Origin of the sequence: Mesorhizobium sp. L48C026A00 (assembly GCF_000502375.1) — a bacterium.
GTDB classification, from domain to species: domain Bacteria; phylum Pseudomonadota; class Alphaproteobacteria; order Rhizobiales; family Rhizobiaceae; genus Mesorhizobium; species Mesorhizobium muleiense.
Genome location: NZ_AYWU01000019.1, coordinates 56,042 through 170,714 on the forward strand (window position 1 = coordinate 56,042; position 114,673 = coordinate 170,714).

109 protein-coding genes, 1 tRNA gene and 1 pseudogene (2 of these 111 cut by a window edge) are annotated in these 114,673 nt (G+C 63.7%); 72 read left to right on the top strand and 39 right to left on the bottom strand.

What is annotated here, in order from left to right; genetic code table 11:
* The 4 genes in view from X738_RS68290 to X738_RS68305 are tightly spaced (at most 25 nt apart) and all read left to right on the top strand, a layout consistent with a single transcriptional unit that may run on beyond the window.
* Positions 1-737 carry the 3' portion of an ABC transporter permease gene (locus tag X738_RS68290; protein WP_023801447.1) on the top strand. Its footprint begins 49 nt before the window's first position, so only the last 737 of its 786 coding nucleotides appear in the window; the start codon falls outside the window, past its left edge; its stop codon occupies positions 735-737.
* A gap of 1 nt (position 738) precedes the next feature.
* Positions 739-1,848: an ABC transporter ATP-binding protein gene (locus X738_RS68295; RefSeq protein ID WP_023801448.1), complete on the top strand. Its 1,110-nt coding sequence runs from the start codon at positions 739-741 to the stop codon at positions 1,846-1,848.
* 24 nt (positions 1,849-1,872) lie between these two features.
* Positions 1,873-3,258: an NAD(P)/FAD-dependent oxidoreductase gene (locus tag X738_RS68300; protein ID WP_023801449.1), complete on the top strand. Its 1,386-nt coding sequence runs from the start codon at positions 1,873-1,875 to the stop codon at positions 3,256-3,258.
* Positions 3,259-3,283: 25 nt separating this feature from the next.
* Positions 3,284-3,637: a cupin domain-containing protein gene (locus X738_RS68305; protein ID WP_023801450.1), complete on the top strand. Its 354-nt coding sequence runs from the start codon at positions 3,284-3,286 to the stop codon at positions 3,635-3,637.
* Between the two features lie 48 nt (positions 3,638-3,685).
* On the opposite strand, the gene X738_RS68310 is transcribed toward X738_RS68305, so the two are convergent.
* From X738_RS68310 to dnaK, 6 genes are all read right to left on the bottom strand, one after another.
* Positions 3,686-3,973, bottom strand: coding sequence for a DUF1330 domain-containing protein (locus tag X738_RS68310; RefSeq protein ID WP_023801451.1), 288 nt, complete (start codon positions 3,971-3,973; stop codon positions 3,686-3,688).
* A gap of 17 nt (positions 3,974-3,990) precedes the next feature.
* Positions 3,991-4,674, bottom strand: coding sequence for an orotidine-5'-phosphate decarboxylase (gene pyrF, locus X738_RS68315; protein ID WP_031255770.1), 684 nt, complete (start codon positions 4,672-4,674; stop codon positions 3,991-3,993).
* A gap of 20 nt (positions 4,675-4,694) precedes the next feature.
* Positions 4,695-5,291, bottom strand: coding sequence for an NADPH-dependent FMN reductase (locus X738_RS68320; RefSeq protein ID WP_023801453.1), 597 nt, complete (start codon positions 5,289-5,291; stop codon positions 4,695-4,697).
* Between the two features lie 236 nt (positions 5,292-5,527).
* A complete protein-coding gene (gene pmtA / locus X738_RS68325) occupies positions 5,528-6,133 on the bottom strand; it encodes a phospholipid N-methyltransferase PmtA (protein WP_023801454.1) in 606 nt (201 codons plus the stop codon).
* Between the two features lie 142 nt (positions 6,134-6,275).
* Positions 6,276-7,406 (bottom strand): molecular chaperone DnaJ, encoded by a 1,131-nt coding sequence (dnaJ, locus tag X738_RS68330; RefSeq protein ID WP_023801455.1) that lies wholly within the window; start codon positions 7,404-7,406, stop codon positions 6,276-6,278.
* 311 nt (positions 7,407-7,717) lie between these two features.
* Complete coding sequence (gene dnaK, locus X738_RS68335) at positions 7,718-9,634, bottom strand: molecular chaperone DnaK (protein WP_023801456.1); 1,917 nt, start codon at positions 9,632-9,634, stop codon at positions 7,718-7,720.
* Between the two features lie 559 nt (positions 9,635-10,193).
* On the opposite strand from dnaK, the gene X738_RS87355 reads away from it, so the two are divergent.
* The 4 genes from X738_RS87355 (at position 10,194) to X738_RS68350 (ending at position 18,366) form a co-directional block, all read left to right on the top strand.
* Complete coding sequence (locus tag X738_RS87355) at positions 10,194-13,844, top strand: hypothetical protein (RefSeq protein ID WP_245277752.1); 3,651 nt, start codon at positions 10,194-10,196, stop codon at positions 13,842-13,844.
* Positions 13,845-13,991: 147 nt separating this feature from the next.
* Positions 13,992-15,950 carry an EB domain-containing protein gene (locus X738_RS68340; protein WP_023801458.1) on the top strand — a complete coding sequence of 653 codons (1,959 nt, stop codon included), beginning with the start codon at positions 13,992-13,994 and terminating at the stop codon, positions 15,948-15,950.
* A gap of 132 nt (positions 15,951-16,082) precedes the next feature.
* On the top strand, positions 16,083-16,760 hold the full coding sequence (gene rpe / locus X738_RS68345; RefSeq protein ID WP_023801459.1) for a ribulose-phosphate 3-epimerase: 678 nt from the start codon (positions 16,083-16,085) through the stop codon (positions 16,758-16,760).
* A 226-nt stretch (positions 16,761-16,986) separates the two neighbouring features.
* A complete protein-coding gene (locus tag X738_RS68350) occupies positions 16,987-18,366 on the top strand; it encodes a malonyl-CoA decarboxylase (protein ID WP_023801460.1) in 1,380 nt (459 codons plus the stop codon).
* A 41-nt stretch (positions 18,367-18,407) separates the two neighbouring features.
* Here X738_RS68350 and nagA read toward each other — a convergent pair whose 3' ends face one another.
* Genes nagA through X738_RS68370 form a run of 4 tightly spaced genes read right to left on the bottom strand, consistent with a single transcriptional unit; the run spans position 18,408 to position 22,271 of the window.
* Complete coding sequence (gene nagA / locus X738_RS68355) at positions 18,408-19,586, bottom strand: N-acetylglucosamine-6-phosphate deacetylase (RefSeq protein WP_023801461.1); 1,179 nt, start codon at positions 19,584-19,586, stop codon at positions 18,408-18,410.
* A complete protein-coding gene (locus tag X738_RS68360; RefSeq protein WP_023801462.1) occupies positions 19,583-20,614 on the bottom strand; it encodes an SIS domain-containing protein in 1,032 nt (343 codons plus the stop codon). Before X738_RS68360 ends, nagA begins: the two co-directional genes overlap by 4 nt.
* Positions 20,611-21,393, bottom strand: a complete 783-nt coding sequence (locus X738_RS68365) for a GntR family transcriptional regulator (RefSeq protein WP_023801463.1) — start codon at positions 21,391-21,393, stop codon at positions 20,611-20,613. The genes X738_RS68360 and X738_RS68365 overlap by 4 nt, the downstream gene beginning before the upstream one ends.
* Positions 21,390-22,271: an N-acetylglucosamine kinase gene (locus X738_RS68370; RefSeq protein WP_023801464.1), complete on the bottom strand. Its 882-nt coding sequence runs from the start codon at positions 22,269-22,271 to the stop codon at positions 21,390-21,392. Before X738_RS68370 ends, X738_RS68365 begins: the two co-directional genes overlap by 4 nt.
* Positions 22,272-22,469: 198 nt before the next feature.
* On the opposite strand from X738_RS68370, the gene X738_RS68375 reads away from it, so the two are divergent.
* The 6 genes from X738_RS68375 to X738_RS68400 all read left to right on the top strand — a co-directional run bounded on the left by X738_RS68375 (position 22,470) and on the right by X738_RS68400 (position 28,814).
* Positions 22,470-23,426, top strand: coding sequence for an N-acetylmuramic acid 6-phosphate etherase (locus X738_RS68375; RefSeq protein ID WP_023801465.1), 957 nt, complete (start codon positions 22,470-22,472; stop codon positions 23,424-23,426).
* Between the two features lie 2 nt (positions 23,427-23,428).
* Positions 23,429-24,688 (top strand): ABC transporter substrate-binding protein, encoded by a 1,260-nt coding sequence (locus tag X738_RS68380; RefSeq protein WP_023801466.1) that lies wholly within the window; start codon positions 23,429-23,431, stop codon positions 24,686-24,688.
* A gap of 233 nt (positions 24,689-24,921) precedes the next feature.
* On the top strand, positions 24,922-25,845 hold the full coding sequence (locus X738_RS68385) for a carbohydrate ABC transporter permease (RefSeq protein WP_023801467.1): 924 nt from the start codon (positions 24,922-24,924) through the stop codon (positions 25,843-25,845).
* 8 nt (positions 25,846-25,853) lie between these two features.
* Positions 25,854-26,693 carry a carbohydrate ABC transporter permease gene (locus tag X738_RS68390; protein ID WP_023801468.1) on the top strand — a complete coding sequence of 280 codons (840 nt, stop codon included), beginning with the start codon at positions 25,854-25,856 and terminating at the stop codon, positions 26,691-26,693.
* Positions 26,690-27,751, top strand: coding sequence for a Gfo/Idh/MocA family protein (locus X738_RS68395; protein ID WP_023801469.1), 1,062 nt, complete (start codon positions 26,690-26,692; stop codon positions 27,749-27,751). The genes X738_RS68390 and X738_RS68395 overlap by 4 nt, the downstream gene beginning before the upstream one ends.
* Before the next feature lie 64 nt (positions 27,752-27,815).
* Complete coding sequence (locus X738_RS68400) at positions 27,816-28,814, top strand: ABC transporter ATP-binding protein (protein WP_023801470.1); 999 nt, start codon at positions 27,816-27,818, stop codon at positions 28,812-28,814.
* Between the two features lie 198 nt (positions 28,815-29,012).
* Here X738_RS68400 and X738_RS68405 read toward each other — a convergent pair whose 3' ends face one another.
* The 5 genes from X738_RS68405 to X738_RS68430 all read right to left on the bottom strand — a co-directional run bounded on the left by X738_RS68405 (position 29,013) and on the right by X738_RS68430 (position 35,817).
* Complete coding sequence (locus X738_RS68405) at positions 29,013-29,858, bottom strand: fumarylacetoacetate hydrolase family protein (protein ID WP_023801471.1); 846 nt, start codon at positions 29,856-29,858, stop codon at positions 29,013-29,015.
* A 31-nt stretch (positions 29,859-29,889) separates the two neighbouring features.
* The gene (locus tag X738_RS68410) at positions 29,890-30,621 is read right to left on the bottom strand and encodes an SDR family oxidoreductase (RefSeq protein ID WP_023801472.1); all 732 of its coding nucleotides are present in this window, start codon (positions 30,619-30,621) and stop codon (positions 29,890-29,892) included.
* Between the two features lie 506 nt (positions 30,622-31,127).
* Complete coding sequence (locus X738_RS68420; protein ID WP_023801475.1) at positions 31,128-33,500, bottom strand: aldehyde dehydrogenase family protein; 2,373 nt, start codon at positions 33,498-33,500, stop codon at positions 31,128-31,130.
* Between the two features lie 16 nt (positions 33,501-33,516).
* Positions 33,517-34,566, bottom strand: a complete 1,050-nt coding sequence (gene deoC, locus X738_RS68425; protein WP_023801476.1) for a deoxyribose-phosphate aldolase — start codon at positions 34,564-34,566, stop codon at positions 33,517-33,519.
* A 423-nt stretch (positions 34,567-34,989) separates the two neighbouring features.
* Positions 34,990-35,817 (bottom strand): ferredoxin--NADP reductase, encoded by an 828-nt coding sequence (locus tag X738_RS68430; protein ID WP_023801477.1) that lies wholly within the window; start codon positions 35,815-35,817, stop codon positions 34,990-34,992.
* A gap of 221 nt (positions 35,818-36,038) precedes the next feature.
* Here X738_RS68430 and X738_RS68435 point away from each other — a divergent pair, with 221 nt between their 5' ends.
* The 11 genes and pseudogenes from X738_RS68435 to X738_RS68480 all read left to right on the top strand — a co-directional run bounded on the left by X738_RS68435 (position 36,039) and on the right by X738_RS68480 (position 49,966).
* The gene (locus tag X738_RS68435; protein ID WP_023801478.1) at positions 36,039-38,132 is read left to right on the top strand and encodes a hydantoinase/oxoprolinase family protein; all 2,094 of its coding nucleotides are present in this window, start codon (positions 36,039-36,041) and stop codon (positions 38,130-38,132) included.
* A gap of 1 nt (position 38,133) precedes the next feature.
* On the top strand, positions 38,134-39,879 hold the full coding sequence (locus tag X738_RS68440; RefSeq protein ID WP_023801479.1) for a hydantoinase B/oxoprolinase family protein: 1,746 nt from the start codon (positions 38,134-38,136) through the stop codon (positions 39,877-39,879).
* Between the two features lie 116 nt (positions 39,880-39,995).
* Complete coding sequence (locus tag X738_RS68445) at positions 39,996-40,772, top strand: ABC transporter substrate-binding protein (protein WP_023801480.1); 777 nt, start codon at positions 39,996-39,998, stop codon at positions 40,770-40,772.
* Between the two features lie 576 nt (positions 40,773-41,348).
* Positions 41,349-41,537: pseudogene (locus X738_RS83100) on the top strand (glycine cleavage T C-terminal barrel domain-containing protein); the annotation flags it as partial.
* A 302-nt stretch (positions 41,538-41,839) separates the two neighbouring features.
* Entirely contained in the window at positions 41,840-42,967 is a 1,128-nt protein-coding gene (locus tag X738_RS68450) for a transporter substrate-binding protein (RefSeq protein ID WP_023801482.1), read from the top strand.
* Complete coding sequence (locus tag X738_RS68455) at positions 42,964-43,563, top strand: ANTAR domain-containing response regulator (protein WP_023801483.1); 600 nt, start codon at positions 42,964-42,966, stop codon at positions 43,561-43,563. The genes X738_RS68450 and X738_RS68455 overlap by 4 nt, the downstream gene beginning before the upstream one ends.
* Positions 43,541-44,449 (top strand): ABC transporter permease, encoded by a 909-nt coding sequence (locus tag X738_RS68460; protein WP_023801484.1) that lies wholly within the window; start codon positions 43,541-43,543, stop codon positions 44,447-44,449. Before X738_RS68455 ends, X738_RS68460 begins: the two co-directional genes overlap by 23 nt.
* Positions 44,446-45,366, top strand: coding sequence for an ABC transporter permease (locus tag X738_RS68465; RefSeq protein ID WP_023801485.1), 921 nt, complete (start codon positions 44,446-44,448; stop codon positions 45,364-45,366). The genes X738_RS68460 and X738_RS68465 overlap by 4 nt, the downstream gene beginning before the upstream one ends.
* A 92-nt stretch (positions 45,367-45,458) precedes the next feature.
* The gene (locus tag X738_RS68470) at positions 45,459-47,054 is read left to right on the top strand and encodes an ABC transporter substrate-binding protein (RefSeq protein WP_245277757.1); all 1,596 of its coding nucleotides are present in this window, start codon (positions 45,459-45,461) and stop codon (positions 47,052-47,054) included.
* Positions 47,044-47,988, top strand: coding sequence for an acetamidase/formamidase family protein (locus X738_RS68475; protein ID WP_023801487.1), 945 nt, complete (start codon positions 47,044-47,046; stop codon positions 47,986-47,988). Before X738_RS68470 ends, X738_RS68475 begins: the two co-directional genes overlap by 11 nt.
* A 208-nt stretch (positions 47,989-48,196) precedes the next feature.
* A complete protein-coding gene (locus tag X738_RS68480) occupies positions 48,197-49,966 on the top strand; it encodes an ABC transporter ATP-binding protein (protein WP_023801488.1) in 1,770 nt (589 codons plus the stop codon).
* Positions 49,967-49,996: 30 nt separating this feature from the next.
* On the opposite strand, the gene X738_RS68485 is transcribed toward X738_RS68480, so the two are convergent.
* On the bottom strand, positions 49,997-50,485 hold the full coding sequence (locus X738_RS68485; protein WP_084833817.1) for a methyltransferase family protein: 489 nt from the start codon (positions 50,483-50,485) through the stop codon (positions 49,997-49,999).
* Positions 50,486-50,615: 130 nt separating this feature from the next.
* Here X738_RS68485 and X738_RS68490 point away from each other — a divergent pair, with 130 nt between their 5' ends.
* Positions 50,616-51,119 (top strand): MarR family winged helix-turn-helix transcriptional regulator, encoded by a 504-nt coding sequence (locus X738_RS68490; protein ID WP_051407885.1) that lies wholly within the window; start codon positions 50,616-50,618, stop codon positions 51,117-51,119.
* A 181-nt stretch (positions 51,120-51,300) separates the two neighbouring features.
* On the top strand, positions 51,301-51,621 hold the full coding sequence (locus tag X738_RS68495; protein ID WP_023801491.1) for a hypothetical protein: 321 nt from the start codon (positions 51,301-51,303) through the stop codon (positions 51,619-51,621).
* A gap of 83 nt (positions 51,622-51,704) precedes the next feature.
* On the opposite strand, the gene X738_RS68500 is transcribed toward X738_RS68495, so the two are convergent.
* Entirely contained in the window at positions 51,705-51,938 is a 234-nt protein-coding gene (locus X738_RS68500; RefSeq protein WP_023801492.1) for a hypothetical protein, read from the bottom strand.
* A 422-nt stretch (positions 51,939-52,360) separates the two neighbouring features.
* Here X738_RS68500 and X738_RS68505 point away from each other — a divergent pair, with 422 nt between their 5' ends.
* The 6 genes from X738_RS68505 (at position 52,361) to X738_RS68520 (ending at position 58,659) form a co-directional block, all read left to right on the top strand.
* Positions 52,361-53,113: a cysteine desulfurase family protein gene (locus X738_RS68505; protein ID WP_051407886.1), complete on the top strand. Its 753-nt coding sequence runs from the start codon at positions 52,361-52,363 to the stop codon at positions 53,111-53,113.
* Complete coding sequence (locus X738_RS89150; RefSeq protein WP_373420449.1) at positions 53,113-53,574, top strand: aminotransferase class V-fold PLP-dependent enzyme; 462 nt, start codon at positions 53,113-53,115, stop codon at positions 53,572-53,574. The genes X738_RS68505 and X738_RS89150 overlap by 1 nt, the downstream gene beginning before the upstream one ends.
* The gene (locus X738_RS68510) at positions 53,555-53,812 is read left to right on the top strand and encodes a hypothetical protein (protein ID WP_051407887.1); all 258 of its coding nucleotides are present in this window, start codon (positions 53,555-53,557) and stop codon (positions 53,810-53,812) included. The genes X738_RS89150 and X738_RS68510 overlap by 20 nt, the downstream gene beginning before the upstream one ends.
* The gene (locus X738_RS68515) at positions 53,809-54,276 is read left to right on the top strand and encodes a hypothetical protein (protein ID WP_156942631.1); all 468 of its coding nucleotides are present in this window, start codon (positions 53,809-53,811) and stop codon (positions 54,274-54,276) included. The genes X738_RS68510 and X738_RS68515 overlap by 4 nt, the downstream gene beginning before the upstream one ends.
* Positions 54,276-56,438 carry a DEAD/DEAH box helicase family protein gene (locus X738_RS0142700; RefSeq protein WP_023801495.1) on the top strand — a complete coding sequence of 721 codons (2,163 nt, stop codon included), beginning with the start codon at positions 54,276-54,278 and terminating at the stop codon, positions 56,436-56,438. Before X738_RS68515 ends, X738_RS0142700 begins: the two co-directional genes overlap by 1 nt.
* A gap of 481 nt (positions 56,439-56,919) precedes the next feature.
* Positions 56,920-58,659, top strand: coding sequence for a hypothetical protein (locus tag X738_RS68520; protein WP_023801496.1), 1,740 nt, complete (start codon positions 56,920-56,922; stop codon positions 58,657-58,659).
* Between the two features lie 208 nt (positions 58,660-58,867).
* Here the strand turns inward: X738_RS68520 and X738_RS68525 are convergent.
* Both X738_RS68525 and X738_RS68530 read right to left on the bottom strand, forming a co-directional pair.
* Positions 58,868-58,944, bottom strand: a tRNA-Arg gene (locus X738_RS68525).
* A gap of 222 nt (positions 58,945-59,166) precedes the next feature.
* Complete coding sequence (locus X738_RS68530; RefSeq protein WP_023801497.1) at positions 59,167-60,054, bottom strand: D-alanyl-D-alanine carboxypeptidase family protein; 888 nt, start codon at positions 60,052-60,054, stop codon at positions 59,167-59,169.
* A 420-nt stretch (positions 60,055-60,474) separates the two neighbouring features.
* Between X738_RS68530 and X738_RS68535 the strand changes: the two genes are divergently transcribed.
* Positions 60,475-61,569 (top strand): hypothetical protein, encoded by a 1,095-nt coding sequence (locus tag X738_RS68535; protein ID WP_023801498.1) that lies wholly within the window; start codon positions 60,475-60,477, stop codon positions 61,567-61,569.
* 381 nt (positions 61,570-61,950) lie between these two features.
* A complete protein-coding gene (locus X738_RS68540) occupies positions 61,951-62,571 on the top strand; it encodes a nucleoside triphosphate hydrolase (protein WP_023801499.1) in 621 nt (206 codons plus the stop codon).
* 50 nt (positions 62,572-62,621) lie between these two features.
* On the opposite strand, the gene X738_RS87360 is transcribed toward X738_RS68540, so the two are convergent.
* Positions 62,622-62,948 carry a hypothetical protein gene (locus X738_RS87360; protein ID WP_245277753.1) on the bottom strand — a complete coding sequence of 109 codons (327 nt, stop codon included), beginning with the start codon at positions 62,946-62,948 and terminating at the stop codon, positions 62,622-62,624.
* On the opposite strand from X738_RS87360, the gene X738_RS88455 reads away from it, so the two are divergent.
* A complete protein-coding gene (locus X738_RS88455) occupies positions 62,935-63,063 on the top strand; it encodes a hypothetical protein (protein ID WP_280810605.1) in 129 nt (42 codons plus the stop codon). The two genes, X738_RS87360 and X738_RS88455, sit on opposite strands and share 14 nt — an antisense overlap.
* Positions 63,064-63,090: 27 nt before the next feature.
* On the opposite strand, the gene X738_RS68550 is transcribed toward X738_RS88455, so the two are convergent.
* The 3 genes from X738_RS68550 to X738_RS68560 form a co-directional block, all read right to left on the bottom strand.
* Positions 63,091-63,795, bottom strand: coding sequence for a glutathione S-transferase family protein (locus tag X738_RS68550; protein WP_023801501.1), 705 nt, complete (start codon positions 63,793-63,795; stop codon positions 63,091-63,093).
* 88 nt (positions 63,796-63,883) lie between these two features.
* On the bottom strand, positions 63,884-65,092 hold the full coding sequence (locus X738_RS68555; RefSeq protein ID WP_023801502.1) for a beta-ketoacyl-[acyl-carrier-protein] synthase family protein: 1,209 nt from the start codon (positions 65,090-65,092) through the stop codon (positions 63,884-63,886).
* Complete coding sequence (locus X738_RS68560; protein WP_023801503.1) at positions 65,093-65,350, bottom strand: acyl carrier protein; 258 nt, start codon at positions 65,348-65,350, stop codon at positions 65,093-65,095.
* 204 nt (positions 65,351-65,554) lie between these two features.
* Between X738_RS68560 and X738_RS68565 the strand changes: the two genes are divergently transcribed.
* The 4 genes from X738_RS68565 to X738_RS68580 all read left to right on the top strand — a co-directional run bounded on the left by X738_RS68565 (position 65,555) and on the right by X738_RS68580 (position 67,460).
* Positions 65,555-66,397 carry an urease accessory protein UreD gene (locus tag X738_RS68565; RefSeq protein WP_023801504.1) on the top strand — a complete coding sequence of 281 codons (843 nt, stop codon included), beginning with the start codon at positions 65,555-65,557 and terminating at the stop codon, positions 66,395-66,397.
* Between the two features lie 42 nt (positions 66,398-66,439).
* Entirely contained in the window at positions 66,440-66,742 is a 303-nt protein-coding gene (locus X738_RS68570) for an urease subunit gamma (protein WP_023801505.1), read from the top strand.
* A 40-nt stretch (positions 66,743-66,782) separates the two neighbouring features.
* On the top strand, positions 66,783-67,040 hold the full coding sequence (locus X738_RS68575) for a DUF1272 domain-containing protein (RefSeq protein ID WP_023801506.1): 258 nt from the start codon (positions 66,783-66,785) through the stop codon (positions 67,038-67,040).
* 114 nt (positions 67,041-67,154) lie between these two features.
* Positions 67,155-67,460: an urease subunit beta gene (locus X738_RS68580; protein ID WP_023801507.1), complete on the top strand. Its 306-nt coding sequence runs from the start codon at positions 67,155-67,157 to the stop codon at positions 67,458-67,460.
* A 47-nt stretch (positions 67,461-67,507) separates the two neighbouring features.
* Here X738_RS68580 and X738_RS68585 read toward each other — a convergent pair whose 3' ends face one another.
* Both X738_RS68585 and X738_RS68590 read right to left on the bottom strand, forming a co-directional pair.
* Positions 67,508-68,002, bottom strand: coding sequence for a hypothetical protein (locus X738_RS68585; RefSeq protein ID WP_023801508.1), 495 nt, complete (start codon positions 68,000-68,002; stop codon positions 67,508-67,510).
* 126 nt (positions 68,003-68,128) lie between these two features.
* Positions 68,129-68,512: a hypothetical protein gene (locus X738_RS68590; RefSeq protein WP_023801509.1), complete on the bottom strand. Its 384-nt coding sequence runs from the start codon at positions 68,510-68,512 to the stop codon at positions 68,129-68,131.
* 190 nt (positions 68,513-68,702) lie between these two features.
* On the opposite strand from X738_RS68590, the gene ureC reads away from it, so the two are divergent.
* The 7 genes from ureC (at position 68,703) to X738_RS68625 (ending at position 74,326) form a co-directional block, all read left to right on the top strand.
* Positions 68,703-70,415, top strand: a complete 1,713-nt coding sequence (ureC, locus tag X738_RS68595) for an urease subunit alpha (RefSeq protein ID WP_031255783.1) — start codon at positions 68,703-68,705, stop codon at positions 70,413-70,415.
* Between the two features lie 104 nt (positions 70,416-70,519).
* Positions 70,520-71,008, top strand: a complete 489-nt coding sequence (locus X738_RS68600) for a DUF29 domain-containing protein (protein WP_023801511.1) — start codon at positions 70,520-70,522, stop codon at positions 71,006-71,008.
* A gap of 156 nt (positions 71,009-71,164) precedes the next feature.
* Positions 71,165-71,734, top strand: a complete 570-nt coding sequence (gene ureE / locus X738_RS68605) for an urease accessory protein UreE (RefSeq protein ID WP_023801512.1) — start codon at positions 71,165-71,167, stop codon at positions 71,732-71,734.
* Positions 71,727-72,398 carry an urease accessory protein UreF gene (locus X738_RS68610; RefSeq protein ID WP_023801513.1) on the top strand — a complete coding sequence of 224 codons (672 nt, stop codon included), beginning with the start codon at positions 71,727-71,729 and terminating at the stop codon, positions 72,396-72,398. The genes ureE and X738_RS68610 overlap by 8 nt, the downstream gene beginning before the upstream one ends.
* Positions 72,395-72,835: a DUF3995 domain-containing protein gene (locus X738_RS68615; protein ID WP_023801514.1), complete on the top strand. Its 441-nt coding sequence runs from the start codon at positions 72,395-72,397 to the stop codon at positions 72,833-72,835. The genes X738_RS68610 and X738_RS68615 overlap by 4 nt, the downstream gene beginning before the upstream one ends.
* A complete protein-coding gene (ureG, locus tag X738_RS68620) occupies positions 72,832-73,473 on the top strand; it encodes an urease accessory protein UreG (protein WP_023801515.1) in 642 nt (213 codons plus the stop codon). Before X738_RS68615 ends, ureG begins: the two co-directional genes overlap by 4 nt.
* An 85-nt stretch (positions 73,474-73,558) precedes the next feature.
* Positions 73,559-74,326, top strand: coding sequence for a class II aldolase and adducin N-terminal domain-containing protein (locus X738_RS68625; protein WP_023801516.1), 768 nt, complete (start codon positions 73,559-73,561; stop codon positions 74,324-74,326).
* Between the two features lie 61 nt (positions 74,327-74,387).
* Here the strand turns inward: X738_RS68625 and X738_RS89155 are convergent, their stop codons facing one another.
* Positions 74,388-74,735, bottom strand: coding sequence for an HAD-IA family hydrolase (locus X738_RS89155; protein WP_373420444.1), 348 nt, complete (start codon positions 74,733-74,735; stop codon positions 74,388-74,390).
* Positions 74,633-74,938 carry an HAD family hydrolase gene (locus X738_RS89160; protein WP_373420445.1) on the bottom strand — a complete coding sequence of 102 codons (306 nt, stop codon included), beginning with the start codon at positions 74,936-74,938 and terminating at the stop codon, positions 74,633-74,635. Before X738_RS89160 ends, X738_RS89155 begins: the two co-directional genes overlap by 103 nt.
* A 236-nt stretch (positions 74,939-75,174) precedes the next feature.
* On the opposite strand from X738_RS89160, the gene X738_RS68635 reads away from it, so the two are divergent.
* The 10 genes from X738_RS68635 (at position 75,175) to X738_RS68685 (ending at position 86,482) form a co-directional block, all read left to right on the top strand.
* Positions 75,175-76,131: a sugar-binding transcriptional regulator gene (locus X738_RS68635; protein ID WP_023801517.1), complete on the top strand. Its 957-nt coding sequence runs from the start codon at positions 75,175-75,177 to the stop codon at positions 76,129-76,131.
* A 316-nt stretch (positions 76,132-76,447) separates the two neighbouring features.
* Entirely contained in the window at positions 76,448-77,356 is a 909-nt protein-coding gene (gene gcvA, locus X738_RS68645; RefSeq protein WP_023801518.1) for a transcriptional regulator GcvA, read from the top strand.
* A gap of 192 nt (positions 77,357-77,548) precedes the next feature.
* Entirely contained in the window at positions 77,549-78,859 is a 1,311-nt protein-coding gene (locus tag X738_RS68650) for an ABC transporter substrate-binding protein (protein ID WP_023801519.1), read from the top strand.
* Positions 78,860-78,980: 121 nt separating this feature from the next.
* A complete protein-coding gene (locus X738_RS68655; protein WP_023801520.1) occupies positions 78,981-79,853 on the top strand; it encodes a carbohydrate ABC transporter permease in 873 nt (290 codons plus the stop codon).
* 11 nt (positions 79,854-79,864) lie between these two features.
* A complete protein-coding gene (locus tag X738_RS68660; protein ID WP_023801521.1) occupies positions 79,865-80,689 on the top strand; it encodes a carbohydrate ABC transporter permease in 825 nt (274 codons plus the stop codon).
* 50 nt (positions 80,690-80,739) lie between these two features.
* Positions 80,740-81,744: an ABC transporter ATP-binding protein gene (locus X738_RS68665; RefSeq protein ID WP_023801522.1), complete on the top strand. Its 1,005-nt coding sequence runs from the start codon at positions 80,740-80,742 to the stop codon at positions 81,742-81,744.
* Complete coding sequence (locus X738_RS68670; RefSeq protein WP_023801523.1) at positions 81,741-82,511, top strand: L-iditol 2-dehydrogenase; 771 nt, start codon at positions 81,741-81,743, stop codon at positions 82,509-82,511. Before X738_RS68665 ends, X738_RS68670 begins: the two co-directional genes overlap by 4 nt.
* A gap of 181 nt (positions 82,512-82,692) precedes the next feature.
* Positions 82,693-84,171, top strand: a complete 1,479-nt coding sequence (locus X738_RS68675) for a mannitol dehydrogenase family protein (RefSeq protein WP_023801524.1) — start codon at positions 82,693-82,695, stop codon at positions 84,169-84,171.
* A gap of 44 nt (positions 84,172-84,215) precedes the next feature.
* Complete coding sequence (locus tag X738_RS68680; protein ID WP_023801525.1) at positions 84,216-84,899, top strand: HAD family hydrolase; 684 nt, start codon at positions 84,216-84,218, stop codon at positions 84,897-84,899.
* Entirely contained in the window at positions 84,896-86,482 is a 1,587-nt protein-coding gene (locus X738_RS68685) for an FGGY-family carbohydrate kinase (RefSeq protein WP_023801526.1), read from the top strand. Before X738_RS68680 ends, X738_RS68685 begins: the two co-directional genes overlap by 4 nt.
* Positions 86,483-86,513: 31 nt before the next feature.
* Here the strand turns inward: X738_RS68685 and X738_RS68690 are convergent, their stop codons facing one another.
* From X738_RS68690 to X738_RS89170, 3 genes are all read right to left on the bottom strand, one after another.
* Positions 86,514-87,092, bottom strand: a complete 579-nt coding sequence (locus X738_RS68690) for a histidine phosphatase family protein (protein WP_031255789.1) — start codon at positions 87,090-87,092, stop codon at positions 86,514-86,516.
* Positions 87,093-87,316: 224 nt separating this feature from the next.
* Positions 87,317-87,559, bottom strand: coding sequence for a DUF1194 domain-containing protein (locus X738_RS89165; protein WP_373420446.1), 243 nt, complete (start codon positions 87,557-87,559; stop codon positions 87,317-87,319).
* Positions 87,556-87,927, bottom strand: a complete 372-nt coding sequence (locus X738_RS89170; RefSeq protein WP_373420447.1) for a DUF1194 domain-containing protein — start codon at positions 87,925-87,927, stop codon at positions 87,556-87,558. The genes X738_RS89165 and X738_RS89170 overlap by 4 nt, the downstream gene beginning before the upstream one ends.
* Before the next feature lie 557 nt (positions 87,928-88,484).
* On the opposite strand from X738_RS89170, the gene X738_RS68700 reads away from it, so the two are divergent.
* Positions 88,485-89,888 carry an MATE family efflux transporter gene (locus X738_RS68700; protein WP_023801528.1) on the top strand — a complete coding sequence of 468 codons (1,404 nt, stop codon included), beginning with the start codon at positions 88,485-88,487 and terminating at the stop codon, positions 89,886-89,888.
* A 42-nt stretch (positions 89,889-89,930) separates the two neighbouring features.
* Here X738_RS68700 and X738_RS68705 read toward each other — a convergent pair whose 3' ends face one another.
* From X738_RS68705 to speB, 5 genes are all read right to left on the bottom strand, one after another.
* Entirely contained in the window at positions 89,931-90,296 is a 366-nt protein-coding gene (locus tag X738_RS68705) for a hypothetical protein (RefSeq protein WP_023801529.1), read from the bottom strand.
* A gap of 111 nt (positions 90,297-90,407) precedes the next feature.
* Positions 90,408-91,055 (bottom strand): amino acid ABC transporter permease, encoded by a 648-nt coding sequence (locus X738_RS68710; protein ID WP_023801530.1) that lies wholly within the window; start codon positions 91,053-91,055, stop codon positions 90,408-90,410.
* Positions 91,052-91,720 (bottom strand): amino acid ABC transporter permease, encoded by a 669-nt coding sequence (locus X738_RS68715; protein ID WP_023801531.1) that lies wholly within the window; start codon positions 91,718-91,720, stop codon positions 91,052-91,054. Before X738_RS68715 ends, X738_RS68710 begins: the two co-directional genes overlap by 4 nt.
* Positions 91,721-91,741: 21 nt before the next feature.
* On the bottom strand, positions 91,742-92,539 hold the full coding sequence (locus tag X738_RS68720) for a transporter substrate-binding domain-containing protein (RefSeq protein WP_023801532.1): 798 nt from the start codon (positions 92,537-92,539) through the stop codon (positions 91,742-91,744).
* A gap of 87 nt (positions 92,540-92,626) precedes the next feature.
* A complete protein-coding gene (speB, locus tag X738_RS68725) occupies positions 92,627-93,688 on the bottom strand; it encodes an agmatinase (RefSeq protein WP_023801533.1) in 1,062 nt (353 codons plus the stop codon).
* Between the two features lie 228 nt (positions 93,689-93,916).
* Between speB and gcvA (X738_RS68730) the strand changes: the two genes are divergently transcribed.
* The 8 genes from gcvA (X738_RS68730) (at position 93,917) to X738_RS68765 (ending at position 102,808) form a co-directional block, all read left to right on the top strand.
* Positions 93,917-94,891, top strand: a complete 975-nt coding sequence (gcvA, locus tag X738_RS68730) for a transcriptional regulator GcvA (RefSeq protein ID WP_023801534.1) — start codon at positions 93,917-93,919, stop codon at positions 94,889-94,891.
* Between the two features lie 191 nt (positions 94,892-95,082).
* Positions 95,083-96,387, top strand: a complete 1,305-nt coding sequence (gene pncB / locus X738_RS68735) for a nicotinate phosphoribosyltransferase (RefSeq protein ID WP_023801535.1) — start codon at positions 95,083-95,085, stop codon at positions 96,385-96,387.
* Positions 96,388-96,558: 171 nt separating this feature from the next.
* On the top strand, positions 96,559-98,031 hold the full coding sequence (locus X738_RS68740; RefSeq protein WP_023801536.1) for a hypothetical protein: 1,473 nt from the start codon (positions 96,559-96,561) through the stop codon (positions 98,029-98,031).
* A 167-nt stretch (positions 98,032-98,198) separates the two neighbouring features.
* Positions 98,199-99,503 (top strand): ABC transporter substrate-binding protein, encoded by a 1,305-nt coding sequence (locus X738_RS68745; protein WP_023801537.1) that lies wholly within the window; start codon positions 98,199-98,201, stop codon positions 99,501-99,503.
* Between the two features lie 26 nt (positions 99,504-99,529).
* Complete coding sequence (locus X738_RS68750) at positions 99,530-100,411, top strand: branched-chain amino acid ABC transporter permease (protein WP_023801538.1); 882 nt, start codon at positions 99,530-99,532, stop codon at positions 100,409-100,411.
* A complete protein-coding gene (locus X738_RS68755; RefSeq protein ID WP_023801539.1) occupies positions 100,408-101,370 on the top strand; it encodes a branched-chain amino acid ABC transporter permease in 963 nt (320 codons plus the stop codon). Before X738_RS68750 ends, X738_RS68755 begins: the two co-directional genes overlap by 4 nt.
* The gene (locus X738_RS68760; protein ID WP_023801540.1) at positions 101,367-102,092 is read left to right on the top strand and encodes an ABC transporter ATP-binding protein; all 726 of its coding nucleotides are present in this window, start codon (positions 101,367-101,369) and stop codon (positions 102,090-102,092) included. Before X738_RS68755 ends, X738_RS68760 begins: the two co-directional genes overlap by 4 nt.
* Complete coding sequence (locus X738_RS68765) at positions 102,089-102,808, top strand: ABC transporter ATP-binding protein (RefSeq protein WP_023801541.1); 720 nt, start codon at positions 102,089-102,091, stop codon at positions 102,806-102,808. The genes X738_RS68760 and X738_RS68765 overlap by 4 nt, the downstream gene beginning before the upstream one ends.
* On the opposite strand, the gene X738_RS68770 is transcribed toward X738_RS68765, so the two are convergent.
* Together X738_RS68770 and pncA are read right to left on the bottom strand one after the other, a co-directional pair.
* Positions 102,809-104,239 (bottom strand): sodium:proton antiporter, encoded by a 1,431-nt coding sequence (locus X738_RS68770; RefSeq protein WP_023801542.1) that lies wholly within the window; start codon positions 104,237-104,239, stop codon positions 102,809-102,811.
* Positions 104,240-104,280: 41 nt separating this feature from the next.
* The gene (gene pncA, locus X738_RS68775) at positions 104,281-104,880 is read right to left on the bottom strand and encodes a bifunctional nicotinamidase/pyrazinamidase (RefSeq protein WP_023801543.1); all 600 of its coding nucleotides are present in this window, start codon (positions 104,878-104,880) and stop codon (positions 104,281-104,283) included.
* 336 nt (positions 104,881-105,216) lie between these two features.
* On the opposite strand from pncA, the gene X738_RS68780 reads away from it, so the two are divergent.
* The 6 genes from X738_RS68780 to X738_RS68805 all read left to right on the top strand — a co-directional run bounded on the left by X738_RS68780 (position 105,217) and on the right by X738_RS68805 (position 112,503).
* Positions 105,217-106,080, top strand: coding sequence for an FAD binding domain-containing protein (locus X738_RS68780; protein ID WP_023801544.1), 864 nt, complete (start codon positions 105,217-105,219; stop codon positions 106,078-106,080).
* A 77-nt stretch (positions 106,081-106,157) separates the two neighbouring features.
* Positions 106,158-109,046, top strand: a complete 2,889-nt coding sequence (locus X738_RS68785) for a molybdopterin-dependent oxidoreductase (protein WP_031255790.1) — start codon at positions 106,158-106,160, stop codon at positions 109,044-109,046.
* A complete protein-coding gene (locus tag X738_RS68790; RefSeq protein ID WP_023801546.1) occupies positions 109,043-110,584 on the top strand; it encodes a hypothetical protein in 1,542 nt (513 codons plus the stop codon). The genes X738_RS68785 and X738_RS68790 overlap by 4 nt, the downstream gene beginning before the upstream one ends.
* A gap of 2 nt (positions 110,585-110,586) precedes the next feature.
* Positions 110,587-111,468 carry a UPF0280 family protein gene (locus X738_RS68795; protein ID WP_023801547.1) on the top strand — a complete coding sequence of 294 codons (882 nt, stop codon included), beginning with the start codon at positions 110,587-110,589 and terminating at the stop codon, positions 111,466-111,468.
* On the top strand, positions 111,461-112,045 hold the full coding sequence (locus X738_RS68800; protein ID WP_023801548.1) for an amino acid synthesis family protein: 585 nt from the start codon (positions 111,461-111,463) through the stop codon (positions 112,043-112,045). Before X738_RS68795 ends, X738_RS68800 begins: the two co-directional genes overlap by 8 nt.
* Positions 112,042-112,503: a MarR family winged helix-turn-helix transcriptional regulator gene (locus tag X738_RS68805; protein ID WP_023801549.1), complete on the top strand. Its 462-nt coding sequence runs from the start codon at positions 112,042-112,044 to the stop codon at positions 112,501-112,503. Before X738_RS68800 ends, X738_RS68805 begins: the two co-directional genes overlap by 4 nt.
* Before the next feature lie 92 nt (positions 112,504-112,595).
* On the opposite strand, the gene X738_RS68810 is transcribed toward X738_RS68805, so the two are convergent.
* On the bottom strand, positions 112,596-113,564 hold the full coding sequence (locus X738_RS68810) for a substrate-binding domain-containing protein (protein ID WP_023801550.1): 969 nt from the start codon (positions 113,562-113,564) through the stop codon (positions 112,596-112,598).
* Positions 113,561-114,673, bottom strand: the 3' portion of a protein-coding gene (locus tag X738_RS68815) for an ABC transporter permease (protein ID WP_023801551.1). Its footprint extends 204 nt past the window's final position; 1,113 of the gene's 1,317 nt are visible here — the last part of the coding sequence; its start codon lies beyond the right edge, outside the window; it ends in the stop codon at positions 113,561-113,563. The genes X738_RS68810 and X738_RS68815 overlap by 4 nt, the downstream gene beginning before the upstream one ends.

Below are 114,673 nucleotides of genomic sequence, written 5' to 3' on the forward strand. Positions count from 1 at the left end.
CGGTCTGGCTGGTCGCACCGACAATCGTGGTCGTGCCGATGTCGTTCAACGACAAGAAGTCGCTGGCCTTTCCGCCATCCGGCTTTTCCTGGCAGTGGTACCAGAACTTTTTCACCAACCCCGAATGGTCGGCGAGCCTGGTCGGCTCCCTCAAGGTTGCCGTCGTCACGGCGCTGTTCGCCACCGTCATCGGCACGCTGGCGGCATTCGGCCTCGATCGCATGAAAAGTCGCGTCAGCGGCGTGCTGCGCGCGCTGCTGATCACGCCAATGGTCGTGCCGGGGGTGGTGCTCGCCGTCGGAATCTACGCGGTCTATCTCGATACGCGGTTGGTCGGCACCATGACCGGCTTCGTGCTGGCCCACACGATGCTCGCCGTTCCTTTCGTCATCATCGCCGTCTCCGCCAGCCTGGAAGTCTTCGACAAACGGCTGGAGACTGCTGCTGCCAGCCTCGGCGCGACCCGGCTGACGGCGTTCAGGACGGTGACCTTGCCGCTGATCGCGCCGGGCATCCTGTCGGGACTGCTGTTTGCGTTCGTGACCTCATTCGACGAGATCATCGTCGCGCTGTTCATCACCAGCCCGTATCTGAAGACACTGCCGGTCCAGATATTCTCGAGCTTCACCCGGGACGCCGACCCCACCGTTGCGGCAGTGGGCACGCTGCTCTTCATCGTGACGTCGCTAGTGATCGGGGCGGGGCTGCTGATCGGTTCGAGACAGGGAAAACGTTGACATGGCCTCACCAACGACCCGCGGCGCAGCCATAGATCTCAAATCCGTCAGCAAACACTATGGCAGCTTCATCGCCCTCGACAAGGTCTCGCTACGCATCGAGCCGGGGGAGTTCATGACGCTGCTCGGACCCAGCGGTTCGGGCAAGACGACCACACTCAACGTCATCGCCGGCTTCACCGAAGTCAGCTCGGGTTCACTTGATGTCGGCGACAAAAGCGTCATCGGCGTACCGGCGCACAAACGCAATATCGGCGTCGTCTTCCAGCACTACGCGCTGTTCCCGCATATGACGGTGAGCAGGAACGTCGCATATCCGCTGACCCTGCGCGGCATCGCCAATCCCGATCGCGCGGCCCGGGTGCGCAAGGCGCTGGACATGGTGAGGATGGCCGATTTCGGCCACCGCTTCCCCAGCGAGCTCTCCGGCGGACAGCAGCAGCGCGTCGCGCTGGCGCGTGCCATCGTATTCGACCCGCCGCTGCTCTTGATGGACGAGCCGCTCGGCGCACTCGACAAGAAGCTGCGTGAATGGCTGCAGCTCGAGATCAAACGGATCCACCGCGAACTGGGCACCACCTTCGTCTACGTCACGCACGATCAGGAGGAGGCCCTGGTCCTCTCGGACCGCATCGCCGTGTTCAACCAGGGACGCATCGAGCAGATCGGCACCGGTCGCCAACTCTACGACGAGCCCGAGACGTTGTTCGTCGGAAAGTTCGTCGGCGACTCGACGATACTGCGTGGTGCAGCCTCCACCTCCGGCAACGAGACCGCCATCGACGTAGCCGGACGGAAAGTGGCCGCCGCCAAACGCCTTGCCGACGGCGCCAAGCCGGTGATGCTGCTGCGGCCGGAGAAGCTGAGCCTCGCCAGGCGGGGAAAGGGCGGACAAGATCGAAACACCCTGCCCGGGCGCATCGGCGAGGCCATCTATCTCGGATCTGGCTCCAAATACGAGGTCGTGCTGGCCGACACCTCGAAGGCGATCGTGCGCTCGACGCTGGAGGCCGAGACCTTCGCCATCGGCGACGAGGTCGACCTCGTATTCGCGGGCAGCGACGTGAAGCTGCTGGCCGACGACGAAAACGCCGATTTCACGCTGACCTAAAATCCTGTCTGGGAAATCGCGACAATGGACGTGAAGAAGAACGGCGACGTTTCATTCTGGTATGCCGACATCGGCGGGGTGCCCGGCTATCGGCCGCCGCTGCAGGGCGATATCGTGGCCGACGTCTGTATCGTCGGGGCCGGCTACACCGGCCTTTGGACCGCCTATTATCTGAAGCAGGCAGCCCCGCATCTCAATATTGTCGTCATCGAGAAGGAGTTCGCCGGCTTCGGTGCTTCGGGGCGCAATGGCGGCTGGCTGTCCGGCGGCTTCTCTTGGTCGCGCGAAAAATATGAGGAGGCAACCTCGCGCGCTGGAGTCATCGCCATGCAGGCGGCAATGACGGGCACAGTGAACGAGGTCATATCGGTTGCGGAAGCTGAAGGCATCGACGCCGACATTCGTCGCACCGACGAACTGCTGGTCGCAATCAACGAGGCGCAGGAGCAGCGCGCCAAGGCGATGTATGCCCATGCCAGATCCTGGGCGCTGACCGACGAGCGCGTCGGGTATATCGATGCAGCCGAGATGCGTCGGCGCATAGCGGTACACAACGCCCGCGGCGCCTTCGTCATCAAGAAGGTTGCGCGGATTCAGCCCGCAAAGCTGGTGCAGGGGCTCGCCAGGGCAGTGGAGCGGCTCGGCATCCCGATCTACGAACAGACGACCGTGCTGTCGATCGAGAGCGGCAAGGTCGCAACCAACCGGGGCGTGGTGCGGGCCGAAAAGATCGTGCGGGCGACCGAGGGTTTTACCGCGGGAATCGCCGGCCACGAAAGACTGTGGTTGGCGCTCAACAGCGCCATCGTGGTCACCGAGCCGCTTTCCGACAAGCTGTGGAGCGAAATCGGCTGGGATGGCTACGAGGTGCTCGGCGACGCCGCGCACACTTACTGCTACGCCCAGCGCACCCGGGAAGGACGCATTGCCATGGGCGGGCGCGGGGTGCCCTATCGGTTCGGCTCGAAGACCGACGTTCGAGGCGTCACCCAGCAGGCGACGATCGACAAGCTGCATAAAATCCTGACGACGCTTCTGCCGCAGACCAAGGGGCTCAAGCTCGACCATGCGTGGTGTGGAACGCTGGGCGGGCCGCGCGACTGGTGCACGACGGTGGGCTTTGACAGGCAGACCGGAATAGGCTGGGCCGGCGGTTATGTCGGCCTCGGCGTTTCCACCTCGAACCTCTCGGGGCGCACTCTGCGCGATCTGCTGCTGGGCAACGACACCGAGTTGACGCGGCTTCCCTGGGTCAATCGAACCGTGCGCAAGTGGGAGCCAGAGCCGCTGCGCTGGCTTGGCGTCCATTCGATGTATCAGCTCTATCGAATTGCCGACGAGCGGGAAGCAAAGGGGCTGCCGCGCACGTCGCGGCTGGCCGCCCTGGCCGATCGCATCACCGGGCACTGAACCGCATCACTTCAGGAATTTAGCAATGATCGACTTCAAGACCTTCGCCCACCTGGCGCATATCGACCTCGGTGAGCCCCAGCCGAAGCCCACCTCGCTGGAAGGCGATCAGATGGAAGCAGCCAACACGCTTTGGACTTCCGAGGATGGCAAGATCGAAGTCGGTGTCTGGGAATGTTCGCAAGGCCGGTTCACCGCGCGCCGTGACACGAATTCCGAGATTTGCCACATCGTGTCCGGCCGCGTGACGCTGCACGGTCCTGGTGGCGCAGCCAAAGATGTCGGACCCGGCGAATTGCTCGTCCTGCCGCTTGGCTGGGAGGGCGAATGGACCATCCATGAGAAAACGCGCAAGCTTTACATCCTGCATTCGATCTGAACGCCGCGGGCACGTTCGCGACGGTACGGCAGTGGCCGCTGAACTAAACTAGACCCCTTCGACCAGCACGATCTCGCCGTCGGCCACCTTCTGCCGGATCGCGACGGCGCGCTGGTATTCGGGCGAGCGATAGCAATCGTGCGCCGCAGCCAATGACGGAAACTCGATGATCACGTTGCGGTCGCGGCCCGGCCCTTCTGCTTTTTCATGCGCACCGCCTCGTGCCAGGAAAACCGCGCCGAAACGATCGAAAGCCGGTTTGGCGGCAGTGACATAGTCCTTGTAGCCTTCCGCATCGCGCACATCGACGCGGGCGATCCAGTATCCCTTCGGCATGCTTGTTCTCCGAATTGTTAGGCCGAGCGCATTTCGTCAAGAATTGCTTCCGCGACCGCTCGCCTGTCGGCGGCGCTGACGATCGGCCGGCCGACGACGAGATGGCTGGAGCCGTTGCGGATCGCCTGCGCCGGCGTGACGACGCGTTTCTGGTCGCCATGGTCGCTGCCCTTGGGCCGTATCCCCGGCGTGACGACGGCCATGTTGGGGCCGACGATCCGGCGCACCGCCTCCGCTTCCTCGGCCGAGCAGACGATGCCGCCCATGCCGGCATGCAGCGCCTGCTCGGAGCGCCTCAGCACCAGCGTATGCGGGTCATGCTCATAACCGGCGTCGATCACGTCCCGCTCGTCCATCGAGGTCAGCACGGTGACGCCAAGCAGGCGGAGATCGCTGCCCCTGGCGGCCGCGACCGCTGCCTTCATCGTCTTCGGATAGGCGTGCAGCGTCAGCATGGTCATGCCCATCCTGGCAATGGCCTCGACGCCCTTGGCTACCGTGTTGTCGATGTCGAGCAGCTTCATGTCGAGGAAGATCCTGGTGCCGCCGCTGGCGAGCTCGCGGGCGAAGTCGAGACCGCCGGCGAAGGCGAGCTGATAGCCGATCTTGTAGAAGGAGACGACCCCGTCGAGCTCGCGCACCACCGTCTCGGCGTCCTTCAGCGTCGGCACGTCGAGGCCGACGATCAGCCTGTCTTGCATGGTGCTGGCGCGCTCCTGGATCACGCCTCGATCCGCGTCGACAGCAGGCGCGAGGTTTCGATCAGCGTGCGGCATAGGTGCTCCATCGATCTGTGCAGTCGCTCGTCCCTGAAATTCCCGTCCTCATCGAAGGCGTTGCCGCCATCCGGGACAGAGCACTCCGGCGTCACCACCTCCATCTGGCAGCGCACCAGCACGGCGCGCAGATGGTTGATGCAGCGTACCCCGGCGAAATGTCCTTTGGAAGACGAACAAAGGCCGGCGGGCTTGCCGGTGAACGGCCTGAACGACCGCCCGTCATCTGTGCGCACCCGGCTCACCCAATCGATTGTATTCTTGAGCAGCGGCGGGATCGAGCCGTTATATTCGGGCGTCGCGATCAGCAGCCCGTCATGGGCCGCGATTTGCCGGGCAAGCTTGATGGCGTTCTCGGGAATGCCTTTCTCCTTTTCCAGGTCCTCGTCGAGGATCGGCAGCGGATAGTCGGCAAGCGAGATGCGGGTCACCTCGGCGCCCTGCAGGGCGAGTTCCTTCTGCGCCACATCGGCGGTCCTGCCGCTGTAGGCGCCAGAGCGAATCGAACCGGCGAAGACGAGAATTTTCGCGATCACTGCTATCGGCCCCTTGTTCCCGGACAGGTACAGCCAGGGATCTGTCAAATCAACGCACCGGCGCAAAAATCGAAAAGGGATCTTGGGGGCACATGAGTGAAGGGTGTGTTGAGATTCAGGTCAGGCCGAGCCGAAAATGGTTGGTTCCGAGAACCGGAGCGGAGCGTACTTGAAGTACGTGAGCACCGGAAGCGCAGGAAGCTGCCATTTGCAGGCCGGTCTCACCTGAATATCGGCACACCCTAATGCGCCCCGCGCCGGTAGATCCAAAGCTGCGTAGGTGGGATGTTGCGGATGACGAAATGGAAATGCTCGACCGTGTAGTCGCCGCGGCCGGGCGGGATCGGCGACAGCGGGCCGTAGGTCAGCTGCACGACCGGGCGGCCTGTCGGGATGCGGTCGAGAAGGCTTTCGACGTAGGCGACGCGCTGTTCGACCGGGAAATTGAGCAATGGCACGCCGGAGATGACCGAATCGAAGGTCAGGCCGCTCTTGTCGCCGAGCGTCGCATTGAGATTGAAGGCATCGCCCTCGATGACGTTGACGCCGGGATAGAGCTGGCGCAGATGGCGCACGAAATCGGGGGAGTATTCGACTGCGTAGAGATTTTCAGGCTTTACGCCGTGGGCGAGGATGGCTCGGGTGATGACACCGGTGCCGGGCCCGACTTCGAGCACCGGCAGGCCCGACATCGGGTTGACGACGGAGGCCATCTTGCGGGCCGTGATGGAACTGGTCGGCACGATCGAACCGACCGCCTTCGGCTTGTCAATCCAGCCCTTGAAGAACTTCAGTTCGTCGTCGAACTTCTCTGCCAGCGTCTTTCGCAGTCCGGGACCATGTGCCATGCAAGTTCTCCTGAACGGTCCCCCGAGTGGCTACTTAGCAGCTACGGGCTTCAAGGCAAGGCGGACGCCGGTATAAGGTGTTGATGACGCTAGGGGAGCTTCCGCTCGGTTGTATTCTACATCCGATTGGCGAGAGTCGCCATCAGCGCTCGCTGAAGGTCTCGAAAAAGTCCTTCATGCGGGCGAAAAAGCCGCTCGACTGCGGCGAATTATCCTTCGAGGAAAGCTGCTCGAACTCCTCCAGCAGCTCGCGCTGGCGGCGGGATAGGTTCTGCGGCGTCTCGACCGCGGTCTGGATGTAGAGATCGCCGACATTGTGCTGGCGCAGCACCGGCATGCCCTTGCCCTTGAGGCGGAACTGGCGGCCGTTCTGGGTGCCTTCCGGCACCTTGACCTTCGTCTGGGTGCCGTCCAGCGTCGTCACCTCGAAGGAACCGCCAAGGGCAGCCGTCGTCATTGAGATCGGCACCTTGCAGTAGAGATCGGCGCCGTCGCGCTGGAAGAATTCGTGCGGCTTGACCGCCAGGAAAATATAAAGATCGCCCGACGGGCCGCCGCGCAGGCCGGCCTCGCCCTCATTGGCAAGGCGGATGCGGGTGCCGTCCTCAATGCCGGCCGGGATGTTGACCGACAGCGAGCGCTCCTCGGTGACGCGGCCCTGGCCGGCGCATTTCGCGCACGGCTCCTTGATGGTCTGGCCACGTCCCTGGCATTGCGGGCAGGTGCGCTCGATCGAGAAGAAGCCTTGCGTGGCGCGCACCTTGCCGTGGCCGTTGCACATCGAGCAGGTGACGGGCTGGGTGCCGGGCTTGGCGCCGCTGCCGGAGCATTCCATGCAGGAGATCGAGGCCGGTACGTGGATCTGCGCCGTCTTGCCGGCAAACGCCTCCTCCAGCGTGATTTCCATATTGTAGCGCAGGTCTGCACCGCGCTCGCGTCCGCCTGACGAGCGGCGCTGGCGCCCGCCCATCATGTCGCCGAAAATATCCTCGAAGATGTCGGCGAAACCGCCGGCGCCGAAGCCGTGTGCGCCGCCGTTCATGCCGCCCTGTTCGAAGGCGGCGTGGCCGAAACGGTCGTAGGCCGCCCGCTTCTGCGGATCCTTCAACGTCTCGTAGGCTTCGTTGATTTCCTTGAACTTGTGCTCGCAGGCATGATCGCCGGGATTGCGATCGGGGTGGAACTGCATGGCCAGCTTGCGGAAAGCGCTCTTGAGCTCCTTCTCGTCGGCCCCCTTTTGCACGCCCAGCGTTTCGTAGAAATCAGCTTTCATCTTTTCCCGCAGTCCGGATATTCAACGTCTTGAAGCACTTTGCGTCGTTCGCCGGCACGCTGTTCCGATTTAGGTGCGATGGAGCCGGGATGCCAGTGTTGACACGGGCTTGCCCGCACTTTTTCGATCAGGCACGCACTTTTTCGGCCAGAGTGGCAAAAAAGCCCGGCTTTACGCCGGGCTTTACTACAGCGCCGCGCGTCCTGTTGGACACGCAAAGGACGCTATAGCACTTTGATTTTTGCGCATGATCCTTTCCGGAAATCGATTCCGATTTCGGGGTCATGCGCCTAAACCTGCCGGCAGGCCGCTTAGGCCGACTTCTTCGTGTCGTCGTCCTCGTTGATTTCCTCGAAGTCGGCATCGACCACGTCGCTGTCCTTGGCCGCGTCCGCCTTGGCGTCAGCTTCCGCGGCTTCCTTCTGCGAAGCCTCGTACATGGCCTGGCCGAGCTTCATCGAGGTTTCGGCGAGCGCCTGCGTCTTGGCTTCGATCTCGGCCGCGTCGTCGCCTTCGGCAGCGGTCTTCAGCGCCGCGATCGCATCGGCGATCGCCGTGCGGTCGGCCTCGGAAACCTTCTCGCCATATTCCTTCAGCGACTTCTCCGAGGAATGCACCAGCGCCTCGGCCTGGTTGCGAGCCTCGACCAACGCGCGCCGCTTCTTGTCGGCCTCGGCATTGGCTTCGGCGTCCTTCACCATCTTCTCGATGTCGGCGTCCGAAAGGCCGCCAGACGCCTGAATGCGGATCTGGTGCTCCTTGCCGGTGCCCTTGTCCTTGGCCGAGACGTTGACGATACCGTTGGCGTCGATGTCGAAAGTGACCTCGATCTGCGGCACGCCACGCGGCGCCGGCGGAATGCCGACCAGGTCGAACTGGCCGAGCGCCTTGTTGTCGGCGGCCATTTCACGCTCGCCCTGGAAGACGCGGATGGTCACGGCCGATTGTGAATCCTCGGCAGTCGAGAACACCTGGCTCTTCTTGGTCGGGATCGTCGTGTTGCGCTCGATCAGCCGCGTGAACACACCACCCAGCGTCTCGATGCCGAGCGACAGCGGCGTCACGTCAAGCAACAGCACGTCCTTGACGTCGCCCTGCAGCACGCCGGCCTGGATGGCGGCGCCCAATGCGACGACCTCATCCGGATTGACGCCCTTGTGCGGCTCCTTGCCGAAGAACTGCTTCACGATCTCCTGGATCTTGGGCATGCGGGTCATGCCGCCGACCAGGACGACCTCGTCGATTTCGCCGGCCTTCAGGCCGGCATCCTTGAGCGCCGCCTTGCAGGGTTCGATCGTGCGCTGGACGAGATCCTCGACCAGGCTCTCGAACTTCGCCCGCGTCAGCTTCAGCGTCAGGTGCTTGGGGCCGGTGGCATCGGCGGTGATGAAGGGCAGGTTGATCTCGGTCTGCGTCGTCGACGACAGCTCGATCTTGGCCTTTTCGGCCGCTTCCTTGAGGCGCTGAAGCGCGAGCTTGTCGCTGCGCAGGTCGATGCCCTGTTCCTTCTTGAACTCGGCCGCCAGATATTCGACCAGACGCATGTCGAAATCCTCGCCGCCGAGGAAGGTGTCGCCATTGGTCGACTTCACCTCGAACACGCCGTCGCCGATTTCGAGCACCGAAATGTCGAACGTGCCGCCGCCAAGGTCATAGACGGCAATGGTCTTGCCTTCCTTCTTGTCGAGGCCGTAGGCAAGTGCGGCCGCGGTCGGCTCGTTGATGATGCGCAGCACTTCCAGGCCGGCGATCTTGCCGGCATCCTTGGTTGCCTGGCGCTGGGCGTCGTTGAAATAGGCCGGAACGGTGATGACCGCCTTCTCGACCTTCTCGCCGAGATAGGCTTCCGCCGTTTCCTTCATCTTCTGCAGGATCATTGCCGAGATCTGGCTGGGCGACTGCTTCTTGCCGCCGGCCTCGACCCAGGCGTCGCCATTGTCGCCCTTGACGATCTGGTAGGGGACAAGCTTCTTGTCCTTTTCCGTAACCGGATCGTCATAGCGGCGGCCGATCAGGCGCTTGACCGCGAAGATGGTGTTTTCAGGGTTGGTGACCGCCTGGCGCTTGGCCGGCTGGCCGACGAGGCGCTCGCCGTCGCTGTTGATGGCGACGATGGAAGGGGTCGTGCGCGCGCCTTCCGCATTCTCGATGACCTTCGATTCCTTGCCGTCCATGATGGCGACGCAGGAGTTGGTGGTCCCCAGATCGATACCGATTACTTTTGCCATTTTTCTAATCTCTCCGCTAAGCAGGCTCTCAGGACCCGTACAGGCGTTCCGACGAAAGCCCCTGTTCACAAGAAATTCCGCTTCGGCAACCGGCATTCCGGCGCCGAACGGCTTGGCGCGTATATAAGAACAGGCTGCGCGGCGCGCAAGCATTCTGCGCAAGGCATCCAACACATCCTTTTCTCGGCCCGGCCAGTGTTCTCCGGCCCATGAACCTTTCAGCGTCGGTTCGCGACTGACACCCAGATGCGCTGCGTGGTGCGGCCCTGGAAAGGAAAGGCCATGACTGGAAATCCAGTCTCAGCGCGACCACCGCTTTCGGGGTGGGGTCGCTATGCCAGGCGTCCCGCTGGTTCCGTTGACCATGCTTAAGAGCGGGCATATCGTGATCACGAGGAAAGCAGACAAATTCGATCAGGGAAAACGTGCCGGAACGTCGCGCCTTGCCCTGGTTTGCGCGGAAACACCGGATGTTTCTCCCGTCGCCCGCGGGGGGAATTCCATGTCTTGCGACCACGGCGCGTTCGTACGCTCTCGTGCTGGCCGTTTGCGCCGTGCGATGCAAACAGCCAGCGGCTTTCCGGCGTTGGCGCTCGCCACCATCCTGTGGCTTGGCGGTGCCGTGCAGGCGCAGGAAACGCAGATCATCTATCCAGGCTCGATGGCGGTGACCGGATTTTCCGGTACCGTCATTCGTGATCCTGAGGAGGGCCTGCCGCCCAGCGTCGACCCGGTCGACGAGACCTTTATCGACACGACGCGCGCAACCTTGCGCGTCTTTGACGTTTCAAGGCTGGGCGGGCGGGCCTCCGGCCAACTCGTCTTCACGCCGCCGCCCTTCGAAGTGACGGCCGGGCAGACCGGCCAGGTGTTCGGCATCACCTATGACGACGGCGTACGCGACGGTTCTCCCTCGGGCATTGCGAACCTCTATGCCGGCGCCACCTCGCTGCATGGCGTCAGCATCGTCACGTCGGACGAAGATGCGGACGGTCGTCCCGAGCGGCAGCGTCGCGGTGCTGCCGGCGCCACCTTCATGGACGGCCAGTTCGGCACCGAGAACGGTGGCGGACCGGGCACGATCTGGAAGATCGACGGCATCACCGGCCAGGTCAGCAAATTCGCCGACCTCGACACCAACAGCGGCCCTGGCATCGGCGACGTCACCTTCGACACTATCCGCCGCCAGTTCTTCGCCAGCGACCTCGACACCGGTCTCATCCACCGCATCGACGCCAACGGCGTACTGCTCGACAGGTTCGACCACGGCGTTGCCGGGCGCCCGGCGTACGGGCTGGCCCCGCTTGCCGACGATGGCCTGGTGATGGACATCGAGGGCGCTGTCTTCGACAGCGAGGACCCCGACAGCTGGGGTTATACGCAGGATGAGCGTCGCGTCTGGTCCGTCGCCTATCACGGCGGCCGCCTCTATTATTCCGTCGGTGAAAAGGCCGAGCTCTGGTCGGTGGGCGTTGCCCGCGACGGCAGCTTTGCTGGCGACCCGCGCTGGGAATTGACGGTCAAGGCCGACAACGGCCACGCCGTCACCGACATCGCTTTCGACATCAGCGGCTTCATGTACCTGGCCCAGCGCGGCCCGGTGGAAAACCGCTACGACTACAGCCAGTTCGCCGATACCGGCACGGGTGAGGTCTTCCGCTATGGGCGCGAAAACCCGGACGATCCGGCGACGGAATCAATCTGGGTGGAAATGCCGCAGGACTATGCGGTCGGCTTCCCGCAAGACAACCGGCAGTCGGCTGGCGGCCTCGACCTGCAATATGGCTATGACGCCGACGGCAATCTCGACGCGAGCATCTGCACCGAGACGCTGGTCAAGACCGCAGACAAGTTGCGCGACAACCCCGCGCTTGCCGAACGGCTTGCCGGCGGCGGGCCGCTCGCCGTGCACGGTGTGCAGATCACGCCGACGGCGCTGGTCAAGCCGGCCAACGTGCCGCCTTTCGGCGCGTGGTTCGTCGACTTTGACGGCTATTTCGAAGACCCCGAGGTGGAAGGCCCTGAGGCAGAAGGCCCTGAGGCAGAAGGCCCTGAGGCAGAAGGGCATGTCGGCGACGTCGAAGTCTGGCATCCCTGCGAAGGCCGTGCCGGCTACAATGAGCAGATACCGGGCGGCGGTTACCTGCCGCCTTTCTATCCACCCGACTTCCCGCCCCCCGGCGGCGTGCCTCCTTGCCTCGACAACGACCGCGACTGCGCCTCGATCCCGATCTGCCGGCGTGGCGGCCGGGACCGCGACTGCCGGCCGCCGGTGGAAAAGAAGATCGATCTGATCCTGAAGAAGCGTGCCCGCACCCCGGTCTGCACGGCAGATGGTGTCTGCACCTTCGTGATCGACATCATCAACAACGGCAGCGCCCCCTACGCCGGGCCGCTGACGGTCACCGACACCTATCCGGGTGGCGCGCCGGCATCGTCGAGCTTCGGCCCGATCCCGCCATGGACATGCGGACCGAACGGCCCCGGCCAGTTCCGTTGCGACAATGCCGGCATCGTGCTCTCGCCGGGCGCTTCCACGCCAATCCTCGTCAAGGCGGTGATGCCGGCCGGCTACCGGCCAAACACGGTCGAGAACTGCGCCGAGGTGAAAGCCATCCCCGGCGAGAACGACCTCACCAACAACAGGGCATGCGCCAGGCAACGCATCCGTCATTCCGACAGCGGCAAGCCGGCCATGCGCCTCACCAAACTGTGCAGCGGAGCGCTGGCCGGTGCTGCGGCCGTCACCTGCCGCATCACCGTCATCAGCACCGGCACCAGTGCCCCCGCCGGTCCGGTTTGGGTCAACGATGCCGCCACGCTGGTGGCTGGCGGCGCGCCCGTCCAGATCCAGACCGTCACTCCCGACGGCGCGGAATGGACGTGCGGACCGGTTCCGGCCAATGCGTTGTCGTGCAAAATTCCCGGCGCCGTCATGACGCCCGGAACCAGCCGCCACTTCGACGTGGCGCTTGCGGCGAATGGCGTGTTCGAGAACTGCGCACGCGGTTCCTACGGTCCGGCGCCAGGAGACGACATCGTCCATCCGATCGGCAGGGCCTGCGCCAAGGGCGGCGGCGCCTCGACCATCCGTGTCGAGAAAACCGGCGATGCCGAGTGCCGGGTCGGCCAGCCCTGCTCGTTCGAGATCACCATCGCGAATGATGGGAAAAACGCCTTCTCCGGTCCGGTTCGCATTGGTGATGCGATCGGTGTCGAAGGCCTTGGCCGGCTGGAAGGCGTGGCGATCACCTCGATCGACCCGCCCTTCGGCTGTGCGCCGGAACCGGCGACCTTGCCGGCATCCTGCATCGCCAACCTGACGCTCGGCGCCGGGGAAAGCCACGTTCACCAAGTGACTGTGATCATTCCCGACGACGGCCGCCTGGCCAATCTGCAGGGCACCGTCAGCGGCCAGAACTGTGTCGGCGTGCTGTCGCCCGATACGCCGGTGCGAGGTGCCGGCAAAATGCTCTCCCGCGAGTCGGCCAATGTGCAGGGCGATCGCGGCAAGGCCTATGCCTGCCATCCCTTCACCATCAAGAAACAGGTGAAGAAGGCGTGCTCGCAGGGCCTCGTCATGAACGACGCCGGCCGCTGCGTCTGCCCGCAAGGCACCACTTTCCGCAACGGCCAGTGCTCGTCGGCTGGCGGCACGGTCATCATACCGAAGCCGAAGGAGCGCTGCGTGCTGCTCAAGGGCCAGATCCGTACCTCCGACGGGCGTTGTGTCTGCCAGCGCGGAACCGAGCTGGATAACCGCAGGTGTGTGTCGACCGACGAGCCGCCGGCACGCCTGTGCAAGCTGCTGCCTGGCCAGATCCGCACCAAGAGCGGCGATTGCGTCTGTCCGAGACGGACGGAACTGAGGGGCAGGGCCTGCATGCCGATCGTCACGAAGCCGGCCGTTGAACAGTGCACCATCCGCGGCCAAGTTCACAACAAACGTGGCGCCTGTGTCTGCCCGCGCGGGACCGAGGTGATCAGAGGCGCATGCCGCCGGGCACAGCTGGAGTGCGCGCCTGGCTCCGGGCTGATCAACGGCCGGTGTCAGCCGATCATCAGGCGGCGCTGCCCGGTCGGGACAGTCGGACGGTACCCAGACTGCACTCCGATCCGCAGGGCGCCGACGCTGCAGATTAATCCGAACCTGCTGCTGAACCCGAGCATCCTGCAGCAGCCGAGGCGCAGGCCGCGGGCTCTCCAGTAGGGTCCCGGGCTCAGCCCAGCACCAAGACCTCGCCCGAGCAATCCGGCGGGGTTTTTTCGTCCGTCGGACGTGTTTCAGCCGCTGCGTGAACCTTATCGCCGCAGTCGGCGACAAACTCCCCGAAGCAACATTTCAGGGAGAGAGAAAATGTCTTCAGCCAAACATGCTTTCCGCAACACGGCAGCGGCCGCTGCCCTGATCGCAGCTGCGCTCGCCACCACGCCGGCCTTCGCCAAGCAGGCGAACATCAAGTCAATGTCGTTCAACACCGAAAGCGCCAACACGACAATCCATGTCGGCTCGAGCGACAAGCAAAAATGGGACACGCTGAAAAGCGGCAACGTCCAGTTCTGGGGCCACATGAAGCTCAACACACGGTGGCCAGGCTATGTGCAGGACGTCGGCGTGGCGCTCGGCGTTTGTGGACCGGGCCAGTGCGGCGCGTTTCCTCCGATCTGGAGCGCCTCGCCTGTCAGCCGCGACTACGATCACCAGCAAAATTTCTCCTTCGACCCCTCAATCATGCCGCTGTCCTCAGATAGCGGTATCGCCGTCGTGCCTTACGGCGACCAGATCATCGCCAGGTGCAACCAGCACCTCCAGCCCGATGGGCCGACAAAATCCTACTCGTTCACGCACAGTTTTCATGCGAGCTTCTCGGCACTCACCGACACGGCGCTCGACATGGACAATGCGGTCAGCGAGGCCCAGGGCGGCAGCTGGCCCCATCCGCTGTACGACTCGCACTATGCCGAGCATGGCTCGTTCGACGTCCAAATCGTCTGCGACCCCGTCATCAAGCCGCCGGTTCAGGACGTCGCCAATGATTTCGGCGAATTCGACGTCGAAAACGTCAAGCTGTTCCTGACCACCTACCAGTCGAACCAGGCCGGCTCGACGCCCGGTACGGTCTGCCCGTCGTTGAAGGTCACGAGCCGGGCGCAGGCCAACCAGGCCGGGCCGGTGTCGATGCGCATCTGGCGCCAGAAGAACGACGGGCCGATCACCTCCGAGGTGCAGCAGGCGTGGGCGTCATACGACGCGACCAAGAATGGCTATTTCGCCACCTATGAGAAATGGGAGGACGTCGGCGCCACCGCCTATTTCCAGTACAAGACCGAGATCATCGGCAACGGCCCGTTCGAACCTTTCGACGGCTGGAAGGACATCACCGTCCATTGCACCGGCGCGGGTGGGGGCGGCTTCACCGACGCACCTCAGGATAACCCCGAAAACCCGCCGGCGCATTCGGACTGGCAAGGCGAGGTCACCGTCTCGGACAGCGCTGGCTTCAAAAAACTCTGCCCGCGCAAAGGCCAGGTGGCGTTCGAGGTCGAGCGCGATGCGCCGGGTGCGTTTCACTACCGCATCAGTTGCTCGAACGGCGCATTCTTCACCGGCACGACAGCCGCCTTTAACAATGGCGGTGTGTTCAAGGCGAGTGCCGCACACGAACTTAGCATCGTCAGAACCCGCTCGATCCAGTGCACCCTGCAGGAGATCAAGCAGAACGGTTCGATCGCCACCGTCGACAACAGCACGGAGGATTTTACCTGCATCAAGCGCAATTTTGATCCGAATGCCGATGGTCTGGCGGTCGATACGCGACCCAATCCCGGCAAACCGCAACTTCCGCCGGTCGTCATCGATGCCGGCCGCACATGCCTGCCGAGCCAAAGGCTGATCCGTGGCAAATGCGTCGACAGGCCGGTCGTGGCTGCCTGCCGCAGCACCGAAAAGCGTGTCGACGGCAAATGCGTTGGGGTCAGCATCCACTGCCTGCCCGGTCACCATCAGGTCGGCCTGAAATGCGTGCGCAATGCAGTGATCGCCGACAGGTGTAAGCGCGACGAACAGCGCATCGATGGGAGATGCGTGCACAAGCCCTCCATCATTGTCGATTGCAAGCGCGGCTATCATCTGGTCGGCAATGCATGCGTCAAGAAGCCGGTGATCGTCACCGCCTGCCGGGCAACCGAAAAACTGCTGCGTGGACACTGCGTGCCCAAGCACCCTGTGAAGAAGCTCAACCTGCAGAAAGTGAAGCAAGGCAGCGGCAAGGTGTTGCCGCCACGACCGGCCAGGCCGCGGCATCCCGTGAACTGAAATCGCGACGCTTGAACAGGGGAGAGAGGTGGCCGATGCTGCCTCTCTCCTTTCGCGCTGGCACCGGATTCCTGTCGACAAGCAGCGCTGAGACGATTACGGCGAAGGCGGGCTCGAGAACGGGAAGCGAACATGGCTCAAAAGACCCTGATCGCGCCATCGGTGCTGGCGTCGGATTTTTCGAAGCTCGGCGACGAGGTCGAGGCGGTGGTGGCGGCCGGCGCCGACTGGATCCATCTCGACGTCATGGACGGGCATTTCGTGCCCAACATCACCTTCGGCCCGCCGGTGATCAAGGCGATCCGCAACCGCACCAAAACCTTTTTCGACTGCCATCTGATGATCGCGCCGGCCGATCCCTATCTGCAGGCGTTCGCCGAAGCCGGCTGCGACGGCATGACGGTGCATGCCGAGGCCGGGCCGCATCTCGACCGTTCGCTGCAGACGATCAGGAACTTGGGCAAGAAGGCCGGCGTGTCGCTAAACCCGGCGACGCCGGAAACGGCGATCGAATACGTGCTCGATCGGCTCGATCTGATCCTGATCATGACCGTCAATCCGGGTTTTGGCGGCCAGGCCTTCATCCCGGAGGTCGTCGACAAGGTGAAGCGGGTGAAGGCGCTGATCGGCAATCGGCCGATCCGGATCGAGATCGACGGCGGCGTCTCGCCCGAAACCGCGCCACTGGTCACCGCCGCCGGCGCCAGCGTGCTGGTCGCCGGTGCGGCTATCTTCAAGGGCGGCAGCGTCGAAGCCTATCGGGCGAACATCGAGGCGATCAGGACAGCGGCCGACCAGGTGGCCGGCTGACGCTGCCGGCGCGACGTCATCGGCACGCGCTGTTCTCCCCAGCCGGTCAGGAATTCGTTGGCCGACGCCGGTGCGCCTGCGCTCGTGACATGCGATCCCCAGCCAAAATGGCCTTGTTCATTTTTGGCGATTTTATTGGGATATCCAAAACTACCATCCATATTCTCTGTCTCACCCTGATGCCTCTCCGGACCCTCCCGCAGGCTCCCCTTCGACGGTCGGATCGATGAATCGCAGCCCCTTCTTCGCTGACCTGCTGAACACCATCGCCGACCGCGGCCGGATGATGCTGAACCTCGTGCGCGGTGACGAGCCGGTTTCGGCCGACAGCCTGGCACGTTTGTGCGTCCGTCTGCTTTCCAGCCAGGGGGAGGCATCGGGCGTCGCCTATGCAAGAGAAATACTCGATCGCTGGCGAACTCTCGGCGCCGATGGCAGGCTGGCTTTCCTGCATGTACTGCGCGATCGTTTCGGCACCGATCACACCAGGCTTGCCGCCGCGGTGGATGCCTATCGCGCCGCGCCGGACGATCGTTCGGCACTTGCCCTGCACGACGCCGCCGAGCCGGCCAGGCAGGAGCTTTTGCGCCGCCTGAACCTGGCGCCCGGCGGCATCGAGACGCTGGTGCGCATGCGCGAGGATCTGCTTGCCCGGCTGCCCACATTGCCCGATCTCGCCATCGTCGATGCCGACTTCACGCACCTGCTGTCGTCATGGTTCAACCGCGGCTTCCTGGTGCTGCGGCGGATCGACTGGTCGACGCCGGCCAACATCCTGGAGAAAATCATCCGCTACGAGGCGGTGCATGCCATCCACACCTGGGACGATCTGCGCCGCCGGATCGAGCCCGCCGACCGGCTCTGCTATGCGTTCTTTCATCCGCAGCTCGGCGACGAGCCGCTGATCTTCGTCGAAGTCGCGCTCACCCGGGCGATGCCGACGACGATCGCCGAGCTGCTCGCCGACGAGCGGCCGCTGGTGCCGCCGCGGCAGGCTACGACGGCGGTGTTCTATTCCATCTCCAACTGCCAGGAGGGCCTGCGCGGCATCTCCTTCGGCAATTTTCTGATCAAGCAGGTGGTCGAGGACCTGCGCCGCGACCTTCCCGGCCTGACCGATTTCGTCACCTTGTCGCCAGTGCCGGGCTTTGCCCGCTGGCTGGCCGAGCAGGCCGAAACCATCCCCTCCGCCACTGAGGCGCTGGATCTCGTCGCCGACGAGGGCTGGCATGCAGATGCTGCCGTGCGCGACCGCGCAGGCCAAGCCCTGCTTCCGCTTGCGGCACAGTATTTCCTCGAAGCTCGCACCGCCTCCGGCAAGGTGATCGACCCAGTCGCCCGCTTCCATCTCGGCAATGGCGCGCGGCTGGAGCGCATCGACCTTTTCGGCGATCTGTCGCCCCGCGCCTTGCGTCAGGCGCATGGCCTGATGGTCAATTATCGCTACAAGCTCGACGACATCGAGAAGAACCACGAGCTGTTCGCCGCCAGGAACGATGTGGCGGCCGCGCCCGCCGTGCGCCGCCTGCTGCCGAAACCGACGAGACCGTCTGCACCGCGGCTTCCGGCGCCAGCCCAGGTGATTGGGGACAAGAGGGACAGTTGAGCAACCAGCCGCTTCAGGCTGCGGGCCAAACGGCTGATATCTTAGGCACCCTTTGCGACACCGACCTCGAAAACCCTCTTGCCTTCTATCCAGACGCCCTTGACGTCCAATTCGTCCGACAGCGCAACGATATCGGCGGCGGTGCCGTTGGCGAAGCGCCCGAGCCGGTGTGATTGGCCAATCGCCTGCGCCGGATAGAGCGAAGCCATGCGCAGCGCCTCCGACAGGTCCAGTCCGACGACACGGTGGACGAAGCGGACGGCGGAGATCATGTCGAGGTCGGCGCCCGACAGCGTCCCGTCGGCAAGCCGCAGGCTGCCGTCCCTGCGGTAGACGGCGCGGCCGTTCAGTGTGAACGAGGTCATGTCGGTGCCGATCGTCGCCATCGCGTCGGTGACCAGGAAAATCCTTGCCGGGCCCTGCTTGGCGCGCAAAGCGATGGCCATGGCGGCGGGATCGACATGGATGCCGTCGGCGATGATCCCGGCAAACAATGTGCCGGTATCGATGGCGGCACCCGCCAGACCCGGCTCGCGGTTGCCGATCTGGCTCATGGCGTTGAACAGATGGGTGACCATTGTTGCGCCGGCGTCGGCAAACGCGCGCGCCTTGGCATAGGAGGTGTCGGAATGGCCGAGGCTGACGACGAGGCCGGCCTCGACCAGCGCCGAAACACGTGCCGGGTCGACGGATTCCGGCGCTACAGTCGTCAGCAGCACCGGCAGGGTCTTCCGCGCCGCAATCAGCATCGCCTGGTCGGCATCCAGCATCGGCCGGATCAGTGCCGGGTCATGCGCACCCTTGCGGGCGACCGATAGATGCGGGCCTTCGAGATGCAGGCCCAAAAAGCCCGGCACCTTTTGCCGTGCGGCCTCGGCCCCGGCGGCAACCGCCGACGCGGTGATCTCAGGCGAGTCGGTGATCAGCGTCGGCAGCAGCGCGGTCGTGCCGAACGGCGCGTGCGCCCGGCAGATGGTTTCGATCGAAGCGACATCGGGATGGTCGTTGAGCATGATGCCGCCGCCGCCATTGACCTGCAGGTCGACGAAGCCCGGTGCCAGCATGCCGCCGCCGGTTTCGATACGCTCGACGCCGGACGGAACGGCTCCGGCGGCGACGATGGCCTCGACGAGACCGTCTCGCACGACAAGGGCAGCGTCGTCGTGCCAGTCGTCGCCGTCAAAAATCCGGGCGCCAGTCAGGGCAAAACGGTCGCTCATATGGTTTCCGTCACCTTGCGCAGATTGGGCGGCGTGTCCGGATCGAGACCGCGATGGCGGGCAAAGGCCTCGACGAAGCCATAGAACGACACAATCAGCGCCAGCGGGTCGGTCAACGGATGGCCGGTGGCGACATGCGGCAGGTGCTGAGCGCTTGTCGCCTTGTCCGAAGTCACGAAGACGGCCGCGCCCTTGCCCGCCAGGCTGTCGGCGGCCGCTGCGACCGACGGCTCGGAAGCATCGCGGGCGGCGAGCGCCAGCACCGGAAAATCAGGCCCGACCAGCGCCAGCGGGCCATGCATGACTTCGGCAGCGCTATAGGCCTCGGCATGCATGGCGCAGGTTTCCTTGAATTTCAGCGCCGCCTCATTGGCGATCGCCGCGGACGGACCACGACCAAGGATGAACAGAGACTTCTGCGTCTCAAGGGCGCTGGCCAGCGCCATCCAGTCGCAGGCGATCGCCTTGCGGAAATGTCCCGGCAAACGGGCAAGTGCTGCCAGCAACTTGTCGTCGCCGGTGCTATGCGCCATCAAGGCGAGGCCGGCGACGGCTGAATTGACGAAGGTCTTCGTCGCCGCGACGCTGCGCTCCGGGCCGGCCAGGATGTCGATCGCGTAGTCGCAGGCCCGCGCCAGCGGCGAATCGGCGGTGTTGGTGATGGCGACGGTCAGCGAACCGCCAGCTCTCGCGGCTTGCGCCATGGCGACGATGTCCGGGCTCTTGCCCGACTGCGAGATCGCCAGGCAGGCCGAGCCGGCCAGCCTGAGCCTGGCGCCATAGATCGAAGCGATCGACGGGCCGACCGACGCGACGGCAAGGCCGGCGGTCAGTTCCACCGCATACTTCATGAACGTGGCGGCATGGTCGGAGGAGCCGCGCGCCACGGTGACGACGAAGTTTGGGTCGCGCTCGCGAATGCCGCGCCCGGCCTCGGTCAGCACCGCTGCCGAGCCGTCGAGCAGGCGCGCGGTCGCCTCCGGGATCTCCTCGATCTCGCGCCGCATATGGGTAATTGTCGCGCTCATGGCCGGCCCTCTTCGCCCGGCCCGCTCAGCCGGAGCTCGGCGACGAAATCATAGGCGTCGCCCCTGTAGATCGAGCGGGTGAATTCGATCACCTTGCCGCTCGCCAGATAGGAAATACGCTCGATGTGCAGGCCGGCAATGCCAGGCGGCACTTCGAGCAGGCGCGCGTCGTCGTCGCCGAGATTGGCGGCGGAGATGCGCTGCACCGCCCGCACCGGCCGATGGCCGGTCGTTTCAAGCGCCGCGTAGAGCGACGAACCGATCGCCGCCGGGTCGGGCAGCACGCTGGCAGACAGTGCCGCGCGCTCGATCGCCAGCGGCGTATCGTTGGCGATGCGCAGGCGCGCCACCCGCGCCACCAGTTCGTTCGATGACAGGCCGAGCACCATCATCTCGTCCGGCGACGGCGCATAGAGGCCGCGGTCGAGCCATGCCGAACGCACCGCCATGCCGCGCCGCGCCATGTCCTCGGTGAAAGACGTCAGCCGCGACAGCGACTGCTCGACGCGCTCCATCCGCGGCGCGACGAAGGTGCCGGAGCCGTGGCGCTGGACAAGGATGCCGCCCTTGACCAGATCCTGCACCGCCTTGCGCACGGTGACCCGCGAAATGTCGGCCTTGCTGGCGATGTCGCGCTCGGACGGCAGCGCGTCGCCCGGCCCGATCAGGCCGCGATTGACCGCGTCCTCGATGCTCTTCCTGAGCTGCAGATAGAGCGGCGTGCCGCTTTGCGCCGACTGCTTCAGCGTGGCGAAAATCTGATCGGCGGCCTCGCTCATCGCGCCGCCTCCGTCGCACCCGAGAAAACGCGCACCGCCATCTGCACTGCGCCGCCCAGCGCATCGTCGAGCGGCGGCTTCAGCAGCGCCCGGTAGCGCGCCGACAGGCGTGGTGCATAGAGCGGCGCCAGCCCGCCAAGCAGGCAGAGCGGATCGTCGTCGCCGAGATCGAGCACGCCAAGTGCTGCCTCGACATCGGCGATTGCCTTGTCGAGGATCCAGTTGGCGACGATGTCGCCCTTTTCGGCATGGTCGAAGACCTTTGGCGCGAAGCCGCCGAAATCGCCGGGTTTTGCGTTGGTGGTGAACTCGACCAAATCCTCAGGATTGTCGCGGAAGACGGCGAGCATGGCCTGCGTCAGCGGCGATCCCTGGCGGATGCCGTCATAGGCGAGCAGCGTCTGCTCGAGCAGGTCGCGGCCGATGCGGGCGCCGCTGCCCTGGTCGCCGACCTGGAATCCCCAGCCGCCGATGGCGCGTGACTTGCCGTTTTTGCGCGCCATATAGGCGGTGCCGGTGCCGAGGATGGCCATGGCGCCGTCACCGGAGCCGACCGCGCCTTCCAGCGCGATCTCGGCGTCGGTCTCGACACGGTTTTGGCTGAACGGCAGGATCGCTTCGAGCTGCTGCCTGTAGGTGCCGACATTGGCGCCGGCGAGGCCGAGGATGGCCGGGGTCTGCGGGATCAGTTCGGGGTCCTGCCCGGCGGCGACAAAGGCCTGCCTTGCCGCCTCGACGATGTTGGCCCTGGCGCCGGTGAGGTCGGTGCGGATGTTGGCGGCACCGCTCTTGGCGCGGCCGACGACAGTGCCGTCCGCTGTTGCAAGGGCCGCCCTGCAGCTGGTGCCGCCGCCATCGATGCCAAGCACGAATTTCACGCGATGTCTCCTCCGGCAGATAATACCAATAAAATACCAATAGCCAAGGATTAATTTTCGTTTCAAAAAGATTAAGGCGTATTTTATTGAAAATCCTACGCATTTTGACGAAAGGCCAGTTCCGAGGCAGGGAAATCGCTAATGCGTGTGGACAAGTGGTATTTTTTTGGTATTGTTTTGCGGATTGGAGGAAAGCGGATGGCCGAAACGCGCACCGAAGCGCTTCACCAGAATGCCGAGGGGCTGGACATCCAGGCTCCGGACGCCATCCTTTCCTGTTTGGCCAACGCGCAGATCGAGGCCGCCAAGGCGGTGCGCGGCGCCGTTCCCGCCATCGCCAAAGCCGCCGAGATCATCGCCAGCCGGCTGAACAGCGGCGGCAAGCTCGCTTACGCAGCAGCCGGCAGCTCGGGCCTGATGGCGCTGGCAGATGCGCTGGAACTGCCCGGCACCTTCGGCATTCAGCGCGACCGTATCGCCATCCTGATCGCCGGTGGCGACGATGCCTTCAAGGCACTGGCCGGCGGGCCGGAGGACGACACCGACGAAGCCTCAGCGGCGGTTGTCGCTGCCGGCATCGGCGAGGGCGACTGCCTGATCGCGGTCTCGGCCAGCGGCTCGACGCCCTATGCGGTCAGGGCGATCGAGGAAGCCCGGGCCCGGGGGGCGGCGACCATCGCCATCGCCAACAACAAGCATGCGCCGCTGCTTCGGCTGGCCGACATCGCCATATTGCTCGAAACGCCGCCAGAGCTGATCGCCGGCTCGACGCGCATGGGTGCCGGCACCGCCCAGAAGATCGCGCTCAACATGCTGTCGACGCTGGCCGCCATCCATCTTGGCCATGTCCATGACGGCTACATGGTCAACCTCATGGCCGACAACATCAAGCTGCGCGACCGCGCCGCCCGCATCGTCGCCGCCATCAGCGGACGCGACAGGGACGATGCGGCGCGCCTGCTCGAGAACAGCGGCGGCGCCGTCAAGACCGCCATTCTGCTCGCCGCCGGCGCCGCCAGCGCCGATGCGGCGCAGAAGTTACTGGAAGGCACCGGCCAGAAGCTGCGCCCGGCGCTTTCCGCGATCGAGGGGAGCATGGGGCGGAAAGCCTCTGTTCTCAAAACCGAACCTGAAAAAGGTCAACAGGGAGACTGAGCATGACAACCAAACTACTGACGGCACTGCTTCTCGGCACCAGCATTCTCGGCTCGGCCGGGATGGCCTATGCCCAGGACGTAACGCTCAACATCGAAAGCTGGCGCGGCGACGACCTTGCCATCTGGAAGGACAAGCTGATCCCGGCTTTTGAGGCCAAGAACCCGGGCATCAAGGTGGTGTTCGCGCCGTCGGCGCCGACCGAATATGATGCAGCACTCGGCGCCAAGCTCGCCGCCGGCTCGGCCGGCGACCTGATCACCTGCCGCCCGTTCGACAAGTCGCTGGAACTGTTCAAGAAGGGCAATCTCGCCGATATCTCGACGCTGCCCGGCATGGAGAATTTTTCCGACGTCGCCAAGGCCGCCTGGCAGACCGACGACGGCAAGTCGAGCTTCTGCGTGCCGATGGCTTCCGTCATCCACGGCTTCATCTACAACAAGGACGCCTTCGACCAGCTCGGCATCAAGGTGCCGACGACCAATGAGGAGTTTTATGCCGCTCTCGACAAGATCAAGGCCGACGGCACCTACATCCCGATGGCGATGGGCACCAAGGATCTCTGGGAAGCCGCGACCATGGGCTACCAGAACATCGGCCCGAACTACTGGAAGGGCGAAGAAGGCCGTTTGGCGCTGATCAAGGGCGAGCAGAAGCTGACCGATCCGCAGTGGGTTACGCCGTTTGCCGAACTCGCCAAGTGGAAGCCCTATCTCGGCGACGGCTTCGAGGCGCAGACCTATCCGGACAGCCAGAACCTGTTCACCCTCGGCCGCGCCGCCATCTACCCGGCCGGGTCGTGGGAAATCGGCCTGTTCAACACCCAGGCGCAGTTCAAGATGGGCGCGTTCCCGCCGCCGGTGCAGAAGGCCGGCGACGCCTGCTACATCTCCGACCACACCGACATCGGCATGGGCCTCAATGCGGCGTCGAAGAATGCGGATGCGGCCAAGACCTTCCTGACCTGGGTCGCCTCGCCGGATTTCGCCACCATCTACGCCAACGCGCTGCCGGGCTTCTTCAGCCTGAACAACACCCCGGTGAAGATGGAAGACCCGCTGGCCCAGGAATTCGTTTCCTGGCGCGACAAGTGCAAGTCGACCATCCGCTCGACCTACCAGATCCTGTCGCGCGGCACGCCGAATCTCGAAAACGAGACATGGGTTGAATCGGCCAACGTCATCAACGGCACCGTCACGCCGGAAGCTGCCGCCAAGAAGCTGCAGGACGGCCTCGACAGCTGGTATAAGCCGGCGAAGTAAGAGCGAGCGCTATCTCCCCCCTCGAGGGGGAGATGTCGCCGGAGGCGACAGAGGGGGTCGGTAAAGGCAGGCTGCGACTTGATCGTTGCCGGGAGGCGCGGTCGAAGTCACGATGGCGCGGCCTTAGCCGACCCCACCCGCCTCGCTTCGCGAGGCACCCTCCCCTCGAGGGGGAGGGAGGCGCCGCACCCTTGGCGGCAATTGCAAGAACCTGATCGGCGGGGACCGAACGCATGGCCGCAGCACCGAAACGACCGTTCCGCTGGCATATCGTCGTCTTCCTGGCGCCGGCGGTGCTGGTCTATACGGCGATCATGATCCTGCCGCTGGCCGGCACGCTGCAGCTCTCGCTGTTCCGCAACATCGACCAGGCCCAGGTCTTCGTCGGGTTCGAAAACTTCCGCAGGCTGTTCGGCGATCCCAACTGGTCGGTCAATTTCTGGAACGCGCTGCGCAACAACGTCTGGTTCTTCATCATCCACATGATCGTGCAGAATCCGATCGGCGTGCTTTTGGCCGCACTGCTGTCCAGCCCGCGGCTGAGATTCTCCGCCTTCTACCGCACGGCGATCTTCGTGCCGACGATCCTGTCCTTCGTCATCGTCGGCTTCGCCTGGAAGCTGATCCTGTCGCCGCTGTGGGGCGTGGCGCCAAACCTGATGGATCTCGTCGGCCTCAAAAGCCTGTTCACGCCGTGGCTCGGCAAAGAACAATATGCGCTGACCACGCTCAGCCTGATCTCGGTGTGGCAGTTCGTCGGCATCCCGATGATGCTGATCTATGCGGCATTGCTGTCGATCCCAGAGGAGGTGATCGAAGCCGCCGAATGCGACGGCATCACCGGCATGTCGCAGTTCTGGAAGATCAAGCTGCCGCTGATCCTGCCGTCGATCGGCATCATCTCGATCCTGACCTTCGTCGGCAATTTCAACGCCTTCGACCTGATCTACACCGCGCAAGGCGCGCTGGCCGGACCGAATTACTCGACCGATATCCTCGGCACCTTCCTCTACCGCGCCTTCTTCGGTTTCCAGCTGCAGGTCGGCGATCCCAACATGGGCGCGGCGATCGCCACGATGATGTTCCTGATCATCCTTGGCGGCGTCTGCGTCTACCTGTTCCTCGTCCAGACGCGCCTGCGTCGCTATCAGTTTTAGGGGGCGATATGAGCACGGCAACCCACTCCCTGCCCCGCACCATCGGCGCCCATGCGGTGCTGTTGACCTACACGGTGATCGCGCTGTTTCCGGTGATCATCGTCATCATGAATTCGTTTAAATCCCGCGCCGGCATCTTCGGCGCGCCGCTGACGCCGCCGACCCCGAAAACCTTCGACCTGATCGGCTACACCACCGTCATCGGCCAGGGCGATTTCATCCATTACTTCCAGAACAGCCTTGTCGTCACCGTCGCCTCGCTGTTCTTCGTGCTGCTGTTCGGCGCGATGGCCGCCTTTGCGCTGTCGGAATACCGTTTTCGCGGCAATTCGCTGATGGGGCTTTATCTCGCCCTCGGCATCATGATCCCGATCCGCCTCGGCACCGTCGCCATCCTGCAATTGATGGTGGCGAGCGGGCTGGTCAACACGCTGACGGCGCTGATCCTGGTTTATACAGCGCAAGGCCTGCCGCTCGCCGTCTTCATCCTGTCGGAATTCATGAAGCAGGTGTCCGACGATCTGAAGAATGCCGGACGCATCGACGGTCTGTCCGAATACACCATCTTCTTCCGGCTGGTGCTGCCGCTGGTGCGGCCATCGATGGCGACGGTCGCCGTCTTCACCATGATCCCGATCTGGAACGATCTGTGGTTTCCGCTGATCCTGGCGCCGTCGGAGGAGACCAAGACGGTGACGCTCGGCGCCCAGCTGTTCCTCGGCCAGTTCGTCACCAACTGGAACGCCATCCTGGCCGCGCTGTCGCTGGCGATCATGCCGGTGCTGATCCTCTACGTCATCTTCTCGCGGCAGCTGATCCGCGGCATTACTTCGGGAGCGGTCAAGTGAGTTCGGAAAAACCTCTTCGCGTCGTCGTAGCCGGGCTCGGCAATATGGGCCGCAGCCATGCGCTGGCCTATCACACCAATCCGGGTTTTGAGATCGCCGCGCTGGTCAACCGTTCGGACGTGCCGCTGCCGGCCGGGCTTTCCGGCTGTGGCATCAGGCGCTCCTTCGACGAGGCGCTGCGCGACGAAAAACCAGATATCGCCTGTATCGCTACTTATTCCGACAGCCATGCCGACTATGCCGTCAAGGCATTCGAGGCCGGCTGCCATGTCTTTGTCGAAAAGCCGCTGGCGACGACGGTGGCGGATGCCAAACGTGTCGTTGCCGCAGCTAAGGCCAACGGCAAAAAACTGGTAATCGGCTATATCCTGCGCCATCACCCGTCCTGGATCAGGCTGATCGCCGAGGCGCGCAAGCTCGGCGGTCCTTACGTGTTCCGCATGAACCTCAACCAGCAATCCTCCGGCCATAGCTGGCAGACGCACAAGCAGTTGATGCAGACGACGTCGCCGATCGTCGATTGCGGCGTGCACTATCTCGACGTGATGCTGCAGATCACCGACGCCAGGCCGGTCGAGGTGCGCGGCATGGGGCTGCGGCTGAGCGACGAGATTGCGCCCACGATGTACAATTACGGTCATCTGCAGGTGCTGTTCGACGATGGTTCGGTCGGCTGGTACGAGGCCGGCTGGGGGCCGATGATCTCGGAAACCGCCTTTTTTGTGAAGGACGTGATCTCGCCGAACGGCTGCGTGTCGATCGTCATGAAGGAGGGCGTCAGATCCGACGACATCGACACCCACACCAGGACCTCGACCATCCGGCTGCACAGCGCGGCGACCGGCGCGGAAGGAAAATTCGCCAAGCCGGATGAGATACTGTCGATGGAAGGCGAACCCGGCCATCAGGAACTCTGCGATCGCGAACAGGCCTTTCTGCTCAAGGCGGTCCGCGAGGATATTGATCTGACCCGCCACATGGACGACGCCGTGAAGTCGCTCGCCGTCTGCCTTGCCGCCGACGAAAGCGTCCGCAGCGGGAAGGCGGTGCGATTGTGACAGGGGAAATTTCGTCAGGGATAGCGCTCTACAGCGCCCCCACATTCCAATCCGGAGGAACGCCGTGGGCTCGCTGAACATCGAGAATGTGAAAAAAGCGTTTGGGCCGGTCGAGGTGCTGAAGGGCATCAATCTCGAAGTGACCGATGGCGAATTCGTCGTCTTCGTCGGCCCCTCCGGCTGTGGTAAATCGACGCTGCTCAGGGTCATCGCCGGACTGGAGGATTCGACCTCGGGCCGTGTTGTCATCGACGGCGCGGACGTCTCCGCCACCCCGCCGGCCAAGCGCGGCATCGCCATGGTGTTCCAGACCTACGCGCTCTACCCGCATCTGACGGTGAAGAACAATATGGGCCTCGGCCTCAAGCAGGCAGGCACGCCGGCGGCCGAGATCGACCGCCGCATCGGCATCGCCTCCTCGATGCTGTCGCTGGAGCCCTATCTCGCCAGGCGCCCGGCCGAGCTGTCCGGCGGCCAGCGCCAACGCGTCGCCATCGGCCGCGCCGTGGTGCGCGAGCCCAAGCTTTTCCTGTTCGACGAGCCTTTGTCCAACCTCGATGCCGCACTGCGCGTCAACACCAGGCTGGAGATCGCGCAACTGCATCGCCGGCTGAAGGCGACGATGATCTACGTCACCCACGACCAGGTCGAAGCGATGACGCTGGCCGACAAGATCGTCGTGCTCAATGCGGGCAGGATCGAGCAGATCGGCGGACCGATGGAACTCTACAATGCGCCGGCGAATGAGTTCGTCGCCGGCTTCATCGGCTCGCCGAAGATGAATTTCGTCGACGGCGCCAGGCTTGGCGAGACGGCCAAGACCATCGGCGTCCGTCCCGAGCATTTGACCGTCGATGCGAAATCCGGCGCCTGGAAAGGCACGGTCGTCCATGCCGAGCATCTCGGCGCCGACACCAACCTCTATCTCGACTGCGAAAAGGCCGGGCTGATCACCGTGCGCATTTTTGGCGTCTACAACGCCGAGCCGGGCGCCACGCTCTACGCGACGCCGGATCCGGCGAAGACTTATCGGTTTGGAGCGGATGGCAAGGTGCTGAAGTAGCGCGCCCCTTTCTCCTTCTCCCCCTGTGGGAGAAGGTGGATCGGCGCGCAGCGCCGAGACGGATGAGGGGTGTTGGACGGAATGCCGACGGTGCCAAGNGGGGTGTTGGACGGAGTGCTGTCGGTGCCAAGCTGGAGCACCCCTCATCCGACCGCTTCGCGGCCACCTTCTCCCACAAGGGGAGAAGGCAGAGCGCCCCTACTCGTCCGCCTTGAACGTCTGCTTCTGCATGCCCAGCCCTTCGATGCCGAGCTCGACCACGTCGCCGGGCTTTAGGAACACCGGCGGCTTCATGCCCAGCCCGACGCCTGGCGGCGTGCCGGTCGAGATGATGTCGCCAGGATGCAGCGACATGAACTGGCTGAGATAGGAGACCAGATAGGCGACGCCATAGACCATGGTCTTGGTCGAGCCGTTCTGCATCGTCTTGCCGTTGACCTTCAGCCACATCGGGATGTTCTGCGGGTCCTGGATCTCGTCCTTGGTCACCAGCCACGGGCCGATCGGCCCAAAGGTGTCGCAGGACTTGCCCTTGGTCCACTGGCCCTGGCGCTCGGCCTGGAAGGCGCGCTCGGACACGTCATGCGCGACGCAGTAGCCGGCGACATAATTCAGCGCCTCGGCCTCGGTGACGTATTTCGCGGTTTTGCCGATGACCACGCCAAGCTCGACTTCCCAGTCGGTCTTGACCGAGCCGCGCGGGATCAGCACGTCGTCGTCAGGCCCGACGATGGCCGAGCTTGCCTTCATGAAGATGATCGGCTCCGGCGGCACGGTGGCGCCGGTCTCGGCGGCATGGTCGGAATAGTTCAGGCCGATGCAGATGAATTTGCCGGTGCCGGCAACGCAGGCGCCGATGCGGGGATTGCCGGAGACCGCCGGCAGCGATTTCGGATCGAGCTTCGACAATGTTTCGAGCGATGCCGGGTCGAGCGCCTTGCCGGCAATGTCGGTGACATGGGCGGAGAGATCGCGGATCGTTCCATCCGCATCGAGCAGGCCGGGGCGTTCGCTCCCCGCTTCGCCATAGCGCAGCAGTTTCATTCTTTTTCTCCTGGTTGCGGCCGGAGGCCTCTTAGATCGACCAGCCACCGTCGATATTATAAGCCTGCCCCGACGTATAGGTGGCTCCAGCCAGATAGACGGCGAGATCGGCGATTTCCTCTGCTGTGCCGAGGCGGCCCATCGGCTGGCGGGCGATGAAGGCGGCGCGGGCCGCCTCGTAGTCGCCCTGCGCATGCATGCGGTCCTCCAGCGAGGGGCTTTCGACGGTGCCCGGGCAGATGGCGTTGCAGCGTATGCCCTTGCCGACATAGTCGGCAGCGACCGATTTGGTCAGGCCGATGACCGCAGCCTTGGTCAGCCCATAGACGAAACGGTTCGGCACGCCCTTGGTCGAGCCGGCCAGCGACGCCATGTTGATGATCGAACCGTCGCCGCGCTCCAGCATGCCGGGCAGCACGGCGCGGATGGTGCGGATCATCGAGCGGACGTTGAGATCATAGGCAAAATCGAGATCGGCGTCCTTCATCTCGAGGATCGAGCCGGAGTGGACGAAGCCGGCGCAGTTGAACAGCACGTCGACAGCGCCGATCTCGGCGAAGGCCGACGTCACAGCCTCGTCGTTCAGCACGTCGAGCTTGCGGGTCTTGATGCCGGCAATCTTGCCGAGGTCGGCGAGCAGCACCTCGTTGATGTCGGTGGCGTGGACGACAGCGCCCGCCTTGGCGAAAGCCAGCGCGCTCGCCCGGCCGATGCCTTGTGCCGCCGCCGTGACGACAACGATCTTGCCTGCCAGATCCGCCATGCCTTTTTTCTCCCTCTGTGGCCGCCCGGGTGCTATTCGCTTAGGGGTGGCAAATGTTTTTTCTCGGTAAAGAACATCAATTCTGCCGTCAAGCCAGCGTCTTTCTCCCCGTCACTATACGGGGAGAAATGCCCGGCAGGGCAATGAGGGGCGGCCCCGACGTCGACAATNGCGCTGCCCCTCACCTGCCTGCCGGCATCCTCTCCCCGTATAGTGACGGGGAGAGGGGCGCTGTCATCGATGGTTTTCGCCAAAATCCAACGCTGTAGAATGTGCGCCGAGGCTGCGGCCAGCCCTTTCTCCCCGTCACTATACGGGGAGAAATGCCCGGCAGGGCAATGAGGGGCGGCGCCGACGTCGACAATCGACACCACGCTCAGTCGCCGTAGGGCACCCAGACGTTCTTGACCTCGACGGCGCGGCGCAGCAACGCATCGCCGGCGGCCTCGGCCNATGCCCGGCAGGGCAATGAGGGGCGGCCCCGACGTCGACAATCGACACCACGCTCAGTCGCCGTAGGGCACCCAGACGTTCTTGACCTCGACGGCGCGGCGCAGCAACGCATCGCCGGCGGCCTCGGCCGACGTCCAGTCGAGGCTGCGGCCGTTGCCGGTCCAGACGCGCTTGAGATTGCCGACGGAGTCGGCTTCGGCCCTGGCGCAGGTCTCGGCATCGGCGAACAGCCACAGCCCGTCGACATCGTCATGCCTGGCCAGCACGCCGGCGAGCTCGGCGCTGCGCCCGGTGACGATGTTGATGGCGCCGGCCGGAACGTCGGAATATTCGATGATTTGGTAGAGATCGGTGGCCAGCAGCGGATATTTTTCCGACGGCACCGCGACCACGGTGTTGCCCATGGCCAGCGCCGGCGCCACCAGCGAGATCAGGCCAAGCAGTGGCGCATTGTCTGGCGCCACGATGCCGACGACGCCGACCGGCTCATGCAGCGCCAAGGTGACGGCGCGGGCCGGCGGCTGGTGGACGCGGCCCTCGAACTTGTCGGCCAGGCCGGCATAGAGGAACAGCCGCTCGATTGATTGGTCGACCTCGTCGCGCCCGGCCTTGGCGGTGGCGCCTGTCAGCTCCGTTAAACGCGCCGCGAATTCTCCGGCACGGCCCGAAAGATTTTCGGCCAGATAGTACAGCACCTGGCTGCGGTTGTAGGCGGTCGCCTCCGGCCAGGCCCTGCAGGCGCGTGCAGCCGCGACGGCATCGCGAATATCCTTGCGGCTGCCGAGACCGACCTCGCCGGCAAGCTTGCCCTTGGCAGTGGCTATCGCAAGCGAATAATTGCCGTCCGGCCTGACCTGCTTGCCGCCGATGAACAGCTTTGCCGTGCGGTCGATGGCATCGCTTTCCGACCGCTCGATCGACTGAGCCGTAGCCGGTGCCGGCTTGATGGCCGGGCCGAGCGGCAGCTTTGCCGAGAGGTATTCGAGCATGCCCTCGCGCCCGCCTTCGCGGCCAAAGCCGCTCTCGCGATAACCGCCAAAGCCGCAGGCGGCATCGAACATGTTGGTGCCGTTGACCCAGACGACGCCAGCCTTCAATTGCGGCGCGACGTGCAGCGCAAGGTTGACGTTCTCGCTCCACACCGAGGCGGCCAGGCCGTAGCGCGTGTTGTTGGCGAGCTCGACCGCTTCCTCGGTGTTGCGGAAGGTCATGGTCGCCAGCACCGGTCCGAACACCTCTTCCTGCGCCAGGATGTTGGCCGGCGAAACGCCTGTCGCCAGCGTCGGCAGATGGTAATAGCCGGAGGACGGCAGTGCCACGTCCGGCTGCCAGCAGACGGCGCCCTGTTTGGCGCCTTCGGCGACCAGCCCCTTGACGCGATCGAGCTGGGTCAGGTCGACCAGCGGGCCGATATCGGTGTTCTTGTCGAGCGGGCTGCCGACGCGCAGCCGGCTCATCCGCGTCTTGACCTTGGCGATGAAGGCTTCAGTGATGCCCTCCTGCACCAAAAGGCGCGAGCCGGCGCAGCAGACCTGGCCCTGGTTGAACCAGATGCCGTCGACCAGTCCCTCGACGGCGCTGTCGAGGTCGGCATCCTCGAAGACGACGAAGGCCGACTTGCCGCCAAGCTCCAGCGATATTTTTTTGCCCGACCCGGCAGTGGCCTTGCGGATGATCTTGCCGACCTCGGACGAGCCGGTGAAGGCGATTTTTTGGACGCCGGGATGGTTGACGATTGCCGCGCCTGCCTCCGGCCCGCCCTGGACGATGTTGACGACGCCCTTCGGCACGCCGGCGCGCTGACAAATCTCGGCGAACAGGATGGCGGTGAGCGGCGTGAACTCGGCCGGCTTGAGCACCACCGTGCAGCCGGCGGCGAGCGCCGGCGCGATCTTCCAGGCCAGCATCAACAGCGGAAAGTTCCACGGGATGATCTGGCCGACGACGCCGACGCCCTTCTGATCCGGAAAATCCCTGTCCAGCGCCTGCGCCCAGCCGGCATGGTGGATGAAATGGCGGATGGTCAGCGGCACATCGATGTCGCGGCTTTCGCGGATCGGCTTGCCGTTGTCGATCGATTCCAGCACCGCGAACAGCCGCTGGTGGCGCTGCATGGCGCGGCCGATGGCGTAGAGCACTTTCGCGCGTTGGTAGCCGGTGGCTGCGGCCCATTTCGGCAGCGCTTTTGTCGCGGCCGAAACCGCCGCGTCGATATCGGCAGCTCCGGCATCCGACACCTTGGCCAGCAATTTTCCCGAAGACGGGTCGCTGGTATCGAAGGTCTTGCCGCCGCCCGCTGCTTTCCAGTCGCCGCCGATGAACAGCGCTTTGGAAAAATCACGCGCGGCAAGCCAGGCATCGGCCTCATTGCGGGCCTCCGGCGCCGGGCCGTAATCCATGGCGTGATAGCGTTCGAGAATGTTCATCAGGCGCTCCCGATAGTCACGCCATCGCGTGGCGATGATTGGCCGAATAGTGACCGGTCAGATGGTGTTCGAGCTGGCGCTCGATGTCGGTCAAAAGGCTCGACGCACCGAAGCGGAACAGGTCCGGCTCCAGCCACCGTCGGCCGAGTTCCTCCTTCATCAGCACCAGCCAGTCGAGCGATGCCTTTGCCGTTGAAATGCCGCCGGCCGGCTTGAAGCCGATGAGGTAGCCGGTTTCCTCGAAATAGGCGCGGATGGCGCGCACCATGGCAAGGCCGACCGGCAATGTCGCGTTGACGCTTTCCTTGCCGGTCGACGTCTTGATGAAATCGGCGCCCGCCATCATCGCCACCATCGAGGCGAGCATGACGTTGCGCAGCGTGGCGAGGTCGCCGGTGCCGAGAATGACCTTCAGGTGCGCCTCGCCGCAGGCGGCGCGCATCGAAACGATCTCGTTATAGAGTTCCTGCCACTTCGCCCCAAATACCAGCCCGCGCGGAATGACGACGTCGATCTCGTCAGCACCATCCCTCACTGAAGCTTCGATCTCCTGCAGGCGCGTTGAAAGCGGGGTGAGGCCATGCGGGAAGGCCGTAGAAACGGCGGCGACATGGATGCCGCTGCCGCGCAGCGCATCGACGGCGGTGGCGACGAAGGGATGATAGACGCAGACCGCCGCCGGGCGGATCTTTTCACCGGTAATGCCGAGGCCTTCGACGATGTCGCGGCGGAACGGATTGACCGCCTTGGCGCAGAGCCGGCGCACGCGCTCGTCGGTGTCGTTCGAATTCAGCGTGGTCAGGTCCATGCAGGCGACGGCGCGCAGCAGCCAGGCGGCCTGGTTGTCGGCCTTGATCGAGCGCCGCTTGGTCAGGCTGGCGACACGCCGTTCCAGCGCCGAGCGGTTGACGCTGCGCATCGATTCCATGAAGCCGAGATCGAGCTTCATGCCGGGGTTGCGGGCAATGCCGTGCGATTGCGGCGCCGGCGCATTGGCGGCAGAGCGCGCCGGCAACGGTGTGATCTTGGAAGGTCCGAGCTCGGCCTCGCGAATTGTGCTGCTCATCTCCTGCCCCTTTGTTCAGCGACTTGTGCCGAAGATAGACCGTGAAGCAGCGCTTCACGAGTCCTTCAGGCGGTCATAGCGGAAAAATCCCAACAGCGCGGCGGCTCAGGATAAAATGCTGATCTGCAGCGATCCTTGGCGCCCCCCTCTGTCCTGCCGGACATCTCCCCCACGAGGGGGGAGATTGGCAGCTTGGCCCCTCCGCTCAATCCTGCAACTTAGACAATTGGCGAAAGCCGGGATCACAGCCGATCTCCCCCCAAGTGGGGGAGATGTCCGGCAGGACAGAGGGGGGCGCTGTCCCGCCGGCATCAAAAGTTTTGCACCGTCGTGACGCTCTAATGTCACGGAATGGATCCCAGGGTCTGCGCCGCGTCGCTTCGCTCCTTGCTTCGCCCTGGGATGACGAACTGTGTCGAGACCCTACCCGACAAACGCGCGCTCGACGACGAAGCTTGCCGGATGATGCAGCGAGCCTTCCTCGAAGCCGAGGCTTTCGGCCAGTTCCTTGACGTCCCTGAGCATGTGCATCGAGCCGCAGATCATGATGCGGTCCGTCTCCGGGTTGAGCTTGTCGATGCCGAGATCGGCATAGAATTTTCCCGAGCCGATCAGCGCGGTGATGCGGCCCATGCGCTCGGAGGTTTCGCGCGTCGTCGAATTGTAGAGCGTGACGCGGCCGCCGGTCAGCTCGCCGATCAGCGGGTCGTTCTCCAGCTCTGCGACCAGCTCCTGGCCGTAGGTCAGTTCGGCATTGTCGCGGCAGGTGTGGGTCAGCACGACCTGCTCGAATTTCTCAAAAGTATCGGGGTCGCGCAGCAGGCTGGCGAAGGGCGCGATGCCGGTGCCGGTCGAGATCATGAACAGGCGCTTGGCCGGGGTCAGCGCGTCGACCACCAGCGTGCCGGTCGATTTTTGCCGCATGATGACGGTGTCGCCGATCTCGATCTTCTGCAGCTCAGAGGTCAGCGGGCCGTCCGGCACCTTGATCGAAAAAAACTCCAGCTCGTCGTCCCAGGCGGGGCTGGCGATCGAATAGGCGCGGAACACCGGCTTCTCGGCATTGGGCAGGCCGATCATGACGAACTCGCCGGAGCGGAAGCGCAGCGACTGCGGCCGGGTGATGCGGAACGAAAACAGCCGGTCGGTATAGTGCTTCACCGAGACGACGGTTTCGGCATAGACATTGGCCGGAATCGGGAACTGCAGCGGCCGGGCGCCGGCGGTGTTGAGCGCGGATGTGGTGTTCATCAAACCTAACCTTCTGGCCTAACCCGAGGGCGCTGACGCCAAACTTTCTCCTGCGCGCCCGAACCGATCAGGTTCCGGCGTGCCGTTTGCACACTGCCAAGCGGTAAGCTCTTGTGTCCGGAATTTATTAGTATACAAATGATATTTGCGTCAAGACGCCAGGCTGAAACACCTTTCCAAACTGAGACATATCTGTAGTCCTGACATTTCGGGTTTCGACAATGGAAGAGAATTTTTCGGCGCAGACGCTGGATTCCTCGGGCAGCGTCGTCGCCGGCATCGATGTCGGCGGAACCTTTACCGACCTGCTTCTGATCGACGGGCGTCACGGTGGCAAGGTGCATATCGCCAAGACCCCGACCACCATCGACAATCAGGCCTTCGGCGTCGTTTCGGCGCTCGACGCCACCGGTTTTCCCATCCGCGGCATCGACCTCATCGTGCACGGCACGACCACCACCACCAACGCAGTGCTCGAGCGCCGGCTGGCCAGGACCGGCATGATCACCACGCGCGGTTTTCGCGATGTCATCGAGCTTGGCCGGCGAACGCGGCCGCAGGCCTATGGCATGACCGGCAGCTTCGTCCCGATCATTCCGCGCAATCTGCGGCTTGAAGTGTCGGAGCGCGTCGAAGCATCTGGCGCGGTGCGCATTCGGCTCGACGAAGCCGAGATGCGCGACGCGGTTTCACAATTGCTCGCGGCCGGCTGCGAATCCCTCGTCATCCATTTCCTGCATTCCTACGCCAATCCGGCGCATGAGCGGCGCGCCGCCGAGATCGCCGCCGCGCTTTGGCCGAACAGCTACATCACGACAGGCCATGCACTGCTGTCGGAAGCGCGTGAATTCGAGCGCGGCGTCACCGCTTCGGTCAACGCCTCGGTGCAGCCGATCCTCGAGCGCTATGTCGAGCGGCTGCGCAAGGAATTGGGGTCAAAAGGCTATGCCCGCGACTTCCTGATCATGAACGGCAATGGCGGCATGATCTCGGCCCGCTTTGTCACCCGTGAATCGGCCAAGACTGTCATGTCCGGCCCGGCCTCCGGCGTCATCGCGGCCGCCTATACGGGAAAACGCGCCGGCTTCGAAAACCTGGTCACCTACGACATGGGCGGCACCTCGACCGACGTGGCGCTGATCCGCAATGCCGAACCGGCGGTGTCGAACGAGATCGAGATCGAATATGCGATGCCGATCCATGTGCCGATGGTGGCGGTGCACACGGTCGGCGCCGGCGGCGGCTCGATCGCCCGCGTCGATGCGGCAGGCCTGATCCAGATCGGCCCGGAAAGCGCCGGCGCCAATCCCGGGCCGATCTGCTACGGCCGCGGCGGCCGCGAGCCGACCATCACCGACGCCAATCTGGTGCTCGGCCGGCTGGCGCCGAAAAAACTGCTTGCCGTCGAGAACCCGGTCACATCAGAACACGTCACCGGCATCTTCGAGGACAGGATCGGCCGCCCCACCGGCCTGTCCGGCGTCGAGGCGGCGGGCGCGGTGCTGCGGCTCGGCAACATCAAGATGGCCGGCGCCATCCGCATGGTTTCGGTGTCGCGCGGCCACGACCCGCGCGATTTCGCGCTGTTCGCTTTTGGCGGCGCCGGGCCGCTGCATGCGACAGCACTGGCGCGCGAGCTCGGCCTGCCCAAAGTGCTGGTGCCGGCGCGGCCGGGCATCACCAATGCGCTCGGCTGCGTCGTCGCCGATCTCAGGCACGATTTCGTCAACACCGTCAACCAGCCGGTGGCCAGCCTCGACGAAGCCCAGCTTCACGCGATATTGGAACGGCACCGAAACGAAGGTGAAGAGCTGATCGGCAAGGAGGCGATAAAGCCGGAGACGATCCGCGTCACCCATTCCGCCGACATGCAATTCGTCGGCCAGACCCATATCATCAATGTGCCGCTACCCTCGTCCGCGGTGACGCGCGCGGTACTGCAGCAGCTGTTCGAAAAGGCCTATTTTGCCCGCTTCAAGGTTGAGCTGCCGGAGATCCGCGCCAATCTGGTCAATCTCAATACGTCGGTGACGGGCGTTCGGCCGGCGATCGATCTGTCACGGCTGATCGACCCGGCTGGCCGCGCCAGAACGCTTGATGAGGCGCGCCGCGAAATCCGGCCGGTCTGGTACGGCGGACGCTGGCACGACACGCCGGTCTATAGCAGGGAAATGCTGCCGCTCGACGCCGTCGTCGAAGGGCCAGCGATCCTCGAACAGATGGACGCCACCACCGTGCTCGAACCCGGCGACCGGGCGCGCTCGGACGTCGACGGCAACATCATCATCGACATCGGCATCGAGTGGGGAGCCTGAGATGCAAAAGCTCGACGCTATCACGCTTTCGGTCATCCAGGCGGCGCTGCAGCAGGTCTGCGACGAGATGGACCTGACGTTTTCGCGCGCCGCCTTCTCGCCTGTCATCGCCGAGGCCAACGACCGCTCCGACGGCATCTATTCGGCGGTCGACGGATCGCTGATCGCACAAGGCAGCCAGGGCCTGCCGGTGTTCGTCGGCGTCATGCAGTATTCGACCAGGACGGTGATCGAGATGATCGCCGACGGACGCTGCCTGCCGCCCGAGCCAGGCGATATCTACATCGTCAACGACCCCTATCTCGGCGGCACCCATCTGATGGATGTGCGCTTCGCCATGCCGGTCTACCGGGACGGAAAAATCTTCTGCTGGCTGTCGAACACCGGCCACTGGCCTGATATCGGCGGCTCGGTGCCGGGCGGCTTTTCCGCCTCGGCAACGGCGGTCGAGCAGGAAGGCCTGCGGCTGCCGCCGGTAAAACTGTTCAAGCAGGGCGTGCTCGACCGCGAGATCTACGCCATCATCTGCTCGAACATCAGGGTTGCCGACCAGCGCATCGGCGACATCCGCGCGCAGGCGGCGGCACTGCTGATCGGCCAGGACCGGCTTAATGGAATCCTGGATCGTTACGGAGATGAAACAGTCGTCGAGGCGATCGCCGAACTGCGCCGCCGCGCCGCCGAACAGATGCGCGCCAACATATCGGCCATTCCCGATGGCATTTACCGCTCTAAAGCCTTTGTCGATTCCGACGGAGTGGTGAACCAGCCACTGACCATTGCGCTGGCGGTGGAGAAACACGGCGACACGCTCAGCTTCGATTTTTCCGGCTCGTCAAAGCCGTGCGCTGGGCCGATGAACAGCGTGCTGGCGACGACCTTGTCCTCGGTCTATCTCGCCATGCGCCACATTTTCCCCGACGTGCCGATCAGCGCCGGCGCCTTCGAGCCGCTGATCGTCAAGCGGCCGGAAGGCACTTTTCTCGACGCCAGATACCCGCGCCCGGTCTCGGGCTGCGCTGCCGAGGTATCGCAGCGCATCGCCGAGGCGGTGTTCGCGGCGATGGTGCAGGCGCTGCCCGACAAGGTGACGGCGGCTCCCGCCGGCTCCAGCGGCAATTTCGCGCTTGGCGGCAACGACCCGGCCCGCGGCCGCGACTATGTCATGTACCAGATTTCTGGCGGCGGCTATGGCGGCAATGCCGGTCACGACGGCCTGACCAATGGCTGCTCAACCATCGGCATTTCCAAATCGCCGCCGGTCGAGATCATGGAGCAGGCGTTTCCGGTGCTCTACAGCCACTATGCCCTGCGCGAAGGCTCGGGCGGCGCCGGCAGGCATCGCGGCGGTTTCGGCCTCGCCTATGAGGTCGAGATCCTGCGCGGCGACGCCCGCGCCTCCTTCGTCATGGACCATGGCCGTTTCGGCCCGCAAGGCGCGCTCGGCGGCAAGGACGGCGCGGTCAACACGGTGACTGTTTTTCGCGATGGCAAGCAGCATGTGCCGCCGCATCTCTCCAAGGAGCAGGACATCGCGCTGAAGGCCGGCGACCGCGTGCGCGTCGGCACGCCGGGCGGCGGCGGCTATGGTGATCCCCTGCAGCGCGATCCGCAACTGGTGCTGCGGGATGTCGCCTTGGGCTATTACACGCCCGAACAGGCCACCGAGAAATTTGGCGTCGCCCTTTCCGCGGACGGGTCGGCGATCGACCAGGCCGCCACCGGGCGGGCACGAGCAGCCGGCTGACCGACGAAGCCTCCAATCGGCCTTGCCGCGCCGTGATCGCCGCCGCGCATGTCGTTTCCGTCTCCGCCGCGCCCACAAAACCCCGTAGACTTCGCGGATCAACGGAGATCTGGATCATGCGCCTTTTCGGTCGTTTCTTGGCTGCCGCTTCCGTCGCCCTGGCGCTCGCCACCGGTGCTGCCTCTGCCCAGGACAAGAAACTCAGGCTCGGCACCGAGGGCGCCTATCCGCCTTTCAACTATGCCAATGCCGATGGCACGCTGGGCGGTTTCGACATCGATCTCGGCAAGGCGCTGTGCGCCGAGATGAAGACTGAGTGCGAGTTCGTCGTGCAGGATTTCGACGGCTCGATCCCCGCCCTGCAGGCCGGCAAATTCGACGCCATCATCAACATCACCATCACGCCGGAACGCGCCGAGAAGGTCGACTTCACCCACAAATACTACCAGACGCCGCCGGCCATCGCGGTGCCGAAGGATTCGACCGTCACCGGCACCTCGCCCGAGGACCTGAAAGGCAAGGCGCTTGGCGTCCAGAGCGCGACGATCCATCAGAATTTCGCCGAGCAGAAATACGCAGGCTCGACGATAAAACCGTATCCGACCGGCGACGACGCCCGCACCGACATGGTCAACGGTCGCCTCGACGCGGTAATGGACGGCTCGATCCTGCTGACCGAATGGCTGAAAAAGCCCGAGGGCGCCTGCTGCAAGCTGCTCGGCACCCTGGCCCCCGACCCGGCCATCCACGGCCCAGGCGTCGGCATCGCGCTGCAGAAGGGCAACAAGGCGCTGGCCCAAAAACTCGACGCGGCGATCGACGCGCTGCGCGCCAACGGCAAATATAAGGAAATCAACGACAAGTATTTTGCCTTCGACGTCTACGGCGAGTAGGCGGAGGCGCTCCGAGCGGGGGGCTTGTTCAAACGCCAGGGCAATCGCTGTAGGCTGCCCCTCATCGCTACATCGCTTTCGTCATCCTGGGGCGAAGCAAGGAGCGAAGCGACGCGGCGTAGACCCCAGGATCCATGCCGTGCCCTCAGAGCGTCACGGCGGTACAGAACCTTTGATGGCGGAGCGAGGCGCCCCCCTCTGTCCTGCCGGACATCTCCCCCACAAGGGGGGAGATTGGCCGCCACCACCGCCTTCGCGAACCGCCACCGTTGCAAGAGCGAGCGGTGCGCCAAAACTGCCGATCTCCCCCCAAGTGGGGGAGATGTCCGGCAGGACAGAGGGGGGGCGAAGGATCACTACAGATCTGCATTTATCCTGGTCCGCTGCATTCTTGGGCTGATGTCCGGGATAAATCCCGGGGTCTGCGCCCGCGTCGCTTCGCTCCTTGCTCCGCCCCAGGACGCCGAAGCGACAGGCGTTTCCGCCAATCGCCAAGGTATACGCACGCACATGTAACCTGCGCCGGCCGTCGCAGAGGCGGATCAGCGTCACCAATGTCACCGTGAAGGCGGCGAGGATGCCGGCGTCGTCACCTACCGTGACCACGGCTATTCGCTGGGGACGGTGCTGGCAACCGCGCATCTGCGGCTGCCGTTCACGCAGATCGGCACGGTGCTCAGCATTGACATCGATGGCATGCCGACACGCGTGGTGGTGTCGGCGATGCCGTTCTTCGATCCTGACGGGGCGAGGCTGAAAGCGTAGTCTAGCTGTGGCTCCAGCCAGCCGCCGAGGTAAGATTCAAAGCAAAACCCGCTCGTTAGCGCAGGTGCGTCGCGCAGGCGGGACACGCCATTCCGGATGGGCCGAATTCTCTGCGAGGCCCTCGCGCAACCAGACGCAACGCCGTCACTTTCCCGGCCCTCACTTTTCCCGCTTGACTGACCCGCCGTACCGAATACGCTAATGGAGAAAATACCGGCTCCGACCGCCGGGCGGCAAAAATGCCTCGTATGCCTCGCCTTCCGCGGCGGCGGCTGCGGGGCATTGTTATTTTGGGGATTTGCTTGGGACGGCGTATTGAAATCGGCATCCTTTACTCGCGGTCGGGCAACTACCGCCTGCTGTCCGAATCCTGCCGTTCCGGTGCGATGACGGCCATCGCCGATGTCAATGCCGATCCCGCCATCCCGATCGAATTCGTTCCGGTGGAGCGCGACCCTCAGGGCAACATCGATGGCTACGCGACGGGCTGCGCCGACATTCTCGCCAACAGCGGCGCGCGCCACATCATTGGCTGCATCACGTCATGGAGCCGCAAGGAGGTCATCCCGATCCTCGACCGCGCCGGCGGCACGCTCTGGTATGCCTGTCCCTATGAGGGCTTCGAAGCGAACGAGCATGTCGTCTACATGCACGCTTGTCCGAACCAGCATCTCGTTCCGCTGCTGGCCCATGTCGTGCCGCGCTTCGGCGCCAACGGTTTTCTGCTCGGCTCGAACTACATCTGGGGCTGGGAGACCAACCGTGTCGCCCGCGACCTGATCGCCGACGCCGGCGGCAAGGTTTTGGGCGAGCGCTATCTGCCGCTCGGCGAGGTCGATGTCTCCAGGCTGATCGCCGAGATCCAGGCGACCCGGCCGGATTTCATCTTGAACAACCTGATCGGCTCCTCGTCCTATGCCTTCATCGCGGCCTATGCCGAACTTGCCGAACGCGACCCGCATTTCAGGCCGGAGCGCTCCCCGATCTTGTCCTGCAATCTCACCGAATGCGAGTTGCCGGCGCTTAACGAGGCGGGCAATGGCCACCTTTCCGTCGGGCCGTACTTTCACGACATCTCGGCAGCGGATCGCCAGGGCGATTCGGCGCCCACCATCATGCCAGCCTCGTCCTTCGAGGCAGCGGCCTATGCCTCGGTGCGGACGCTTGCCGAAATCCTCGCCCGCAATCCCGGCGCACAATGGCCGGACCTTTCCCAGGCCTTTGCCGGAACCTCGTTTCGAACCCCGCTCGGCGACATCTCCATCGATCCGCAAACCCAGCACGCCACCTTGCCGGTGCAGATCGGGCGCATCGAGGGCACCGCCTTCAAGACTGTGATGGTGACCAAGGGTGTCGCGCCCGATCCCTATCTGTCCCGCTATGACCGGACCGAGACATTCGGCCGCCCACGCCTGAGGGTGGTCTCGTGAGCAAGGTCCCGCGCATCCCGAACCTCGGCGGCGCCAGGGCCTTTGTCCTGCATCGTCCGCATCCGACGGTGCAGGCGATCACGCGGCAATTGTCGGCCATCGGCCTCGAGACGGTCGGCTGCTGGCCGGAACTGCCGGCCGAGGCGCTGGCGGCGGACTTCGTTTTCTTCGATGCGGATCTCGGCTTTGACGAACAATTCCCCTGGGCGCCGGGTGAGGCGCCGATGCCGCTGGTGGCGCTGATCGGCTCCGAAGCGCCGGGCCGCATCGAGTGGGCGCTGTCGCACAAGGCCGACGCCCAGTTGCTGAAGCCGGTCGGCAATGCCGGTGTCTACAGCGCCCTGTTGATCGCACGGCAGAGTTTCGAGGCGCGCAAGCTTTTGGCAAGTGAGATATCGTCGCTTCGCCTGCGCGTCGCAGAGCGCCAGACCATCGTGCGCGCGGTGGAGGCCTTGTCGAAAGGCGCTGAGGACGGCCGCGCCTATGCGCAGCTCCGGTCGCTGGCGATGAGCTGGCAGATCAGTGTCGAGGAGGCCGCGGGCCGGATCGTGGCGATGACGGAAGAAGGCGGCGATGACCAGACCCATCGCGCCTGATCTTCCGGCAACCGGGCGCATGCCGGTCAAGCCACGCGCCGGCGTCTGGCGGCGACTGGTCAAGCGTCCCCTGGCGTCGATCGGCCTGGTGATCGTTGCCGTCGTCGTGGCCGGCGCCATCCTGGCGCCGTGGCTGACCGGCTACGATCCGAACGAGCAGATGTTCGACGGGCTGACGCTTGAAGGCGCGCCCTTGCCGCCGAATGCCAGCTTCTGGCTGGGCACGGATCTGCTCGGCCGCGATCTGCTGACCCGCATCCTTTTCGGCGCACGCACCTCGCTGATCATCGGCATCGTCGCCAACGGCGTGGCGCTTCTGATCGGCACGCTGGTTGGCGTCACCGCGGGCTATTTCCGCGGCTGGATCGGTGGCGCGCTGATGCGCTTCACCGATCTGATGATGGCCTTTCCGGCGCTGCTGCTCGCCATCTGCCTGGCGGCGGTGCTCCAGCCGAGCCTGTGGATCGTTGCCATGGTGATCGCTCTGGTGAACTGGGTGCAGACCGCGCGGGTCATCTACACCGAGACAAGCTCGCTCGCCGAGCGCGAGTTCATCGACGCCGAGCGTACGATCGGGGCCAACGCGCCACGCATCCTGTTTCGCCATATCCTGCCGCATCTGCTGCCGACGATCATCGTCTGGGGCACGCTCGGCATCTCGACCACGGTGCTGCTCGAAGCAACGCTCAGCTATCTCGGCATCGGCGTGCAGCCGCCGACCGCATCCTGGGGCAACATCATTTTCGAGAACCAGACCTATTTTCAGGCAGCGCCCTGGCTGGTCTTCTTTCCTGGTGCGGCGATCCTGGCGCTGGCGCTGGCCTTCAACCTCATCGGCGATGCGCTGCGCGACATCCTCGATCCGACGCAAAGGGGCCGGGCATGATCGCCTATCTCGGCCGCCGCGTTATCCAGTCCGTGCTCATCCTGCTCGGCGTCTCATTGATCACCTTTGCACTGCTCTACCTGCTGCCCGCCGACCCCGTCCGCCAGATCGCCGGCCGCAGTGCCACGCCCGAAACGGTCGAGAACATCCGCCGGCAGCTCGGCCTCGACCAGCCCTTCTTCATCCAGTACTGGCGCTATCTGATCAGCCTGCTCAGCGGCGATCTCGGCCGCTCCTACATCCAGCGTTCCGAGGTCACGGAGCTTATCGTGTCGCGGCTGCCGGCAAGCCTGCTTTTGATGGTCGGCGCCATCCTTTGCGAGCTGGCGATCGGCCTGACGATGGGCCTTGTTGCCGCGGTCAGGCGCGGCACCGCCACCGACCAGACGCTGATGGTCGCGTCCTTTGTCGGCGTCTCGGCGCCGCAATTCGTCGTCGGCCTGCTGCTCCTTTATGTATTCGCCGTGCAGCTCGGCTGGTTTCCGATCGGCGGCTACGGCACCTGGCGCCATCTGGTGCTGCCGTCCCTGACCATGGGAATACTCGGCGCCGGCTGGTACGCCCGCATGATGCGCTCGTCGATGATCGACGTGCTGCGCCAGGATTATATGCGGACCGCCCGCGCCAAGGGCCTTGCGCGCGGCGCCATCATCTTCCGCCATGCACTGCCCAACGCCATCCTGCCGGTCATCGCCATGATCGGCATCGACATCGGCATCTTCATGGGCGGCATCGTAGTGGTCGAAAGCGTGTTCGGCTGGCCCGGTATCGGCCAGCTTGCCTGGCAGGCCATCCAGCGCGTCGACATCCCGATCATCATGGGCGTCACCCTGGTTTCGGCCTTCGCCATCGTGCTCGGCAATCTCCTGGCCGACACCGTCGCACCGTTCATCGATCCGCGCATCAAGCTCAGATGAAAACCAAAAAAAGACCGGTAACAACCAGAGAAAGGGAACATGAGATGAAGAAATTCTTGACCTCCACCGTTGCGGTATCGGTGCTCGCGCTGATGCTCGGCATGACAAGCGCCCGCGCCGAACACGCCGTCGATCCGAACGCCAAGCCGGGCGGCGCGATCACCATCACCTACAAGGACGACGTCGCCACGCTCGATCCGGCCATCGGCTATGACTGGCAGAACTGGTCGATGATCAAGAGCCTGTTCGACGGGCTGATGGACTACGAGCCGGGCACCACCAATCTGCGGCCCGACCTCGCCGAGAGCTACGAGATCGCGCCCGACGGCAAGACCTTCACCTTCAAGCTGCGCCAGGGGGTGAAGTTCCACAATGGCCGCGAGATGACTGCCGGCGACGTGAAATATTCGCTCGATCGCGTCACCAATCCGAAGACGCAGAGCCCGGGCGCCGGCTTCTTTGGCTCGATCAAGGGCCATGAGGATGTCGCTGCCGGCAAGGCGGAAAGCTTGTCGGGCGTCACCGTCGTCGACCCCTACACGATCAAGTTCGAGCTGACCCGGCCCGACGCCACCTTCCTGCATGTCATGGCCATCAACTTCTCGCATGTCGTGCCGAAGGAGGAGGTCGAGAAATACGGCGCGGATTTTGGCAAGCATCCGGTCGGCACCGGGGCTTTCAAGTTCGCCGAATGGACGCTCGGCCAGCGCGTCGTCTTCGAGCGCAACCCGGATTACTGGCACAAGGGCCTGCCGCATCTCGACAAGGTCACCTTCGAGATTGGGCAGGAGCCGATCGTCGCGCTGCTGCGGCTGCAGAAGGGCGAGATCGACGTGCTCGGCGACGTTATTCCGCCGGCCAAGTTCCAGGAGGTGATGGCCGATCCCGAGCAGAAGGACCGTGTCGTCGAGGGTGGTCAGTTGCACACCGGCTACATCACCATGAACACCACCATGGCGCCCTTCGACAATGTGAAGGTGCGGCAAGCGGTCAACATGGCGATCAACAAGGACCGTATCGTCCAGCTGATCAACAACCGCGGGGTGCCGGCCAACCAGCCGCTGCCGCCGTCGATGCCCGGCTACGACAAGGAATTCAAGGGCTATCCCTATGACGTGGCCAAGGCCAAGGCTTTGCTTGCCGAGGCCGGTCATCCCGATGGTTTCGACACCCAGCTGTTCGCCATGAACACCGATCCCAACCCGCGCATCGCCCAGGCGATCCAGCAGGACCTGGCGGCAGTCGGCATCAAGGCCAGCATCCAGTCGCTGGCGCAGGCCAATGTCATCGCGGCCGGCGGCGACAAGGCCGGCGCGCCGATGATCTGGTCCGGCGGCATGGCCTGGATCGCCGATTTCCCCGATCCGTCGAATTTCTACGGGCCGATCCTCAGCTGCGCCGGCGCGGTTCCGGGCGGCTGGAACTGGTCGTGGTACTGCAACAAGGATCTCGACGCCAAGGCGGCGGAGGCCGACTCGATCGTCGATCCGGCCAAATCAGGCGAACGTGCCAGGATGTGGAGCGCGATCTACGGCAAGATCATGGAAGACGCGCCCTGGGTGCCGGTCTTCAACGAGCAGCGCTTCACCATGAAATCGCCCCGGATGGGCGGCGCCGACAATCTCTATGTCGACCCTGTCCATATCCCGATCAACTACGACAATGTGTATGTGACCGATGTGCAATAACTGCGACTACACCATCCACGGGCGCCATCACCATTTCGGCTGGGACAATTCCTTTGTCCCGACTGAGCGGGTGGCGCCCGGTTCGACGATCGAGTTTCAGTGCCTGGACTCGTCCGGAGGCCAGTTGACGCTGGACAGCACTGTGGACGACGTCGCTTTGCTCGACTTCGCCAAGGTGAACCCCGTCACCGGGCCCATCTATGTCGACGGGGCTGAGCCGGGCGACGCGCTGAAGATCACAATTGAGGCGTTCAAGCCGTCCGGATTCGGCTGGACGGCGAACATTCCGGGGTTCGGGCTGCTCGCCGACGATTTTCCGGAGCCGGCGCTGAACATCTGGACATACGACGCCGCCTCGCTCGAGCCGGCGCTGTTCGGCAAGCATGCGCGGGTGCCGCTAAAACCCTTTGCCGGCACCATCGGCAACGCGCCGGCTGAAATGGGCCTCCACTCGGTGGTGCCGCCAAGGCGCGTCGGTGGCAATCTCGACATCCGCGATCTCGCGGCCGGCACCACGCTCTATCTGCCGGTGGAGGTCGCCGGTGCGCTGTTTTCGGTCGGCGACACGCATGCCGCGCAGGGCGACGGCGAAGTGTGCGGCACGGCGATCGAAAGCCCGATGGATGTCGTGCTCAAGCTCGATCTGGTCAAGGATATCAGGCTGAAGACACCGCGCTTCACCATGCCCGGACCGGTGACGCGCCATCTCGATGCCAAGGGCTATGAGGTGACGACCGGCATCGGACCGGACCTGATGACGGGCGCCAGGGAAGCGGTCTCGCAGATGATCGACCTGCTTGCCGGCCGCTACGGAATGGACCCGGTCGAGGCCTATATGCTGGTTTCGGTCTGCGGCGATCTCCGGATCAGCGAGATCGTCGACATGCCGAACTGGGTGGTGTCGTTCTACTTCCCGCGCTGCGTGTTTGAATGAACGCTGCGTTCCGTCACACCCCCCTCTGGTCTGCCGACCATCTCCCCCGCAAGGGGGGAGATCGGATGTCACGAGGGATTTCGCCAATCTTCAACGGCGAAGAATGGCCGCGGGGGCGAAACTGCCAATCTCCCCCCTTGCGGGGGAGATGTCCGGCAGGACAGAGGGGGGTGCGCAGGAACACGACCTTCTCCCGGCCGCGCCCACAATGACCCTCGCCGACAACCCCATCCTCGATATCGCCAACCTCTCCGTCAGCGTGCGCGGCGAGGACGGCGAACGGGAAGTCGTGTCGGACCTGTCGGTGACGCTCAAGCGTGGCGAGACGCTTTGCATCGCCGGCGAATCCGGCTCCGGAAAATCGATGACGGCGCTGGCGATAATGCAGTTGCTGCCGCAGCCTGCCGCACGAATTTCCTCTGGCATGATCCAGCTTGGCGAAATCGACCTCGCGACACTCAACGAGCGTCGGATGCGCCGCATTCGCGGCGACCGCATCGCGATGATCTTCCAGGAGCCGATGACATCGCTCAATCCGGTGCTGTCGATCGGCCGGCAGCTGGTCGAGTCCATCGAGGCCCATACCGGCCTGTCGCGTGCCGAGGCCCGCCGGCGCGCCGTCGAGGCGCTGAAGGCCGTCCGCATCTCGGAAGCCGAAAGCCGGCTAAAACAGTTTCCGCACGAACTGTCCGGCGGCATGCGCCAGCGCGTGATGATCGCCATGGCGCTGGCGCTGAAACCGGATGTGCTGATCGCCGACGAGCCGACGACGGCGCTCGATGTCACGGTGCAAGGCGAGGTGCTGGAACTGCTGCGTGATCTGCAGCGCGAACACGGCACCAGCATCATCCTCATCACCCACGACATGGGCGTGGTTGCCGAAATGGCCGATCGCGTCGTCATCATGCGGCACGGCCGCATGGTCGAGCAGGGAACAGCCGCCGATATTTTTGCCCGCCCGCAAGCCGACTACACGCGCGAGCTGCTCGCTGCCGTGCCGCGCATTGGTACCGGCGTCGGCCGCCAAAAATCCGCCGAACAAAAATCCGTCGAAGCGGAAATGCCCGCAAGCGTGGCGGTGGTCAACGATCTGCATGTCCGCTTCGACCTGCGCGGTGGCTTCTTCGGCCAAGTGAACCGCCGTGTCCATGCCGTCGAAGGCATCAGCTTTTCGATCGCGCCGCGCGAGACTCTGGCGCTGGTCGGCGAATCCGGCTGCGGCAAGTCGACCACCGCCAAGGCGCTGGCCGGGCTTGTGCCCTACCACGGCGATATCGTCATCGGCGGGCGCAATCTGGCCGGCCTTGGCCGTGACCAGCGCAAGGCGGTTCGCCGCGACGTGCAGATGATTTTCCAGGATCCCTATGCCTCGCTTGACCCGCGCATGCGCGTCGGCGGCCTCGTTGCCGAGCCGCTGTTGATCCATGGCATCGCTTCGAAGGAAGAGCGTAGCCAGCTTGTGGCGGCGCTGTTTGAACGCGTCGGTCTCTCGGCCGACCAGATGGAGCTCTATCCGCACGAGTTCTCGGGCGGCCAGCGCCAGCGCATCTGCATCGCGCGCGCTCTCGCGCTCAGGCCCAAACTCATCATCGCCGACGAAAGCGTTTCGGCGCTCGACGTGTCGGTGCAGGCCCGCGTGCTCGACCTGCTGAAGGAACTGCAGCACGAATTCGGCATCGCCTATCTGTTCATCTCGCACGACATGGCGGTGGTCGAGAACATTTCCGATCGTGTCGCCGTCATGTATCTCGGCCAGATCGTCGAAATGGGCACCCGCGACCAGGTCTTTTCGAACCCGCGCCACCCCTACACCAAGCGCTTGATCGAGGCCGTGCCGGTGCCCGATCCTGCAAGGCGCCGGCCGCGTTTCGCGCGTCTCGATCAGGAAATCCCGAGCCCGACCCGAAAAATTGGCGAAGAGCCGCCGAAACTGGCCCTGAGGGATCTTGGCAACGGTCATCTCGTTGCGGTTTCCTGACGTGCGCAACTGTCGGCATTCTTGCGACGCTCAGAGCCACCGCCGCACGCGTCGCCTGTAGTCGCGATACGCACCGCCGAAACGCCGCTCGAGATAGGCCTCCTCGCGGGCGACGACGCCGTAGCGGACCAGGATTGCAAGCGGCAGCGTGAGGACAAGGATCCAGATATTCTGCGCGGCCACGCCGATGCCGCCATAGATGAGGAACATGCCGAGGTAGATCGGATTGCGCGTCCAGCCGTGGATGCCGGTCGTCACCAGCACGCGCGTCGGCTCATTCGTCGGCACCGGCGTCGCCGCGCGGGAGAAATTGCGAATGCCCGCGGCGAAAAGCGCAAAACCGACCAGGATCAGCGAGCCGCCGATGATCCAGGTGACCAGGTCATACCTGGGGAACGGCAAGCGCAGCAGGCGATCCAGCACGAAGCCAATCAGCAGAGCGGCAAGAAAGAGCAGCGGCGGTCTCGCGATCACGCCTGCGGTTCCGCTGTCGGTTTGCCCAGCCTGGTCCATTGCCATGTCTGCTCCCGCAGATGCCTAGGGCTACGAAGCCCATAGCCGCCTAGATACGACAACTAAGGTGTCATTCTAAAAGTTGACAACGGAGGTGTCAATTGCAGAGATTGGCCCGGACAAAGGAACTGAAGCGATGGCGTCGGCACGACACGGGACTGACCGAACGACGGGGACGGACCCCATCGCTGACGGCAAGGCCGAGGCGATCGCCGAGCTGATGCTCGAAGTGGCCCAGTGCTTCTTCAGGATACGGGCTCTCGGCCAGAAGACAGGGCTCATCACCAGTTGGGGCGGCGGTGCGTTCGGCTTCATGCGCAGCCTGGCGCTGCTTGGCCCGCTCACCGTGCCGCAGATCGCCCAGATGCGACCCACCAGCCGCCAGCGCATGCAGCGGCTGGCGGATGAGCTTGCGGCCGAGGGGCTCGTCGAATTCATCGACAATCCAAAACACCGGCGCTCGAAGCTTGTGCAGCTGACGCGCAAAGGCGCCGCGCGCTACGGCGAGCTGAACGCCCAGCTCCTGGCGATCGCCTCGACCATGGGCGTCGCTCTCGACGAAGCCGACATCCGCAACACCGCCGAGGTCGTGCGGCAGCTGAGCGATGATGTGAAAGCGCGCTCGGAGCGGCTGAGCTGACGCAAAGGCTGCGCGGCGCCATTGAAGCGATCCCCGATGCTTGAGCGATGAGCTCGCCAGCCGTTTGCCACTTCCGTCCGCCCCGACCGGCGGACGATTGCCAACCGGAACCTCTGCGGAGCTGAGGCGTTCGAACCGCTGGAGTTGAGAGCTGCGCCTGCAATTTGCAAAGAGTACTGCAATGGCTCAGAAACCAAAGATAACGACAGGCACGAACGACCGACCGCGCAACGAAACCATAGGCCAATCCGGCGAAGGTCTGCCTGATGACAGCAGCACGTCGCTTGAAGTCGACGAGACTGCGGTCGCCCGGTTGAGAAAGCAACTGCATGGCAAACCCGAGCATTTTGGCGAAGACAATCCCGACGAGGTTCCGCCAGGCACTCCCGGCGCCGGCGAGCATTTCTGTCGCCGCTGCGCCGGGACAGGCATGATCGACGGCCGCACCTGCCCCGAATGCGGCGGAACCGGAAAGGTGACGACGCCGATAGGCGGCGGCTGAGAAGAACAAGGCAGCGATCCCATCTCGCGGCAAGCTCGATCACTGAAGCGCCAAGAAGTCTGGGCCGATGGCAATCGTGCAAATCAGATCGCCGGCACCCACTTCCAGAACACGCCCTCCATCCGTTCGGGGTAGTGCTTGAACTCGCATTCAAAGCGCCATCCGTAAGCCTTGGCGGCCGCAAGCGCTGCCGGGCTGACCGGGTTCATGCCCGTTCCCGGCGCGAACCAGTCCTCCAGCAAGTCGTCGGGTATGTAGGCGCCGATCCTCAAAGGCAGCTTTTCGAGGACGACATCCATTTCCTCAGGTGCGGACAATGGCTTCTCCTTTCAAGATCTAATCATGGACAAGTCGTTTGGGGCCGATGGCGTTCCAGACCGTGGCTGAGATCGGAGGTGACCGTCATGGGCGGACGGACCCGGTTTACGAGATGTGGCTGAAACAGGAAGGCCGGCAGAGAAATGGTTCACCGATGTTCGGAACGGACCCGTGTCCGACCCGAGACATAGGTGACGCGACATCGATAATAACGCTGGCTTTTGCCTGAGGGGTTGACCTCCTAGGATAAATAAGCTCTCATGTTCATGATACGTTCTTCTTTTGCGCAGAGAGCCAAGCTGCATCAACCGGCCAGCGCCGTGCAAGGTGGGGGGCGTGGCGCGGAACAAGGGGATTTCCTAATACGGCTGCATCGCTGCAAAACGCTCTAAGTTAAGGTGCCGCAGAATCGAGAACGCATATGAGACAAACCGAGGCTGTTCTTCCTATCTACCTAGACGGTCACGCGACGACGCCGTTGGCGCCGGAGGCGGAGCAGGCGATGGCGCCTTGGTGGCATCGCCGAGCGGGCAATGCGCATTCTCCCCATAGGCGCGGGACCGAAGCATCAGTTGCAGTGGAGCGGGCCCGTATTGAAGTCGCTAGTCTAGTCGGCGCCGCCCCACAGGAACTAGTGTTCACCTCGGGCGCGACAGAAGCCAACAACATGGCCATCCTCGGAGTCGCTAACGCGGCGCAACGTGCAGGCGATGGGCGTCGAGAGATCATAGTGTCGGCCATCGAGCACAAGAGTGTCCTAAGTGCGGCGGCTAGCCTTGGGGAGCAGGGCTTTAAGATTCGCGTCTGCCCAGTGAGGCGCGACGGGCGGCTGGACGTGATTGCATTTCAACAACTGTTATCCGATCAGACTTTGCTAGTCTCGGTGATGGCCGCCAACAACGAGGTCGGGACAGTTCAGCCAATTGCCGATTTATTGTCCGATGTTCGGGCGGTTGGTGCGATGATTCACGTAGACGTTGCGCAGCTTGTTGGTAAGCTTCCGACCTGCGTAGCCGACTATGACTTCGCCAGCATTTCCTCGCACAAGTTATATGGCCCTATGGGCATAGGCGCGTTGTTCGTCTCCGCTGCCGCGCAATACCGCCCACGACCGCTGTTCCACGGCGGCGCGCAGGAGGGGGGCTTCGCCCTGGCACGCTGCCTACCCCTCTGATCGTCGGCTTTGGTGCCGCGGCTCGTGTAGCGGCACTTCGTCTTGAGAAAGACCCGGCCCACGTGCGCGATTTGGCCGATCGTCTCGTCAGCCGTCTGGAGGCGAAACAGGTCCGGCTTCAAAGAAATACAACCGGCTCTCATCAGCTGCCTGGAAGTCTAAGTCTCCGATTTTTCGGGGTAGATGCGCCATCATTGATCGACGCGTTGGCCAATAGTGTATGCTTATCAGAAGGTTCTGCTTGCACGAGCGGCCAAATACAGCCGTCACATGTTCTCTCTGCAATGAGCTTTACAGAATCCGAAATGCGAGAGACTGTTCGTATTTATTGTGGACGGTATAACGGTTGCTCCGAAATAGACTATGCGGCTGACGCAATCGCGGACGCCATCCGGCGCATGACTCTTGCACACTGGAGCGATCCTCCAGTAAGGTCGGTGAATGAAGGACGTTCTCGCTGATTCTGGTATGCGCCTGCAGTTTGCGGGCCATGAAACCTTCCCGCTCCGCCAGGCCTCGGAGGCGGTAATGACCATGCTCGCCGACAAGATCGGTGAGGAATATATTCTCACGCGCCACAACTCTAGCGACGGTGCCTCAAAGGAACCCGAATTTATAGAGGCAAGGGGCAAAACCTATAATCTGACCACCTATAACAGCGAGATCGAAGGCACTCGCATTACTTGGGTGAAGCAGTGATGCGTCTCATTCATTCTCCGGTTCGACGTAGCAAGACGTTCGAGAGCACTCTGCAAGCGCTCGGCGGGAAGGACGCGACGTTGTTCCCGACGTTGAGGGAGGCACTCACCTTTTGCGCCGTCCTCGGCTACAAAGAGAGGCGCAGGCAACCTCTCGATACGCGAGCGGGAACCGAGGATATCGCGGGCGCCCAGTATCAGCTCAACGAGGCCGTAGACGTGATCTTCGCACTTGCTCTTGCCGACCGCAAGAACTCGGACATTCTCCGCCCCGATAAAGAGCGCGAGTGCGTTCAAATCTACGAAGAGTACGCCAACGGAGGCCTCGAACTCGTCCAATCGTGGATAGATCGATATTCGGATCAGAGCGTCGAAGACGCGGTATGGCGTGGCTTGAGTACGATCGGTGTCAAGCCTCCAATCCCGTCGAACTCTGCGGGTGAGATTGTCGAACCGACCTTCTGATGCTTCGCAAACTTGAACTCAAAACGAACTACACATCAGAAGTCGACAACATCTACGCCGATTTCTTCGTCCCGGCGCTTAGTGAGGCGGTCTCGTACCGTCGCGCCGTCGGGTTTTTCTCGCTCGGTGTTCTACTCAACACACCGGCCGCGATGTCTACCCTTGTTGTCAACAAAGGGCGGATCGAGTTAATCTTCGGCAGGCTCGTCGCACCGGAGGACTTTGAAGCTATTCAAGCCGGCGTGTCGAAGCCGTGGACCGAAGAGGAGCTCCCGCGTTTCGATCAGCTAATCGCCGATCACGCTGGCAGTCTGCTCGAGTACCGCATTCGGCTCCTTGCTTGGTTGTTCTCGACCGGCGGGCTCGAAATGAAGGTCGCCGTCCGCCCGAGGGGAATGTTCCATCAAAAGATCGGACTGCTTCAGGACCGTATCGGCGATGTCATCTCGTTCAGTGGCTCGATGAACGAGACCATTAGCGCCCTAGATCCGCGTTTTAATTCGGAGGAGATCACCGTGTTCCGGTCGTGGAATCAGGGCCAACAGTCCTACGTGGACAACCACGCCCAAAACTTCGCTCGTTTGTGGTCCGGAGAAACTGGGAGCTCTACAGTAATCTGCTCATTGCCCGAAGCGATCGAGAAGGGACTGGCCTTCGTTATGGATCAGTTCCCGGAGCCTCCGACGCCGCAGCAGGAGTCCGAGCGCGTCCGCTTCTTCTTCGAAAAGCACATTGTCGGCAACTACATGCGACCTGCAGTGCCAAAAACCCTACGCGGATTGCCGTTCAGCATGCGCGATCATCAACTCGAAGCGCTGCGGGCCTGGAGTGTCAACGGCTACAATGGGATCCTCGAGCTTGCCACCGGCGCCGGAAAGACCATGACCGCTATCTATGCGGCGACCAAGACCGCCGAAGCGAATGAGGGGATCGCCCTGATTGTAGCCGTCCCCTATCAGGACCTCGCCGAGCAATGGTGCGAGGAGCTTCGTCAGTTCAACATACAAGCCCTGCGTTGTTACGGGAGCAGGGCGGAGTGGGAGCCCAGCGTTCGGGCCTACCTGCAGCGCAACCGTGGTCATCAAAGAGAGTTCATCGCGATTGTGGTCGTCAACAAGACGCTCAAGAGCGATCACTTCCAAGCGTTCGCGAAACAGCTGGACTGCCAGCGGCTCTTCTTCATCGGTGATGAGTGCCACCACCACGGCAGCAGTAGCTACGGGGGCAAATTGCTACCAGGTGCGAAGTTTCGAATCGGTCTGTCGGCCACGCCGTTCCACTATCTGGACGATGACGCCAATCAGCGTCTGCGAGAGATCTACGACAAGTCGGTGTTTCAGTATACGCTGGCCGACGCCGTTCGCGACAACGTGTTGACGCCCTACGAATATATACCGATCCCCGTCGAGCTCACCCCGTACGAAGCCCAAGAGTACGTATTCCTTAGCGATCAGATCGCCCGTGCCTTTTCCGCGGCCAAGAACGACATGGGCGGCCCGAACGGCCTGAAGCTGAAGTCCCTGCTTATGCGGCGCGCTCGGCTCATTGGGGCGGCCGAGAACAAGTTGGTGGAACTAGGCAAACTGCTCAGTCAACACAGGGTCGAACCGCACTCACTGTTCTATTGCAGCGATGGTCGCACCGTCAGCGATGACGACGATGATGTGAATGATCATAGCGGACCCGTGGGCGCGGAGATGAAACAACGCCACGCGGTCGCGCAAGCTTTGAGCAAGCGCGGCGTTCGGGTGTCCCCGTTCACGTCCGACGAGAACCGTTGGCAACGTCGGGAAATCCTGCGTCAGTTCAAGGATGGAGAAACAGAAGCCTTGGTAGCGATCCGCTGTCTCGACGAAGGCATCGATGTACCGGCCTGCCGGACGGCATACCTAATCGCGAGCTCCCGCAACCCTCGGCAGTTCATTCAGCGGCGGGGGCGCATCCTGCGGCGCGCTGAGGGTAAGGACCGGGCGACGATCTTCGATTTCGTCGTGGTCCTCCCGGAGGGAAACCTTCCGGACCAGGATATGGCTGTGGACTTCCTCCGAAACGAGCTTGGGCGCGTGGCGGACTTCGCGCGTAACTCGCTCTATCCGGCGAGTTCGATTAAGCCGCTGCTTCCTTGGTTGCAGCGCTATGACCTCGTGCACCTGTCTGCCTGAAGGGGCTAGAATCAGACTCACCCGCCCGCTCCCCCGGCGCCGGACAGCAAAAAGGCCCGGTTACCCGGGCCCTATAAGCTTTTCAAATCTAAAGAAGATTTGGAGCGGGTGAAGCGATTCGAACGCTCGATCCCAACCTTGGCAAGGTTGGCGCCCCAGCGTAGATGAAACTGATAACTACGTTTCCGCTGGAACACTATGAAGTTGCAGCCGAGTGCACGCCAAAATGCGCTGCTGCAGGACGCGGTTCGCCAGACCACTGCGATGCCATGATCGGAAGCTATCGATGCGGGGACGCTGCAGCCGCGGTCATATGGCCCCAAAGGCGTGGCGGAGCATCAGGAGGGTCATGATCGCCTAGACACGGGGAGCCTTGGCCGGAGTGTTATCGATCATCCATCACGGCTGGACGCTTTGCAACACAATCAGCGCCCTTGAGTTCCTCGACAGATGTCGGGGATGCGCTACTATAGGTGACGCAATGCCGAAAGGATTTTATGACCTCGGTCCGCACAGCCGACGGGTTTCGACAAGCTCGGCGGCGGCGCAGCAATGGTTCGATCAGGGTCTCAACTGGCGTTACGGCTTTAACTTTGAAGCGGCGAGCGATTGCTTCGGCCGGTCAGCTTCCGAAGATCCCGCCTGCGCGATGGCCCATTGGGGCGTCGCTTATAGTTTTGGCCCCTACTACAGTCGGCGTTGGGAAGACTTTCCGCCAGCGGAACTGGAAAAAGCGTTAGCACGGGCCCATGAAGCGCTGCACGCGGCGCGGGCGGACCGCGCAGCCGCCGACGAAACTGAGCGGGCGCTGATCGAGGCCATGGCCGAGCGTTGTCCCTCGCCGAGGCCGGCCGATTTCGAGACCATGGGGCACTGGAACGACGGCTATGCCGCCGCGATGCGCCGCGTGCATGCACGCTATCCGGACGATCTCGATGTCGCCGCGCTGTTTGCCGAGGCGATGATGATCCGCACGCCCTGGCAGTTGTGGAATTCGCGCACTGGCGATCCAATCGAAAGGGCGGACACGTTCGAGATCGTGGACGTCCTTGAAAGCGGCTTGGCACGCGCCGAGGCGGCGGGCGTCAAGCATCCCATGCTGCTGCACCTCTATGTTCACGCGATCGAAATGTCGCCGCACCCGGAGCGCGCGCTCGCAGCCGCGGATGCTCTGCGCACGCTCGCGCCGGACGCGGGGCATATGCTTCACATGCCCTCCCACATCGATGTCCAGATCGGCCAATATTCGGCAGCCATTGAGGCCACTGACCGGGCGATCGCAGCGGACCGCCGCTATGCCGCGAAGGAGGGCGCGTTCAACTTCTACACATCGTCGCGCTGCCACGATTTGCACCTCAAGATCTACGCAAGCATGCTTGCCGGCCGCTACGCTTCAGCGATCGAGGCTGCCGATGAATTGGCGGCGAATCTGCCCGCTGAGTTGTTGCGATTGTCCAATCCGCCGCTGGCCGACTGGCTGGAAGGTTTCGTGCCGATGCGCCTTCACGTGATGGTGCGGTTCGGAAAGTGGCGTGAACTGACGGAAGAGCCGCTACCCGACGATCCCGAACTCTACTGCGTAACGACCGCACTTACCCACTATGCCCGTGGGGTTGCACACGCGGCGGTTGGCGAGGTCGACGAGGCGGCGGCGGAGCAGCGGCGGTTCGAGGACGCCGCGTCCGCAATTCCGGAAACTCGGATGTTCTTCAACATTCGTTATGTCGACATCCTTGCCATCGCGCGCGCGATGCTTGCGGGCGAGATCGCCTATCGCAAACAGGCGGTCGACGTCGCCTTTAACTCGCTGCGGCGGGCGGTCGAGCTCGAAGACGATCTACCCTATTCCGAGCCTTGGGGCTGGATGCAGCCGGTCCGCCACGCGCTGGGGGCACTGCTACTTGAGCAAGGCCGTGTAGACGAGGCTGCGGCGGTCTACCGCTCCGATCTCGGGCTGGACGAGTCCGCGCTCCGCGTCGCGCGCCACCCGGACAATGTCTGGGCGCTCCAGGGCTACGTCGAGTGCCTCGAGAAACTCGGCCAGGAAGAGGAACTCGCGCGGCTTCGCCCGAAGCTCGATGCGGCCGGGGCGGGCGCCGATATCGAGCCGTCCAGCTCTTGTTTCTGCCGGCGGCAGGACTTCTGCCAACGTGAGACCGATATGAACGAGATCTGTTGTCCGAAAATGGAATGGCGCGCCCGAAGAGATTCGAACTCCTGACCCCCAGATTCGTAGTTTGGTGCTTGCGTGAGGTCGCCATTTTCCTCAGCCAAATGGATCGCGCCAACAAGTCCTCTTGATCCGCAGATCACGCGAAAACGCACGCCACACCATGATCACTACCGGTAGCAATATGGTTGCAATTCTAGCTAGGCCATTATCGACGAGGAACTTTAAGTCTGTAACTTGCTGGAATCATTGAAGATTTTGGCGCACCCGACAGGATTCGAACCTGTGACCTCTGCCTTCGGAGGGCAGCGCTCTATCCAGCTGAGCTACGGGTGCTTTCAGGATCGACGATCCGGAAAACGAAGCAGCCGGTGAACCGGCCAGCCACGGCTTCTTAGCGGAAGCCGGCGCAGGCTTCAACGGGCAAGTGGCAGGCGCCGTAAAGTTGTCCCGGCGCCTCTGTTCTATCGGTTCGCGCCGCATCCGGTCGCCGCGTGGCCGGCCTTTCGCAGGCTCAGGGCGTTCGTCATTCGACATGCCCTGGCTTTCGTCCGCCCCTCACTGCTCCCCGGCATACAGCAACCTTGTCGTCGTGTTCGACGCCGGCGACAGGTTGCGCTGGATCAGCGCCTCGACGTGGTCGTTGCGCTGGCGCGCGCTGTCGGCGCCCATCACCACGAGAATCAGCCGGCGGCCGTCGGCATCGTAGGAGGTGACGATGTTGAAGCCTGAGGCCCTGATATAGCCTGTCTTGATGCCGTTGACGCCGCGGACGCGGCCGAGCATGTCGTTGTGGCCGCGCACCAGCCTGCCCCGGAACATGAAGTCGCTTTCCGAAAAATAGTGGAAATGCTGCGGGAAGCGGGCGCGCAGCGCCGTGCCGAGCACCGCCATGTCGCGCGCCGTCGTCTGCTGGCCGGCGTCCGGCAGGCCTGAAGCGTTGCGGAAGACGGTGCTGCGCATGCCGATCTGGCGCGCTTTGGCGGTCATCATCGCGGCAAACGCGTCTTCGCTGCCGCCGAGATATTCGGCGACGGCGACCGCCACGTCATTGGCCGATTTGACGGTGATCGCCCGGATCGCCGAATCGACGTCGATCGTCTCGCCGCGCCGGAAGCGCAGCTTGGTCGGCGGCTGCCTGGCGGCGTTGGCCGAGACCGGGATCAGCGTCGTCTTGCTGACGCGGCCTTGATCCAGCGCCTCGAACAGCAGGTAGAGCGTCATCATCTTGGTCAGCGACGCCGGATAGCGCGGCGCCGTCGAGTTGGCCTCGAACAGCGTCCTGCCGCTGCTGCCGTCGATGACAACAGCCGCATATTTCTGCGCCGGCGCCGGCACCGCCAGCATGGTCTCCGTCGGCGTCGTCGCGCAGCCGGCAACCAGCACCAGCAGCGCAAACGCCGCGACAAATTTTTTGATGAGCGGGAAGTGGCGCTGTTTGGACATTCTGAAGGTAAGCTGTTGCTGAAACGAGTGGGAAACTAGCCTAACCCAATGGCGCCGTCCATTTGGTTAATGCCGGTGTTCACGGCAATCGCTTCGGGTTTGAATTCCCTGGGTGTTGGTGCTGCCCCTCACCTGCCTGCCGGCATCCTCTCCCCGTATAGTGACGGGGAGAGGGACGCTGGCATCGATGGGTTTCGCCAATCACCAGCGTTCGCAAGAAGTGGCGCCGGCCTTGCGGCCAGCCCCTTTCTCCCCGTCACTATACGGGGAGAAATGCCCGGCAGGGCAATGAGGGGCAGCGCCGACGATCGACATTGAGCTCCACATGGAGTTCCAGCCTGGCATGAAATGCTCATCGCCCAGCTTGCGCAACCGGCACCGAGCGGGTTTGCTGGCGCCGGCAGAATCAGGAGGTGCGCCATGCTCACGATCAAGGCAAAGGGCATTTCGGTAACGGTCGATCTCACCGTCGGCCATCTCGCCGACATGACGGTCGATAGCGACGGCCGCCGGCTAAAACCGCTGCATCGCGCGCCATGGATCGACGAGCCGCGCGAGACGCTGCCGCAAGACCTGCCCGATGGCACCGTTCGCCTGTCCGGCGATTTTTTATGCGCGCCGTTTTCGCGCAGCGATGTCGAGGAAGCGCCCTTGCACGGCTGGCCGGCCAACAGCCGCTGGGATGTCGTCGCCTCCGCGGCGACTGCCGATGGCTGGCGGGCCGTTTTCAGGCTGCAGCACAAGGTCATGGGCGCGACGGTCGACAAGATCATCACCCTGCGCGACCATCATCCGTTTCTCTATCAGGAACATGTCTTTTCCGGCGGTTCGGGCGCGATTTCCGTCGCTCATCATCCGATGACGGTGATGAAGGACGGCGGCAGGCTGGCTTTTTCGCCGAAGCGGTTTGCGGCGACGCCGGACGACCCGCTCGAGCCCGATCCGGCCCGCGGCCGGTTCCGCTTCGCCTATCCCGCGCGTTCGACCGACCTGACGCGCTTTCCCGCCGCCGATGGCGGCACGCTCGACCTGACCGACTACCGCATCGACCACAGCCGAGAGGATTTCGTCACGCTGGTCGAGGCCGACCATGGCGGGCCGGGCTGGACCGCGCTGGCGCGAAAAGCGGAAGCCGATCTCGTTGTGGTGCTGAAGAACCCGGCCGAACTGCCGGTCACCATGCTGTGGATCAGCAATGGCGGGCGCGACTACGCGCCGTGGAGCGGCCGCCATCGCGGCGTGCTCGGCATCGAGGACGGCCGCACCGCGCTCGGCCATGCCGCGTCGCTGGGTGACAACTGGCTGAAGCGGGAAGGGGTGGCGACCGCCTTTGCCCTTGGCGGCAATGTCTCGTTCCGCCACGTCATCGGCGCACTGCCCTTAATGGACGGCGAGCCGCCGCGCGACATCACCACCACGCAGGGGCGCATGCGCCTTGCGACGGCTGACGGTTCGACGCGGGATGTCGCTTTCGATGGCGATTTCCTGCGGATTGGCAGGTCGGGTTCTGGTTGATTGGCGAGCGGCCGCGTGCAGCCTTCCCTTCTCCCCTTGTGGGAGAAGGTGGCCTCGCGAAGCGAGGTCGGATGAAGGGTGTTCCAGGGAACACCAACGTCTCATTCCGTCCAACACCCCTCATCCGTCTCGGCGCTGCGCGCCGATCCACCTTCTCCCACAAGGGGAGAAGGNTCCGTCCAACACCCCTCATCCGTCTCGGCGCTGCGCGCCGATCCACCTTCTCCCACAAGGGGAGAAGGAAGAAGCGCGGCGCCGACGTCGCGGGCAATGAGGGGCGGCGGCGACCTCGACAATTGGGCGGTCGTCAACACCGCGTTTGAAAATCCCGCCAACTATAGCCAAGATGCGATCGAAAAACACCCAGCCAGAAAGGCTCCGATGTCCGAGATCGCTCACCTCGCCGCCACCATCTTCAAGCGCGCCGGCAAGGCGCGGCGCTTTGTCGTTGCCATCGCCGGCCCTCCGGGCGCCGGCAAGTCGACGCTGTCGGCCCGCCTGCATGAGCTGCTGCCGGAAGGCGCGGCCGAAATCGTGCCGATGGACGGTTTCCATTACGACGATATCGTGCTCGAGCGGCGCGGCCTGCGCGCGCGAAAAGGCGCTCCGGAAACCTTTGACTTTGCCGGCTTTGAAACCTTGCTGAAGCGCATCCGCGCCGCCGAGCCCGACATCGCCATTCCGGTATTCGACCGCAGCATGGAGCTGTCGCGCGCGGCTGCTTCGATCATCGCCGCCGACACCAAGTTCATCCTGGTCGAAGGCAATTATCTCCTGCTTGACGAGGCACCGTGGTCGCGGCTGGCGCCGCTGTTCGATTTCTCTGTTTTTGTCGATGTGCCGCGCGCCGAGCTCGAGCGCCGGCTGCTCGAGCGATGGCACGAGCATGGCCGCTCCGACGAGGACGCCCGCGCCTGGATCGCTTCCAACGACATGCCCAACATCGATCGCGTGCTTGCCCGCCGCCGCCCCGCCGATCTGATGGTCGGCGATCACGCCTGATTTGCAAGGACCAGCCGCGCCTGGAACCTTAGGACTTTCCGGCCGTTGTGTCAGATACGGCAATGATGCTGACATGAGGAAGACTGTCCGATGGCTACTCCGATGGCAACCAAGGCAAGAAAGCCTGCGCCCGGCAAGGGCAGGGCAACTCGATCCAGGGCAACTGGATCAAAGGCAACTGAATCCAAGGCAACTGAATCGAAGACCGGCGCTGGCCCGGCCGTCGCCGCCCGCTCCAAGGATGCAAAGCCCAGTTTTGGCAAGGCAGCACCGAAGAAAGTGACGCCGACCGCAGCCAAGGCCACGGCAAAACCGGCCAGATCGAGGAAGTCGGCAAGCGGCGGCTCGATGGCGGACAGCGCGATGCGCACCGTCAAGACGACGGCCAATGTCGCGGCCGGCGCGGTTGTCGCCACCGCCAAGACCGCTGCGTCCCTCGCCGCTTCCGTCATGGGCAAGGGCGGCTCGAAACCCAAAACCAAGGCAAAATAGCCGGTTTTCGGCGCCTGCGCCGATGCGCTAGCCCCGGGCAGGGATAGCAAGACCCCTTTGCACCGCCGGCCGGGCAAGGCCGCGCTCCAGCCATGCCGCGACATGGGAAAAATCGTCGAAGCCGACAAGCTCCCTTGCCTCGTAAAAACCGATCAGATTGCGCACCCAGCCCAGCATCGAGATATCGGCGATGGTGTAATCGTCGTCCATGATCCAGCTGCGGCCCGTCAGCCTCGTCTCGAGCACACCGATCAGCCGCCGCGATTCGTCGCGATAGCGTGCCAGCGGCCGCTTGTCGGCGATCTCGCGTCCGGCGAATTTGTGGAAAAAACCGACCTGCCCAAAGATCGGCCCGATCGAGGCCATCTGAAAAAACACCCACTGGATCGTTTCGTAACGTCGCGCCGGGTCGGCCGGGATCAGCCTGCCGGTCTTGTCGGTGAGATAGAGCAGGATGGCGCCGGATTCGAACAGCCCGATCGGCTTGCCGCCCGGGCCGTCCGGATCGATCATCGCCGGGATCTTGCCGTTCGGGTTCAGCGACAGGAATTCCGGCGTCCAGCTCTCGTCCTTGCCGATGTTCACCGCATGCGCCTCGTAGGGCAGGCCGAGTTCCTCCAGCGCGATCGACACTTTCACTCCGTTCGGCGTCGGGAACGAATAGAGCTGGATGCGGTCGGGATGGCTGGCCGGCCAGCGCGTGGCGATCGGAAAGGCGGACAGGTCGGTCATCGAAACTCCTGGGATTTTTTTCGCGCAAGCGCGCTGTCGTGGCGCGTGGCAAGACGCGTCTCGCCGTGTCTGGATGATCCGGTTGCCGTCAGACCGCCTTGAACGCCAGCACCGCATTCGTGCCGCCGAAGGCGAAGCCGTTGCTGATCGCCGCGCGCACCTTGCGCTCGCGCGCCACATTCGGCGTGATGTCGAGATCGCAATCGGCGTCGGTTTCGCGAAAATTGGCCGTCGGCGGCACGATGCCTTCGCGGATCGCCATCACGCAGGCGATCAGCTCCAGCGCGCCCGACCCGCCGAGGCAGTGGGCATGCATCGATTTGGTCGAGGAGATCGATAGCCTGTGCGCATGATCGCCGAAGACACGCTTGATCGCCGCCGTCTCGATCTGGTCGTTGGCCTTGGTGCCGGTGCCATGCGCATTGATGTAGTCGATGTCTTCCGGGTTGAGCCTGGCATCGACGAGGCAGAAGCGCATCGCCGCCTCCGGTCCTTCGACGGTCGGCGCGACGATGTCGGAGGCATCGCCGGAAAGGCCGGCGCCGGCAATTTCGGCGAGTATAGTGGCGCCGCGCGCCATGGCATGCTCGTAGGTTTCCAGCACGACCATGCCGGCGCCTTCGCCGAGCACCAGGCCCTGGCGATCGGCCGAAAACGGCCGGCAGGTGTCGGGCGCCAGCACCCGCAGCGCCTCCCAGCCTTTCAGGATGCCCCAGACCAGCGGCGCATCGGTGCCGCCGGCGAGCATGACGTCGGCGCGGCCAAGCCTGATCTGGTCGACTGCCGAGGCAATGGCGTGATTGGACGAGGAGCAGGCCGAGGTGATGCCGAAGACCGGCCCGCGCAGGCCGAGATTCATGCTGACGTGGCCGGCCGCAGCGCCCGGCATCACTTTCGGCACGGTGAAGATGCCGGTGCGGTTCTTGCCTTCGAGCAGGATGGCGCGATAGCTCTCTTCGATCGCCTCCCAGCCGCAGACGCCGACGCCGACGATGGAGCCCATCCGGTAGGTGTTGGCCGCGTGCAAGCTTAGCCCGGCCTGTTGCGCGGCCTCGCGCGCGGCGATCGTCGCCAAAAGGCTGAAACGGTCCATCGACACGACCTGCTTGCGGTCGATGCCGTGCTCGGGAAGCGTCCTGATTTCGCAGCCGACCCTGATTTTCAGGTCATGCAGCTCCGAATTGACGATCGGGCCGATGGCCGAGCGGCCGGCGCGCATCTCGTCCCAGATCGCCGGCACATTGGTGCCGAGCCCGCATAAGCCGCCGATGCCGGTAATGACGACGCGCTTGGGCATTCAGTCAGGCTTTTTCGCGATCAGTGCGCGAACCGCCTCGACCATGTCGCCGACGTTCTTCAAATTGCTCCAGGCATCGACCGTGTTCATCTCGATCTCGATGCCATACTGTTCCTCGAGGTCGAAGATGATCTCCGTCAGTTCCAGCGAATGGATGCCAAGTGACGTCAGTTCGGTGCTGGTGGTGATTTCTTCGCCACCCGGCTCGGCATGGGCCTTGATCTTCTCGATGATGTCCGTTGCCAGCTGGTCAGCCATTCGGTTCCTTCCCCAACCCTTGTCGTTCCCCGACGCCAATTGATCGGCGCCTGTTTTTCCCCAGGCTCAAATTGTCATCATCGCCTTTTATCCCGCCAGGCGCTGTGTGACCGTACCAAGACGGCTCCTCTATAGAAACCGAAACGTTGTCAAGCAACAAGCTTATATGTCGACAAAGCCGGCGCTGTGGTTATCGTTGCCACCATGGATATGATCGAACCTGGCCTGACCTTTGTGCCGCCGGCCCAACGCGTCGCCGGAACGGCGCGGCTCGGCTGTGACAGGAATGGCGGCCGCACGCGTCTTCGGCGGCTTTATCAGGATGGTTCCGCCAAGATCCGCATGCCGGCCGTCTCGGCCGATCCGCTCGAAGCCGTGCTGATCAACACCGCCGGCGGGCTGACCGGCGGCGACCGCCTCGGCTGGGACATCGATGTCGGCGCCGGCGCCTGCGCCAGCATAACCACCCAGGCCTGCGAGAAGGTCTACCGCGCCGCGGCCGATCGTGCCGAGGTGCGGGTGAAGCTGACCGTCGGCGCCGGCGGCCGCATCGCCTGGCTGCCGCAGGAAACCATCCTCTTTGATCGCTCGGCCTTCGCCCGCAGGCTCGACCTGGAGCTTGCCGCCGGTGCCGAGGCGCTGGTGCTCGAGGCGACCGTTTTTGGCCGCCTCGCCATGGGCGAACGCGCTGCGCACGGCGATTTCCACGACCGCTGGCGCGTCAGTCAGGACGGAGCGCTGGTTCATGCCGAGGATTTCCGCATCGGGCCGGACATTGCCGCGATTCTGGGCGGTTCGGCCGTGGCCGGCGGCGCCATTGCCATGGCGACGGTGCTGATGATCTCGCCGCGGGTCGAGGCTTTGCTCGATCCGGCCCGGGACATCATCGGCGGCCAGGGCGACGCCAGCGTCTGGAGCGTGAAGAAATCTGGCAAGCTTCTTGCGAGGCTGTTTGCCGAGGACGGCTACCAGCTCCGCAAGCGGCTGGTTCCGCTCGTCGAATTGCTCAACGGACGGGCGGGTCTGCCCAAATTATGGTCACTCTAATTCCGATTATGCCATTCTGACTATGCTGTTGCGGGGAAACGCATGAACCTGACGCCTAGGGAAAAGGACAAGCTGCTCATCGCCATGGCGGCGATCGTGGCGCGCAAGCGGCTCGAACGCGGCGTCAAGCTCAATCACCCGGAGGCGATCGCGCTGATCACCGACTTCGTCGTCGAGGGCGCCCGCGACGGCCGCCAGGTCGCCGAGCTGATGGAGGCCGGCGCCCACGTCGTCACCCGCGCGCAGGTGATGGAAGGCATCGCCGAGATGATCCACGACGTCCAGGTCGAGGCGACGTTTCCCGACGGCACCAAGCTGGTGACCGTGCATGAACCGATAAGATGAGGGCCGATACGATGAGGGCCGATAAGGTGAGGTGAGAAAAATGCTTGAGCTGCGCCCCAACTGCGAATGCTGCGACAAGGACCTGCCGCCTGAGGCGACGGATGCGCTGATCTGCACCTTCGAGTGCACATTCTGCGCCGAGTGCGTGGACCGTGTGCTGGGCGGCGTCTGCCCGAACTGCGGCGGCAATTTTTCGGTGCGCCCGATCAGGCTGGCAGCGATGCTGAACAAATATCCCGCCTCGACAAAGCGCGTCCTCAAGGCCGAAGGCTGCGGCCCGGCCCGCAACGCCGCATGACGGCACAATCCTGACAGCGAAAGGCATACCGATGGTCCCGATCAAACGCACCTCCCTCTCGGCGATCCTGCTTTTCGCCGCCGGCCTCGTCTTCGGCGTCTTGTGAGGCTGGCGATGATCCCGGGCGAAATCATCACGGCAGGCGGCGAGATCGAGCTCAACAAGGGCCAGCCAACCGTCACCATGAAAGTGGCCAACAGCGGCGACCGGCCGATCCAGGTCGGCAGCCACTATCATTTCTTCGAGACCAATGAGGGGCTGAAATTCGATCGCGACAGGGCGCGCGGCATGCGCCTCGACATTGCCGCCGGCACCGCGATGCGCTTCGAGCCCGGCCAGGAGCGCGACGTCACCTTGGTGCCGCTCGGCGGAAAGCGCGAGGTCTACGGGTTCCAGCAGAAGATCATGGGCGCGTTGTGAGATCCCCTGGTCGCGTTGTGCGATCCAGAGCGTCGCGCGGTTTCGGCTCAGCCGGGCGGCTTGGCCGCCGCGTAGATGACGACCTTGCCAGGATCGTCGAATTCGACGGCGAGAACGTCTTCGGTCTGCACACGTCGAGAGTCGATGGCGTTGAACAGCAATGCGTTCGCCTCGATCTCGTCGCGCAGTTCCGCAATGTCGTCCTGATGCTGCTCGACCTTGCTTTCGATCGCCGGCGGCAGCCCGCCTTCCGTGCGCGCGGCGTCGGTAAGGAACACGATGTCGACCTTGTCGAGCTTGGATGTCTTGCGCACCGCGCCGATGTTTTCACGCGTCCGCTCGATCGCGGTAGTGACTTTACCGGCCTCGACAGCGGTGTTGGTCTCTTCCTGGCCGACCTCCGAGCCGATGATCTTGTTCTGGGTCTCAGGGCCTTCAAGGCCCTGCGCATTCAGCCCGGCCTGGGGAGCGCTCGCCGCAAGAAACGCAGTTGCGGCAAGCATATGCAGCCATCTGGTGTCGGGGAAGGTGGTGATCGCCATCGCTCGCTCTCAAAGCCTCTTTCGAGACCCGTTTCTAGGCCAAAAAGTCGAAACGTATTCCGCCCTGCGAAGGTTCCCTCCCCGATGCGGCAGGCCGACTTCGTGCCGGCCCGCCACGGCGCGTCGTCAGCTCGCCTTCTTGGTGATCAAGGTCAGCGAGCCGTTGGCGTCCATGCTGGCGGCGATCACTTGCGCCGAGGTGAGCCCCTTGGCTTCGAGCGCGGATTTGACCTGTGGCGTCGCGTCGATCGAGCTGCGCAATTTCTGCAGGCCGTCCTCGCCGCGCTTGGCGATCACTTCGTTGACCTTGGTCTGTGTTTCCTTGGGCAGTTCCTCGATGTCGACGACGTTGACGGTCTGAATCGCCGGCGCTTGCGGCTGAGCGCCGGGCGCTGCGGGAGCGGGCGAAGCCGGCGGCTCGGCAGGCTGCGGCGCAGGCTGTTGCTGGGCGCTGGCAGCGGTCGCGAGCAGCAGGGTGGCGGCGGCTGCGAGAGAGATCGTTTTGCGCATAAAACTTCCTTTCCATCGATTGGCAAACGGTCGTTTTGGGGTGACCTTGCCACCTCAAACGCTAAATGGGATCGGAAGGTGTCGCCCAGCAGGTCATTGCGTGACCATAGGATGGCGACAATGTGGGCCGGGGTTCGACCGGCTGTATCTTGGGGCTGTATTTGGGGCCGTATTTCGGGAGCAATTGCTGATGGCTAGAATCACCCGCGCTGCCTATGCGCAGATGTACGGCCCGACCGTCGGCGACAAGGTGCGGCTTGCCGATACCGAGCTGTTCATCGAGGTCGAGAAGGATTTTACACTGCATGGCGAAGAGGTGAAATTCGGCGGCGGCAAGGTCATCCGCGACGGTATGGGCCAGAGCCAGGTGTCCCGCGCGCAAGGCGCGGTCGACACCGTCATCACCAATGCGCTGGTCGTCGATGCGTCAGACGGCATCTTCAAGGCCGATATCGGCCTCAGGGACGGCCGCATTGCCGCGATCGGCAAGGCCGGCAATCCGGACATGCAGAACGGCGTCAGCATCATCATCGGCCCCGGCACCGAGATCATCGCCGGCGAGGGCAAGATCCTCACCGCCGGCGGCTTCGACGCGCATATCCATTTCATCTGCCCGCAGCAGATCGAGGAAGCGCTGATGTCAGGCATCACCACCATGCTCGGCGGCGGCACCGGACCGGCGCATGGCACGCTGGCGACCACCTGCACGCCGGGGCCGTGGCATCTGGCGCGCATGATCCAGTCCTTCGACGCCTTCCCGATGAACATCGGCCTGTCGGGCAAGGGCAATGCGTCGTTGCCGGCCGCGCTTGAAGAAATGGTGCTGGGCGGTGCCTGCTCGCTTAAGTTGCACGAGGACTGGGGCACGACGCCGGCGGCAATCGACTGCTGCCTGTCGGTCGCCGACAACTATGACGTGCAGGTGATGATCCACACCGACACGCTGAACGAGTCCGGCTTTGTCGAGAACACGGTGGCGGCGATCAACGGCCGCACCATCCACGCCTTCCACACCGAAGGCGCCGGCGGCGGCCATGCGCCCGACATCATCAAGGTTTGCGGCCTGCCCAACGTTATCCCGTCGTCGACCAATCCGACCCGGCCCTACACCGTCAACACGCTGGCCGAGCATCTCGACATGCTGATGGTCTGCCATCATCTGTCGCCGTCGATCCCCGAAGACATCGCCTTTGCCGAAAGCCGCATCCGCAAGGAGACCATCGCCGCCGAAGACATTTTGCACGACATCGGCGCCTTCTCGATCATCTCGTCGGACAGCCAGGCCATGGGCCGCGTCGGCGAAGTGGCGATCCGCACCTGGCAGACTGCCGACAAGATGAAGCGCCAGCGCGGCTCGCTGCCGCAGGAGACCGGCGACAACGACAATTTCCGCGTCCGCCGCTACATCGCCAAATACACGATCAACCCGGCCATCGCGCACGGCCTGTCGAACGAGATCGGCTCGGTGGCGGTCGGCAAGCGCGCCGATCTGGTGCTGTGGAACCCGGCCTTCTTCGGCGTCAAACCGGACATGGTGCTGGTCGGCGGCATGATCGCCGCCGCCCCGATGGGCGATCCCAACGCCTCGATCCCGACACCGCAGCCGATGCACTACCGGCCGATGTTCGGCGCCTATGGCAAGGCGATGACCAATTCGTCGGTGACTTTTGTCTCACGGGCGGCGCTCGATGCCGGCCTGCGCGGCCGGCTCGGCGTCGACAAGCAGATGGTCGCCGTCGACAACACCCGCGGCGGCATCGGCAAGCATTCGATGGTGCTCAACGACGCCACCCCGCATGTCGAGGTCGATCCCGAAACCTACGAAGTCCGCGCCGACGGCGAATTGCTCACCTGCGAACCGGCCACCGTGCTGCCGATGGCGCAGCGGTACTTTTTGTTTTGATCCTACAGACGCCCTGTTGGCGGGGCGTCAAATTCGGTGCTCAGTTGTCCAAGCTCTGACGTGCCGTTTTGCGATTGTCTCGAAATTGCGGCATGATGGGCCTCATGAACAGGATTGATCGTCTCAGGGCCCTCACTCCCTACGAAGCGGACTACGTCCAGTGGTGCGCCGAGCAAAGCGCATTGTTGCGCGAAGCTCGTTTCTCCGACCTCGATCGTGAGAATCTTGCCGAGGAGATCGAGAGCTTGGGGAGACGTGACAAACGAGAGATTCGCAGTCGGATGGAGGTGCTGCTTGCACATCTCCTGAAATGGGAATTCCAACCCGGCCATCGAAGTCATAGTTGGCAGTCGTCAATTTCCGAACAGCGCATCTGGATCGGAAACATCATCAAGGACAGCCCGAGTCTTCGCCGATATCCCGCTCAGATTTTCGACGAGGCATATAAAGACGCTTTGCTTGTCGCGGTCAGGGAAACGGGTCTCAGGAAATCTCACTTTCCAGGCGAACCTCCATTCACATGCAAGCAGGCGCTCGATGAACGATTTTGGCCGGGAAACCCGCTATCGATCGGCGATTTCCTGCGGGATTAGCTGGGTCCTTCAGCGACGGCCGCTTTCACACCACCTTCGTCGCCGCCGCCCTCGTCTACCAGATACGTTCATCCTGCGGCTCTTCGACACGATCGTTTGAGCACCATTGGGGCGGCGGATGCGATAGGCTACGCTTGTTGGGAGAGGCAGTTTTACATGAAGCTCGACATCCGCACCGATTTCACCAAATTCCCGCGTGCCGTTTCGGTTCTGAGCGCCGGCGAGGCAGGAGCGGTCGCGCCCTACGATCGTGCGGTGCTGGCCCATGACGAGCGGCATCTGCGCCGCCGCGCCATCGAAACGGCCCGTAGCGATAGAGTGCTGGTCGACCTGCCCGAACCGGTGGCCTTGAACGATGGCGACCGCCTGGTGCTGGAGGATGGCCGTCATATCGAGATCGTCGCGGCCGAGGAACCGCTCTACGATATCCGTGCCGACAGCGCCGTGCACCTGGCCGAGCTTGCCTGGCATATCGGCAACCGCCATCTTGCCGCCGCCATCGAGGCTAACCGCATCCTCATCCTGCGCGATCATGTCATCAAGGCGATGCTGGAGGGGCTTGGCGCCACGGTGAGCGACGTTTCAGAGCCGTTCAAGCCGCTGCGCGGCGCCTATTCCGGGCACAGTCACGGTCATGCCCATGCCGAGGCGCATGCGCACAGCGGTGCGCATTCCCATACCCATGGCGAATCGCATACCCACAGCCATTCGCACGACCATGACTGACCAGCCTTCCAACGTCGCTTTGTTGCGGCTGATGGCGTGGCTGTCGCCTGCCTTCCCGGTCGGCGGTTTTTCCTATAGCCATGGTCTCGAACAAGCCGTGCATGCCGGGCTGATCGCCGACAGCAAGGACCTCGCCGCATGGCTGGAGACGCTGGTCGAGATGGGCTCGGGCTGGAACGATGCCGTGCTGTTTGCCGAAAGCTGGCGGCGCGCCCGCCAAGCCGGCGATCTCGCCGAAATCGCAGCGCTCGCCGAGGCCTTGGCCGGCTCGCGCGAGCGCCACACCGAGACCATGCTGCAGGGCGCCGCCTTCCTGAAGGCGGCATCGGCCTGGCCGTGTCAGGTGCTCGACCGTCTGCCGGCCGAGTGCGCCTATTGCGTCGCCGTCGGTGCAACTGCCGGTGGCAACGCCATTGCCCTGCGCGATGCACTGTCGGCCTTCCTGCACAGCTTCTTTTCCAACCTCGTCCAGGCCGCGATCCGGCTCGGCGTCGTCGGCCAGACCGGCGCCACGGCGCTGCTCGCCGGCTTCGAGCCGCTGGCCTTGGAAACTGCCGCTCGCGCCGCCGGTTCGACGCTGGATGAACTCGGCGGCTGCGCGTTTGTCTCGGATGTCATGGCGATGAAGCACGAAACGCAATATTCGCGGCTTTTCCGCTCATGATCGTCCTCGCCTTCGCGATCTCCTTCGTCTTGCTGCTGATCACCACCCTGCATGTCTATTGGGGCATTGGCGGGATCTGGCCGGGCAGCGACGCTGGCTCCTGCGCCCGCGCGGTGGTCGGCTTTCGCGGCGTCGACGAAATGCCGGCGCCCTTCGCCAGCTTCGCCGTCGCCGCCTGCCTCGGCCTGGCGACACTGTGGCCGCTGGCGCTCGAAGGCGTGTTTGCCACGCCCTTTCCCAAGGCCGGGCTTGCCGCGACAGCGCTGCTCATCGCGCTGGTCTTCCTGGGGCGCGGCATTGCCGGCTTCACGCCGTGGTGGCGCCGGCTGGCGCCCGAACAGCCTTTCGCGCGGCTCGATGTCAGCTATTATTCGCCGCTCTGCCTGGTTGTAGGGCTCGGCTTTGCAGTGCTAGCCATCACGGAGTTCGTCGCATGACACAAGCCAATGGTCCCCTTCGCGTCGGCATCGGCGGCCCCGTCGGCTCCGGGAAGACGACGCTCACCGAAAAGCTCTGCAAGGCGCTGCGCGACGAGTTCTCGATCGCCGTGGTCACCAACGACATCTACACCAAGGAAGACGCCATGATGCTGGCCCGGCTGCAGGCGCTGCCCGAGGATCGCATCATCGGCGTCGAGACCGGCGGCTGCCCGCACACCGCCATCCGCGAGGATGCCTCGATCAATCTGCAGGCGATCGCCGAGATGACCAGGAAATTCCCGGATCTCGACATCGTCTTCATCGAATCGGGCGGCGACAACCTCGCCGCCACGTTTTCCCCGGACCTCGCCGATCTGACGCTCTACGTCATCTCGGTCTGCCAGGGCGAAGAAATCCCGCGCAAGGGCGGCCCGGCGATCACCCGGTCGGATTTCCTGGTCATCAACAAGAGCGATCTCGCCCCCTATGTGAACGTCAATCTCGATGTCATGGAGCGCGACGCCGCCCGCATGCGCGGCAAGCGGCCGTTCGGATTTACCGATCTGTCGCGCGGCAAGGGCCTGCAGCAGGTGATCGATTTTGTCGTCGAGCATGGCGGGCTGCGCATCGACGCCGCCAGAAGCACTGCGGCGTAAGCCAAAGCGCTCGCCTGCACCAAACGAAACCGGTTGCGCGCATCTGCGGCGCACGGCATCCTTGCTTCTTTCACGGAGGTTTTCGATGAGCATCGCCCGCCTGCAGAAGGAAATGCTGACCAACCTGCCCTTCTACGAGGAACGCGTCGATCTGGCTTGCGCCTTCCGCTGGACGGCGCGGCTCAACATGCATGAAGCGGTGGCCAATCATTTCTCGCTGGCCGTCAACGATGACGGCTCGCAATTCCTGATGAATCCCAACCAGGTGCATTTCTCGCGCATCAAGGCGAGCGACCTGCTGCTGATCGACGCCAACGATCCCGATACGCTCTCCGGCCCGGATGCGCCCGACCCGACGGCATGGGGGCTGCATGGCGCCATCCATCGCAATGTCCGTCATGCGCGCTGTGTCATGCATGTGCACTCGATCCACGCCACGGTGCTCGCTTCGCTCGCCGACTCGACGTTGCCGCCGATCGATCAGAACGCGGCGATCTTCTTCAACCGCCACGTCGTCGACGGCCATTATGGTGGGCTCGCCTTCGAGGAAGAGGGCGAACGCTGCTCGCAGCTGCTCACCGATCCGAAGGTCAAGGTGATGGTCATGGGCAACCATGGCGTGCTGGTCATCGGCGATACCGTCGCCGACACCTTCAACCGCATGTTCTATTTCGAACGCGCCGCCGAGACCTACATCAAGGCGCTGTGGACCGGCCGTCCGCTGCGGATCCTGTCGGACGAAATCGCCGAGAAGGCAGCAGCGGAGCAGGAAGATTATCCCGGTCAGGCCGAACGGCACCTGTCCGAATTGAAGGCGATCCTCGACGAGCAGGAGCCGGTTTACCGGAACTGAGCGCCCTTCTCCCCGTCACTATGCGGGGAGAAGGACGCTCTGATCGGCGGTTTCGCCAATCTTAAAGCCCGAGTTCAGCCCGCAATTCGTCGGCGCTGTTGATGACGATCGCGCCGGGCGGCCCTGCCATGGGTGCTTCCGGCCAGAAGATCGTCTTCATCCCCGCCGCCAGCCCAGCCGTGGAGCCGGTCACGCTGTCCTCGACGGCCACGGCATCGGCCGGATCGACACCGGCCAGCCATGCGGCCCGCAAAAAAGGTTCGGCATGCGGCTTGCCTTCGCGCACGTCGTTGCGGCTGATCGTCTTCATGCCGGGATAGAAAAGACCGACCATGCGCAGATTGGCGTCGACGNCGGCTTCAGCGTCTCGGCCATTGGCAGATAGTGGTCGTATTTGCGCACGATCCAATCGTCGAAGGCCAGGCCGAGGCCGAACTCGTCGCGCAGCATCTCGTAGACCGGCCATGCGGCGATGCCGAGCACGCGCTCATGCAGGTTGGCCGGCGCCGCGATGCCGACGCTGTGCAGCGCCGCTATCAGCGCCGCCTCGTGCAACGGCTCGCTGTCGACCAGCGTGCCGTCCATGTCCCAGAAAACCGCTTTCGGCGTCATGCAAGGCTCCTTTGCCCGAATCCCTTAAAGGGTTTGCCTCGGGAGATAAACCGCCGCGCCTGGCTGCACCAACATTGTGGGATCTGCTTGGATATAACCCCCACTCGAAACACCGCACGCACCATCGGGAGCTTTACTAGGCAATTGCTCTGGCAACAGGCAATTGCTTACAAGCGCATTCCCCGGTAGAACTAAATGCGCTCCCGCTCGGTGCTCGGGGGCAGGGAGGCAGCAAGTTGAATTCCCGGCAGGACAGCGGCAGCAACAGGCTGGACGACGCGGCGCGCGCCGGCTGGCTCTATTATGTCGCCGGCAACACGCAGGACCAGATCGCCTCGACGCTCGGCATCTCACGGCAGACGGCGCAGCGGCTGGTGTCGCTGGCGGTCTCGGAAGGGCTGATCAAGGTGCGTGTCGACCACCCGATCGCCAATTGCCTCGACCTCGCGGCCCGGCTGAAATCGCGCTTCGCGCTCGATCTGGTCGAGGTGGTTCCAAGCGATCCTGCTTCCTCCTCCACCATCGGCGTCGCCGTGGCGGCGGCCGCCGAGATCGAGAAACGGCTGCGCTCGCCGACGCCGATCGTCATGGCGATCGGCACCGGCCGCACGCTGAAGGCGGCAATCGAGCAGCTGCCGCCGATGGAATGCCCGCAGCACAAGGTGGTGTCGCTGACCGGCAACATCTCGCCCGACGGTTCGGCCGCCTTTTACAACGTCATCTTCACCATGGCCGACAGGGTCAAGGCACGCTCCTTCCCGATGCCGCTGCCGGTCATCGCCTCCTCGCCGCAGGAGCGCGAGATGCTGCTCAGCCAGCCGATGATTCAACCGACGCTGGCGCTTGCCGCGGAAGCCGACGTCACCTTCGTCGGCATCGGCGATCTCGGCCCCAAGGCGCCGCTTTACGAGGACGGCTTCATTTCGGAGAGTGAATTGAAAGCGCTGCAAAAGGCCGGCGGCGTCGCCGAGATCGTCGGCTGGGTGTTCGATCGCGAAGGCCGGATGATCGAGGGCATCACCAATGACAGGGTGTCGTCGGCATCGTTGCCGTCGCGCGAAAAATCGCTGGTGATCGCGCTCGCCATGGGCGAGCGGAAGCTGCCCGGCATCCTTGCGGCTGTGAACCGGCGGCTGGTCAACGGTCTCATCACCGACGAGCGGACCGCCGCCGCCTTGCTGGCCGCCAGCTGATTTGCGATAAGCCCAGCAAGGCTATTTGCGCCGGCCATAAGGATCGTTGCCGTCGAGAAAACCCATGTCGCGCTGCAGATGCGGCGGCAATTCCCTGATGTCGAGATAGGCCCGTTTCCTGGCTCCGTGCCGCGCCAATCCACGCGCCAGCCGCAAAAACCAGCCTTGGCCTGGCGTCCGAAATAGCTTTTCCTATACAATGGTCATGATCATCAGCCTTCGTTATCTCTAGACGAGAGTGATCGTCGACCTCAAATATCGGCCGGCTCGGCCTTGCTGCCAATCAAACGTCGATCACGGCCCATAAGGAGGGCTTATGCCTGAACTCAAGTCACGGCAGGTCTCCCAGCTCCCTCCGCTTCAGGCGATCCGGGTGTTCGAGGCGGTGGCGCGGCATCTTTCCTTCACCAAGGCCGCCGGCGAGCTTGGCATGACGCAGGCGGCGGCGAGCTATCAGATCAAGCTTCTGGAGGAGCGCGTCGGGGCGCCTTTGTTCCTGCGCCGGCCAAAGCAGATCGTGCTGACCGAGGCCGGGCAACGCATGGCGCCGGCGGTCAGCGAGGCGTTCGCCCTGTTGGGCGGAGCCTATGCCGCGGCGCGCAGCGGCGCCGACGGAGTACTTTGTGTCTCGACGCTGCTGACCTTTGCCTCGAACTGGCTGGCGCAGCATCTCGGTTCGTTCCAGGTCGCGCATCCGTCGCTGGCGGTGCGTCTCGATACATCGAACCGCATCGTCGACTTTGCCCGCGAGGACATCGACATCGCCATCCGTTCGGGCGGCGGAAACTGGCCAGGCGTGGAGGTGCACAAGCTTTTCAATGCGGACTTCACGCCGATGCTGAGCCCGAAACTCGCGGCGACCATCGGCGGGGTGAAGGAGCCAGCCGATCTGTTGCGCCTGCCGATCCTCGACCCTGGCGACATCTGGTGGCGGGACTGGTTTATCGCCGCCGGCCTGCCGGTCGAGGAACTGGCCAAGCGCCCCGGCTCCAGCATGGCTGCCCAGGCCTATGAGGCCAACGCCGCGATCGCCGGGCAGGGCGTGGCGATCGTAACGGCCGCTCTTTTCAAGGCCGAGCTTGCCGATGGCCGCCTGATCCAGCCTTTCGATCTGGTCGGCGACGACGGCCACGCCTATTGGCTGGTCTATCCCCAGGCGCGGCGCAACGTGCCGAAGATCCGCGCTTTTCGCGAATGGATCCTGGCTGAGATCGCCGGCCAATAGTCGATAATCCATCCGGTCAAGCGGGCACCGAAATTCGGCATTTTCGCGCGCCCTAATCCTCCGGAGCAAGATCCCGCACGAGGCTGCGTGCTGCACTGCAGCAACGAATCCGGCTTGACATAAATCACGCGAGGTGAGTAATTGCTCACAGCCAAAGCAAATGCTCAGCTTGGTCCATGGGAGGAATTTTTGATGAAACTTCGCACGCTCACCCTGGGTCTGTTGTCGGCCAGCACCCTCGCGTTCGCCGCGCATGCCGAATCCATCACCATCGCCACCGTCAACAATGGCGATATGGTGCGCATGCAGACGCTGACCGACGATTTCACCGCCAAGAACCCCGATATCCAGCTGCAGTGGGTCACGCTCGAGGAGAACGTGCTGCGCGAGCGCGTCACCACCGACATCGCCACCAAGGGCGGCCAGTACGACGTGATGACCATCGGCACTTACGAAGTTCCGATCTGGGCCAAGCAGAGCTGGCTGCTGCCGCTCGACAAGCTCGGCGACGACTATGACGTCAAGGACATCATCCCGGCCATTGCCGGTGGCCTCTCGGTCGATGGCACGCTTTATGCAGCACCGTTCTATGGCGAAAGCTCGTTCGTCATGTACCGCAAGGACCTGATGGAGAAGGCCGGGCTGACGATGCCCGACGCGCCGACCTGGGACTTCGTCAAGCAGGCCGCCGAGAAGATGACCGATCGCGCCAATGGCGTGAACGGCGTCTGCCTGCGCGGCAAGGCCGGCTGGGGCGAGAACATGGCCTTCCTGACCGCCATGTCGAACTCCTTCGGCGCACGCTGGTTCGATGAGAACTGGAAGCCGCAGTTCGACCAGCCCGAGTGGAAGAACACGCTGCAGTTCTATGTCGACCTGATGAAGGCCAATGGCCCAGAGGGCGCATCTTCGAACGGCTTCAACGAAAACCTGGCGCTGTTCCAGCAGGGCAAGTGCGGCATGTGGATCGACGCCACCGTCGCTGCCTCCTTCGTCTCCGACCCGAAGAACTCCACGGTCGCCGACAAGGTCGGTTATGCGCTGGCGCCCGACAATGGCCTGGGCAAGCGCGGCAATTGGCTGTGGGCGTGGTCGCTGGCCATTCCCGCCGGCACGCAAAAGGCTGACGCCGCCCAAAAATTCGTATCCTGGGCAACCAGCAAGGCCTATCTCGAGCTCGTCGCAGCGAAGGAAGGCTGGGCCAATGTTCCGCCGGGAACGCGCACCTCGCTCTACGCCAACCCCGAATACCAGAAGGCGGCGCCGTTCGCCAAGATGACGCTGGACTCGATCAACGCCGCCGATCCGACGCATCCGACCGTCAAGCCGGTGCCTTATGTCGGTGTCCAGTTCGTCGCCATCCCCGAGTTCCAGGGCCTTGGCACCACCGTCGGCCAGCTGTTCTCGGCGGCACTCGCCGGCCAGACCAGCGTCGACGACGCCTTGAAGCAGGCCCAGGACGCAGCCACCGCAACGATGACCGAGGGCGGTTATATCCAGTAGGCTCCTCCCGGTGCCGAAAGCCGGTTGCCTATCTTAACCGGCAGGGGCCGCCCGAATCCCAGTTCGGGCGGCCACCTTCACAACACTGAAAAATTTGGCTGACCTTTGAAGGGTGACCGTCATGGCTACTCAGCAGACCCGTTCGCTTGCCCGCTTCATGATGGCGCCATCCGTGGTGCTGCTATTCGTCTGGATGATCGTGCCGCTGGCATTCACCCTGTGGTTCTCCTTCCAGCAGTACAATCCGCTCAACCCGATCCGCGACGGCTTCGTCGGCTTCTCGAATTACGCGCTTTTCTATTCCAATCCGGCATTCCTGCAGTCGATCCTCAACACGCTTATCCTCGTGGCCAGCGTGCTTTTGATCACGGTGATCGGCGGCATCCTGCTGGCGCTGCTGATCGATCAGCCGATGTGGGGACAGGGCATCGTCCGCATCCTCGTCATCTCGCCGTTCTTCGTCATGCCGCCAGTCGCCGCGCTGGTGTGGAAGAACATGATCATGCATCCGCAATACGGCGTCTTTGCCGACATCGCGCGTTTCTTCGGCGGGCAGCCGATCGACTGGTTTGGCCAATACCCGATGCTGGCGATCATCATCATCGTCGCCTGGCAATGGCTGCCGTTTGCGACATTGATCCTGTTGACGTCCCTGCAGTCACTCGACGGCGAGCAGAAGGAAGCCGCCGAGATGGACGGCGCCGGTTTTGTCAGCCGCTTCATCTATCTGACGCTGCCGCATATGTCGCGCGCCATCACCGTCGTCATCCTGATCCAGACGATCTTCCTTCTGTCGGTCTATGCCGAGATCCTCGTCACCACCAATGGCGGCCCGGGTTACGCCTCCACCAACCTGCCCTTCCTCGTCTACCAGAAGGCGTTGCTGGAGTTCAAAATCGGCCAGGCATCCGCCGGCGGTATCATTGCCGTCATTCTAGCCAACATCGTCGCCTTCTTCGCCATGCGCGCGGTCGGCAAGAACCTGGACAGATAAGGGAGGAAACGATGGCACGTGCAGTCAGCACCCAGCACAAGACGATCGCGACCGCGGCCGCCTGGATCGTCGCCCTGCTGATCTTCTTCCCGATCCTCTACACGATCATCACCTCGTTCAAGTCGGAGCAGGAGGCCATCCAGGGCTTCAACCTGTTTCCGTCGGGAACCACGGAGAGCTACACCGCGGTCGAGGCACAGAGCGGCTACTTCAAGTTCTTCCTCAACTCGGTGTTCTTGTCGGTCGGCTCGACCATCCTGGCTTTGCTCGTCGCCATACCCGCGGCCTGGTCGATGGCGTTCTCGCCGGGCAAGTGGACCAAGGACATCCTGATGTGGATGCTTTCCACCAAGATGATGCCGGCGGTTGCCGTGCTGTTCCCGATCTACCTGATCTTCCGCGATACCGGATTGCTCGACAGCCGCATCGGCCTGATGATCATGCTGATGCTGATCAACCTGCCGATCGTGGTGTGGATGCTCTACACCTATTTTCGCGAGATTCCCGGCGAGATCTTGGAAGCGGCGCGCATGGACGGCGCATCGCTCTGGAACGAGATCGTCTATGTGCTGACGCCGATGGCGGTGCCGGGCATCGCTTCGACGATGCTGCTCAACATCATCCTGGCATGGAACGAGGCGTTCTGGACGATCCGGTTGACCACCACCGAGGCCGCCCCTCTCACCGCCTTCATCAGTTCCTTCTCCAGCCCGCAAGGGCTGTTCTGGGCCAAGCTTTCGGCGGCCTCGACGCTGGCGATCGCGCCGATCCTGATCATGGGCTGGTTCAGCCAGAAGCAGCTGGTGCGCGGCCTGACGTTTGGCGCCGTGAAGTAACACCGCCGCAAGCGATGAACGACGGACAATAACCCCTCGGGGAGGAAACCATGGGAAATATCACGCTCAAGCACGTCTCCAAGTCGTTCGGGTCGACGGTCATCATTCCGGGCATCGACCTGGCCATCGAGAACGGCGAGTTCGTCGTCTTCGTCGGCCCGTCGGGCTGCGGCAAGTCCACGCTGCTGCGGCTGATCGCCGGGCTGGAGGACACCACCGCCGGCACCATCAACATCGACGGCCGCGACGTCACCGGCGAGGCGCCGGCCAAGCGCAAGCTGGCCATGGTGTTCCAGTCCTATGCGCTCTACCCGCATATGACGGTGGCCAAGAACATCGCCTTCCCGCTGAAGATGGCGGGCGAGGACCAGGCCACCATCGATCGGAAGGTCAAGGACGCGGCGCGCATCCTGAACCTCACCAACTATCTCGATCGCCGTCCCGGCCAGCTCTCCGGCGGTCAGCGCCAGCGCGTCGCCATCGGCCGCGCCATCGTGCGCCAGCCATCGGCCTTCCTGTTCGACGAACCTCTGTCCAACCTCGACGCAGCACTGCGCGGCACCATGCGGCTGGAGATCAGCGAACTGCATCATCAGCTCAAGACGACGATGATCTACGTCACCCACGACCAGGTCGAGGCGATGACCATGGCCGACAAGATCGTCGTGCTCAACGCCGGCAACATCGAACAGGTCGGCTCGCCGATGGAGCTCTACAAGACGCCGAAGAACCTGTTCGTCGCCGGCTTCATCGGTTCGCCCAGGATGAACCTGATCGAAGGCGCGCCGGCGGCCAAACATGGCGCCAAGACCGTCGGCATCCGTCCCGAGCATATGAACATCTCGACGACTTCAGGCGAATGGAAAGCCACGGTCGGTGTTGCCGAGCATCTCGGCTCCGACACGTTTCTGCACGTTCAGGCCGACGGTGTCGGGCCGCTGACGGTGCGCGCCGACGGCGAACTGGCCGCCCATCACGGCGACACGATCTATCTGACGCCGGACCAGACCAAGCTGCACCGCTTCGGCGCCGACGGAAAGGCGATGTTGCAATGAGGCTCGAGGGTAAATCGGCGCTGATCACCGGATCGGCGCGCGGCATCGGCCGGGCGTTCGCCGAAGCCTATGTTCGCGAGGGCGCCACCGTCGCCATCGGCGACATCAACCTCGAAGCCGCGGAAAAGGCCGCTTCGGAGATCGGTGGCAAGGCTTACGCCGTGAAACTGGACGTCACCGATCTCGCTTCGATCGAGGCGGCGGTCAAAGCGGTCGAGACAAGGGCCGGCGGACTGGACATCCTGGTCAATAACGCCGCTTTGTTCGACCTGGCGCCGATCGTCGAGATCAGCAAGGCGAGCTACGACAGGCTGTTTTCCGTCAATGTCGCCGGCACGCTGTTCATGCTGCAGGCAGCCGCCCGCTCGATGATCGCGGCAGGCCGGGGCGGCAAGATCATCAACATGGCGAGCCAGGCCGGCCGCCGCGGCGAGGCGCTGGTTGCCGTCTATTGCGCCACCAAGGCAGCCGTCATCTCGCTCACCCAGTCGGCCGGCCTCGACCTGATCAAGCACCGCATCAACGTCAACGCCATCGCGCCCGGCGTCGTCGACGGCGAGCACTGGGACCATGTCGATGCCCTGTTCGCCAAATACGAAAACCGGCCGAAGGGCGAAAAGAAGCGGCTGGTCGGCGAGGCCGTGCCCTATGGCCGCATGGGCACGGCGCAAGACCTCACCGGCATGGCGGTGTTCCTGGCATGCGACGACGCCGAATACATCGTCGCCCAGACCTACAATGTCGATGGCGGCCAGTGGATGAGTTGAACTTTCCTTCTCCCCTTGGGGGAGAAGGTGCCGAGTGAAACGAGGGTGGACGGGGGGTTCTGATGCAGCACTTCGTCCAGCACCCCTCAACCGTCTCGGCGCTGCGCGCCGATCCACCTTCTCCCACAAGGGGAGAAGGTCAGGCAGGCGCAGGCGCCGCAATGAGAAGGCGTTTGTTAAAATGACCGTAAAACTCTCATCGGCGGCACTGTCCCGCCTGCCGGAAAAAGTCGTCGGCCCGAAATACGATCGCGCCGCGCTCAGGGCCGGCATCGTGCATTTCGGCGTCGGCAATTTCCATCGCTCGCACCAGGCCGTCTATCTCGACGACCTGTTCAATGCGGGCGTCGGCCACGACTGGGCACTGGTCGGCGCCGGCGTCTTCGACGGCGAAAAAGTTGGCCGCGGCAAGTTGCAGGAACAGGACTGGCTGACCACCGTGGTCGAGCAGGATTCTGGCCACATGAGCGCCCGCATCACCGGCGCCATGATCGACTTCCTGATGCCGGGCGATGCAGCCGCGATCTTAGAACGGCTTGCCGACCCGGCGATAAGGATCGTTTCGCTGACCATCACCGAGGGCGGCTACTTCATCGATCCGGCATCGGGCGTGTTCAATCCGACCCATCCCGATATCGTCGCCGACGCGCAGCCGGGAGCAATGCCGAAGACTGTCTTCGGCATCATTCTTGCCGGGCTGTTGCGCCGCCGCGACGACGGCATAGTACCGTTCACGATCATGTCCTGCGACAACATCCCCCACAACGGCCATGTCACCGCCGACGGCGTCATCGGGCTCGCGCGGCTGATCGACGAGAAACTGGCGACCTGGGTGAGCGAGAACGTCGCCTTTCCCAACGGCATGGTCGACCGCATCACGCCGGCCACCACCGACCGCGAGCGCGGCATTCTGTCGAGCGAGTTCGGGCTCGACGACAATTGGCCGGTGTTTTGCGAGCCGTTCAGGCAATGGGTGCTGGAGGACCATTTCACCGACGGCCGCCCGCCGCTGGAAAAGGTCGGCGTGCAGTTCGTCAGCGATGTCGCGCCCTATGAGCTGATGAAGATCCGCATCCTCAATGGCGGCCATGCGACCATCGCCTATCCCGCCGGGCTGATGGACATCCATTTCGTCCACGAGGCGATGCAGGAGCCTCTGGTGCGCGGCTTTCTCGACAGGCTGGAGCACGACGAGATCATCCCGACCGTGCCGCCGGTGCCGGACACCGTGCTGGAGGATTATTATCAGCTCATCGAGCACCGCTTCTCTAACCCGAAGATCGGCGACACCATTCGCAGGCTTTGCCTCGACGGCTCCAACCGGCAGCCGAAATTCATCATCCCGACCATCGCCGACCGGCTGAAGGCCGGCAAGGGCGTCGCCGGCCTGGCGCTGGAATCGGCGCTCTGGTGCCGCTACTGCTTCGGCACGACCGATAGCGGCGCCGTCATCGAGCCCAATGATCCAAGCTGGGACCGGCTGCAGACGACCGCCAGGGCGGCAAAGGCTGCGCCTGCCGCCTGGCTGGCCATGGAGGACATCTATGGCGAGGTCGGCCGCTCGACGCCGTTCGTCGAAGCCTTTGCCAAGGCGCTCGAGGCGCTCTGGGCCGATGGCGCACGTTCGACGCTGACGCGCTACCTCGCCGGCAACCTCTAAGATCGGCTCAATGCCGATGAAGCCCTGCCGATGAAGGCCCTTCAATGACGCCTGACCTGGTCATTTTCGACTGCGACGGCGTGCTGGTCGACAGCGAGGGGCTGTCCGTTTCGGCGCTGCTTAGCATGATCACGCTTGCCGGCGGCACTGTCAGCGAGGATGCCGCCTATGAGCATTTCCTCGGCAAAAGCATGAAAAGCGTTCGCGAAATCCTCGGTCGCGACTTCGGACTTGATATCACCGACCAGCACCTGACCGAGATGCGCGTCGGGCTGATGCGCAAGTTTCGCGACGAGCTGAAGCCGATCCCCGGCATCGGCCAGGTTCTTCCGAAGCTTACCGTGCCATGCTGCGTTGCTTCCTCCGGCACGCTGGATCGCATCCGCTATGCGCTCGACGTCACCGGGCTGCTCGGGCTGCTCGAGCCGCATCTGTTCAGCGCCGCCATGGTGGCGCGGGGCAAGCCGGCGCCGGACCTTTTTCTCCACGCCGCCGCCAAAATGGGAGCGATCCCGCAAAATTGCGTCGTCGTCGAGGACAGCCCCGTCGGCGTCGCGGCGGCACGGGCGGCGGGAATGCGCGTCCTCGCCTTCACCGGCGGCTCGCATGCCGGCAACCCGGCACTGAAAGCGCGGCTTGCGTCGAGTGAACCGGACTTTATATTCGCTGACATGCTGCAACTGCCCGATCTGATTGCAGGCCTGGGAGCGAGAGTAAGAACATCTTGACGAACAGTTTCGTTTGCGCGGTCGATGTCGGCACCGGGAGCGCCCGTGCGGGCATTCTCGACACCGGAGGCACCTTGCTCGGCCGCGCCGAGCATCCAATCGTCATGAACCGGCCGAAGGCCGATCACGCCGAGCACGATTCGCAGGATATCTGGTCGGCGGTCTGCATTGCGGTGCGCGCGGCCAATGAAAAAGCCGGCGTGGCAGCGCAGGACATCGTCGGCATCTCCTTCGACGCCACCTGCTCGCTGGTGGTGCGGGGCAAGGATGGTGGCCAGCTCAGTGTCTCGGTGACAGGCGAAAGGCGCTGGGACACCATCGTCTGGCTCGATCACCGCGCCATTGCCGAGGCCGATGAATGCACCGAAAGCGGCCACGCCGTGCTCGACTATATCGGCGGCGTCATGTCGCCGGAAATGGAGACGCCGAAGCTGATGTGGCTGAAGCGCAACCTGCCCGCAACATGGAACGAAGCCGGCTATCTATTCGACCTCGCCGACTTTCTCAGTTGGATGGCAACCGGTTCGCTCGCCCGCTCGCAATGCACGCTGACCGCCAAATGGACCTATCTGGCGCATGAAGAGACCGGCTGGCGGCACGACTTCTTCAAAGCCGTCGGGCTCGGCGATCTTTTCGAGCACGGCAATCTGCCTGACAAGGCCAGCCCGGTGGGCGCCGATATCGGCCGGCTGAGCAAGCAAGCCGCGGCCGAGCTTGGCCTGAGCGAACAATGCCGGGTCGGCGCTGGCGTCATCGATGCCTATGCCGGCGCGCTCGGCGTGCTCGGCGGCTTCGCCGGCGATGAAACCAACATCGGCCGGCATCTGGCGCTGATCGCCGGCACTTCGAGCTGCGTCATGGCGATGTCGCTCGACCCGCAACCCTTTGCCGGGGTCTGGGGCCCGTATTATGGCGCGGCCCTTCCCCGGCTTTGGCTGTCGGAAGGCGGCCAATCGGCCACCGGCGCGCTGCTCGATCACATCATCCGCTGGCACGGCGCCGGCGGCGAGCCGGACGCCGCCATGCACGCCAGGATTGCCCGGCGCGTTGTCGAGTTGCGCGCTATAGAGGGCGAAAATCTGGCCGGAAGGCTGCATGTGCTGCCGGATTTCCATGGCAACCGCTCGCCGCTCGCCGACCCGCATGCCGTCGGCGTCATCAGCGGTCTGACGCTGGATTCCTCCTTCGACAGCCTGTGCAAGCTGTATTGGCGCACCGCCGTCAGCATTGCGCTGGGCGTGCGCCATGTGCTGGAAGCGCTGAACGAGAACGGCTATCTGATCGACACGCTGCATGTCACCGGCGGTCACACCAAAAACCCGCTGCTGATGGAGCTTTATGCCGACGCTACCGGCTGCACGGTGGTCGAGCCGCTGGCCGATGAGGCGGTGCTGCTCGGCACCGGCATGATCGCCGCCACCGCCGCCGGACTTTTTCCCGATTTGAACGCCGCCTGCGTCGCCATGCAGCAAGGCGGCAAGACGCGAGAGCCCAATTCGGCGGCCGCCGGCCGGTTCGACCGCGACTACCGCGTGTTTTTGGAAATGCACCGGCAGAGACAGGCGCTGGACGAAATCAGGTAGGTGCGGCGCGAAGAACCCTGCAATGCGTCTGCTATCTCTGATTCCATCGCCGGATAATTGGCTCGCCAAGGTCGTGCTCATAGCCGAGCACGCTTGTGCTGGCGGTATCCAGCACGAATAGCGCGCCATCTTGCGGCGGCAGGCCGAGCCAGCGCGCCGTCAGCACCCGCAGGAAATGCGAGCTTGAAAACACCAGGACATTGCCGTTGACGTCGCGCAATTCATTGACGATCCGATCCGCCCTTGCGCCGACATCCTCTGCCGCCTCGCCGTCAGGGCAGCCGTCGCGAAACAGACGCCAGCCGGGACGCTCGATGAGGATCTGCTTCGTGGTCAGTCCCTCGTGCGCGCCGTAATCCCATTCCGCCAGATCGGCCTTCGTCATGCCGGCCGAACCGAAGCCTGCTAGCGTACAAGTCTTGAAGGCGCGCTGCGACGGGCTCGACCAGACTGCCTGGAACGAAAGCCCCTGCAACCGCTCAGCGAGCCCCCCAGCGGCCGCCTCGCCGGCTGGCGTCAACGGTATGTCGGTCAGCCCGGTGTGCTTTCCCGACGCGCTCCATTCCGTCTCGCCATGCCGAACCAGATGGATTTCGGGAAACGCGCTCATCTGCATGCCCTTTCGAGACACTGGGTATACAGCCTGCCCGGCTGGAAACCGCCTGAAGAGCAGACCTCATCGACTTCTACACTTCTACAGTCGCTGCTTCCGACGGTATTGCAAGCGGCGCGACCGGATCTCACGAGGGTCGGCGACGATCATCGCAACTTTTCGAAATGCGCCGGCGGAGGCGGATGATCCAGGGATATCCAGAGAAGAGACAGCGGGATCTGCTACCGGGTCGTGCGATCATTGCTTGGAGCAGCACTGCTGATCTCCAGAACGAGCTTTCTGCGAATGGCGACCGAATAGTCGGCGGGTGAAGCGGGAGCGATGACGAATGATCCTGCCCCGCCAATGACATTCTCCCTGAAGTAGTCGGGAAGCTCGGTGGTAACGCCAGGCTCAGTTCGCTCCACTGCGATTGCATTGATGATGTAACCCTTGGCAACCGCTCGCCGGCGGCTTTCCGTCACCGGTAACCGTCATTGTTGGTTCCATTCGAGGAGACATCGATGATGTTCTTTCTTGCAGTTCCTGGAAACCTGTCGAGCAATTGGCCGCTTACGTCGATCGCGAAGGAAAGAGACGTTCTTCCGCGAGAGTTGCGCCCTTGACCCGTGTCGCCCGCCCTGTCGATGGTTGAGGCCGCAGCTACAGCCTGCCCACTGTCGCATATTGTCGTCCACGGCAGCACCGTCTGGAGGCGTCCAACGCTCGACCATTGGATGTAAGTGATGGCAATACATCCGACCAGCCCGCCGGCGATGGCGTACGCCACCTCTTTCGACCGGAGTGCGTCGACATGCCCCTGTCGCTGCAGAGTCGCATATTCGATGTTCATTGAGGCGGACTTGTCGACCGCAAAGACGATCGCCGCGTCGACATCGTTTGCCCTAGGCCTTCGCGCCAGGGAAGGGTACAATGGCGGCAAGCAAGCAAACGCCGGAAACGAGGCTGCGAAGGCTCCGCAGCGTTGCATGAGACATAGGGCGTTTCCTCGTTCCCCGCTTAAGGCGCGTCGGGTTTGAACCGATTCATGCGACGCGCCTGAAGTCTTTGTTTTTGTGCATGCGATTTTCCCAAAACCGCTGCACACCTTTGGGTCAAGCCCAGGGACACGCTTTTGGGCGATATGCACTAGCCGCGAAATTCTAGATGAACCCGACATTCTCGCTTCTCCAGGCAAGCACCGTCATCGTCCATTTGAATGACAGGGCACAGCGCCGTACGCATTGCTGGCTCAACGCTTCCCTTGAGCCAGCCCCTTGCCATAGCTGCCCATTTCATGGACAAGCCGTGCGGATAATGCGGAATCCGGGCCGATCACGGCCATTTTCCGCGCTGAGACGCGGCTTCCGGCCCTTTTTGCCGACGCGCCGCAATCGGATAGGCGAAAAAATGTATGCGATCGAAGCCGGCGCGCGCGCGCCGGAAAATCTTTGGCGTCGGGAAATCAAGGCGACGTTGGCGCTCGCCTGGCCGATGGTGCTCACCAATCTCGGCCAGACGGCGATGACCGCCACCGATGTCATGATGATGGGGCGGCTGGGTCCGGACACGCTGGCCAGCGGCGCGCTCGGCGCCAACCTCTATTTCATGCCGCTGATCTTCGGGCTCGGCCTGATGTTGGCGACCTCGCCGATGATCGCCACGGAACTCGGCCGCCGTCGCCACTCCGTGCGCGATCTGCGCCGCACCGTGCGGCAGGGCCTGTGGCTGGCAATCCTCATCTCAATCCCGATCTGGATATTTCTCTGGTATGGCGAGGCCGTGTTGCTGGCCATGGGCCAGGAACCGGCGCTGGCGCATCAGGCCGGCATCTACCTGCGCTGGCTTGAATGGGCGGTGCTGCCGTTCTACGGCTATATCGTCCTGCGCTCGTTCATCTCGGCCCTGGAGCGGCCGGGTTGGGCGCTGGTCATCGTCTTCGTTGCCGTCGCCTGCAATGTGTTCTTCAACTGGGTGTTCATGTTCGGCAATCTCGGCGCTCCTTCGATGGGCATTGCCGGCTCCGGCCTCGCCACCACGCTGTCCAGCATGCTGATGTTCGCCGGCATGGCGGCGGTGGTGATGCTTGAGCCGAAGTTTCGCCGCTATCAGCTGTTCGGGCGCTTCTGGCGGGCCGACTGGCCGCGCTTCAAGGGCCTGCTGCGGCTCGGCCTGCCGATCGCCGGCCTGCTTGCCTTCGAGGTGACGATCTTCAACGCGGCGGCCCTCCTCATGGGGCTGATCGACGCCGCCTCGCTCGCGGCGCATGCCATCGCCATCCAGATCGCTTCGATCAGCTTCATGGTGCCGCTTGGCCTCAACCAGGCGGCGACGGTGCGCGTCGGGCTCGCCCATGGCGCCGGCAATCCGGAAGGTGTTTCCCGCGCCGGCTGGACCGCTTTTGTCATCGGCGTCTCATTCATGGCGCTGATGGGGCTGGTGATGATCCTATGGCCGCAACTGCTGATCAGCGCCTTCATCGATCTCGGCGACCCGGCCAATGCCACTGTGATCGGGCTTGCCGTGTCGTTCCTGGCCTTTGCCGCGCTGTTCCAGATTTTCGATGGGGCACAGGCCGTGGCCGCCGGCATGCTGCGTGGCCTGCACGACACCCAGGTTCCGATGATCTATGCAGCGATCGGCTATTGGGGCATCGGCCTGCCGCTCGGCGTGCTGCTTGCCTTCCATTCCGGGCTCGACGGCGTCGGCATCTGGATCGGCCTGTCGTTGGGGCTGGCGGTGGTGGCGGCACTGCTCCTGGCGCGCTGGCTGCGGCGGGACAGGATCGCGCCGCCGCTCTCCTTTGGGCATTGATGAAACGGCGTCGTCGTCGCGAAGGAGGGCGGGTCATGATGTCTATGGATATTTCGTCTGATTGGCGCTCGCGGCCTGAGGGCTTAGATTGCTTTGCAACTCCTTTGGCAGTGGAAGACTTGAGCACCGCAGGTGCACCGCGCGCGCGAACAATTTTCGTTGCTTCTGCTGGTGCTCCTTGATGGCTGCTGCGAGCCCTAATCCGTACGGGCCAAGAAAGACGCCGGTTCCCCAGCCCGGCTGCTTTTTTTCGCGAGCGTCGTAGTCCGAAGCCTGCATGCGGGCTTGCTGGCATTCCGGCGACGCCCATTTCCGGTCTTGCTTCGAAAGCGACGCTCCATAGTCGACCGGAGAGGTCGCGCATCCAGCCACTGTCGCGGCCAACGCGACCAACAATGCAATTCTCATCCCCAAGCCTTTCTAATGCATGTGGAGAGTACACAGAACTCTTCTTGCAACAAGGAGATAGCTCCGAAGAAGCTAAGAAGGCATTCGAACGAAAAGCGCCGAGGCAGTTTGCTAGTTTGTCGTCGCCCGTCGTTCAAGCGAGCGTGCATATTGCGTCAGCGGGAAGCACATGACGAAGAAGATCAAGGCGACCAGCCCATAGACGGTGAACGGCTCGAAGGTCGCATTGTTGATGGCGTTGGATGTCCTGACCAGTTCCTCGAAACCGATGATCGAGGTCAGCGCGGTCGACTTGATCAGCTGCACCAGGAAACCGACGGTCGGGGCGCGGGTGATCGAAAACGCCTGCGGCAGGATGATCAGCCTCAGTTCCTGCAGATAGTGAAGGCCGAGGCTGGCGCCGGCGTCCCACTGGCCGCGCGGCAGCGCATCGACGCCGCCGCGCCAGATCTCGGCGAGATAGGCGCTGGCGAAGAAGGTCAGGCCAAGCGCTGCAGCGGTCCACGGCTCGATGCGCAAGCCCAGCATCGGCAGGCCGAAGAACATCAGAAAGAGCTGCATGAGCAGCGGCGTGCCCTGGAAAAGCGCAATGTAGCCCGAGGCCAGCCGCCGCGCCCATTTAGTTTTGGCGATCCGGAAGAACAGCACGACCATGCCGACCACGCCGCCGCCGACGAAGGCCGCCAGTGACAGAAGCACCGTCCAGCGCGCGGCGAGCAGAAGGTTGCGGACGATATCCCAGAAGGTAAATTCGATCATGACACGCCGGCCCCCAGAGCGCGGCGGCCGCCGCTGACCAGCAGCCGGCGCAGCCCCATCGACAGGACGAGATAGACCATGGTCACCACGAAATAGGTCTCGAAAGCACGGAAGGTGCGCGCCTGCAGCATGTCGGCCTCGTAGGTCAGTTCGCGCACCGCGATCTGCGACACCACGGCGGACTCCAGCATCATGATGATGATCTGGCTGGTCAGCGCCGGAAAGATCACCTTGAGCGCTTGCGGCAGCACGATCTTGACGAAGACCTGACGCAGCCTGAGCCCAAGCGCAAGGGCTGCTTCCGTCTGCCCGCGCGGCACCGCGTCGAGCCCGGCGCCGACGATCTCGATCGTGTAGGCCGCCATGTTGAGCGTCATTGCCAGCATGGCGGCCAGCAGCGGATCGAGCCTCACGCCGATGCTGGGCAACCCGAAGAAGATGAAGAACAGCTGCACAAGGAACGGCGTGTTTCTGATAATTTCGACATAGACGCCGATTGCCCGCTTGAGCAGCAAGGGGCCGTTTCGTCGCCCTGCTGCGCCGAGGATGCTGAGGAACGTTCCCGCGAGCGTGGTCACGGCGATCAAAAGGATCGTCATGGCCGCCCCGCGCGCGATCGCACCTGTCGCATCGGCAAGCCAGCCGAAGTCGAGGCTGTAGCCCATGATAGGTCCTTACCCCGGAGATCAATCCTTGAGGTTGTCGGGATTGAGCGGTGTTTTGAGCCAGGCTTTCGAGCTTTCGTCCAGCTTGCCGTCGGCCAGCATCTTGGCGACCGCGTCGTTGACCGCCTGCTTCAGGCGGTCCTCGTTCTTGTTGAGGCCGATATGCGAGGGCGAGGTGAGAAGCTGGAACTTCTGCTCCGGCTTCAGTGCCTCCTGGCGGGCGAGCACCTGGGCGCCGACATCGTTGCCGACGACCATCAGCTGGGTCTGACCCGAGATGAAGGCCTGGATGACGGAATTATAGTTGTCGAAACGGCGGATGTCGGCCGAGGCGGGTGCTGCCTCGGTCAGTGACGTATCTTCCAGCGTGCCGCGGTTGACGGCGATCGACTTGTCGGCGAGATCGTCCTTGCCTTCGACCTTGAGCGCGGCCGGGCCGATGACGGCGATATAATAGGGCGCGTAGGCGGCGGCGAAATCGATCACCTGCTCGCGCTCCTTGGAGTAGCCGACGCTCATCAGGATATCGACGCGCTTGTCGGTAAGATACGGAATGCGGTTCTGCCCGGTCACGCTGACCAAGTTGAGCTTGACCTTGAGCTGGTCGGCGATGAACTGCGCCACGTCGATGTCATAGCCCTTGATGCTCATATCGGCACTGGCCGAGGAGAAGGGCGGAAAGTCGGAGAAAATGCCGACATTGATCGCGCCGGCCTTGGTGATGTCGTCGAGCGCGTCGGCATTGGCGGCCTGGGTGGCAAGACCGAGGCCGGCGAGCATCAGCACGGCGGCGATGGATGATTTCATGTGAAATGTCATTGTCGTTCCCCTGCTGGAAGCTTGTTTGTTTGAATGCGGCCGCCGGCTCCAGCGCGGCGCTCGCCTTGGAAGTTCTTGCCTGATGCGTCAGGCTCGCTTGCCTGAGAGCGCCGGGCTGAACACCATCAGGCTGAGGATCTCGAACAGCACCTGCGCGCCGGCATGGGCGGTGTTGGTGGTCGCGTCATATTGCGGCGCCACCTCGACGACGTCGCCGCCGACGATGTTGAGGCCCTTCAGGCCGCGCAAAAGTTCAAGCACTTCCCGCGTCGTCAGCCCGCCTACTTCCGGCGTGCCGGTGCCCGGCGCAAAGGCCGGGTCGATGCTGTCGATGTCGAAGGACACATAAGTCGGGCCATCGCCAACGATCTGGCGCGCCTTCGCGATGATGGCGGGCATGCCGAGGCCGGTCACCTCTTCGGCATGCACGACGGTCATCCCGGATTCGTAGGTGAACTCCCAAAGATACTCGGCCGAGCCGCGGATACCGATCTGGATTGTGCGCGACGGATCCAGCACCCCGTCCAGCACCGCGTTGCGGAACGGCCCGCCATGGTGGAACTTGGTCATGTCGAACAGGCCGCTGGTGTCGCAATGGGCGTCGATGTGGATCATGCCGACCGGCGCCTTTTTGCCGACAGCCTTCAGGATCGGGTGGCTGATCGAGTGATCGCCACCGACCGAAAGCGGAATGACGCCGGCGTCGACGATCTGGTTGGTGCGGCGCTCGATGTCGTCATGGCTGGTCTCCAACCGGTAACGGCTCTGGAACGGCACGTCGCCGATGTCGGCCACCTTCAGCTCATGTGTCGGCGCGCATTCCAGCACATGATTGTAGGGGCCGATGCGCTCGATTGCGCGCAGCGCCCTTGGCCCGAAGCGGGCGCCCGGCCGGTTGGTCACGCCAAGGTCCATCGGCACGCCGATCATCGCCACCTGCAGATCGCGGAAATCAGGATTGTCGGCGGCTATTTCCCGGTAAGGCGCGCTGAGGAAGGTCGGGATGCCGGAATAGGGCGCCAGCCGCGTGCCGCTCTTGGAAAAAATCTTGTCGGCGACGCGGCGGAATTTTGGGTCGAACATCTCGCCGCCATGGCTTTCGCCGTATTTGCGGCGCAACGCCTCGAGCTTGCCGCGATCATAACCCATGTCGGTCCTCCATGGCTGTTGCAGAGCGGCCATCAATGACGGTCGCGCCGGCTGCCTGCGGATTTCACATCTTGATGCTGTACGCGCCAAAGTGTCTTGCAGCTGCATTGAAAAATCAATTGATATTGTTAGGGTCTTTGCTGTGAGAAAATCTCACATTAATGTCGAGCACGATCTTATCCGAAAACGGGGTCCCACTTCTGGGGATCGTGCTCCTTTGAGGCTCCGATGGCCAAGCGTCTGCCTCCCCTGAATCCATTGCGGGCCTTCGAGGCGACGGCGCGCCATGCCTCGCTGACCAAGGCGGCGGCTGAGCTCAACGTCACCCACGGCGCCGTCAGCCATCAGATCAAGGCGCTCGAACAGTCGCTGGGCGTCAAGCTGTTCGAGCGCGCCGGTCAGCGGGTGAAGCTGACGCCGCACGGCGCCGAATTGCTGCCGGCGGTGTCGACCGCCTTCGACGGAATCGCCGCCGCCACGCAGCGCATGACAAGGCCGGCGAGCACCGGCGCCCTGTCGGTCTCCTGCGTGCCGGCACTGCTGCTGCTGTGGATGATCCCGCGGCTCGGCAGCTTCACCTCGCAGTATCCCGATATCAGGCTGACGCTGATCCCGTCGAATGATGCCAAGGACGTCCGCGCGCCGCATATCGATATCTGCGTGCATTATGGCGATGGCAGCTGGACCGATTGCTGGATGCGCAAATGGTCGGGCCTCGAACTGTTCCCGGTGGTCAGCCCGACGCTGATCAACAACCGTCCGATCCGCACCGTGCGCGACCTTGCCGATCACGTCTTCCTGCATGGCGACGACGGCCGTGAATGGCACACTTGGCTGGCCGCCGCCGATGCGCTGGATCTGGAGCGCGGCCGCCGCCACCATCTCGGCGATGCTCGCACGGCGACCGAGGCGGCGGTTCATGGCCATGGTGTCGCGCTTGGCGATACGGTGACCGCAAGCGGGCTGTTAGCCAGGGGACTGCTTGTCGCACCGTTCAGCCTGTCGGTGCCGGCGGTCGACGATTTCTATGTCGTCTGCCGCAACGAGATGAGGTCGGCCCCGATCGTGCAGCTGTTCATCGACTGGCTGTTTGCCGAAAAGGAGCAGGCCGACGGCCGCGCCGATGCGCCGGTGGCGGGCCGCATCGGCATCCGCAGGAAGCGTCCGGCGCTGAGAGTGATCGGCGCCAAGACGGCGTCCTGAGGCTGCAGCAGCCGAAGCAGCGCGCTTCCCGCAGCGTTTCCTTTTTGTCGGGCCAGCCGGCAAAGCGGGAGGCGCATTCAAAAATTCAATGCTAAGAGGCATTTGGAGCAATTCCCGGAATAGTGCGCAGCGGCTTCCCGGGAAAAGCGCTAAACAAAAGCTAGGGCGAGCAGCGAAGGCGGCATCGAGACATGACCAAGACCGATATAGCGCGGCGCGTCTACAACCACACCTGGAAGCTCGACCCGATTGTCCGCAGCCTGCTCGACACCGATTTCTACAAGCTGCTGATGCTGCAGATGATCTGGGGCATGTATCCCAAGATCGACACCACCTTCTCGCTGATCAACCGCACCACCTCGGTTCGCCTTGCCGAGGAGATCGACGAAGCAGAACTGCGCGATCAGCTCGACCATGCCCGCACCTTGCGCTTCTCGAAGAAAGAGATGATCTGGCTTGGCGGCAACACCTTCTATGGCCGCAAGCAGATTTTTGAACCGGAATTCCTCGCCTGGCTCGAGAATTTCCAGCTGCCGGAATACGAGCTTTCCAAGCGCGATGGCCAGTACGAGCTCACGTTCAGCGGTCCGTGGATGTACACGACGCTGTGGGAGATCCCAGCGCTGGCAATTATCAATGAACTTCGCTCTCGCGCCGCCATGCGGGCGTTCGGGCCCTTCGCGCTCGACGTGCTCTATGCTCGCGCCAAGGCCAAGATGTGGGCCAAGACCGAGCGGCTGAAAGCGCTGCCGGATATCCGCATTTCGGATTTCGGCACCCGCCGCCGGCATTCCTTCCTGTGGCAGCGCTGGTGCGTCGAAGCGCTGAAGGAAGGCATCGGCGAGGCTTTCACCGGCACCTCCAACGTGCTTTTGGCCATGGACAACGACCTCGAGGCGCTCGGCACCAACGCGCATGAACTGCCGATGGTGTTCGCCGCGCTCGCCAATTCGGAAAAGGAAATGAAGCAGTCGCCCTACAAGGTGCTGCAGGACTGGCAGCGTTACTATGGCGGCAATCTGCTGATCGTGCTGCCGGACACCTTCGGCACCGCGGCGTTCCTGCGTGACGCGCCGGACTGGATCGCCGACTGGACCGGTTTTCGCCCCGACAGCGCGCCGCCGATCGAAGGCGGCGAAAAGATCCTTTCCTGGTGGCGCGGAAAGGGCAAGGACCCCAGACAGAAGCTGCTGATTTTCTCCGACGGGCTCGAGGTCGAGACCATCGAGGAAACCTACCGCCATTTCCACGGCAAGGTGCGCATGTCCTTCGGCTGGGGCACCAATCTGACCAATGATTTCGAGGGCTGCGCGCCGACCAAAACCAACCGGCTCGACGCCATCTCGCTTGTCTGCAAGGTCACCGAGGCCAATGGCCACCCGGCGGTCAAGCTCTCCGACAATCCGGCCAAAGCCACGGGCGACGAAAAAGAGATCGAGCGCTATTTACGCATATTTGGCGAGAAAGACCGCGTGGAGCAATTGGTCAAGGTGTGAGGTGTGAGGGAACTCTTGGATAATTCGAGTTCCTTCGCGCCCCCCTCTGTCCTGCCGGACATCTCCCCCACGACGGGGGAGATTGGCCGTCATCTACACCTTCGCCAATCTCCAACGTCGCATGGAAGGCGCCGACCGAGCGAACTGCCGATCTCCCCCCAAGTGGGGGAGATGTCCGGCAGGACAGAGGGGGGCGCGCGCTGTCATTCAGCCGCCAAAGCCATTTGCTTTCTTGGTTCTGTCGCTTCGTTGGCCCTCCTGTTGCCCACCCCAGCCTTCGCCCATGCCTCCGATCGCGGCCATGTCCTGCTTCTGCCCACCGGCTACTACGTCGCCGGCGGCGCGTTCGCGGTCGCAGCCAGTTTTCTTGTCCTGGCGCTGCTGCCCTCAGACTTTCCTGCCCGCTTCTGGTGGCGGCGCCTGCCGCTGTTCGCATTCGGCGACGGCGCGCGGGCGGTCGTCAGCTTAATATCCTTTGCCGGCTTTGTAATTCTGATTGCGGCCGGCCTGTTCGGCAGCCGTGATCCGCTCTCCAACCCGCTGCCGCTGGCGATCTGGACGCTGCTCTGGGTTGGCCTGGTTTTGCTGCAGGGGCTGTTCGGCAATCTCTGGTCATGGCTCAACCCGTGGTACGGGCCCTGGCGTGTCATTTCCCGCCTGTTCGGCAATCGCAAGATCGTCAATCGCAAGACATGGCGACCGCCTGCGTGGCTCGGCTGCTGGCCGGCTTTCGCGCTGTTCTTCGCCTTCGCCTGGTTCGAGTTGATCGACCCGGCGCCCGACGACCCGGCGCGGCTCGCCTGGGCCGCCGGCCTTTATTGGCTGCTGAGTTTTGCCGCCATGCTGGTGTTCGGCTACCGCGACTGGAGCCGGCGCGGTGAGTTCCTGACCGTCTTCCTCGCCATGGTGGCGCGCTTCGCCCTCCTTGCGCGCAACGAAGGCGGGCGCAATGAAGGTGGCCGGCTCAGTCTGTGCTGGCCGGGCGCCAAGCTCGGCAATGCCGCGCCGCTGTCGCTCAGCGGCATCGCTTTCCTGCTGCTTGCGCTGTCATCGGTGTCCTTCGACGGCCTGTCGAAAACCTTCTTCTGGCTCGGCCTGTTCGGCATCAATCCGCTGGAATTTCCGGGCCGCACGGCGGTGATCGGCGTCGGCACCTTCGGACTCGTGCTGACGTTCGTCCTGCTTGCAGCCGCGTTCATCCTTGCCATTGTCCTCGGCCAGCATCTTGCCGGCAGCCCGCATTCCCTCAGTCAGGCCGCAGGGCTGCTGGTCTGGTCGATCATGCCGATCGCGCTCGCCTATCATGTTGCGCACTATCTGACGGCGCTGCTTGTCGATGGCCAATATGCGCTGGCTGCGCTTTCCGACCCGTTCACGCTGGGCTGGAACCTGTTCGGCACCGCCACCATGCCGATCGAAGCCGGCGTCGCTGCCGGCGCCGGCTCGGCATGGTGGCTGTGGAATTTCCAGGCCGGCGTCATCATCATTGGCCACATGCTCGCCGTCCTCGTCGCGCATGGCCTCGCCTGGTGGTTGCATCCGCGTCCCGCGGGCGCCGCGCTCAGCCAGTTTCCGCTCACCGTGCTGATGATCGCCTATACGGTCTTCGGCCTGTGGTTGCTTGCCACGCCTTCGGTCGGGTGAGACAAAACCCGGCTTCGATGACTTCGATCAGTCCCCGGGGGAAAGCTCGCTTGCCACGTCAGGGCTTTGATGATTTAGTTTGTACACATGCAATTTCGGCGCTCTCACCAAGAGTGGCCCGTCTCGCTACAGCCATTGGTCAAAACTCAAAAACAAGGGGAACTGCCGTGACTGACAAGAATGGGTTTTTAGATCTCTCCAAAACCGGTCTCACCCGCCGCACCGCGCTCAAGGGGTTGGCCGCGGGCGCCGGACTTGCCGTCGCGCCTGGGTTCGTGCGCTACAGCCAGGCGCAAAGCTCGGCGCCGATAAAGATCGGCTTCCAGTCCCACCGCACCGGCATCGGCGCCACCTATGGCCGCTGGTACGAGCGGACCACCGCAGCCGCGGTCAAGGCGATCAACGAAGCCGGCGGCATCAACGGCCGGCCGGTCGAGGTGATCATCGAGGATGACGGCACCGATCCCGGCCGCGGCGCCGAAGTGGTCGGTAAGTTCGCCACCCAGCACAAGACCGACATCGTCTACGGCACGCTGTTTTCGCATGTCGTCATCGGCTCGGCGCCGGCAGCCGGCGAGGCCAAGATGCCCTATTTTGTCGTCAGCGAAGGCCACCACGTCGCCTCGACCAAGCTCAACCGCTACGTCTTCCAGCCCGGCATCACCGACGTGAAGAGCCAGATCCAGGCGATGGCGCCGTGGATCGCGGCGAATGCCGGCAAGAAGGTGACGCAGATTTTCCCCGATTTCGCCTTCGGCTACGACCATCGCGACTACCTGCCGCCGGCGCTGAAGGCGCAGGTCGCCGAGGTCATCGCCCAGATCGCCATCCCGCCGACGGAATCGTCCTTCACCAAATACTTTCCGCAGATCCCGGCCGAAACCGAGGTGATCTACCACGTCATGGTCGGCCCGGCGGTACTCACCTTCGTTAAGGAACTCGGCGAATTCTACGGCTCCAGCCGGCCGCAACTGTTCGGCTTCATCGATTCGCTCGAAGCCACCGACATCAACAGCCCCGGCCTCGAATTCCTCGACGGCAGCCATTTCTGGGAAGGCTCGCCGCGCTATGCGCAGCCCGATGATTCCGGCGCGCAGAAGGCCTATCGCGCCGCCGTCGGCATCGACGACAATGGCGCCGCCGTCGGCGATCCCAAGGACGTCTCCACCGCCGCCCACATGTTCGGCTGCTGGGAAACGCTCTATGTCGTCAAGAAGGCGATGGAGGATGCCGGCTACAAGGGCCCGGAAGACCGCGCCAAGCTGGTCGAGGCGACCGAGGCCCTGACCGAGTTCGCCGAAGGCCCCGAGCATCCGCAGGGGCCGAAGACCTTCAACGGCAAGATCCACCAGTGTTTTGGCATCCAGAACATCTCCAAGGTCGAAGGCGGCCGGCTGAACGTCGTCCACAAGACCAAGATCGAGGACGGCCTCTACGAGCCGGAAGGGGATTACACGACGCAGCCGCTGTGAGCTTGCACCCCGCCAGCGTATAGCCGATGCACTTCGGACCCCACCTCCTCCTCGCCGCCCTCGAAGGCCTCGTCACCGCCGCCGTGCTGGCGCTGACGGCGCTTGGGCTGTCGCTGGTGTTCGGCGTCATGCGCGTCGTCAATGTCGCCCATGGCGAGTTCTTCATGCTCGGCGCGGTGCTTGCCTGGGCGATCTCCACGGCGATATCAGGCCATCCGGCGCTCGGCTTCCTCGCAGCCCTGGTGCTGGCGCCGCTGATCGTCGGCCTGATCGCGCTCGTCTCCGAACGGCTGGTGCTGCGCCGGCTGAATTACAATCCGGAAGCCACCATCGTCGCCACCATCGGCATGCTCTACATCATCCAGCAACTGGCGCTGACCTTTTATGGTCCGGAGGCACGGCCGGTGGAGCCGCCCTTCAGCTACCGCATCCTTTTGCCGTGGTTCGGCTACTCCGGCTACAAGCTGTCGATCATCGCCGCATCCACGCTTCTGCTGGCGGCGACCTGGTTCGTGCTGACGCGTACGAAAATCGGCCTCGTCATGCGCGCCACGCAATATGACAGCGAAACGGCGCAGGCCTTCGGCATTCCGGTCGACCGCGTCTATGCCGGCGTCTTCGCGCTCGGCGCCATGCTGGCGGCGGTGGCTGCGGTGCTGATCGTGCCGATCAGCCAGGCGCATTATCTGATGGGGCAGGACCCGCTGCTCTTGTCCTTTATCGTCGTCATCATCGGCGGTCTCGGCTCGCTGCGCGGCACCGTCGTCGCTGCCGTGCTCATCGGCCTGTCGGATGGCATCATCTCGGTGTTCTTCTCGCCGACGCTGGCCAAGATCATCGCCACGCTGCTGGTGGCCATGGTGCTGGTATTCCGGCCGCAAGGCCTGTTCGGGACGGCATCGCGATGAAGGAGGCTTCACCGGCAAAGGCCTATGCATTGCATCTGGGCGTCATCGTCCTGCTGTTCGCGCTGAGCTTCGTCCTGCCGGAATATCACCACGGGCTGCTCGCCCGCATCATGGTGCTGGCGGTTTTCGCCATGGGCTACAACATGCTGTTCGGCTATGTCGGGCTGCTCAGCCTCGGCCATGCCATGTTCTTTTCGGCCGGGCTCTATGGCGCCGGCCTTGCCGTCATCCACCTCGGCTGGAGCGTGCCGGCCGCCTTCGCCGCCGGGCTTGCCTGCGGCGCGGTTCTCGCGCTGGTGATCGGCGTGCTGGCGCTGCGCACTTCCGGCGTCGCCTTCATGATCGTCACCATGATGTTCGCGCAGGTGTTCTATCTCATAATCCTCTATCTCGCGGCCTGGACCGGCGGCGATCAGGGCCTGGTGGTGCCGCAGTCGGCGCGTGTGCTTGTTTTGGGCGACACCTCGCTCGGCCTCACCAATCCGACCGTGCGCTACATGAGCGCGCTGGTCCTGTTCTCGATCGTGCTGCTGGTGACGCTCGCCGTCGTCCGCTCCAGGCATGGCCGTGTGCTGGTCGCCATTCGCGAGAACGAGGAGCGGACCAAAATGCTGGGCTACGACACTTTTTCCAACAAGCTTGCCGCGGTCGTCATCTCCGGCACCATCTGCGCGGCTTCGGGCGCCGCCTACGCGCTGCTGTTCGGGTACGTCGGCTCGACCTTCGCCTCGGTGCAATATTCCATTCTGCCGCTGCTCTGGGTGCTGCTCGGCGGTGCTGCGACCACGCTCGGTCCGCTGATCGGCACGCTGTTCATGTACTATGTCGTCGACATCACCAGCGGCTACACCTCGGCCTATCTGCTGATAGTCGGCATTGCCCTCATCGCGCTGGTGCTGTTCTTTCCCAAGGGCGTTCTCGGCACCATCCGCCAGCGCTGGCTCGGATGGCTGCCATGATGCCGCTGCTGACGACCAAAGGCCTGTATCGCAATTTCGGCGGCCTGCGCGCCGTCGATGGTGTCGATTTCGCCCTCATGCCGGGCGAGATCCGCGCCGTCATCGGCCCCAATGGCGCCGGCAAGACCACCTTCGTCAGCCTGGTCAGCGGCCGCATCCAGCCATCGTCGGGCATGATCGTCTTCGACGGCGCCGACATCACCAACCTGCCGGCCTACGCCAGGGTTCGCCTCGGCATCGCCTACACCTTCCAGATCACCAGCGTCTTTGCCAACCTCACCGCCTACGACAACGTTGCGCTGCCTGTGCAGCGCACGCTGACCGACGGCCGCTCGAAGGGTGCCGTGCATGTCGGCGTCATGGCGGCGCTCGAGCGCACTGGCCTTGCCGACCGCGCCCACATGCCGGCCGGGCAATTGTCCTATGGCCATCAGCGCCTGCTCGAAGTGGCGATGGGGCTGGCGCTGAAGCCGCGCCTGCTGATCCTCGACGAGCCGACGCAGGGGCTGGCCGACAGCGAGATCGACAATTTCATCGGGCTGGTGCGCGAGATCGCAAAAAGCGCCACCGTGCTTCTGATCGAACACAACATGCCGGTGGTCATGCAGCTTGCCGACCGCATCACGGTCTTCAACGCCGGCAAGATCCTGGCCGAAGGCACGCCCGAGCAGGTCCGCGCCAATACGCAAGTGCAGGACGCCTATCTGGGGACGACCGCATGACGCAAACGCGGGCTGAAGCACTGATCGTCTCCGGGCTCGATTGCTTCTACGGCGAGGTCCAGGTGCTCTACGGCCTCGACCTCGTGCTGAACAAGGGCGAGGTGCTTTGCTTGTTCGGCCGCAACGGCGCCGGCAAGACGACGACCCTGAAGGCGATCATGGGCCTCGTTCCGTCACGCGCCGGCTCGATCAGGCTCGACGGCAGGGAATTGACCGGCCTGCCGGCGCACGACGTGCCGAAGGCCGGCGTCGCCTATGTGCCGCAGGGCCGGCGGCTGTTCGCTGAGATGACGGTGGCCGAAAACATCGAGATTGGCCTGATGGCCCGTGGCAAGGGCAAGGCGACGCGCGAAAACGTGCTCGAGCTCTTCCCGCTGCTGCGCCAGCGGCTGAGACAACGCTCCGGCACGCTGTCGGGCGGCGAGCAGCAGATGCTGGCCATGGCGCGGGCCCTGTGCCTCGAACCGCAGGTGCTTCTGCTCGACGAGCCGACCGAAGGGCTGATGCCGTCGATGATCGCAAAAATTCGCGAGACAGTAGCGAAGCTGCGCGACCTTGGCGTCTCGACGATCCTGGTCGAGCAGCGCGTCGATGCCGTGCTGTCCGTCGCCGACCGGGTCGCGTTCATCGAAAACGGCCGCAACCGCGAGACCGTCGATGTCGAGGAGCTCCGCGCCGATCCGTCGGCGGTCCGCCGCTATGTCGGCGTCGGCTGATCAGCGAAAGAACAGGAAACCCGCGATCAAAAATATCGGGACCAGCACCGCGCCCGACCATGCCATGTAGCCAAAGAAGCCCGGCATTTTCACGCCGCGATGCCTGGCAATGGCGTAAACCATGAAATTCGGTGCATTGCCGATGTAGGTGTTGGCGCCCATGAACACCGCGCCGGCCGAGATCGCCGCCAGCGTCGAGGCGAAGGTGGTCATCAGATGCTGCGGATCGCCGCCGGCGAGCTCGAAGAACACCAGATAGGTCGGCGCATTGTCGAGGAAGGAAGATAGCGCTCCGGTCATCCAGAAATACGCCAGGTCGTTGGGCTCACCGGTGGGCGAGCTGACAAGCGAGACCAGCGGCGCCAGCGCGCCATCGGCACCGGCCCTGAGAATGGCGATGACCGGCACGATGCAGATGAAGATGCCGGCGAACAGTTTCGCCACCTCTGATATCGGCTCCCAGTGGAAGTTGTTCGCCTGCCGGTGGCTTTTCTGCGAGACGCCGAGCGAAAGGAACGCAAGCGCCAGGATGATGGCGTCGCGCACAAGGTTCTGCAATTCAAGGCTCACGCCCTGGACCGAGAAAGCCACGCCCGGCTTCCAGGTCGCGGAAAGCAGGATCGCGCCGATCACCCCGGCCAGCAGCGGGAGGTTGGCCAGGCCTCGGATGCGCACCTTCGTGTCCGGTGTCGGATCCTTGATCTTCGGTGCGCCGGCCTCGCGGTGATGCAGGATGATGTCCATGGCAAGGAAGACGGCCAGCACCAGGCCGCCGACGAACAGTGTCTCCTGATAGAGATTGGCAGCGGTCCAGAAGAAATCGACGCCGCGCAGGAAGCCGACGAACAGCGGCGGATCGCCCAGCGGCGTCAGCGAGCCGCCGATGTTCGACACCAGGAAAATGAAGAAGATGACGACATGAGCGTTGAACGGCCGGTTGTCGTTGGCGCGCAGGATCGGCCGGATCAGGATCATCGAGGCGCCGGTCGTGCCGATGACCGAGGCGAACATCGCCCCGATCAGCAGCAGTCCGGCATTCACCAGCGGCGTGCCGTGGATGTTGCCGGCGACGAGGATGCCGCCCGAAATGGTGAACAGCGCAAACAGAAGAATGATGAACGACATGTATTCGGTGAGCAGCGCATGCAGCACCGCCTCTGTAGCCGAAGCCATGCCGAACGCCAGCGCCAGAGGCACGACCGCAAGCGCCGCCCAGAACAAGGTGATCTTGCCGTAGTGGTGCTCCCAGACATGGTGGAAGAGCAATGGCCCGGTGGCGATCGACAGAAGCAGGCCGGCAAAGGGCAGCGCCCACCACAGCGACATTGTTTCGCCCGGCAGCTCGTGGGCTTCGGCTGCAAGCGCCATTCCCGGAAACAGGGTTGCGAATGCCACCACAGCGCCCGCTGTCAAAGCCGCCGCAAACCGCATAATGCCCCCTGTGGAATTGTGTCGAATGCGATCGGTGATGTTCAAGCCAGCGTCACGCCGGCATCGCGCATTCGGTTCAGCATCGTCTCGAGTGAGCCATTGAGATCGATGCCGCGGCAGGCGTCGAGCCGCACTGTCGTGTGAAAGCCGTGCTTGACCGCATCGAGCGCCGAGAAGGCGACGCAATAATCGGTCGCCAGGCCGACCAGGGTCAGCGTGTCGATGCCGCGCTCCTTGAGATAGCCGGCAAGGCCGGTCGGCGTCGCATGGTCGTTCTCGAAGAAAGCCGAATAGCTGTCGATCTCCGGACGGAAACCCTTGCGGATCACCAGTTCGGCCCTGGTCCAGGCAAGACCCGAATGGAAATCCGAACCCAGGCTGCCCTGGATGCAGTGGTCGGGCCACAGCGTCTGCGGGCCGTACGGCATTTCAATCGTTTCGAACGGCTGCTTGCCGGGATGACTGGAGGCAAAGCTCGAATGGCCGGCGGGATGCCAGTCCTGCGTCAGCACGACATGTTCGGTCCGCCGGATCAGGTCGTTAATCAGCGGCACGATCTCGTCGCCGCCGGCAACCGCCAGCGCGCCGCCCGGGCAGAAATCGTTCTGCAGGTCGATGATGACAAGCGCTTCGTCGGCCATGCAGCCTCCCTCTTGTTGTCGCGGAGGCATGACCCGAACCGAAAATCGCCGGTGTTCGATCCTGCCGAAATTGCCGCTGGCGCGACCGATGCAGAAACTTGACCAGATGGCCGGCTGCGTCAACTCCAAGGGCGTAACAAATGTGCGTGCCGTCGCGCCGATGCCGACGCTGGCGCCAAAACGCGCCAAAACTCCGGCTTTGACAAATCCTGCGGGCTTGATATCATTTGCATACGAATGAATTTGACCGGTTTCGGATGCCGGAAGCATCCGTCTGGAACCCTTTTCTGGGAAGGCCCATTTTTGGGAAGGCCATTGTTTCTGGGAAGGCAAGGCGTGATCCGTTACGCGAAACCCACCACGGTCGACGAGGCGCTCGCTTTGCTTGGCGAGGCTCGGTGGCGCATCCTTGCCGGCGGCACCGATTTCTATCCGGCACAAGGAGCCAAGCCTTTCCGCGACAATGTCCTCGACGTCAACGGTCTGGCGACCCTGCGCGGCATTGCTGAGACCGGCAGCCATTGGCTCATCGGCGCGCGCACGACCTGGACCGATCTTGTCCGTCATCCGCTGCCGACGGCTTTCGATGCGCTGAAGCAGGCGGCGCGGGAAGTCGGCTCCGCCCAGATCCAGAACGTCGCCTCCATCGCCGGCAACCTCTGCAACGCTTCGCCGGCGGCCGACGGCGTGCCGGCGCTGCTGGTTCTCGACGCCGAGGTCGAGCTGCGCTCGCTGGCGACGGTCCGCCATCTGCCGCTGGAAAAATTCATCCTGGGGAACCGCCGCACGGAACTGCAGCCGGGCGAAATGGTCACCGCCATCCGCGTGCCGAAAGAAGCGGCCACCGGCACGTCGGCTTTCGAAAAACTCGGCGGGCGCCGCTATCTCGTCATTTCGATAGCCATGGCGGCGGCTCGCTTGATTATTGAGGATGGCATCGTCGCCAACGCCGCCGTCGCCGTCGGCTCCTGTTCGGTCGTCGCCAAGCGTCTCTCGGGCGTCGAAGCAGCTTTGCGCGGCCTCCCGGTCAACGACGCTCTCGTCGCTGCGATCCAGTCCGCACCGATGGACGAGCTTTCGCCGATCGACGACGTGCGCGGCAGCGCCGAATACCGGCTCGACGCCGCGCGCGAGATCGTCGTCCGTGCCGTGCTCGGTGCCGCGGGCCACGCGTCGGTCGAGAAGGTAGCGGCGGCATGAGCCAAGCTCCTGGCATGACCAAAATGCAGTCTGAGGTGACTGAAGCTCAGACTAGCATGAGCCCAGATCAGCCTGGCATGAGCATGGCTCAGACTGGCGTGAGCATGGAGCGCGCCGAAATCGCCTTTGAGGTCAACGGCGCCGCCGTTTCTGTCTGCGTGCCGCCGGTTCGCCGCCTCTCTTCGGTGCTGCGTGACGAATTGCGCCTGACCGGCACCAAGGTCGGCTGCGACGCCGGCGACTGCGGCGCCTGCACGGTGCTTGTCGACGGCGAACCCGTCTGCGCCTGCCTGATGTCTGCGGGTTCTGCCGCCGGCACAGTGGTGACCACGGTCGAGGGTCTCGCCAACGGCAGATTGTCGGCGCTGCAGGCCTCGTTCCTCGACCATGGCGCGGCGCAATGCGGCATCTGCACACCCGGCCTGCTCATTGCGGCGACAGCGCTTCTGGAGAAGAACCCCAATCCAACTGAGGCCGAAACCCAGGATGCGCTGGGCGGCGTCCTCTGCCGCTGCACCGGCTATCGCAAGATCATCGCTGCGGTGATGGATGCTGGACGGTTCGCTGATGAAGGGTCGAACGGCGGCGCTGCCCCTCATCCGCCTGCCGGCACCTTCTCCCCGTATAATGACGGGGAGAAGGGACAAGCACCAGCGCCGGCCCCCCCCTTTCTCCGTTCTCTCGGTCTTGACCGCAGAATGCCAATCTCGGGCCACGCCGTCGGCTCCTCTCCAATTCGCCTCGACGGCCTGCCTAAAATCACCGGCGGCGAAAAATTCGGCGGCGATTCCTTTCCGGCCGATGCGCTGGCGGTGCTGGTGGTTCGCTCGCCGCATTATCACGCCCGCTTCGCCTTCGGCGATCTCGATGCCTGGATGAAAGCTAATCCCGGCATCGTCGGCGTCTTCACCGCCGCCGACTTTCCGGGAAAGAACTGCTTCGGCGTCATTGCGCCTTTTGCCGACCAGCCGGCGCTGGCCGAAGATTTTTCGCGCTTTCGCGGTGAGGCGGTGGCGTTGGTTGCCGGCGAGCGCGAGACCATCCTCGATCTCGACCTTTCGGATTTTCCAGTTCGTTGGACCGAATTGCCGCACCTTCTGCAGCCTAGCGAGGCGCAGGCCTGCGGGGCAAAACTGATCCACGAGAATCGGCCGGCAAACCTGCTCACCACTGGCTTCGTCGAGCGCGGTGACCCTGAAGCCGCGCTTGCCGGCGCTGCGTTCACTGTTTCCGGCGCCATCGACACGTCCTATGTCGAACACGCCTATATCGAGCCGGAGGCCGGCTATGCCTATGTGGACGGCGACACGCTGGTCGTCGTCGCCTGCACGCAGGCGCCCTATATGGACCGCGACGACGTCGCAAAAGTGCTTGGCCTTGCCGTCGACAAGGTGCGGATCGTGCCGACCGCCACCGGCGGCGGCTTCGGCTCCAAACTTGACGTTTCGTTGCAGCCGCTGATCGGTCTGGTCGCCATGAAAACCGGGCGGCCGGCAGCACTTGCCTATACCCGTCATGAATCGATGATCTCGACCACCAAGCGTCATCCCGCCGAGATGAAGGCGACGATCGGCGCCGATGCCGATGGTCGCGTCACCGGCATGTTCTTCGCAGGCGATTTCAACACCGGCGCCTATGCGAGCTGGGGACCGACCGTCGCCAACCGCGTGCCGGTGCATGCCTCCGGTCCCTATGCGACGCCGAATTATCGGGCCGAGGGCCGCGCCATCCACACGAATGGGCCGATCTCCGGTGCCTTCCGCGGTTTCGGCGTGCCGCAGGCGACGATCATGCAGGAGACGCTCTATGACGAGCTTGCCGCAAAGCTTGGGCTGGACCGGCTCGATTTTCGCCTGAAAAACTGCCTTCGTAACGGATCCGAAACGGTCACCGGCCAGAGGCTGGAATCGGGCGTCGGCATCGCCGAGTGCCTCGAAGCGCTGCGCCCGCATTGGATGCGTGCGCTTGTCGATGCCGATACAGTCAACAGTGCCAATGACAGCAGGAAACGCGGCGTCGGCGTCGCCTCCTGCTGGTATGGCTGCGGCAACACCTCGCTGCCCAATCCGTCGACCATCAGGGTCGGCATCTCGGCTGAAGGCGATGTCGTCCTGCATCAGGGCGCGGTCGATATCGGGCAAGGTTCGAACACGGTCATTGCGCAGATCTGCGCCGACGCGGTCGGCCTGCCGCTCGAAAAATTCCGCTTGAAAAGCGCCGACACGGCGATCACGCCGGACGCCGGCAAGACGTCCGCCTCGCGTCAGACCTTCGTGACCGGCAAGGCCGCCGAAAAGGCCGGCCGTGCCTTGCGCGAGACTATGCTGCGCTTCGCCAATGTGTCGGAGAGAGCGGCGATCGCTCTGGATGGCGCAAGCCTGGTCATCCGCGAGGGCGAAGCGACACGGCATATCGATTTGTCCACGCTGAAGGCCGATGCCGACGGCTTGGTCTTTCGCGCTGAGGAAAGCTATGACCCGCCGACCCTGCCGCTCGACGCCAGGGGCCAGGGCAAGCCTTACGCCGTCTATGGCTACGGCGCGCAGATCGCCGAACTGGAGGTCGACCTCAAGCTCGGCACGGTGAAGCTGATCAAGATCACCGCAGCGCATGATGTCGGCAAGGCGATCAATCCGCTGCTCGCCGAAGGCCAGATCGAGGGCGGCATCGCGCAAGGCATCGGCATGGCGCTGATGGAGGAATACATCCCCGGCCGCACCGAGAATCTGCACGACTACCTGATCCCGACGATCGGCGACGTGCCGCCGATCGAGACCATCCTGATCGAAGTTCCGGATCCGGAAGGACCCTTTGGCGCCAAGGGCCTGGGCGAGCATGTGCTGATCCCGACGGCACCGGCGATCCTCAATGCCATCCGCCATGCCACCGGCGTCCTGGTCAGTAGAATTCCGGCGACGCCGAGCCGCATCCGCGCCGCGATACGCGACAAGGAGGCACGCCGATGAGCGAGCTTGCCGAACGCTTCGAGACGCATGATCCCGGCGAGAAGCAGGTGGCGGAAAAGATCCGCTGCGATGCCTGCCCGGTCATGTGCTACATAGCAGACGGCCGCACCGGCGCCTGCGACCGCTACGGCAATGTCGGCGGCAGGATCGTGCGGATGGATCCGCTGACCATCCTCGACCACGCGACCGAGACCGGCGGCGCTGTCGTGCCGTTTGTCGCTGAGGGCGAAGAATGGGACGGCGAACTGGTCAACACCGGCCGCCGCTTTGTCACCGCGATCGGCGCCGGCACCACCTATCCCGACTACAAGCCGGCGCCTTTCATCGTCAGCCAGGAGGTCGAAGGCGTCGATCTCGTCACCGTCGTCACCGAGGGCATCTTCTCCTACTGCGGCGTCAAGGTGAAGATCGACACCGACCGGCATATCGGCCCCGAAACGGCGACGGTCCGCGCGGCGGGCGAGGCGATCGGCCATGTCACCACAGGCGAATACGGCTCGCAGATGCTGTCGCTGGGCGGCGTGCATCATCTGACCGGCGGATCCAAGGCCGAAGGTCGCGCCACCTGCGATGCGCTGCTCAATCTATGCAACCGCAAGCCGGTCGAACTCACCATCGACGGCGGTGCCACGGTCATCGTCGAAGCCGGCAAGCCGCCGGTCATCGACGGTCAGCTTGAACAGCGGATGCGGGTCGGCTGCGGCTCGGCCACCATCGGCATGTTCGCCACCCAGTGGCGCGGCCTGGTCGACGAGGTGGTGGTGGTCGACGACCACATCACCGGCGTCGTCTCCGAGCATCAGGCAGGCAAGGTGCTCGGCTGGCAGGACACGGGGATAAAAATCATCGGCCGCCGTTCGACGCCGGGCCGCTATTTCAAGGTGTCGGAGCCCGGCCTCGGCTGGGGCGGCACCAGCATTTCCGACCCTCTGTCGATCCTTGGCGAATGGAATGCGAAGAAGGGCGCGCGTCCCGGCCTGTCGCTGCTGATGGTCTCGACCACCGGCGAGCAGTTCGCCTATTACGAGCTCGACGACGCCTTGAAGCCGGTGCAAAAACCGTTCCCCGAGCGGCTGCAGAAATCCGTCGGCCTGATCGAGGACAATTGCGAGCCGGCTCTGTGCACCGTGCTGTTCGTCGGCGGCGCCGGCGGCTCACTGCGTGCCGGCGTCACCGAGAACCCGGTCAATCTGACCCGCTCGGTGCAGGGCCTGACGACGTATGTGACGGTCGGCGGCGCGCCGGTCTATGTCTGGCCGGGCGGCGGCATCACGCTGATGGTCGATGTCGCCCGTGTGCCGGAAGGCGCCTTCGGCTATGTGCCGACCCCGGCGCTGGTGGCGCCGATCGAGTTCACCCTGCACCGCGACGATTATATCAGGCTCGGCGGTTACGAAGCCGAGATCCGCAGCGTTGACGACATTCTCGCCAAAGGCGGCGAGTATCTCAACCCGCGCCGCGGCACGTCTGCGCCGGCCAGCAATCCATGGCCGCCGCTGGCGCAGTTGCGGCGCGCAGCGGCAGACGGGGCAAAGTAGTGATGAACGGCCCGCAGGCGCATTGGCTTGAGGACGGCAGCCGGCTGCATCTCAATCATGGCCCGATCGACCTGATCGTCGAGGCATTTGGCGAAGCGGACGAACGCCGCGCCGCCTATGGCCAGGCGGTGGCGCGGTTTCAAACAATCCTGCAGGAGCTCGTAGACGAACTGCCGGAACTGCGCCGGCCGGCCTCGTCGCGGTCCCGTGCTTTCGCTGGCCCGACGGCGCGACGCATGGAAGCGGCGGTTGTTCCGCTGGCGAAACAATTCATCACGCCGATGGCTGCGGTCGCCGGTTCGGTAGCCGACGAAATGCTTGGCGCGCTGCTGGCCGGTCGCCGGCTCGATCGCGCTTACGTCAACAATGGTGGCGACAGCGCGATCCATCTCGGCAACGGCCGGTCCATAACGCTTGCCGTTGTCGGGACGGGTCATGGCCTGGCAGATCGGATCATAATCCGTGCCGAAGACGGGATCCGCGGCATCGCGACCAGCGGCTGGCGCGGCCGTTCCTTTTCGCTCGGCATCGCCGACGCTGTCACCGTGCTGGCGCGGACCGGTGCTGAAGCCGATGCCGCCGCCACCCTGATCGCCAACGCCGTCGACCTGCCCGGCCACCCTGCCATCGAGCGCATGCCGGCGCGCGATCTGGCGCCCGACAGCGACCTCGGCGATCGCCTGGTTACCCAGGGCGTCGACGCGCTTTCTGCCAGTGAAATAGCCGCCGCGCTGGACAGCGGGCACGCTGTCGCCGAAGAGTTTCGGCGGCATGGCCTGATTGCCGCTTCAGCCTTGTTCCTTGCCGGTCAGGCACGGATCGCCGGTCCCCTGGCGCTCGTTGCGCCCAACGAGAAATCAAGGAAGGAAATTGCTCATGCCTGAGTTTGCGATCCGCAAGATTGCGGTGCTGACCGAGGAGATATTTCATGAGGGTGGGCCGGTGGCGAAGGTGCCGCGCCGCCGCGCCGCCGCGATGGCGGTGGTCAACAACCCATTCGCCGGCCGTTACGTGGAAGACCTGCAGAGCGCCATGGACGATCTGAAGCCGCTCGGCCTGCTGCTCTCCGACAAGCTCATCGCCGCATTGGGCGGCGACGTGAAGCAGATCGACGGCTACGGCAAGGGCGCCATCGTCGGTATCGCCGGCGAGCTGGAGCATGGCGCGCTGTGGCATGTGCCTGGCGGCTATGCCATGCGCGAGCGGCTCGGCGACGCCAAGGCGATCGTGCCGTCGGCAAAGAAGGTCGGCGCCTTCGGCGCGCGGCTCGACGTGCCGCTCGGCCATATCAACGCCGCCTATGTGCGCAGTCATTTCGATGCCATGGAGGTCGGCATCAGCGACGGACCTCGTCCCGACGAGATCCTGTTCTGCCTCGCCATGACCTGCGGCCCGCGCGTGCACGACCGCATGGGCGGCCTCGCGGCAAAGGACATCAAGGCATGGGACGGACTGCGGTGAGCGCCGAAGACGTCAAGCTCAAGCTTGTCGAGGCCGAGGAGCCCGACGAGAACGATTACCGCCTGCAGGAGCAGGTCGGCTTCATCCTGCGCAAGGCACACCAGCGCCATGTCTCGATCTTCGCCGGGCACATTGCCGACCTGACACCGCCGCAATTCGCCGCCCTGGCCAAATTGCACGATGTCGGCGAGACCTCGCAGAACCAGCTTGGCAGCCTGATCGCCATGGACGCGGCGACGGTGAAAGGTGTCATTGACCGGCTCAAGGCGCGCGGCCTTGTCGAGCTTTCAAAGCATGAGGTCGACAAAAGGCGCCTGCTGGTCAATCTGACCGCTGAAGGCCGCAAAGCCGTCGAGCGGCTGATCCCGATCGCCCGCGAGATCACCGAGGAAACGCTGGCGCCGCTTTCGGCCAAGGAGGCCGCCATTTTCATGAGGCTTTTGGCCAAGCTGGCGTAAGCGCGGCCTTGGTCAGTGCTGCCCCTCACCTGCCTGCCGGCATCCTCTCCCCGTAGAACGGGGAGAGGGGCGCCGTCATCGACGACTTCGCCTCAGAGCCCGTGCTCCTTCAGGATCTGCGCGGCATTTTCCTTGGTGATCTTCTGTGTCGGCAGCGTGATGGTCTTTTCCACCTTCTCGCCGTTCAGGAACTTGATCGCCTGCCGCAGCCCTTCGGCACCCGGCGTCACATAGGTGAACGTCGCCGTCAGCTCGCCATTGGCAACAAGCTGCACGCCTTCATTGGGCAGGCCGTCGATGCCGATGAACTTGATGTCCTTCTCGCGTCCGACATCCTTGGCGGCAAGGTAGGCGCCGTAGGCCATCGGGTCGTTATGACCATAGACGAGGTCGATCTTCTCGTTGTTGCGCAGCGCCGTGGCCATGATGTTATAGGCCTGGTCCTGTTTCCAGTCGCCCGACTGCTTGTCGAGCAAATATTTAATGCCCGGCTCCTTGTCGGTGAATTCATGGAAGCCTTCATGGCGGTCATGTGCCGGCTGGGTGCCCATGCCGCCCCAGATCTCGACGACATTGCCTGATGCCTTGCCCTTGCCGCCGAGCAACTCGACCGCGTATTCACCGGCAGCCCGGCCGATCAGCTTGTTGTCGCCGCCGACGAACTGCGTGTAGTCCTTGGTCTCGACGTTGCGGTCGAGCACGAAGACCGGGATCTTGGCGTCGATCGCCTGCTGCACGACGCCGGTCAACCCCGCGGATTCCTTCGGCGACACCAGCAGCGCATCGACTTCCTGGCGGATCAGGTTCTCGACATCGGCGACCTGCTTTTCCGTCTTGTCCTCACCGTCGGTGATGATCAGCTCGACTTCCGGATGCTTGGCGGCCTCAGCCAGGATGTCCTTGTTGAACTGGGCGCGCCAAGGCTCGATGGTCGTCACCTGCGAGAAGCCGATCTTCCACTTCTTGCCCTGCGCGTAGGCGTTGCCGCTGGTCAGAAGCGCGGTCGTGGTCATGAGCGCCGCTGTGACAGCGGCAAGCTTCAGCAGTTCACGTCGTTTCATTTCTTGTTTCCTCCAAGATTTAGAGACGGGGTCTCTTTCGACGGCCGCTTTGCTGCGGTCGTTTCCTTGTGCGCCGTTTTTCCAAAGGGCAGGCGCAGATAGTAGAGAAGATCACCGGCATTGCGTTCCTGGACGAGCACGGTGCCGATGATGATCATCCCCTTCAGCACGAGCTGAAGGTTCGAATTGATGTTGTGCAATTGCAGGATGTTCGAGAGCAGTCCGAAGATCAGCACGCCGCAGAATGTGCCGATCAGGCTGCCGCGTCCGCCCATCAGGCTGGTGCCGCCGATGACCACGGCGGCGATGGCATCGAGCTCCAGCCCGGCGCCGGCATCCGGCTTGCCTTGCCTGTATTGCGCGACATAGAGCACTGCCGCCACGCCGGCCAGCAGCCCGGATACCGCGTAGGTGGCGATCTTGACGCGGCCGGCGGCGATGCCCGACAGCCGCGCCGCCTCTTCATTGCCGCCGATGGCGTAGACGTAGCGGCCGAACGGGGTGAAGCGCAGCACCGCGCCGTAGATCAGGATCGCTCCGAGGAAGAACAGGCCCGGCATCGGGATCACGCCGAACACCAGCGAGCGCAGCATTTCGAAATCGGCGGTGGCGTTCGACCCGGTGTAGACCGGCAGCACTGCATTGTTCTGGCCGGCGGTCAGCCGGGCGATGCCGAGCGCCGTCACCATCATCGCCAGCGTGACGATGAAAGGCTGCAGCCGCCCGGCAACGATGATGAAGCCGTTGAGCGCGCCGAACAGCAGGCCGACGCAAGGCGCCACCAGCAACACGCCGAGCACGCCGAATTTCGAGCCGACCTGCGGCAGCAGGAACCACAGCACCAGACTGCAGAGGATCACCCCGACAATGCCGGGCGTGACCAGCCCACGAACGCTGTCCAGCCTGACGGCGTGGGTGGCCTGCGGGCCGGCGCGCGATTTTTCGATGTTCAGGAAGATGAAGCGGGTGACCAGGATGCCGAGGCAAAGGGCGACCACGGCAACTGTCGGCACCCCCAGCACCGCCGCCGGCGTGACGCCCGGAACCGTCAGCAGCATGGCGCAGACCACGGTGCAGATCGCCATCAGCGAGCCGACGGAAAGATCGAT

Bases quoted from the DNA above. Each gene is read 5' to 3' on its own strand.
- X738_RS68295 (WP_023801448.1), top strand. From the start codon at position 739: ATGGCCTCACCAACGACCCGCGGCGCAGCCATAGATCTCAAATCCGTC.
- X738_RS68300 (WP_023801449.1), top strand. From the start codon at position 1,873: ATGGACGTGAAGAAGAACGGCGACGTTTCATTCTGGTATGCCGACATC.
- X738_RS68305 (WP_023801450.1), top strand. From the start codon at position 3,284: ATGATCGACTTCAAGACCTTCGCCCACCTGGCGCATATCGACCTCGGT.
- X738_RS68310 (WP_023801451.1), bottom strand. From the start codon at position 3,973: ATGCCGAAGGGATACTGGATCGCCCGCGTCGATGTGCGCGATGCGGAA.
- pyrF (WP_031255770.1), bottom strand. From the start codon at position 4,674: ATGCAAGACAGGCTGATCGTCGGCCTCGACGTGCCGACGCTGAAGGAC.
- pmtA (WP_023801454.1), bottom strand. From the start codon at position 6,133: ATGGCACATGGTCCCGGACTGCGAAAGACGCTGGCAGAGAAGTTCGAC.
- dnaJ (WP_023801455.1), bottom strand. From the start codon at position 7,406: ATGAAAGCTGATTTCTACGAAACGCTGGGCGTGCAAAAGGGGGCCGAC.
- dnaK (WP_023801456.1), bottom strand. From the start codon at position 9,634: ATGGCAAAAGTAATCGGTATCGATCTGGGGACCACCAACTCCTGCGTC.
- X738_RS87355 (WP_245277752.1), top strand. From the start codon at position 10,194: ATGCAAACAGCCAGCGGCTTTCCGGCGTTGGCGCTCGCCACCATCCTG.
- X738_RS68340 (WP_023801458.1), top strand. From the start codon at position 13,992: ATGTCTTCAGCCAAACATGCTTTCCGCAACACGGCAGCGGCCGCTGCC.
- rpe (WP_023801459.1), top strand. From the start codon at position 16,083: ATGGCTCAAAAGACCCTGATCGCGCCATCGGTGCTGGCGTCGGATTTT.
- X738_RS68350 (WP_023801460.1), top strand. From the start codon at position 16,987: ATGAATCGCAGCCCCTTCTTCGCTGACCTGCTGAACACCATCGCCGAC.
- nagA (WP_023801461.1), bottom strand. From the start codon at position 19,586: ATGAGCGACCGTTTTGCCCTGACTGGCGCCCGGATTTTTGACGGCGAC.
- X738_RS68360 (WP_023801462.1), bottom strand. From the start codon at position 20,614: ATGAGCGCGACAATTACCCATATGCGGCGCGAGATCGAGGAGATCCCG.
- X738_RS68365 (WP_023801463.1), bottom strand. From the start codon at position 21,393: ATGAGCGAGGCCGCCGATCAGATTTTCGCCACGCTGAAGCAGTCGGCG.
- X738_RS68375 (WP_023801465.1), top strand. From the start codon at position 22,470: ATGGCCGAAACGCGCACCGAAGCGCTTCACCAGAATGCCGAGGGGCTG.
- X738_RS68380 (WP_023801466.1), top strand. From the start codon at position 23,429: ATGACAACCAAACTACTGACGGCACTGCTTCTCGGCACCAGCATTCTC.
- X738_RS68385 (WP_023801467.1), top strand. From the start codon at position 24,922: ATGGCCGCAGCACCGAAACGACCGTTCCGCTGGCATATCGTCGTCTTC.
- X738_RS68390 (WP_023801468.1), top strand. From the start codon at position 25,854: ATGAGCACGGCAACCCACTCCCTGCCCCGCACCATCGGCGCCCATGCG.
- X738_RS68405 (WP_023801471.1), bottom strand. From the start codon at position 29,858: ATGAAACTGCTGCGCTATGGCGAAGCGGGGAGCGAACGCCCCGGCCTG.
- X738_RS68410 (WP_023801472.1), bottom strand. From the start codon at position 30,621: ATGGCGGATCTGGCAGGCAAGATCGTTGTCGTCACGGCGGCGGCACAA.
- X738_RS68420 (WP_023801475.1), bottom strand. From the start codon at position 33,500: ATGAACATTCTCGAACGCTATCACGCCATGGATTACGGCCCGGCGCCG.
- deoC (WP_023801476.1), bottom strand. From the start codon at position 34,566: ATGAGCAGCACAATTCGCGAGGCCGAGCTCGGACCTTCCAAGATCACA.
- X738_RS68430 (WP_023801477.1), bottom strand. From the start codon at position 35,817: ATGAACACCACATCCGCGCTCAACACCGCCGGCGCCCGGCCGCTGCAG.
- X738_RS68435 (WP_023801478.1), top strand. From the start codon at position 36,039: ATGGAAGAGAATTTTTCGGCGCAGACGCTGGATTCCTCGGGCAGCGTC.
- X738_RS68440 (WP_023801479.1), top strand. From the start codon at position 38,134: ATGCAAAAGCTCGACGCTATCACGCTTTCGGTCATCCAGGCGGCGCTG.
- X738_RS68445 (WP_023801480.1), top strand. From the start codon at position 39,996: ATGCGCCTTTTCGGTCGTTTCTTGGCTGCCGCTTCCGTCGCCCTGGCG.
- X738_RS68460 (WP_023801484.1), top strand. From the start codon at position 43,541: ATGACCAGACCCATCGCGCCTGATCTTCCGGCAACCGGGCGCATGCCG.
- X738_RS68465 (WP_023801485.1), top strand. From the start codon at position 44,446: ATGATCGCCTATCTCGGCCGCCGCGTTATCCAGTCCGTGCTCATCCTG.
- X738_RS68470 (WP_245277757.1), top strand. From the start codon at position 45,459: ATGCTCGGCATGACAAGCGCCCGCGCCGAACACGCCGTCGATCCGAAC.
- X738_RS68475 (WP_023801487.1), top strand. From the start codon at position 47,044: ATGTGCAATAACTGCGACTACACCATCCACGGGCGCCATCACCATTTC.
- X738_RS68480 (WP_023801488.1), top strand. From the start codon at position 48,197: ATGACCCTCGCCGACAACCCCATCCTCGATATCGCCAACCTCTCCGTC.
- X738_RS68485 (WP_084833817.1), bottom strand. From the start codon at position 50,485: ATGGCAATGGACCAGGCTGGGCAAACCGACAGCGGAACCGCAGGCGTG.
- X738_RS68490 (WP_051407885.1), top strand. From the start codon at position 50,616: ATGGCGTCGGCACGACACGGGACTGACCGAACGACGGGGACGGACCCC.
- X738_RS68495 (WP_023801491.1), top strand. From the start codon at position 51,301: ATGGCTCAGAAACCAAAGATAACGACAGGCACGAACGACCGACCGCGC.
- X738_RS68505 (WP_051407886.1), top strand. From the start codon at position 52,361: ATGAGACAAACCGAGGCTGTTCTTCCTATCTACCTAGACGGTCACGCG.
- X738_RS68510 (WP_051407887.1), top strand. From the start codon at position 53,555: ATGAAGGACGTTCTCGCTGATTCTGGTATGCGCCTGCAGTTTGCGGGC.
- X738_RS0142700 (WP_023801495.1), top strand. From the start codon at position 54,276: ATGCTTCGCAAACTTGAACTCAAAACGAACTACACATCAGAAGTCGAC.
- X738_RS68520 (WP_023801496.1), top strand. From the start codon at position 56,920: ATGCCGAAAGGATTTTATGACCTCGGTCCGCACAGCCGACGGGTTTCG.
- X738_RS68530 (WP_023801497.1), bottom strand. From the start codon at position 60,054: ATGTCCAAACAGCGCCACTTCCCGCTCATCAAAAAATTTGTCGCGGCG.
- X738_RS68535 (WP_023801498.1), top strand. From the start codon at position 60,475: ATGCTCACGATCAAGGCAAAGGGCATTTCGGTAACGGTCGATCTCACC.
- X738_RS68540 (WP_023801499.1), top strand. From the start codon at position 61,951: ATGTCCGAGATCGCTCACCTCGCCGCCACCATCTTCAAGCGCGCCGGC.
- X738_RS88455 (WP_280810605.1), top strand. From the start codon at position 62,935: ATGCGCACCGTCAAGACGACGGCCAATGTCGCGGCCGGCGCGGTTGTC.
- X738_RS68550 (WP_023801501.1), bottom strand. From the start codon at position 63,795: ATGACCGACCTGTCCGCCTTTCCGATCGCCACGCGCTGGCCGGCCAGC.
- X738_RS68555 (WP_023801502.1), bottom strand. From the start codon at position 65,092: ATGCCCAAGCGCGTCGTCATTACCGGCATCGGCGGCTTATGCGGGCTC.
- X738_RS68560 (WP_023801503.1), bottom strand. From the start codon at position 65,350: ATGGCTGACCAGCTGGCAACGGACATCATCGAGAAGATCAAGGCCCAT.
- X738_RS68565 (WP_023801504.1), top strand. From the start codon at position 65,555: ATGGATATGATCGAACCTGGCCTGACCTTTGTGCCGCCGGCCCAACGC.
- X738_RS68570 (WP_023801505.1), top strand. From the start codon at position 66,440: ATGAACCTGACGCCTAGGGAAAAGGACAAGCTGCTCATCGCCATGGCG.
- X738_RS68575 (WP_023801506.1), top strand. From the start codon at position 66,783: ATGCTTGAGCTGCGCCCCAACTGCGAATGCTGCGACAAGGACCTGCCG.
- X738_RS68580 (WP_023801507.1), top strand. From the start codon at position 67,155: ATGATCCCGGGCGAAATCATCACGGCAGGCGGCGAGATCGAGCTCAAC.
- X738_RS68585 (WP_023801508.1), bottom strand. From the start codon at position 68,002: ATGGCGATCACCACCTTCCCCGACACCAGATGGCTGCATATGCTTGCC.
- X738_RS68590 (WP_023801509.1), bottom strand. From the start codon at position 68,512: ATGCGCAAAACGATCTCTCTCGCAGCCGCCGCCACCCTGCTGCTCGCG.
- ureC (WP_031255783.1), top strand. From the start codon at position 68,703: ATGGCTAGAATCACCCGCGCTGCCTATGCGCAGATGTACGGCCCGACC.
- X738_RS68600 (WP_023801511.1), top strand. From the start codon at position 70,520: ATGAACAGGATTGATCGTCTCAGGGCCCTCACTCCCTACGAAGCGGAC.
- ureE (WP_023801512.1), top strand. From the start codon at position 71,165: ATGAAGCTCGACATCCGCACCGATTTCACCAAATTCCCGCGTGCCGTT.
- X738_RS68610 (WP_023801513.1), top strand. From the start codon at position 71,727: ATGACTGACCAGCCTTCCAACGTCGCTTTGTTGCGGCTGATGGCGTGG.
- X738_RS68615 (WP_023801514.1), top strand. From the start codon at position 72,395: ATGATCGTCCTCGCCTTCGCGATCTCCTTCGTCTTGCTGCTGATCACC.
- ureG (WP_023801515.1), top strand. From the start codon at position 72,832: ATGACACAAGCCAATGGTCCCCTTCGCGTCGGCATCGGCGGCCCCGTC.
- X738_RS68625 (WP_023801516.1), top strand. From the start codon at position 73,559: ATGAGCATCGCCCGCCTGCAGAAGGAAATGCTGACCAACCTGCCCTTC.
- gcvA (WP_023801518.1), top strand. From the start codon at position 76,448: ATGCCTGAACTCAAGTCACGGCAGGTCTCCCAGCTCCCTCCGCTTCAG.
- X738_RS68650 (WP_023801519.1), top strand. From the start codon at position 77,549: ATGAAACTTCGCACGCTCACCCTGGGTCTGTTGTCGGCCAGCACCCTC.
- X738_RS68655 (WP_023801520.1), top strand. From the start codon at position 78,981: ATGGCTACTCAGCAGACCCGTTCGCTTGCCCGCTTCATGATGGCGCCA.
- X738_RS68660 (WP_023801521.1), top strand. From the start codon at position 79,865: ATGGCACGTGCAGTCAGCACCCAGCACAAGACGATCGCGACCGCGGCC.
- X738_RS68665 (WP_023801522.1), top strand. From the start codon at position 80,740: ATGGGAAATATCACGCTCAAGCACGTCTCCAAGTCGTTCGGGTCGACG.
- X738_RS68670 (WP_023801523.1), top strand. From the start codon at position 81,741: ATGAGGCTCGAGGGTAAATCGGCGCTGATCACCGGATCGGCGCGCGGC.
- X738_RS68675 (WP_023801524.1), top strand. From the start codon at position 82,693: ATGACCGTAAAACTCTCATCGGCGGCACTGTCCCGCCTGCCGGAAAAA.
- X738_RS68680 (WP_023801525.1), top strand. From the start codon at position 84,216: ATGACGCCTGACCTGGTCATTTTCGACTGCGACGGCGTGCTGGTCGAC.
- X738_RS68690 (WP_031255789.1), bottom strand. From the start codon at position 87,092: ATGAGCGCGTTTCCCGAAATCCATCTGGTTCGGCATGGCGAGACGGAA.
- X738_RS89170 (WP_373420447.1), bottom strand. From the start codon at position 87,927: ATGAACATCGAATATGCGACTCTGCAGCGACAGGGGCATGTCGACGCA.
- X738_RS68700 (WP_023801528.1), top strand. From the start codon at position 88,485: ATGTATGCGATCGAAGCCGGCGCGCGCGCGCCGGAAAATCTTTGGCGT.
- X738_RS68705 (WP_023801529.1), bottom strand. From the start codon at position 90,296: ATGAGAATTGCATTGTTGGTCGCGTTGGCCGCGACAGTGGCTGGATGC.
- X738_RS68710 (WP_023801530.1), bottom strand. From the start codon at position 91,055: ATGATCGAATTTACCTTCTGGGATATCGTCCGCAACCTTCTGCTCGCC.
- X738_RS68715 (WP_023801531.1), bottom strand. From the start codon at position 91,720: ATGGGCTACAGCCTCGACTTCGGCTGGCTTGCCGATGCGACAGGTGCG.
- X738_RS68720 (WP_023801532.1), bottom strand. From the start codon at position 92,539: ATGACATTTCACATGAAATCATCCATCGCCGCCGTGCTGATGCTCGCC.
- speB (WP_023801533.1), bottom strand. From the start codon at position 93,688: ATGGGTTATGATCGCGGCAAGCTCGAGGCGTTGCGCCGCAAATACGGC.
- gcvA (WP_023801534.1), top strand. From the start codon at position 93,917: ATGGCCAAGCGTCTGCCTCCCCTGAATCCATTGCGGGCCTTCGAGGCG.
- pncB (WP_023801535.1), top strand. From the start codon at position 95,083: ATGACCAAGACCGATATAGCGCGGCGCGTCTACAACCACACCTGGAAG.
- X738_RS68740 (WP_023801536.1), top strand. From the start codon at position 96,559: ATGTCCGGCAGGACAGAGGGGGGCGCGCGCTGTCATTCAGCCGCCAAA.
- X738_RS68750 (WP_023801538.1), top strand. From the start codon at position 99,530: ATGCACTTCGGACCCCACCTCCTCCTCGCCGCCCTCGAAGGCCTCGTC.
- X738_RS68755 (WP_023801539.1), top strand. From the start codon at position 100,408: ATGAAGGAGGCTTCACCGGCAAAGGCCTATGCATTGCATCTGGGCGTC.
- X738_RS68760 (WP_023801540.1), top strand. From the start codon at position 101,367: ATGATGCCGCTGCTGACGACCAAAGGCCTGTATCGCAATTTCGGCGGC.
- X738_RS68765 (WP_023801541.1), top strand. From the start codon at position 102,089: ATGACGCAAACGCGGGCTGAAGCACTGATCGTCTCCGGGCTCGATTGC.
- X738_RS68770 (WP_023801542.1), bottom strand. From the start codon at position 104,239: ATGCGGTTTGCGGCGGCTTTGACAGCGGGCGCTGTGGTGGCATTCGCA.
- pncA (WP_023801543.1), bottom strand. From the start codon at position 104,880: ATGGCCGACGAAGCGCTTGTCATCATCGACCTGCAGAACGATTTCTGC.
- X738_RS68785 (WP_031255790.1), top strand. From the start codon at position 106,158: ATGAGCATGGCTCAGACTGGCGTGAGCATGGAGCGCGCCGAAATCGCC.
- X738_RS68790 (WP_023801546.1), top strand. From the start codon at position 109,043: ATGAGCGAGCTTGCCGAACGCTTCGAGACGCATGATCCCGGCGAGAAG.
- X738_RS68795 (WP_023801547.1), top strand. From the start codon at position 110,587: ATGAACGGCCCGCAGGCGCATTGGCTTGAGGACGGCAGCCGGCTGCAT.
- X738_RS68800 (WP_023801548.1), top strand. From the start codon at position 111,461: ATGCCTGAGTTTGCGATCCGCAAGATTGCGGTGCTGACCGAGGAGATA.
- X738_RS68810 (WP_023801550.1), bottom strand. From the start codon at position 113,564: ATGAAACGACGTGAACTGCTGAAGCTTGCCGCTGTCACAGCGGCGCTC.